This window comes from Chryseobacterium sp. YR221, from assembly GCF_900176315.1.
Lineage (GTDB): Bacteria > Bacteroidota > Bacteroidia > Flavobacteriales > Weeksellaceae > Chryseobacterium > Chryseobacterium rhizosphaerae.
Window position 1 is genome coordinate 403,128 of record NZ_FWXM01000004.1, and the last position, 115,343, is coordinate 518,470.

The 115,343-nt window shown below is 36.7% G+C and carries 113 protein-coding genes, 3 tRNA genes and 2 riboswitches (1 of these 118 only partly in view); of the genes, 83 read left to right on the plus strand and 33 right to left on the minus strand.

What is annotated here, in order from left to right; all coding sequences use genetic code 11:
* The 3 genes from B8967_RS14190 to B8967_RS14200 form a co-directional block, all read left to right on the plus strand.
* Positions 1–618, plus strand: the final stretch of a protein-coding gene (locus B8967_RS14190) for a hypothetical protein (protein WP_084086535.1). It extends 630 nt beyond the left edge of the window; only the last 618 of its 1,248 coding nucleotides appear in the window; its start codon lies beyond the left edge, outside the window; the stop codon is at positions 616–618.
* 287 nt (positions 619–905) lie between these two features.
* Positions 906–1,003, plus strand: a riboswitch (SAM riboswitch).
* 83 nt (positions 1,004–1,086) lie between these two features.
* A complete protein-coding gene (locus tag B8967_RS14195) occupies positions 1,087–4,020 on the plus strand; it encodes a SusC/RagA family TonB-linked outer membrane protein (protein ID WP_047484983.1) in 2,934 nt (977 codons plus the stop codon).
* Positions 4,021–4,038: 18 nt separating this feature from the next.
* Positions 4,039–5,532, plus strand: a complete 1,494-nt coding sequence (locus B8967_RS14200; protein ID WP_084086536.1) for a RagB/SusD family nutrient uptake outer membrane protein — start codon at positions 4,039–4,041, stop codon at positions 5,530–5,532.
* 68 nt (positions 5,533–5,600) lie between these two features.
* Here B8967_RS14200 and B8967_RS14205 read toward each other — a convergent pair whose 3' ends face one another.
* Entirely contained in the window at positions 5,601–6,068 is a 468-nt protein-coding gene (locus B8967_RS14205) for a hypothetical protein (protein ID WP_084086537.1), read from the minus strand.
* Between the two features lie 148 nt (positions 6,069–6,216).
* Between B8967_RS14205 and B8967_RS14210 the strand changes: the two genes are divergently transcribed.
* The 20 genes from B8967_RS14210 to B8967_RS14305 all read left to right on the plus strand — a co-directional run bounded on the left by B8967_RS14210 (position 6,217) and on the right by B8967_RS14305 (position 32,223).
* Entirely contained in the window at positions 6,217–6,540 is a 324-nt protein-coding gene (locus tag B8967_RS14210; RefSeq protein ID WP_084086538.1) for a DUF6660 family protein, read from the plus strand.
* Between the two features lie 137 nt (positions 6,541–6,677).
* On the plus strand, positions 6,678–11,039 hold the full coding sequence (locus B8967_RS14215; protein ID WP_084086539.1) for a CusA/CzcA family heavy metal efflux RND transporter: 4,362 nt from the start codon (positions 6,678–6,680) through the stop codon (positions 11,037–11,039).
* Between the two features lie 91 nt (positions 11,040–11,130).
* Positions 11,131–12,369 (plus strand): efflux RND transporter periplasmic adaptor subunit, encoded by a 1,239-nt coding sequence (locus B8967_RS14220; RefSeq protein WP_084086540.1) that lies wholly within the window; start codon positions 11,131–11,133, stop codon positions 12,367–12,369.
* 136 nt (positions 12,370–12,505) lie between these two features.
* Positions 12,506–13,387: a bestrophin family protein gene (locus B8967_RS14225; RefSeq protein ID WP_084086541.1), complete on the plus strand. Its 882-nt coding sequence runs from the start codon at positions 12,506–12,508 to the stop codon at positions 13,385–13,387.
* An 18-nt stretch (positions 13,388–13,405) separates the two neighbouring features.
* Positions 13,406–14,308 (plus strand): cation diffusion facilitator family transporter, encoded by a 903-nt coding sequence (locus B8967_RS14230; protein ID WP_084086542.1) that lies wholly within the window; start codon positions 13,406–13,408, stop codon positions 14,306–14,308.
* A gap of 17 nt (positions 14,309–14,325) precedes the next feature.
* The gene (locus tag B8967_RS14235) at positions 14,326–14,745 is read left to right on the plus strand and encodes a Fur family transcriptional regulator (protein ID WP_084086543.1); all 420 of its coding nucleotides are present in this window, start codon (positions 14,326–14,328) and stop codon (positions 14,743–14,745) included.
* Positions 14,746–14,789: 44 nt separating this feature from the next.
* On the plus strand, positions 14,790–16,766 hold the full coding sequence (locus tag B8967_RS14240; RefSeq protein WP_084086544.1) for a heavy metal translocating P-type ATPase: 1,977 nt from the start codon (positions 14,790–14,792) through the stop codon (positions 16,764–16,766).
* A 517-nt stretch (positions 16,767–17,283) separates the two neighbouring features.
* Positions 17,284–17,646 (plus strand): hypothetical protein, encoded by a 363-nt coding sequence (locus tag B8967_RS14245; RefSeq protein ID WP_084086545.1) that lies wholly within the window; start codon positions 17,284–17,286, stop codon positions 17,644–17,646.
* A gap of 156 nt (positions 17,647–17,802) precedes the next feature.
* Positions 17,803–18,078, plus strand: coding sequence for a YHS domain-containing protein (locus B8967_RS14250; protein ID WP_047485004.1), 276 nt, complete (start codon positions 17,803–17,805; stop codon positions 18,076–18,078).
* Entirely contained in the window at positions 18,065–18,742 is a 678-nt protein-coding gene (locus tag B8967_RS14255) for an SCO family protein (RefSeq protein WP_115920836.1), read from the plus strand. Before B8967_RS14250 ends, B8967_RS14255 begins: the two co-directional genes overlap by 14 nt.
* Positions 18,743–18,880: 138 nt before the next feature.
* The gene (locus B8967_RS14260; RefSeq protein WP_047485007.1) at positions 18,881–19,555 is read left to right on the plus strand and encodes a superoxide dismutase; all 675 of its coding nucleotides are present in this window, start codon (positions 18,881–18,883) and stop codon (positions 19,553–19,555) included.
* Between the two features lie 3 nt (positions 19,556–19,558).
* Positions 19,559–19,930, plus strand: a complete 372-nt coding sequence (locus B8967_RS14265) for a hypothetical protein (protein WP_052188471.1) — start codon at positions 19,559–19,561, stop codon at positions 19,928–19,930.
* Between the two features lie 269 nt (positions 19,931–20,199).
* Entirely contained in the window at positions 20,200–21,099 is a 900-nt protein-coding gene (locus B8967_RS14270; RefSeq protein WP_228406197.1) for a hypothetical protein, read from the plus strand.
* Positions 21,100–21,103: 4 nt separating this feature from the next.
* Positions 21,104–23,083 (plus strand): TonB-dependent receptor plug domain-containing protein, encoded by a 1,980-nt coding sequence (locus B8967_RS14275; protein ID WP_084086547.1) that lies wholly within the window; start codon positions 21,104–21,106, stop codon positions 23,081–23,083.
* A gap of 47 nt (positions 23,084–23,130) precedes the next feature.
* On the plus strand, positions 23,131–23,997 hold the full coding sequence (locus B8967_RS14280; protein ID WP_084086548.1) for an MbnP family protein: 867 nt from the start codon (positions 23,131–23,133) through the stop codon (positions 23,995–23,997).
* Between the two features lie 16 nt (positions 23,998–24,013).
* Positions 24,014–25,033 carry a cytochrome-c peroxidase gene (locus B8967_RS14285; RefSeq protein WP_084086625.1) on the plus strand — a complete coding sequence of 340 codons (1,020 nt, stop codon included), beginning with the start codon at positions 24,014–24,016 and terminating at the stop codon, positions 25,031–25,033.
* A gap of 140 nt (positions 25,034–25,173) precedes the next feature.
* Positions 25,174–25,360: riboswitch (cobalamin riboswitch) on the plus strand.
* 184 nt (positions 25,361–25,544) lie between these two features.
* Complete coding sequence (locus B8967_RS14290; protein ID WP_317043866.1) at positions 25,545–27,524, plus strand: TonB-dependent receptor plug domain-containing protein; 1,980 nt, start codon at positions 25,545–25,547, stop codon at positions 27,522–27,524.
* On the plus strand, positions 27,521–28,657 hold the full coding sequence (locus B8967_RS14295; RefSeq protein WP_084086550.1) for a YncE family protein: 1,137 nt from the start codon (positions 27,521–27,523) through the stop codon (positions 28,655–28,657). Before B8967_RS14290 ends, B8967_RS14295 begins: the two co-directional genes overlap by 4 nt.
* Positions 28,658–28,672: 15 nt before the next feature.
* The gene (locus tag B8967_RS14300; RefSeq protein ID WP_084086551.1) at positions 28,673–29,866 is read left to right on the plus strand and encodes a cell surface protein; all 1,194 of its coding nucleotides are present in this window, start codon (positions 28,673–28,675) and stop codon (positions 29,864–29,866) included.
* 35 nt (positions 29,867–29,901) lie between these two features.
* The gene (locus B8967_RS14305; RefSeq protein ID WP_084086552.1) at positions 29,902–32,223 is read left to right on the plus strand and encodes a DUF5074 domain-containing protein; all 2,322 of its coding nucleotides are present in this window, start codon (positions 29,902–29,904) and stop codon (positions 32,221–32,223) included.
* Positions 32,224–32,305: 82 nt separating this feature from the next.
* Here B8967_RS14305 and B8967_RS14310 read toward each other — a convergent pair whose 3' ends face one another.
* The 9 genes from B8967_RS14310 to B8967_RS14350 all read right to left on the minus strand — a co-directional run bounded on the left by B8967_RS14310 (position 32,306) and on the right by B8967_RS14350 (position 38,355).
* Complete coding sequence (locus B8967_RS14310) at positions 32,306–33,790, minus strand: T9SS type A sorting domain-containing protein (RefSeq protein ID WP_084086553.1); 1,485 nt, start codon at positions 33,788–33,790, stop codon at positions 32,306–32,308.
* 126 nt (positions 33,791–33,916) lie between these two features.
* Positions 33,917–34,705: a T9SS type A sorting domain-containing protein gene (locus B8967_RS14315; RefSeq protein WP_084086554.1), complete on the minus strand. Its 789-nt coding sequence runs from the start codon at positions 34,703–34,705 to the stop codon at positions 33,917–33,919.
* 204 nt (positions 34,706–34,909) lie between these two features.
* A complete protein-coding gene (locus B8967_RS14320) occupies positions 34,910–35,683 on the minus strand; it encodes a T9SS type A sorting domain-containing protein (protein WP_084086555.1) in 774 nt (257 codons plus the stop codon).
* A gap of 380 nt (positions 35,684–36,063) precedes the next feature.
* Positions 36,064–36,135 (minus strand) — tRNA-Glu (locus B8967_RS14325).
* Between the two features lie 65 nt (positions 36,136–36,200).
* Positions 36,201–36,272 (minus strand) — tRNA-Glu (locus B8967_RS14330).
* Positions 36,273–36,282: 10 nt separating this feature from the next.
* Positions 36,283–36,537 carry a 30S ribosomal protein S20 gene (gene rpsT / locus B8967_RS14335; protein WP_047491303.1) on the minus strand — a complete coding sequence of 85 codons (255 nt, stop codon included), beginning with the start codon at positions 36,535–36,537 and terminating at the stop codon, positions 36,283–36,285.
* A gap of 67 nt (positions 36,538–36,604) precedes the next feature.
* The gene (locus tag B8967_RS14340) at positions 36,605–36,925 is read right to left on the minus strand and encodes a hypothetical protein (RefSeq protein WP_047491306.1); all 321 of its coding nucleotides are present in this window, start codon (positions 36,923–36,925) and stop codon (positions 36,605–36,607) included.
* 11 nt (positions 36,926–36,936) lie between these two features.
* Positions 36,937–37,011, minus strand: a tRNA-Glu gene (locus B8967_RS14345).
* Positions 37,012–37,068: 57 nt separating this feature from the next.
* Positions 37,069–38,355, minus strand: coding sequence for an N-acetylmuramoyl-L-alanine amidase family protein (locus B8967_RS14350; protein WP_052188676.1), 1,287 nt, complete (start codon positions 38,353–38,355; stop codon positions 37,069–37,071).
* Positions 38,356–38,408: 53 nt separating this feature from the next.
* Here B8967_RS14350 and B8967_RS14355 point away from each other — a divergent pair, with 53 nt between their 5' ends.
* The 3 genes from B8967_RS14355 (at position 38,409) to B8967_RS14365 (ending at position 41,974) form a co-directional block, all read left to right on the plus strand.
* Complete coding sequence (locus B8967_RS14355) at positions 38,409–40,994, plus strand: putative LPS assembly protein LptD (protein WP_047491310.1); 2,586 nt, start codon at positions 38,409–38,411, stop codon at positions 40,992–40,994.
* Between the two features lie 144 nt (positions 40,995–41,138).
* On the plus strand, positions 41,139–41,519 hold the full coding sequence (locus B8967_RS14360; protein WP_047491629.1) for a RidA family protein: 381 nt from the start codon (positions 41,139–41,141) through the stop codon (positions 41,517–41,519).
* A complete protein-coding gene (locus B8967_RS14365; RefSeq protein ID WP_047491313.1) occupies positions 41,519–41,974 on the plus strand; it encodes a hypothetical protein in 456 nt (151 codons plus the stop codon). The genes B8967_RS14360 and B8967_RS14365 overlap by 1 nt, the downstream gene beginning before the upstream one ends.
* 70 nt (positions 41,975–42,044) lie before the next feature.
* Here the strand turns inward: B8967_RS14365 and B8967_RS14370 are convergent, their stop codons facing one another.
* Entirely contained in the window at positions 42,045–43,580 is a 1,536-nt protein-coding gene (locus tag B8967_RS14370) for a trypsin-like peptidase domain-containing protein (protein WP_047491316.1), read from the minus strand.
* Positions 43,581–43,973: 393 nt separating this feature from the next.
* Between B8967_RS14370 and B8967_RS14375 the strand changes: the two genes are divergently transcribed.
* Both B8967_RS14375 and B8967_RS14380 read left to right on the plus strand, forming a co-directional pair.
* On the plus strand, positions 43,974–45,344 hold the full coding sequence (locus B8967_RS14375; RefSeq protein WP_084086556.1) for an oxygen-dependent tRNA uridine(34) hydroxylase TrhO: 1,371 nt from the start codon (positions 43,974–43,976) through the stop codon (positions 45,342–45,344).
* A gap of 35 nt (positions 45,345–45,379) precedes the next feature.
* Complete coding sequence (locus B8967_RS14380; RefSeq protein WP_317043867.1) at positions 45,380–45,925, plus strand: 5-formyltetrahydrofolate cyclo-ligase; 546 nt, start codon at positions 45,380–45,382, stop codon at positions 45,923–45,925.
* Here the strand turns inward: B8967_RS14380 and B8967_RS14385 are convergent.
* Positions 45,874–46,455 carry a hypothetical protein gene (locus B8967_RS14385; RefSeq protein ID WP_047491324.1) on the minus strand — a complete coding sequence of 194 codons (582 nt, stop codon included), beginning with the start codon at positions 46,453–46,455 and terminating at the stop codon, positions 45,874–45,876. The genes B8967_RS14380 and B8967_RS14385 overlap by 52 nt on opposite strands.
* Positions 46,439–47,620: a hypothetical protein gene (locus tag B8967_RS14390; RefSeq protein ID WP_084086558.1), complete on the minus strand. Its 1,182-nt coding sequence runs from the start codon at positions 47,618–47,620 to the stop codon at positions 46,439–46,441. The genes B8967_RS14385 and B8967_RS14390 overlap by 17 nt, the downstream gene beginning before the upstream one ends.
* A 183-nt stretch (positions 47,621–47,803) precedes the next feature.
* Here B8967_RS14390 and B8967_RS14395 point away from each other — a divergent pair, with 183 nt between their 5' ends.
* Entirely contained in the window at positions 47,804–48,142 is a 339-nt protein-coding gene (locus B8967_RS14395) for a hypothetical protein (protein WP_047491330.1), read from the plus strand.
* A gap of 145 nt (positions 48,143–48,287) precedes the next feature.
* Here the strand turns inward: B8967_RS14395 and B8967_RS14400 are convergent, their stop codons facing one another.
* The 4 genes from B8967_RS14400 to rmuC all read right to left on the minus strand — a co-directional run bounded on the left by B8967_RS14400 (position 48,288) and on the right by rmuC (position 52,357).
* A complete protein-coding gene (locus B8967_RS14400) occupies positions 48,288–49,055 on the minus strand; it encodes a TrmH family RNA methyltransferase (protein ID WP_047491333.1) in 768 nt (255 codons plus the stop codon).
* Positions 49,056–49,075: 20 nt separating this feature from the next.
* On the minus strand, positions 49,076–49,867 hold the full coding sequence (locus B8967_RS14405; RefSeq protein WP_084086559.1) for a CPBP family intramembrane glutamic endopeptidase: 792 nt from the start codon (positions 49,865–49,867) through the stop codon (positions 49,076–49,078).
* Between the two features lie 90 nt (positions 49,868–49,957).
* Positions 49,958–50,797 carry a LytTR family DNA-binding domain-containing protein gene (locus B8967_RS14410; RefSeq protein ID WP_179140066.1) on the minus strand — a complete coding sequence of 280 codons (840 nt, stop codon included), beginning with the start codon at positions 50,795–50,797 and terminating at the stop codon, positions 49,958–49,960.
* 57 nt (positions 50,798–50,854) lie between these two features.
* A complete protein-coding gene (gene rmuC / locus B8967_RS14415) occupies positions 50,855–52,357 on the minus strand; it encodes a DNA recombination protein RmuC (protein WP_084086561.1) in 1,503 nt (500 codons plus the stop codon).
* 125 nt (positions 52,358–52,482) lie between these two features.
* On the opposite strand from rmuC, the gene B8967_RS14420 reads away from it, so the two are divergent.
* The 5 genes from B8967_RS14420 to B8967_RS14440 all read left to right on the plus strand — a co-directional run bounded on the left by B8967_RS14420 (position 52,483) and on the right by B8967_RS14440 (position 60,255).
* Complete coding sequence (locus tag B8967_RS14420) at positions 52,483–53,157, plus strand: response regulator transcription factor (RefSeq protein WP_047491635.1); 675 nt, start codon at positions 52,483–52,485, stop codon at positions 53,155–53,157.
* A gap of 2 nt (positions 53,158–53,159) precedes the next feature.
* The gene (locus B8967_RS14425; protein WP_084086562.1) at positions 53,160–54,518 is read left to right on the plus strand and encodes a HAMP domain-containing sensor histidine kinase; all 1,359 of its coding nucleotides are present in this window, start codon (positions 53,160–53,162) and stop codon (positions 54,516–54,518) included.
* Between the two features lie 230 nt (positions 54,519–54,748).
* Positions 54,749–56,032 carry a TolC family protein gene (locus tag B8967_RS14430; RefSeq protein WP_115919610.1) on the plus strand — a complete coding sequence of 428 codons (1,284 nt, stop codon included), beginning with the start codon at positions 54,749–54,751 and terminating at the stop codon, positions 56,030–56,032.
* 9 nt (positions 56,033–56,041) lie between these two features.
* Positions 56,042–57,157 (plus strand): efflux RND transporter periplasmic adaptor subunit, encoded by a 1,116-nt coding sequence (locus B8967_RS14435; protein ID WP_084086564.1) that lies wholly within the window; start codon positions 56,042–56,044, stop codon positions 57,155–57,157.
* Positions 57,157–60,255: an efflux RND transporter permease subunit gene (locus B8967_RS14440; protein ID WP_047491349.1), complete on the plus strand. Its 3,099-nt coding sequence runs from the start codon at positions 57,157–57,159 to the stop codon at positions 60,253–60,255. The genes B8967_RS14435 and B8967_RS14440 overlap by 1 nt, the downstream gene beginning before the upstream one ends.
* 66 nt (positions 60,256–60,321) lie before the next feature.
* Here B8967_RS14440 and B8967_RS14445 read toward each other — a convergent pair whose 3' ends face one another.
* From B8967_RS14445 to B8967_RS14470, 6 genes are all read right to left on the minus strand, one after another.
* Positions 60,322–61,077, minus strand: a complete 756-nt coding sequence (locus B8967_RS14445) for a DUF5995 family protein (RefSeq protein ID WP_084086565.1) — start codon at positions 61,075–61,077, stop codon at positions 60,322–60,324.
* Positions 61,078–61,211: 134 nt separating this feature from the next.
* A complete protein-coding gene (locus B8967_RS14450; protein WP_047491352.1) occupies positions 61,212–61,448 on the minus strand; it encodes a TIGR04149 family rSAM-modified RiPP in 237 nt (78 codons plus the stop codon).
* A 220-nt stretch (positions 61,449–61,668) separates the two neighbouring features.
* Positions 61,669–62,235 (minus strand): cysteine hydrolase family protein, encoded by a 567-nt coding sequence (locus B8967_RS14455; protein WP_084086566.1) that lies wholly within the window; start codon positions 62,233–62,235, stop codon positions 61,669–61,671.
* A 35-nt stretch (positions 62,236–62,270) separates the two neighbouring features.
* Positions 62,271–62,741 carry a YciI family protein gene (locus B8967_RS14460; RefSeq protein ID WP_084086567.1) on the minus strand — a complete coding sequence of 157 codons (471 nt, stop codon included), beginning with the start codon at positions 62,739–62,741 and terminating at the stop codon, positions 62,271–62,273.
* Positions 62,742–62,781: 40 nt separating this feature from the next.
* Positions 62,782–63,960, minus strand: coding sequence for a nicotinate phosphoribosyltransferase (pncB, locus tag B8967_RS14465; RefSeq protein WP_047491363.1), 1,179 nt, complete (start codon positions 63,958–63,960; stop codon positions 62,782–62,784).
* Between the two features lie 95 nt (positions 63,961–64,055).
* Complete coding sequence (locus tag B8967_RS14470; protein WP_084086568.1) at positions 64,056–64,532, minus strand: Dps family protein; 477 nt, start codon at positions 64,530–64,532, stop codon at positions 64,056–64,058.
* Positions 64,533–64,746: 214 nt separating this feature from the next.
* Here B8967_RS14470 and B8967_RS14475 point away from each other — a divergent pair, with 214 nt between their 5' ends.
* The 11 genes from B8967_RS14475 to B8967_RS14525 all read left to right on the plus strand — a co-directional run bounded on the left by B8967_RS14475 (position 64,747) and on the right by B8967_RS14525 (position 78,461).
* Positions 64,747–66,333 carry a hypothetical protein gene (locus B8967_RS14475; protein ID WP_084086569.1) on the plus strand — a complete coding sequence of 529 codons (1,587 nt, stop codon included), beginning with the start codon at positions 64,747–64,749 and terminating at the stop codon, positions 66,331–66,333.
* A gap of 109 nt (positions 66,334–66,442) precedes the next feature.
* Positions 66,443–67,387, plus strand: a complete 945-nt coding sequence (locus B8967_RS14480; protein ID WP_084086570.1) for a sulfatase-like hydrolase/transferase — start codon at positions 66,443–66,445, stop codon at positions 67,385–67,387.
* 182 nt (positions 67,388–67,569) lie between these two features.
* The gene (gene rpsL, locus B8967_RS14485) at positions 67,570–67,983 is read left to right on the plus strand and encodes a 30S ribosomal protein S12 (RefSeq protein ID WP_002983146.1); all 414 of its coding nucleotides are present in this window, start codon (positions 67,570–67,572) and stop codon (positions 67,981–67,983) included.
* Between the two features lie 23 nt (positions 67,984–68,006).
* Entirely contained in the window at positions 68,007–68,483 is a 477-nt protein-coding gene (rpsG, locus tag B8967_RS14490; protein ID WP_047491372.1) for a 30S ribosomal protein S7, read from the plus strand.
* A 6-nt stretch (positions 68,484–68,489) separates the two neighbouring features.
* Positions 68,490–70,607, plus strand: coding sequence for an elongation factor G (gene fusA, locus B8967_RS14495; RefSeq protein ID WP_084086571.1), 2,118 nt, complete (start codon positions 68,490–68,492; stop codon positions 70,605–70,607).
* A 16-nt stretch (positions 70,608–70,623) separates the two neighbouring features.
* A complete protein-coding gene (gene rpsJ, locus B8967_RS14500; RefSeq protein WP_002661363.1) occupies positions 70,624–70,929 on the plus strand; it encodes a 30S ribosomal protein S10 in 306 nt (101 codons plus the stop codon).
* Between the two features lie 321 nt (positions 70,930–71,250).
* The gene (locus B8967_RS14505) at positions 71,251–73,509 is read left to right on the plus strand and encodes a TonB-dependent siderophore receptor (RefSeq protein ID WP_047491378.1); all 2,259 of its coding nucleotides are present in this window, start codon (positions 71,251–71,253) and stop codon (positions 73,507–73,509) included.
* Positions 73,510–73,526: 17 nt separating this feature from the next.
* Complete coding sequence (locus B8967_RS14510) at positions 73,527–74,144, plus strand: hypothetical protein (protein WP_084086572.1); 618 nt, start codon at positions 73,527–73,529, stop codon at positions 74,142–74,144.
* Positions 74,145–74,354: 210 nt separating this feature from the next.
* Complete coding sequence (locus B8967_RS14515; RefSeq protein WP_179140067.1) at positions 74,355–75,551, plus strand: PepSY-associated TM helix domain-containing protein; 1,197 nt, start codon at positions 74,355–74,357, stop codon at positions 75,549–75,551.
* 88 nt (positions 75,552–75,639) lie between these two features.
* Positions 75,640–76,134 (plus strand): low affinity iron permease family protein, encoded by a 495-nt coding sequence (locus B8967_RS14520; protein WP_047491383.1) that lies wholly within the window; start codon positions 75,640–75,642, stop codon positions 76,132–76,134.
* 71 nt (positions 76,135–76,205) lie between these two features.
* Complete coding sequence (locus B8967_RS14525; RefSeq protein WP_084086574.1) at positions 76,206–78,461, plus strand: zinc-dependent metalloprotease; 2,256 nt, start codon at positions 76,206–76,208, stop codon at positions 78,459–78,461.
* 58 nt (positions 78,462–78,519) lie between these two features.
* Here B8967_RS14525 and B8967_RS14530 read toward each other — a convergent pair whose 3' ends face one another.
* From B8967_RS14530 to B8967_RS14565, 8 genes are all read right to left on the minus strand, one after another.
* Positions 78,520–79,533: a terpene synthase family protein gene (locus B8967_RS14530; protein ID WP_084086575.1), complete on the minus strand. Its 1,014-nt coding sequence runs from the start codon at positions 79,531–79,533 to the stop codon at positions 78,520–78,522.
* Positions 79,534–79,867: 334 nt separating this feature from the next.
* Complete coding sequence (locus B8967_RS14535) at positions 79,868–82,594, minus strand: hypothetical protein (protein ID WP_084086576.1); 2,727 nt, start codon at positions 82,592–82,594, stop codon at positions 79,868–79,870.
* 89 nt (positions 82,595–82,683) lie between these two features.
* On the minus strand, positions 82,684–83,655 hold the full coding sequence (locus tag B8967_RS14540; protein WP_084086577.1) for a hypothetical protein: 972 nt from the start codon (positions 83,653–83,655) through the stop codon (positions 82,684–82,686).
* Between the two features lie 248 nt (positions 83,656–83,903).
* On the minus strand, positions 83,904–84,323 hold the full coding sequence (locus B8967_RS14545; RefSeq protein WP_047491395.1) for a hypothetical protein: 420 nt from the start codon (positions 84,321–84,323) through the stop codon (positions 83,904–83,906).
* 242 nt (positions 84,324–84,565) lie between these two features.
* On the minus strand, positions 84,566–85,333 hold the full coding sequence (locus B8967_RS14550) for a hypothetical protein (protein WP_143330526.1): 768 nt from the start codon (positions 85,331–85,333) through the stop codon (positions 84,566–84,568).
* Between the two features lie 42 nt (positions 85,334–85,375).
* On the minus strand, positions 85,376–86,107 hold the full coding sequence (locus B8967_RS14555; RefSeq protein WP_084086578.1) for an MIP/aquaporin family protein: 732 nt from the start codon (positions 86,105–86,107) through the stop codon (positions 85,376–85,378).
* A gap of 24 nt (positions 86,108–86,131) precedes the next feature.
* Complete coding sequence (gene glpK, locus B8967_RS14560; protein WP_047491400.1) at positions 86,132–87,628, minus strand: glycerol kinase GlpK; 1,497 nt, start codon at positions 87,626–87,628, stop codon at positions 86,132–86,134.
* Between the two features lie 14 nt (positions 87,629–87,642).
* Positions 87,643–89,235, minus strand: a complete 1,593-nt coding sequence (locus B8967_RS14565) for a glycerol-3-phosphate dehydrogenase/oxidase (protein WP_047491403.1) — start codon at positions 89,233–89,235, stop codon at positions 87,643–87,645.
* Positions 89,236–89,351: 116 nt separating this feature from the next.
* Here B8967_RS14565 and B8967_RS14570 point away from each other — a divergent pair, with 116 nt between their 5' ends.
* From B8967_RS14570 to rplQ, 29 genes are all read left to right on the plus strand, one after another.
* Positions 89,352–90,113, plus strand: a complete 762-nt coding sequence (locus B8967_RS14570) for a DeoR/GlpR family DNA-binding transcription regulator (protein ID WP_047491406.1) — start codon at positions 89,352–89,354, stop codon at positions 90,111–90,113.
* Between the two features lie 253 nt (positions 90,114–90,366).
* On the plus strand, positions 90,367–90,993 hold the full coding sequence (gene rplC / locus B8967_RS14575; protein WP_047491409.1) for a 50S ribosomal protein L3: 627 nt from the start codon (positions 90,367–90,369) through the stop codon (positions 90,991–90,993).
* A complete protein-coding gene (gene rplD / locus B8967_RS14580) occupies positions 90,984–91,613 on the plus strand; it encodes a 50S ribosomal protein L4 (RefSeq protein WP_047491412.1) in 630 nt (209 codons plus the stop codon). The genes rplC and rplD overlap by 10 nt, the downstream gene beginning before the upstream one ends.
* Before the next feature lie 3 nt (positions 91,614–91,616).
* A complete protein-coding gene (rplW, locus tag B8967_RS14585; protein WP_047491415.1) occupies positions 91,617–91,907 on the plus strand; it encodes a 50S ribosomal protein L23 in 291 nt (96 codons plus the stop codon).
* 22 nt (positions 91,908–91,929) lie between these two features.
* Positions 91,930–92,751, plus strand: a complete 822-nt coding sequence (rplB, locus tag B8967_RS14590; protein ID WP_047491418.1) for a 50S ribosomal protein L2 — start codon at positions 91,930–91,932, stop codon at positions 92,749–92,751.
* A gap of 2 nt (positions 92,752–92,753) precedes the next feature.
* Positions 92,754–93,032, plus strand: a complete 279-nt coding sequence (rpsS, locus tag B8967_RS14595; protein WP_002983209.1) for a 30S ribosomal protein S19 — start codon at positions 92,754–92,756, stop codon at positions 93,030–93,032.
* Positions 93,033–93,034: 2 nt separating this feature from the next.
* Positions 93,035–93,433, plus strand: a complete 399-nt coding sequence (rplV, locus tag B8967_RS14600) for a 50S ribosomal protein L22 (RefSeq protein ID WP_047491422.1) — start codon at positions 93,035–93,037, stop codon at positions 93,431–93,433.
* Positions 93,434–93,440: 7 nt separating this feature from the next.
* The gene (rpsC, locus tag B8967_RS14605; protein ID WP_047491426.1) at positions 93,441–94,193 is read left to right on the plus strand and encodes a 30S ribosomal protein S3; all 753 of its coding nucleotides are present in this window, start codon (positions 93,441–93,443) and stop codon (positions 94,191–94,193) included.
* 98 nt (positions 94,194–94,291) lie between these two features.
* Positions 94,292–94,717 (plus strand): 50S ribosomal protein L16, encoded by a 426-nt coding sequence (gene rplP / locus B8967_RS14610; RefSeq protein ID WP_047491432.1) that lies wholly within the window; start codon positions 94,292–94,294, stop codon positions 94,715–94,717.
* A gap of 12 nt (positions 94,718–94,729) precedes the next feature.
* Positions 94,730–94,915 carry a 50S ribosomal protein L29 gene (gene rpmC, locus B8967_RS14615; protein WP_027371716.1) on the plus strand — a complete coding sequence of 62 codons (186 nt, stop codon included), beginning with the start codon at positions 94,730–94,732 and terminating at the stop codon, positions 94,913–94,915.
* 12 nt (positions 94,916–94,927) lie between these two features.
* Positions 94,928–95,182: a 30S ribosomal protein S17 gene (rpsQ, locus tag B8967_RS14620; RefSeq protein ID WP_027371715.1), complete on the plus strand. Its 255-nt coding sequence runs from the start codon at positions 94,928–94,930 to the stop codon at positions 95,180–95,182.
* Between the two features lie 2 nt (positions 95,183–95,184).
* On the plus strand, positions 95,185–95,553 hold the full coding sequence (gene rplN, locus B8967_RS14625; protein WP_002983226.1) for a 50S ribosomal protein L14: 369 nt from the start codon (positions 95,185–95,187) through the stop codon (positions 95,551–95,553).
* Between the two features lie 22 nt (positions 95,554–95,575).
* Positions 95,576–95,902, plus strand: coding sequence for a 50S ribosomal protein L24 (gene rplX / locus B8967_RS14630; protein ID WP_047427597.1), 327 nt, complete (start codon positions 95,576–95,578; stop codon positions 95,900–95,902).
* Positions 95,903–95,915: 13 nt separating this feature from the next.
* Entirely contained in the window at positions 95,916–96,467 is a 552-nt protein-coding gene (gene rplE / locus B8967_RS14635) for a 50S ribosomal protein L5 (protein ID WP_047491435.1), read from the plus strand.
* Between the two features lie 3 nt (positions 96,468–96,470).
* The gene (gene rpsN / locus B8967_RS14640) at positions 96,471–96,740 is read left to right on the plus strand and encodes a 30S ribosomal protein S14 (protein WP_047376574.1); all 270 of its coding nucleotides are present in this window, start codon (positions 96,471–96,473) and stop codon (positions 96,738–96,740) included.
* A 145-nt stretch (positions 96,741–96,885) separates the two neighbouring features.
* Positions 96,886–97,284, plus strand: a complete 399-nt coding sequence (rpsH, locus tag B8967_RS14645) for a 30S ribosomal protein S8 (protein WP_034694686.1) — start codon at positions 96,886–96,888, stop codon at positions 97,282–97,284.
* A gap of 17 nt (positions 97,285–97,301) precedes the next feature.
* On the plus strand, positions 97,302–97,847 hold the full coding sequence (gene rplF / locus B8967_RS14650; protein ID WP_047491438.1) for a 50S ribosomal protein L6: 546 nt from the start codon (positions 97,302–97,304) through the stop codon (positions 97,845–97,847).
* 15 nt (positions 97,848–97,862) lie between these two features.
* A complete protein-coding gene (rplR, locus tag B8967_RS14655; protein WP_047491441.1) occupies positions 97,863–98,216 on the plus strand; it encodes a 50S ribosomal protein L18 in 354 nt (117 codons plus the stop codon).
* Between the two features lie 19 nt (positions 98,217–98,235).
* Positions 98,236–98,757 carry a 30S ribosomal protein S5 gene (gene rpsE / locus B8967_RS14660; protein ID WP_042721505.1) on the plus strand — a complete coding sequence of 174 codons (522 nt, stop codon included), beginning with the start codon at positions 98,236–98,238 and terminating at the stop codon, positions 98,755–98,757.
* 10 nt (positions 98,758–98,767) lie between these two features.
* Positions 98,768–98,944 carry a 50S ribosomal protein L30 gene (gene rpmD, locus B8967_RS14665; RefSeq protein ID WP_029297759.1) on the plus strand — a complete coding sequence of 59 codons (177 nt, stop codon included), beginning with the start codon at positions 98,768–98,770 and terminating at the stop codon, positions 98,942–98,944.
* Positions 98,945–98,964: 20 nt separating this feature from the next.
* Positions 98,965–99,414: a 50S ribosomal protein L15 gene (rplO, locus tag B8967_RS14670; RefSeq protein ID WP_047491447.1), complete on the plus strand. Its 450-nt coding sequence runs from the start codon at positions 98,965–98,967 to the stop codon at positions 99,412–99,414.
* Positions 99,415–99,423: 9 nt separating this feature from the next.
* On the plus strand, positions 99,424–100,803 hold the full coding sequence (gene secY, locus B8967_RS14675; protein ID WP_047491450.1) for a preprotein translocase subunit SecY: 1,380 nt from the start codon (positions 99,424–99,426) through the stop codon (positions 100,801–100,803).
* Between the two features lie 3 nt (positions 100,804–100,806).
* Entirely contained in the window at positions 100,807–101,022 is a 216-nt protein-coding gene (gene infA / locus B8967_RS14680) for a translation initiation factor IF-1 (RefSeq protein WP_034684855.1), read from the plus strand.
* Positions 101,023–101,085: 63 nt separating this feature from the next.
* Positions 101,086–101,202, plus strand: coding sequence for a 50S ribosomal protein L36 (rpmJ, locus tag B8967_RS14685; protein ID WP_007839480.1), 117 nt, complete (start codon positions 101,086–101,088; stop codon positions 101,200–101,202).
* Positions 101,203–101,211: 9 nt separating this feature from the next.
* The gene (gene rpsM, locus B8967_RS14690) at positions 101,212–101,589 is read left to right on the plus strand and encodes a 30S ribosomal protein S13 (protein WP_047491452.1); all 378 of its coding nucleotides are present in this window, start codon (positions 101,212–101,214) and stop codon (positions 101,587–101,589) included.
* A gap of 12 nt (positions 101,590–101,601) precedes the next feature.
* Positions 101,602–101,991 carry a 30S ribosomal protein S11 gene (gene rpsK, locus B8967_RS14695; RefSeq protein WP_047491454.1) on the plus strand — a complete coding sequence of 130 codons (390 nt, stop codon included), beginning with the start codon at positions 101,602–101,604 and terminating at the stop codon, positions 101,989–101,991.
* A 19-nt stretch (positions 101,992–102,010) separates the two neighbouring features.
* Positions 102,011–102,619, plus strand: a complete 609-nt coding sequence (rpsD, locus tag B8967_RS14700) for a 30S ribosomal protein S4 (protein ID WP_047491456.1) — start codon at positions 102,011–102,013, stop codon at positions 102,617–102,619.
* A 33-nt stretch (positions 102,620–102,652) separates the two neighbouring features.
* On the plus strand, positions 102,653–103,648 hold the full coding sequence (locus B8967_RS14705) for a DNA-directed RNA polymerase subunit alpha (protein WP_047491458.1): 996 nt from the start codon (positions 102,653–102,655) through the stop codon (positions 103,646–103,648).
* A gap of 6 nt (positions 103,649–103,654) precedes the next feature.
* Positions 103,655–104,173, plus strand: coding sequence for a 50S ribosomal protein L17 (rplQ, locus tag B8967_RS14710; RefSeq protein WP_047491461.1), 519 nt, complete (start codon positions 103,655–103,657; stop codon positions 104,171–104,173).
* Between the two features lie 105 nt (positions 104,174–104,278).
* On the opposite strand, the gene B8967_RS14715 is transcribed toward rplQ, so the two are convergent.
* On the minus strand, positions 104,279–104,713 hold the full coding sequence (locus tag B8967_RS14715; RefSeq protein ID WP_084086626.1) for a hypothetical protein: 435 nt from the start codon (positions 104,711–104,713) through the stop codon (positions 104,279–104,281).
* Between the two features lie 67 nt (positions 104,714–104,780).
* On the opposite strand from B8967_RS14715, the gene B8967_RS14720 reads away from it, so the two are divergent.
* The 3 genes from B8967_RS14720 (at position 104,781) to B8967_RS14730 (ending at position 108,329) form a co-directional block, all read left to right on the plus strand.
* Positions 104,781–106,637 (plus strand): glycoside hydrolase family 35 protein, encoded by a 1,857-nt coding sequence (locus tag B8967_RS14720; RefSeq protein WP_084086627.1) that lies wholly within the window; start codon positions 104,781–104,783, stop codon positions 106,635–106,637.
* 216 nt (positions 106,638–106,853) lie between these two features.
* A complete protein-coding gene (locus B8967_RS14725) occupies positions 106,854–107,486 on the plus strand; it encodes a response regulator (protein WP_047491464.1) in 633 nt (210 codons plus the stop codon).
* Positions 107,487–107,492: 6 nt separating this feature from the next.
* Positions 107,493–108,329, plus strand: a complete 837-nt coding sequence (locus B8967_RS14730; protein WP_084086579.1) for a hypothetical protein — start codon at positions 107,493–107,495, stop codon at positions 108,327–108,329.
* 298 nt (positions 108,330–108,627) lie between these two features.
* Here the strand turns inward: B8967_RS14730 and B8967_RS22320 are convergent, their stop codons facing one another.
* Positions 108,628–108,906, minus strand: a complete 279-nt coding sequence (locus B8967_RS22320) for a hypothetical protein (RefSeq protein WP_143330523.1) — start codon at positions 108,904–108,906, stop codon at positions 108,628–108,630.
* 41 nt (positions 108,907–108,947) lie between these two features.
* Here B8967_RS22320 and B8967_RS14740 point away from each other — a divergent pair, with 41 nt between their 5' ends.
* The 6 genes from B8967_RS14740 to B8967_RS14765 all read left to right on the plus strand — a co-directional run bounded on the left by B8967_RS14740 (position 108,948) and on the right by B8967_RS14765 (position 114,865).
* Positions 108,948–109,736, plus strand: coding sequence for a sensor histidine kinase (locus B8967_RS14740; protein WP_084086581.1), 789 nt, complete (start codon positions 108,948–108,950; stop codon positions 109,734–109,736).
* A 125-nt stretch (positions 109,737–109,861) separates the two neighbouring features.
* Positions 109,862–110,188: a hypothetical protein gene (locus B8967_RS14745; protein WP_047491476.1), complete on the plus strand. Its 327-nt coding sequence runs from the start codon at positions 109,862–109,864 to the stop codon at positions 110,186–110,188.
* Positions 110,189–110,204: 16 nt separating this feature from the next.
* Positions 110,205–110,498, plus strand: coding sequence for a hypothetical protein (locus B8967_RS14750; protein ID WP_084086582.1), 294 nt, complete (start codon positions 110,205–110,207; stop codon positions 110,496–110,498).
* 74 nt (positions 110,499–110,572) lie between these two features.
* Positions 110,573–111,931, plus strand: a complete 1,359-nt coding sequence (locus tag B8967_RS14755) for a hypothetical protein (RefSeq protein WP_143330524.1) — start codon at positions 110,573–110,575, stop codon at positions 111,929–111,931.
* Between the two features lie 270 nt (positions 111,932–112,201).
* Positions 112,202–113,494: a phosphopyruvate hydratase gene (eno, locus tag B8967_RS14760; protein WP_047491487.1), complete on the plus strand. Its 1,293-nt coding sequence runs from the start codon at positions 112,202–112,204 to the stop codon at positions 113,492–113,494.
* A gap of 84 nt (positions 113,495–113,578) precedes the next feature.
* Positions 113,579–114,865 (plus strand): citrate synthase, encoded by a 1,287-nt coding sequence (locus tag B8967_RS14765; protein WP_047491490.1) that lies wholly within the window; start codon positions 113,579–113,581, stop codon positions 114,863–114,865.
* The last annotated feature ends 478 nt before the right edge of the window (positions 114,866–115,343 follow it).

Here is a 115,343-nt window from a genome sequence, read left to right on the forward strand (position 1 = left end):
GGAATTCTTAGCTATACAGTGTCAGGTGTACCTACGGCTTCCAGCCCTACACTGACTACTTTTGCATTAAATATTGGCGGACAGACCTGTAGTGCAACAGTAGGAGCCGGAGCTGTGATTGCTCCCGGAGAGTTGGTTTATTATCATTCTTCAATTCCGCGCAAGACAACATCATTTCTTTTAAGCCAGTTTCTTAATGATCTTCCCGTGATCAATAATACGTTCAGAGTGGATGCTTTTATTACTGCTCCCAATGCATTTGACTCAAGCGGGGCAGCTACTAATTTTGATCCGCGTCTTTATAATATCACTACTGCCAATGCAAAAGTATGGGTTTCTGAAGTGTCTACCCATACAGGTGACTCACATGGCGCTAACTTATTAATTTTCCCTAATAATTATGCACAGTTTGATGATGGGGTTTATCTTACCTATGGAAGAAACGAAACGGTAACTTTTGATATTACTACTGCTGACAACAAATGGTACAGAGTGTACTATGCACTCCGTATAGATAACAAATCTTTTACAAGTGCAGGGAATGGTAATACGACTTCAGATTCCAATACTTCAGATAATACACTGGAGGTTTTTGTATCCATCCAGAGACTTTACTGATCTTAATAAGTGAGTTATTATTTGTAATTCCTAAAAAATTCTTACTCAGATAAAATTTAATGACGCCATTGGCGTCATTTTTTTATTTCCATGCACACAGAGTGTATTGATTCAATTATTATTAATGATATTTCTCATGTTTGCTAAAGTGTCAATTTTTATAAGTCCTTATTTTATCGGCTTTTTAATAAAATATTAAGTTAATTTTTGAAAAATTATCATGAAAAATTATAAGTCTACTTGTTTTGTAGACTAAATATTTCTAGATTTGCAGACATATTTCGATCGGCTTATAAAGAAAGATGGAGGGAACTGACCCAATGAAATCTTAACAACCTGCTCTCGCGCAAGGTGTTACATTCAGCCTTTAAAGGAAAAATAAGCATTAGGTTTATCGTATTTATCGATGCCCTTTGCTGTATTATCTGCAAAGGGCAAAATTTTAATATATGATAAACAAAATTGATTATGATTAATAAAAATTTGATTAGCTCAAAAATTTGGATTCCCCCTGTAGCGGTATTCTTTTTAGGAATAGGAAGCTTAAGCGGACAGAATACCAAGGCTAAAAAAGATACACTCAATGAGAAGGAGCTTGATGAAGTGGTGGTGGTAGCCTACGGAAAGGCTAAAAGAACCAGCTACACCGGTTCTGTGGCAACTATTTCCAGTGATAAAATTAACAACAGACCTGTTACCAATATTACAAAAGCATTGGAAGGACAGGTTGCAGGAGTACAGACAACAAGTTCTTCCGGACAGCCGGGATCTACAGCAACAATCAGGATCCGAGGAATTGGTTCTATCAGTGCATCCAGCGATCCTTTATATGTGGTAGACGGAATTCCTTTTGACGGAAATCTGAACTCTATAAGCCCTAATGATATAGAATCAATCAGTGTACTGAAAGATGCTACGGCAAGTGCTCTTTATGGATCAAGAGGAGCGAACGGGATCATCATTATTACGACTAAATCCGGTAAAAAAGGAGAAGCCCGAATCAATTTTAATATGAGCCAGGGTTTTTCCACCAGAGCGGTAAAAGATTACGAACAAGTCAATACGGATCAGTATTTTCAACTGTATTGGGAAGCATTGAGAAACGGATACAGATCCAGTCAGATCAATGGACAGCAGGCGGCTCAGATGGCTACCAATAATCTTATTTCTGAGCTGGGTATCAATCCTTACGGAGCCAATTATTCAAAACCTGTAGGTACAGACGGAAAACTATTATCCGGGGCGACACCTTTATGGAATGATGACTGGAGAGATGTTTTACAGAGAGTGGCTTCGAGAAATCAGGTAGATCTGGATATCAGTGGAGGAAGTGAAAAAAGCAATTACTTTTTCTCATTGGGATATCTTGATGATAAAGGGATTGCCATTGAATCCGGATTTAAAAAATACAGCACAAGGTTAAAACTCAATTCTGAAGTTAAGAAATGGTTGAATGTAGGGGTAAACCTAAGTTATACCAACAGTATTCAACAGGCTCCTACGTCTTCAGATTCCAATACAAGCAATGTTATCCAGGCAGCAAGATCTGTTCCTTCATTCTATCCTTATTATGAGAGAAATCCGGATGGGTCTTATGTATTGGATGGTGCCGGAAACAGAATTTACGATTTTGGAAAATACAGGCCTACCAACGCTCTTCAGAATCAAAATCTGGCAGCAACTTTACCTTTGGATAAAAACGAAAATAAAGAAGATAACTTCTCCGGAAAAGGTTTCATGGATTTCACATTCTTACCTGAATTGAAGTTCAGAACCAGTTTTTCTGTAGATTTGGTCAACTATAATGGACATTATTACTCAAACCCGCTTATTGGGCAGGGTAGTGAGATTGGAGGATCGGTCACAAAGTCAAACAGCAGAACTTTATCGTATACCACGAGTAATATTCTGACTTTTGATAAAAAATTCGGAAAGCATCACTTTAATGTGTTGGCAGGTCAGGAATTTTATAAATATGATTATCAAACAATTTCCGGGACCAGAAGTCAGTTTTCACTTCCCTACTACTATGAGCCGGATGCTGCCGCTTTATTGGGAAGTTTCAGTGGAAACAGTGATAAGGTCAGCCTGCTAAGTTACCTTGGAAAAGTGGAATATGATTTTAATAATACCTATTTCCTGTCAGCTTCAGGAAGAGCCGATGGTTCTTCAAGATTCTTTAAGGATAACCGTTGGGGAAAATTCTGGTCTGTAGGAGGTTCATGGAAAATCTCTAATGAGGAATTTATCAAAAATCTGAATTTCTTTAATCAGTTGACACTTCGTGCAAGTTATGGAGGACAGGGGAATGATAAATTATTACAGCCTAATAAACTCCCTCTTTATTACGCTTATCAGGAGCTTTATAAATTTTATAATAACCTTGGTGAGCCGGGGGCAGTACTTGAAAAAGCGAGAACCAACGAATTAAAATGGGAGACGAATCTTAATCTGAACGTAGGATTAGAGTTTGCGATTCTTAATAACAGAGTGAAAGGAAATATCGAGTATTTTGAGCGAAAAAGCCAGGATCTTCTATTTAATATGCCAGTAGCTCCGTCTTTGGGAATTAATGATTTTCCGGCCAATATCGGAACCATAAAAAATACAGGTTTTGAATTCTCTCTTTTTACAACACCAATTAAGACGGATGATTTCCAATGGAATTTAGATCTTAACCTGAGTACATTGAATAATAAGATTACGAAATTACCTAAAGGTTCTATCCTTACCGGAACAAAGTTGTTACAGGTAGGTGGTTCTGTATATGATTTCTATATTCCGGAATGGGTAGGGGTAGACGCAAGTAACGGAAGACCATTATGGAAAACCATCAGTACAGATGCTAATGGAAATACAGTGGAAGGTACTACTTCTGAATATGCAAAAGCAACAAGAACACTGCAGGGATCTGCGCTGCCAAAAGTAACCGGAGGGCTTAGTACAAGTATTACCTATAAGAATTTCGACTTCTCAGGATTGCTGACTTTCAAAATCGGGGGTAAAATTCTTGATACCGATTATACCTCAATTATGCATAACGGAAGTGCCGGAGGTCGTGCGTGGAGCGTAGAAATGTTAAACAGATGGACGCCTGAAAATCCTAATACGGATGTACCTGCATTGAGCACAATTACCAATAACTGGACGTCCAATTCTTCGAGATTTTTATATTCCGGGACCTATGCAAGACTTAAAAATGTAAGTCTGGGATATACCCTTCCTTCAGACTATTTTGAAAAACTGGGACTTAAAAAGTTCAGAATTTATGTTCAGGCAGAAAATCTTCTGACCTTCTATAAACATAAAGGAATGGATCCTGAACAGGCATTGGACGGTACTACTTATTACAGGTATCCTGCGATGAGAACAATCACTTTTGGACTTCAGGCAACTCTTTAACTTTTAAAAATTGAAACAATGAAAAAATTAAAATATTTATCTTTTGCCTTACTCGCAGCATGGGTACTGACCAGCTGTGAAAGTGACCTGGCAACAGCTCCTACCGACCAGGCTAATGATGTAGAGGTTTTTAAAACAGCTGAAAGTGCAGAAACAGTAATCAACGGAACCTGGGCCAGATTCAATGATGATGGAACAACCTATGCCAATATAGGGTATTCAACTGTTTTAAGAGCAAGTGATGCTATGGGAAGTGATGTAGCGGTACTGACTAATAAATATGGTTTTTCTTCTACCTATACTTTTACTGAAATGGTTAATAGTACGGCAAGCCGTCCATTATTTATCTGGTCGATGCTCTATTCTGCCATCAATAACATGAATAATGTGATTGCCAGAATTGACGGAACAGAAGGAAGTCAGGAAAAAAAGAATCAGGTGAAAGGCCAGGCAAAGGCATTACGGGCTTTCTGTTATCTGAATCTTGCCAGTTTTTATCAGTTCAGTTACCTGAAAGATAAGACGGCATTAACAGCTCCGATCTATACGGAACCTTCAACGATAACTACAGTCGGGAAGAAAAGAGCAAGCCTGGAAGAGATCTATGCTTTAGTGAAAAGTGATCTTACAGATGCTGATAATTTATTGAAAGATTATACGAGAAATAATAAAGATAAGATCAATCGTTCTGTCGTAAACGGGATTTTAGCAAGAACCTATCTGAATACGGGAGAATGGAGTAAAGCTGCAGCTGCGGCAAAAATTGCAAGAGAAGGTTACCCTTTGATGGCTCCGGAGAAATATAAGGATGGTTTCAACGATATCAATAATGCTGAATGGATTTGGGGGCACGGACAAACCCAGGAGCAATCCGGGGCGAGTTATGCATTCCATTACCTGGATGTATCTTCTTCCGGAAGTTATTATTACAGTTTTATGGCTGATCCTTATTTTAAAGGCCTTTTTGATACTAATGATATCAGATATCAGCTTTTCTCATGGGATGGTCTTAAAGGGAGAGAAGGGTTGTTGAGGTATGCTAAGTTTAAATTTAAATCAGGACTTATTGCTGATATCGTCTATATGAGAGCTGCCGAAATGTACCTGATTGAAGCGGAAGCGGAAGCAAGAAACGGAAATGTATCCCAGGCAGTAAATGTTTTAAATCAATTGAAATCTGCAAGAAATGCTAATGTCTACAGTGGCTCTTTAGCTCAGAATGATGTGGTGAAGGAAATTTTAATTGAGAGAAGAAAAGAATTATTCGGAGAAGGTTTTTCTCTTTCAGATATCATCAGAACACAGGGAACAGTAGTAAGGAAGCGTTTCGTAGACGCCAATGGAGAGCCTGTTAAAGTTCAGGTAACTACACCGGACGGAACGGTAAAAACAGTTGATGGAAGAGGTCATACTAATTTTGCATTCCCTGATCAAACAGGATTTGTACCGAATAGTAGGTATTATTTATTCAGTATTCCACAGAAGGAATCTGAAAACAATCCGAATTTATAGTTTATAGCCCAATAATTAGATTTGATTTTTTTAGCCACTGCACTTGCGGTGGCTTTTATTTTAATAAATTATTTTCCCCTAGATCTATAATATACCAGAGAATCAAAAGTGTGCATGAAGTTTTTAAAACTTTTGGTTTTTACGGTGTCTATATTTTCTTTTTCGTCAAGAAAATGACGAAAGTTTATTGATAGGGATCTTTTGTCTGTTTTAATTATAATTGTATCATCAAGTTCAATAGAATTTGCTCTTTCTCCTATCTTTGTATTGTTATTAATAAGATAGATTTTATTCTTATCAAAACTTTTTCCTAAAAAGACCCAATCCTTATCTGTTAGTTTAAACCTAAGTGTGTCAGAGGTATCAGGCTCGATCATAAGATTTGTTGTATAAATATCGGTTCCATTAACGGTCGAAAGATTTCTATTTTGGTTTAAGACCTTAATATCTTTACCTAATATCTCTTTTTTTTCACAAGAGAATAGGATTGAACAAGTCAATGAAATAAGTAAAGGTGTAGCAAAAAAGGGTTTCATTCGTTTAAAATAATCTTAGTTTCTTACCAATGTAGTGATTGTTTTTTATTTCATTATTAAACTTAGAATAATCAGAAACACTTCTGCATTGCATATTAAATATTCCAGGACATCACCCATTTTGGAAAAAAGCTTTACCTTTGTAACAATGAATCTGTTAAGATGGATACTGGCAATTTATTTCATGGCGTTATCATTAATGCCATGTGAAGATGTGTCTACACCATATGATTCAGGAGAAAAGAAAATATCACTAAGTATCCATGGAGCTCATTCTACGGAGAAAGGAGATATCTGTTCACCACTTTGTGCATGCAGCTGTTGCCAGATTGCAGTATCAGCATTTAAGATGGATCCGTTATTAGAGATTCCCAAGCAGGTTCCTGCTTATTTTTCAAAGAAAATTCTTTTTCAGAAGAATGACCTTGCTTACCAGATATATGACCCTATCTGGCAGCCTCCCAAAATTTAATTTTTATTGACTTTAGAAAGTGATGCTTTCTAAACATTACTTGAAACTTTGCAATACCATTGCAGAGGTTTTCATGATATTTTTGCTGCAGTATTTCTACTGTATGCATTTATTTTCAATAAAAATCAATATAGATCGTGTTAGATAAAATAATAAAATTTAGTATTAAAAACAAGGTGGTCATCGGTCTTATGACCTTAGTATGGATCATCTGGGGAGTTTGGAGTGCCACCAAACTGCCAATAGATGCTGTACCGGATATCACCAATAATCAGGTACAGATCATTACCGTATGTCCTACATTGGCAGGGCAGGAAGTAGAGCAGTTGGTAACCTTTCCTATAGAGCAGAGCATTGCCAATGTGCCCGGTATTCAGGAAACAAGAAGTATTTCAAGGTTCGGGCTTTCGGTGATTACCGTAGTATTCAAAGAAGAGGTAAATGTCTACTTTGCGAGACAGTTGATCAGTGAGCAATTAAAAAGTGCAGTTGAAGAAATTCCAAAAGGAGTAGGAACTCCTGAACTCGCCCCGGTAAGTACAGGTTTAGGAGAAGTATACCAATATATTCTTCACCCTAAAAAAGGAAGTGAGAAAAAATACAATGCCAAAGAACTTCGAACTATGCAGGACTGGATTGTCAGAAGACAGCTCAACGGAACGCCTGGAGTTGCTGAAATCAACAGTTTCGGAGGAGAATTAAAACAATATGAAGTAGGTATTGATCCCAACCGTTTGAAAGCGATGGGAATAAGTATTAGTGATCTGTTTACAGCGCTTGAAAAAAATAATCAAAATACCGGAGGAGCTTATATCGATAAAAAACCCAACGCCTATTTTATCAGAGGAATTGGATTGGTGGCTTCTCTGGATGATATAAAAAATATAGCCGTAAAAAATGAAACAGGTAGTGTTCCTATTTTTGTAAAAGACGTTGCAGATGTTCGTCTGGGAAGTGCTGTCCGTTACGGAGCATTAACCTATAATGGGAAAGTAGATGCTGTGGGAGGAGTCGTGATGATGTTGAAAGGAGCCAATAGTAACGAGGTTGTAGAAAATGTTAAAGCAAAGATTCCTACCATCCAAAAATCGCTTCCGGATGATGTTGTGATAGAACCTTTTCTGGATAGAACAGATTTGGTAAGCAGAGCCATCAGTACCGTGGAAAAAAATCTGATGGAAGGAGCTTTAATTGTAATTTTTGTACTTGTTGTTTTTCTTGGGAATTTGAGAGCAGGACTTATCGTGGCTTCCGCCATTCCACTTTCCTTGTTATTTGCACTGGGTATGATGAATGTTTTTGGAGTGAGCGCGAACCTGATGAGTTTAGGAGCGATTGATTTTGGATTGATTGTAGATGGCGCTGTGATTATTGTGGAAGCTACCTTGCATTTGTTGCATAATAAAAATAAAGGAATGCTGAATCAGATTCAAATGGATCAGGAAGTAGGAACTGCCGCCTCCAAAATGATGAATAGTGCCATATTTGGACAAATTATCATTCTGATTGTTTACGTTCCAATTCTTACGCTGGCAGGTGTAGAAGGGAAAATGTTTACCCCTATGGCTAAAACAGTAGGTTTTGCGATCATTGGAGCAACTATATTATCAATCACATATATTCCGATGATGAGTGCATTATTTTTATCTAAAAAAATATCACATAAAGATACCCTTTCCGATAAAATGATGAATGCTATCCAGAAGGTTTATCAGCCGTTATTACAAAAAGCAATCAGAATAAAATATATTATCGTTTCAGCAACCATTGCGATTTTTGTCATTGCTGCTTTCATCTTTAAGAATATGGGGGGAGAATTTATTCCACAATTACAGGAAGGTGATTTTGCATTCCATTGTATTCTGCCACAAGGAAGCTCATTGAGCCAGAGTATTGAAACCTCAATGCAGGCTTCCAGAATTATCAAACAATTTGATGAGGTGAAAATGGTCGTAGGAAAAACAGGATCAGCTGAAGTTCCTACAGATCCGATGCCTCCCGAAGCTACTGATATGATTGTAGTATTGAAACCGCAAAGCGAATGGAAAACTAAAAAATCGTATAACGAACTGGCAGATGAGATCAGTGAGAAATTAGAGACAATTCCTGGAGTCTTTTTTGAAAAAAATCAACCTATCCAGATGCGTTTCAATGAATTGATGACCGGAATCAGGCAGGATGTTGCCGTGAAAATTTTTGGTGAAAACCTTGATTCACTGGCTGTTTATGCTGATAAAGTAGGAAAAGTCATTCAGTCTGTTGATGGTGCTACAGCGCCTCAGATTGAAAGAGTGAGCGGTTTACCTCAAATCAATGTACAATATGACAGAACAAGAATCGCGAATTATGGATTAAATATTGAAGACGTTAACAATGCGGTCAGTACAGCCTTTGCAGGTAAAGCTGCCGGGCAGGTTTTTGAAAACGAAAGACGTTTTGATTTAGTAGTTCGTCTTGACAGCCTCCACAGGTCAGATATTTCAGATGTTAATAATTTAATGATTACTACTACTACTGGTGCTCAGATTCCACTGTCACAGGTTGCCAATGTCAGCTATAAGCTTGGTCCTGCACAAATCAGCCGTGAATTGGGGAAACGTAGAATTGTAATAGGATTTAACGTAAAAGGTCGCGATGTGGAAAGTGTAGTAAAAGATATCCAGGCAAAATTGGACAAAGAGATCAAGCTACCATCAGGATATTATTTTACCTATGGTGGACAATTTGAAAACTTACAGGAAGCAAGTAAACGTTTGATGATTGCCGTTCCGGTATCACTGCTCCTGATTTTTATGCTGTTGTATTTTACATTCCGTTCATTTAAACAGGCCGGGCTGATCTTTACAGCGATTCCGATGAGTGCCATTGGAGGGGTGTTTGCCCTTCTTTTGAGAGATATGCCGTTCAGTATTAGTGCCGGAATAGGATTTATTGCCCTCTTTGGGGTAGCCGTACTTAATGGGATCGTTTTGATAGGAACTTTTAATCAACTTGAAAAAGAAGGGGAAACAGACCTCCTGAAAAGAGTGTATGAAGGAACGAAGAGCAGGCTAAGACCGGTTTTGATGACGGCTACCGTGGCTTCATTAGGATTCCTGCCAATGGCTATTTCTACGGGGGCAGGGGCAGAAGTTCAAAAACCTCTGGCAACAGTGGTAATTGGCGGGTTGGTATCTGCAACGTTCCTTACCTTATTCGTTTTACCAATGCTGTATATCATTTTCAATACAAAGATTTTGAAAAGAAAAAACAATAATACAGGAACATTTACTATAGTTCTTGTTTTAGGATTAATGATGATGGGGCAGACTTTTAAAGCCCAGTCCAAGCCAATGTCTGTAGATCAGGCCGTACAGATAGCGATGGATAATAATTTAATTTTAAAATCAAAAGATTTAAGTATAAAATCAGCTGAAGCATTGAGACCTACATCCAAAGAACTTCCCAAATTAAGTTTTGAAGCCCAGTTGGGTCAATACAATAGCCGCAATTTTGACCAGTCCTTTGCAATCTCTCAGAGTATTCCTTTTCCAACACTTTTTAAGGCGAAAAAAGAATTAATCAATGAGAATATTAAAAGTAGGCAGATTGATAAAGAAGTAACCACCAATGAACTGATAAGACAGGTTCGTACTTATTATTATCAAATTGAATATCTTCAGTATAACAAAGCTCAGCTAACGAGCCTTGACAAGGTATATGATGATTTTATCAGAATTGCAACCGTAAGATTTAAAGCCGGAGATATTAAAAAAATTGAAATAAACACGGCAGAAACACAAAAAGGAGAAATTGATCTGTTACTGAGACAGAATGAGGTATATTTAACTAATGCTTATAAGAATTTAAAAACAATTTTAAATACTTCAGAAGACTTTGAGGTGCCTTTCAATCAAAATTATGAACCTCTGAAAGTTGAAAATATATTGGATGGTGCAGTAGTGGCTAACAACCCTTCAGTACGGGCTTTATATCAGGATATGGAGATTGCAGAGAAGAATAAAAAGGTTGAAAAATCTATGGGGCTTCCTGATTTTAGCTTGGGGTATACAAATCAGTCGTTGATAGGCTTTCAAACGGTAAACGGACAGGAAAGATACTATGGAAGCGGAAACCGTTTCAGTGCTGCTACCCTAGGTGTTGCTATTCCCCTGACATTTGGAGCTACCAAAGCAAGAATTCAGGCATTGGAATATCAAAAACAGGTTGCTGAGACTAATGCAAAAATGCAGCAGAAACAGCTTACTACGCACTTAGAAAATGCATTCAGCCAGTATCAGCAGGATATCCAGCAGTATGATTATTATACTACCCAGGCAATACCTAACGCTGAAAAAATTGTAAACGCAGCTCAATTAGGTTATAAAACAGGAGAAATATCTTATGTAGAATATCTTTTTGCTTTGCAAACTGCAACCAATATTCAGCTGAAATATCTGGAATCGATCCAACAAGTCAACCAAGCTGTAGTAACCATTAATTCAATCATTAATAAATAATATGAAATCGCTATTCAAAACATTCTCAGGTAAACAATCACCAATAAAGATAGCAGTGGCATACGATCTTATAAAAAATAAATATGTGCATATGAAACTCAAATATAGTATTATAACCCTTGTTCTTATTTCCCTGTTCACCATAAGCTGCGGAAAGAAAGAGGCTTCAGCAGAAAAGGCTGCTGAGAAAACTCCTGAAAAAAAAGAGCAGAAGGAAACTCCAAAAGAAGAAGCTCCTGCAACCATAGCCGCATTAACAGAAGAACAGATGCAATCAGTAGGAGTAGCTCTGGGGACTGTAGACATGAAAGAACTCACATCCACGATCAAAGCAAATGGTCTGCTAAGTGTTCCTAACAGTAATAAAGCGACGATTACTTCTTTATATGGAGGAATCATAAAAACGTTAAATATCCAGGTAGGAAGTATTGTGAAAAAAGGACAGGTGATTGCTACCATTGCCAATCCGGAATATATACAGCTTCAGGAAGATTATCTAACTACAAACAGCAGAATAACCTATGCGGAACAAGAATTCAGAAGACAAAGGGAGCTTTTTGACAATGATGCCGGAGCAAAGAAAAATTTACAAAGTGCAGATGCTGAACTGAAAACTTTGAGAACAAAAAGAGCATCTCTTCTTAAACAACTTCAGATGATGGGGATAAGCCCAGGAAGCGTAAACAATGGGAATATGAGATCAGGATTAGTTATCACGGCTCCAATCAGCGGAACCATCAGTGGGATTACAGCACAGATCGGAAGCTATGTAGATATTTCGTCTCCGGTAGCCACTGTGATTGATAATGGTTCCATTCACCTGGATCTTCAGATTTTCGAAAAAGACCTTCCGAAAATGAGGGTAGGGCAGATTGTACATTTTAATCTGACCAATAACCCCGAAACAGAATATGATGCAAGAGTATATAGTATAGGATCTTCATTTGAAAACGAGAGCAAAACCATTTCGATGCATTGCGAAGTGATTGGAAATAAAGCTGGATTAATTGATGGAATGAATATTACTGGAATTGTGAGTCTTGATAAAAGTACTACACCAGCCGTTCCTACCTCGGCGATTGTAGAAGCGGACAGTAAATATTATGTTTTTGTACAAACCGATAAAAAACCGGAAGGAGAACATGAAGAAAAAGGAAAGCCTCACCCTAAAACAATGAATTTTGAAAAAATAGAAGTAGTGAAAGGCACGTCAGATATGGGGTATACAGCAATTACACCCATCGGTCAGATTTCTGCTGATGCGAAAATTGTGGTAAAGGGTGCCTTTTTTGTTAATGCTAAACTTGTGAATTCAGGGGAGCATGAATAAGCCATAATGAATGTGACCGGAATCAGGTAAATATCGTTTTTTATGCTTAATTTAGAACTGATTGCATATTCGTTTTTGCTCTTGTAAAAACTGTCTGAAGGTGAAAAGAGAAGTTGTATTTAATAAATGATGAATTATGTTATTAAACAAAAAAATATCAGTCTGGTATTTCATCCGTGAAATAAAATCTCAGATCCTGTTTATCGGAATATTCGCTGTGGTTATTGGTCTTTTGGATATGCTGCCCGGGTTTAGAAAAATCTCACTTCCTTTGAATATTCCCGCACTCTTAGGAACAGCTGTATCTTTACTACTGGCTTTCCGGACTTCCCAGTCTTACGAAAGATGGTGGGAAGCAAGAACCGTTTGGGGAGCTATTGTTAATGATTCAAGGACGTTTGTAAGACTGGTTCTCCAGTTTATACCTGCGGGAGATGATAAAACAATAAAAGATTTTGCCGAAAGACAAATCATCTGGACATATGCGCTGGGAGAATCTCTCAGAAAGCAACCCTTCTCAGAAAAAGTTCAGGAATATCTGGATAAAAATCATATCAACGGAATGAATATACCCAATGCTCTGCTGGATGCTCATTCTAAACAGCTAAAGGAAATTGCCACAACAAAAGAATTAACGGATTTTCAGCAAATGCAGCTGAATGATATCGTCACAAGACTTTGTGACAGCATGGGAAAATGTGAAAGATTGAAAAATACCGTTTTCCCAAGATCTTACAGCATTTTAGTACATATTTTGATCTATGTATTTGCCGCGATACTTCCGTTTGGGCTGGACGATTCTCAGCTTGTAGTGGAAATTGCGATTACCTTCCTGATTCCGATCATGTTCATTGCTATTGAAAAAACATCAATCATTATGCAGGACCCTTTTGAAAACGGCCCGGTGGATACTCCAATGACGTCTTTGGCACAGACCATAGAGATCAATATCAGACAAATGATTGGTGAACAAAATGTCCCTTTAAAAAAAGAAAATACATTGTATTATGAAATGTAATTAAACCATAAAGATCATATGGAAAACACACCAACACAAATACAAACACCCTCTGCAGCAAGCAGACATAAAAAGAATCTTCTGATCGTACTCGGTCTCAGCGGAACCTATCTTATTGCTGAGGTTATTGGAGGAATAGTTACCAATAGTCTTGCATTATTGGCTGATGCAGCCCATATGCTGACGGATGTTGTGGGATTGCTTTTGGCATTTATTGCCATAAAAATAGGAGAAAGAAAAGCAGACCCTTCCAAAACATATGGATATTACCGGACTGAAATATTAGCAGCTGTTATTAATGCAGTTGTTTTACTGGGAATTTCTATCTATGTATTGGTTGAAGCTTATAAACGTTTTCAGAGTCCACCTGAGGTACAGAGTAAATCGATGCTGATTGTAGCAGGAATTGGATTGATAGTTAATATTATCGGGATGATGATCCTCAGAAAAGATTCAGAAGGAAGCCTGAATATGAAAGGAGCTTACTTTGAAGTTCTTTCAGATATGCTTACCTCTGTAGGGGTAATGATTGCCGGAGTTATTATGCTTACCACAGGTTGGTATTATGCAGATCCTTTGATTTCTGCAGCCATTGGGTTTCTGATTTTTCCAAGAACCTGGAAACTGTTGAAAGAAGCAATTAATGTTTTATTGGAAGGAACTCCCAAAGACGTAGACATTCATAAGCTGCGTCAGTCATTGGAACAGACCCCTGGAGTGAAGAATATCCATGATCTTCATGTATGGTCTCTTACCTCTAGCGTCAACGCGATGAGTGCTCATGTTGTAAAGAACGAAGGGGTTTCTCAAAATCAATTATTGAAAACCTTGACGGAGGAGACGATCAGAAACTTTAAAATAAGCCATACCACTTTTCAGATAGAGGAGGAAGGATATAAGGAAGCAGAAGTGCATCTGTAATATTAAAATTGTTGACAATGAAAAAAGATATAGAAAGCAAACTTATCGTTAAAAATACCAAGCCTACCAGCATGAGGATTCTGGTATATGATTTTTTAAGCTCTCAGGAAGCAGCATTGTCTCTTTCTGAAATAGAAAATCATTTTGATAATGCAGACAGGATCACCATTTACAGGACATTGAAAACCTTTGAAGAAAAAGGTATTGTTCACAGTATACAGGAGAATACTACCACAAAATATAAGTTGTGTGAAGATGACTGTGATGAAAAAACACATAAAGACTGGCATCTCCATTTCTATTGTAAAATATGTAAACAAACTACGTGTAAAGAAGATATTTCCTTCCCTGAAAATATTCAGACCAATTTCAGGATTGATGAAATAAGGCTGTTTGCCAAAGGAATCTGCGAAAATTGTCTTGAAAGTTTGCAATAGCATTGCATCTGTCTCACCATTAAATTTGTATAAAAATATCAGTTATGGAAAAATGCTGTAGCACAACCCCGGAAAAACCAGAAACCAAAAAACATAATCATTCAGAAGGAGATGGGCATGATCATGACGGACACGACCACTCCCATGATTCCGGAGATCAGACGGTCTTTCAGATGTTTCTTCCGGCTATCATATCATTTGCTCTTTTATTATTAGGAATTGCTTTTGACAATTATATAAAACCCACATGGTTTACCGGATGGGTACGGTTAGTATGGTTCCTGGCAGCTTATATTCCTGTAGGGCTTCCTGTGTTGAAAGATGCTTATAAAAGTATCATTAAAGGAGATGTTTTTTCCGAGTTTTTCCTGATGGGAATTGCTACCATTGGTGCTTTTGCCATTGGAGAATATCCGGAAGGAGTTGCCGTAATGCTGTTTTATGCTGTAGGGGAAGTTTTCCAGTCTATGGCAGTAACCAGAGCAAAAGGAAATATAAAGGCTTTATTGGATCAACGTCCTGATGAGGTAACGGTTATTGAAAACAATCAGCCCAAAACCATAAAAGCGAAAGAAACAAAAATAGGAGATGTTATCCAGTTGAAGCCTGGGGAGAAACTGGCTTTGGATGGCGAATTGCTTTCAGATGCGGCCTCATTCAATACGGCAGCTTTAACAGGAGAAAGTAAACCTGATACCAAGAATAAAGGAGAAGCAGTGCTGGCAGGGATGATCAATATGAATAGTATTGCCCTTGTTAAAGTAAATACTGCGTATGAAGACAGTAAGCTAAGTAAAATATTGGAGCTGGTTCAGAATGCCACAGCGCAAAAAGCACCTACGGAATTATTTATCAGAAAATTTGCTAAAGTATACACACCAATTGTTGTACTGCTGGCCATAGGAATCTGTTTATTACCTTATTTCTTTGTCAGTGACTACCAGTTCAGAGATTGGTTATACAGATCCCTGATCTTCCTGGTAATTTCTTGCCCTTGTGCATTGGTCATTTCTATTCCGTTAGGTTATTTCGGAGGAATAGGGGCTGCAAGCCGGAACGGAATTCTGTTTAAAGGAAGTAATTTCCTGGATAGTATCGCAGAAATTCAAAATGTGGTGATGGATAAAACCGGAACTATGACGGAAGGAGTTTTCAAAGTTCAGGAAGTAAGTATTACCCCTGAGTTTAACAAAGATGAAATCCTTCAGATGGTCAATGTCCTGGAAAGTAAAAGTACTCACCCTGTAGCCACTGCCATTCACAATTATGTAGGAGATATCAATCATTCTATTCCTTTGGAAAATGTAGAGGAAATTGCAGGCCATGGTCTGAAAGCTACGGTCAATGGGAACGAACTTTTGGTAGGGAACTTTAAATTAATGGATAAATTCAACATCGGCTATGATATCAACCATGCCAATATTGTGTATACCATTATCGCCATAGCGTATGACCGAAAGTTTGCAGGATATATTACCATTGCAGACAGCATTAAGGAAGATGCTAAAGAAACAGTTGACAAACTGCATAAAATGAATGTAAAAGCTACGATGCTGAGTGGCGATAAGAGTACAGTGGTAAAATATGTGGCAGATCAGCTCGGTATCGACAATGCATACGGGGATTTGCTGCCGGAAGATAAAGTGAATAAGGTCAAAGAAATTAAAGCTAAAAATCAAACGGTAGCTTTTGTTGGAGATGGCGTTAATGATGCACCTGTAGTTGCCCTAAGTGATGTGGGAATTGCCATGGGAGGTTTGGGAAGTGATGCCACCATTGAAACGGCAGATGTGGTGATCCAGGATGATAAACCCAGCAAAATTCCAATGGCAATCAATATAGGTAAACAGACCAAAAAAATCGTTTGGCAGAACATTATTTTAGCCTTTGCCGTAAAAGCTGTTGTTTTAATCCTTGGAGCCGGGGGGCTTGCAACGATGTGGGAAGCTGTTTTTGCTGATGTAGGAGTTGCATTGCTGGCAATTTTAAATGCAGTGAGGATTCAGAGAATGAAATTTTAAAGAAAACACAAATAAAATATACAATAAGATTTTAATGACGGCTCTGCTGATTTTCAGCAGAGCTTTTCATATCTATATAAAAAGATAATAGCTAAAAAAGGTATTGGAAAATACGATTAACATCATTCTTCCTTCACAACCAACAAAAAAGCCCTACCAAAATACATCAATAGAGCCTTTTAACAAGATTAAATTTTATAAAGAACTAATTTTTTATTTGATAAGAAAAAAGTCAGATATTTCCTTTTCTATACAGAACTGATGCTCCTCCATCTTATGAATGTAAATTTATTTTGAGCATGATATAGATTCTTAAGAAGAGTTTCAAAGGTCGGGATAATATTATTACAGTAACAGATACAGTTTTATTATTTTTATAGGTAACAGTGAGCCGGTAAGCAGTAATTTATCCATCTACAATTAATTCTAAACCATACAAGAGATAAAAATGACATTGATCATAAATAAGGTTTAAAACAATTTTGAAATAGTATATTTGTAACACAGAACAGAATAGTTGAAGGTATTCATTTCCATATTCATTATTTTTACCGTTGCATTACGTCCCGTTTTGCCACTGGTAAATTATGTTGTTAACTATGACTATATCGTAAAAAATCTTTGTGAAAACAGAGATATACCTCAGTCTACCTGTAAAGGAAAATGCTATGTGGAAAAAGAACTGGCAAAAACAGAAAAACAATCCAATAGCCGTCAAACGATAAAAATTGCAGGCCTGGATGTTTTCCTTTCCCATGAAATCCTTTCTTTTTCATACGAAAATGAGCTTGAGCTGTCTGTGAAAACTCCGGATGCAAAAGACTTTAACTTTCATCCGTCAGGATATTTTTCCAGAATATTCCATCCTCCCATGGCATAAGTTTACTTTAAACTATGATTTTAGTTTATTGATGGGAGTGTTCTTGAACTTAGTATACTGAGTCCTGATTGCTTTCCCTAATGTTATGCTTTCCCAAAAGCTAACAGTCTATTCCATTTACATTTAATAGTATCATTAATTTCAATTTATATCAAAATGAAATCTCCGATTATTTTGACAGTTTTGTTGTCAATATCATTACTGTCATGTGCTAAAGAAACACCTCAGGTGAAACATAAAAGCAATATGAGTTCTTCTAAAGAGAACTTAAAGAATATACAGGTGGTGAATGAAGAAGACCCGATCTGTCATATGAAAACCGCAGAGTTCCTGAAAGACACTGCCGTATATAAAAACAATACCTATGGTTTTTGCAGTGCTTACTGTAAAGACGAATTCAAAAAAAGCCCTGAAAAATATGCCAAAAAATAAGAACGCTAACAACAAGACGAAGATTATTATCCCCATTGTGGCCTTTGCTTTGCTTTTTCTGGGTATTGGAGTAGGGATGGGATATTTTAAAAAGAATCTTTATACTGTTATGAAAGTTCCTGATTTTAATCTGACGGATCAGAACACTAAAAAAATAACGAACAAAGATATGCTGGGAAAAGTATATCTGGTAGAGTTTTTCTTCAGTAAATGCCCCACCATTTGTCCTGTGATGAATACCAATATGAAGGCCATTCAGAATCAGATTAATAATCCTGATTTTGGAATTATTTCTATAAGTATTGATCCTGAAAATGATACTCCGGAAGCCCTAAAAGAGCATGCTAAAAGAATTGGAGCTCAATCCCCCAACTGGCATTTCCTGACGGGAGATAGAAAATATATCGGGGACCTTGCGGATAAGTTTAATATTTATGTAGGAGATCAGGAAGATGAAGGAGAAAGTCTTAACCACAGTGGAATGATTGCATTGGTAGATCAGGAAGGAAACATCCGCTGCCGATACAATAAAGAGAATATGCCAATCCTCTATTATTCAGGATTGAATTATGAAGATCCCGAAGGTAAAAACCCAAAACTAACAGGGAAATATCACCCTGACCGCGAAATTCTGATTGAAGATATCAGGAAATTATTGAAATAGGCTGGGAGATGGAGATTTGAAGTGCCTCTGTGCAGATATTTAGTATGTATTTGCCTGCTAACTGAGATCAACTAAATTACTTTCAGCCCTAAGCTTTCTTATTAATAAAAATATTGTTTAACCATACAACAAAACGTTATGAAGATTATGAAAATAGCTGCTTTAGGAGCAGTATTGGCGGCTCAGTTTACACTGGCTCAATTTAAGCAAACTCCTCTACCATATGCATATAATGCATTGGAAGGATCAATAGATGCGCAAACAATGGAGATCCATTACTCAAAGCATGGTGCAGCGTATGCCAGCAACCTGAATAAAGCGATTGCAGGAACTCCACAGGAAAAAGAAACCTTAATTAAGATTCTTTCTGAGACTTCAAAATTAAGTCCTGCAGTAAGAAATAATGCCGGTGGACATTATAACCACGAGCTTTTCTGGACGATCCTTACTCCAGAGAAGAATACTCAACCTTCTGCAAAATTGGCGAAAGCTATTACTGAAACTTTCGGAAGTATGGATGCTTTCAAAGAGAAAATGAGTAAAGCAGGAGCAGATCGTTTCGGGTCAGGATGGGCTTGGCTTTCTGTGGATAAAAACGGAAAGCTTTTCGTTTCCTCTACTCCTAATCAGGATAATCCATTGATGGATATTGTAGAAGAAAAAGGAACTCCTATTCTGGGAATTGATGTTTGGGAACATGCTTATTATCTGAAATATCAGAACAAAAGAGCAGATTATCTTTCTGCAATCTGGAATGTGCTGAACTGGAAAGAAGTGAGCAAAAGATATGATGAAGCTTTAAGCAAAAAATAATTCATGAAATTAATTTACAGCATACTCTTTATTAGCTATATGGTATTCAGACCTCTGATACCACTGGCTGAGTATGCTGTAAATTATAATTATATTGTCAATACTCTGTGCGTCAACAAAAGCAAACCGGAACTTCATTGTAATGGAAAATGTTATTTGAGCAAAGAACTGGCAAAAACTAATACTGATCCAGAATCTACTCCTTTCAATAAAATAAAGAACTCAGGGCAGAAAATTCTTGATATTTATACACTGCCTGAGATCACAGAGGTTGCCATCACCGGAAAAATTATAGTTTCCAAAACTAATTTCATCTATGAAACAGCCTATTCTTTTCTGTTTCTGAAACACATTTTCAAACCACCGGTTTTTTAGAATTCTCCTATAGAAAATTAACTACAAAAGTTTATTTAAGGAATCTTGAATAGACATAAAATCCTATGGCGTAGAAAGTTCACAAAACTTGAAAATTTTTGATTTTCAAAAGTGTTATGCGTACTTATCAACACTCTGTGGATAACTTTAAAAACCTAAGTGTTATAAAGCTTTTTGTGGTAAAAAACTGAATGTTTCAACATTCAAAGTATTTCTATTGTATTCACCCAACTAAAAAATCAACAATGAAAATGTATCAACTTTTCATAATGAGTTTACTGTTGATAGTGGTCTCATGCACTCTCGACAAAACGGATTATGAAAGCGAAATCAATACAGTCGTTCCGGAACATTACGAATTTAAGCAAGCAACAGCTGTCAATAAAGATGGTTATACAATAAGCATCGAGACTTTAAACGGAATATTTTATCAAGGGTATAATGAAATCAGATTAAAAGTTCTTGATACCCAGACGAACGAAAATATCAATGTTTCAGATGTAACTTTTTTACCTATCATGACAAAAGCTGATGGGAATAAAACCTCATGTCCTTACCAATACACTCTGGATTACAAGCCGGATGGTCAATATTATTCAGGGTATTCTGTATTTACTGATATAAGCAATACCGCAGCGAACTGGAAGCTTTATTTGAGTTTTACAGTGAACAAAAAAATGTATAAGGTCAACAAAGATGTTACCGTGAATGAACAGACTAACAAAAACCTTAACATGACATCGTTTACAGGAAATGACGGAGAACAATATTATATTGCTCTTATTGCTCCTCAAAAACCAAAAGTTGCAGAAAATAAACTGGTAGCAGGGATTTATAAATACAATAAGGCTGTTACTTCTACAGGAGATTTTCCTGATCCTTCACAGTTTTCATATTCAGAGGTAAAAGGCTATACACTGCAATTGGACCCCAGAATGCCGGAACCATCCATGGGAAATCATTCATCTCCCAATAATCAGGATTTAATACAAGGAAATAACGGTTTGTATCATGGTGTTGTTAATTATACGATGACAGGGAACTGGACATTAAATTTTATTATGCTTGATCAAAATGGAAAAATCATCAAGGGAACAAAGGTTTCCACTGATTTTACACCAGGTGTTCCGGGAGCTAAAAGTGAACTTTTTATCGATACCTTATTCTAGTTTCATGAAACAACTCGGAATTATATTAATGTTTTTGGGAATGCTAATGAATGCCCAAAACAGAAAAGGACGAAAAGACAGTATCACTCTTTTAGATCAGGTAGACGTAAAGGGCAGTAAAAAGAAAATTGAAACGGATATAAAAATGTCCGTTTCAGTGGACGAATTTCTCGCTTCTTCAGAAAAAATAAGCTTTATAAAACGGGGAGCCTATGCCTGGGAACCTTTACTCAATAATATGAGTACGGAACGGTCTGTTATTACCATTGACGGAATGCATGTTTTTGGAGCATGCACTGATAAAATGGATCCGGTGACTTCTTATCTGGAGGCTAATAATCTCTCAGCGATAGATATAAAATCAGGGCAGGAAGGGAGTTCACATGGAGCAACAGTGGCCGGAAGCATTGATCTGAAAAGAAAAAATACGCCTTTTGGTCTTGAAAAAAAGTGGAATGGAGCCTATCAGACAGGTTTTGAGTTCAACAATAAACAATTTTTCAATCTTGGAAATATCTCTTATTCTGGGAATAAACTTGCGGTAGATGGAAGTATTTCCTTCAGAAAAGCAGATAATTATTATGACGGAAATGATGCTGAGGTCAATCATTCACAATATAATAAATTCAACACTGCAATTGGAATAGCTTATAAAACAAGTCCTTTATCCTCAGTAAGGGTGGATGCAATTTTCGATAGGGCAAAAAATGTCGGATTTCCTGCATTGCCAATGGATTTATGGCTTTCCAGAGCGATGATTACATCAGCTTCCTACAGGCAATTGTTTAATGAGGGTTTGATTAAATCCTGGGATACCAAAATCTATTACAACACCATAGAGCATTATATGGATGATACCAGACGTCCTGAAAATCTTGTACACATGGATATGCCGGGATGGAGTACCACATATGGGCTGATTTCATCGATTCACCTTAAAAAAGAACGGTATACCTCAGCAATAGAATTCAATATGTACAATAATACATCCATTGCAGAAATGCGGATGTATCCACAAGATCGGAAGAACAGGACAATGTTTGCATACAGCTGGCCCTGGGTAACTACCCGTTTTGCAGGGCTTTCGATGAATAACAGTTGGGAGATATCAGATAAAAGCCGTGTGAATTTTGGTGGATCGTTAGGACTGAACTATAATGAGTCCAAATATGTAGAATTCAATTGGATTTTTCACCCGGGAGCATCTCAGCAAAAAACGAGAATTCTTCCAAGTTTACATGCTGGATACCAATTCACAGAGGATCATTTTAGTTTTTCTGTGGGAACGGGGTATGGACATAGAGCACCTTCCGTTTCAGAAGGCTATGGATATTATATCTACAATAGTTTTGATCGATATGATTATATCGGAAATCCTGATTTAAAAAATGAAATTTCTTACGAAACCAATGCCAGTGCAGGTTTTAAAAATGAAAAGATGAGTATTGAAGCTAAAGTGAATTACTTCTATATTCAGAATTATATCATTGGAAAAATTTTAAGTCTCGGAAGTCCCATGAATTATCAATCGGTAGGAGTGAAGGCTTATACTTCTCTGGATCATGCGACACTTTTTAATATGTCTCTGAATACAAGCTATAGCATTTTGCCGGAACTGCATTGGAAGGGAAGTTTAACGTACGCCCGCGGAAGAGATGATAAAGGGAAAAACTTACCTTTTATCCGCCCGTTGAGTTATTTGACTTCTTTACATTTTACCCACCATAATGTTGGAATCCATACTTCGGTAAACGGAGATTTTATCCAGCTTAATTATAGTCCGGAATATGGAGAAGACAAGACTCCAGCCTATGCCGTATGGAATTTTTCCGTGGATTATAATTTCAAAATCAAAAAAATTAAAACTGTTTTTCAGGTGGGAGCAGAAAACCTGTTGAACAAATATTACAGCACCTATGCAGATTGGGGAAACATTCCAAGAATGGGCCGTAATATCTTCACCTCTTTACAATTCAGTTTTTAAGGATCATAAAAACTTTAATTAAAACAACAACAACTAAAATTTTTACAATGCAAAACTTAAAACAATATTTACTATTATCAGCTTTTTCACTGGGTATAATTTCCTGCCAGAATAGTGATGATAATCCTGTTGCCAATAATGTAACCCTTGAATTTAATAATACTTTTAAAAATACAACCATTGTGCTTGGAGATGCTACCTCTGGAACAGCTACCACCAATATCTCTGCAGAAGGGCAGGTTCATCATTTCTCAGAACTAAAATATGTAATAAGTAATATTCGTCTGATAAAGGCAGATGGTAATGAAGTTCCCTACAAAATTAATGACCTGGATCAAGGAGCTACCGTAATAGATCAGTCAAAACCGGAAACGCTTCGTTATATTCTGAATAATATCCCTGCTGGGGAATATAAAAGGATCAAATTCGGATTAGGAGTAAAAAGAGAACTGAATGTACTGGATCAGATGAGGTTTCCAAAATTCTATGCAACTGCCGGTTCTAATGACACCCAAATGATGTGGGAATGGGGAGCCGGTTATCGTTTTACAAAGATTGAAGGTTTCTATGGGACAGATCATAAACAGATGTCTATCCATACAGGAAGCACCATCAAAGGATCGGAAGGGAATTTTACCCAGGGAGTAGATGCATACAGAGATGTTACCCTAGACCTGCCTACCCATGCAATAGTAGATCATAAAGCCCCTAAAATTACTGTTAAAGCAGATTTTGATAAACTGTTGACAGGTAAGATCAACACGATTGTACTGGTTACTGGAACTGGATCGGATGGGAATGCCACTCCGAATATCCATACGGCCAATCAAATGGTAAAATTTGTGGATAACCTTGGCGGAAACGGATCCGGTGATATTTCAGGAATGTTTTCAGTGACTGGTGTTGAAAACTAGATTCATCTCTGTTGTAATGAAAAAAGGAGTAAGCATTTTAGCGATTTTTATATTGTTAATATCTTGTAATAACGATTATTATGAGCCTGTTTCTTATGATAATCCTCAAGTATCACTCAATATTCCTTTTGGCTTTCCGGAACTAAATAATTCGGTGAAATCTAATATGCCTACAAAATATGGAGTAGAGCTGGGGGAGAAGTTATTTCAGGATAAAAAACTCAGTGCAGATAATACAATATCCTGTTCCAGCTGTCACATTCAGGGAAATGCTTTTGCCGATAACAATGCGCAGGCGGTAGGTATTGAGAATAGACTAGGCTTACGGAATGTACCGGCTATTCAGAACATGATGTTTTTGAATTTTTATAATTGGGACGGGAATATTCTTCAACTGGAAAATCAACCGCTGGTTCCTATTATCACTCATGAAGAAATGGGTTCTTCTATTTTGGAGGTGATTGGCAAAATAAAGACTGATCTTATGTATAGAGATTTATTCAGAAAGGCATTTGGAGATGAAACCGTTACTGCGGAAAGAATTTATAAAAGTATTGCACAATACGAGTATACACTGATTTCTGCCAATAGTAAATACGACAGAGTAAGACGAAATGAAGGAGAGGTTTTTACAGGAAACGAAGCTCAGGGATATCAGACCTTTCAGCAAAAATGTGCAAGCTGTCATAGTACAGAACTTTTTACCGATCAGAGCTTTAGAAATATCGGTTTTCCTGTGAACCCCAATACCAATGAGGCCGGACGTGGAAGAGTGACGGGTCTTCCGGGAGATTATATGAGCTTTCGGGTGCCTTCATTACGAAATGTAGAACATACAGCTCCTTATGGAAGTTTTGGACAGTTTCCAACTTTAAGAGCCGTTCTTGATTATTTTGATAAAGGTGTTCTGGATGCCGATAATCTTGATCCGGTCTTTAAAAACAATGGAAACAAAATTCCTCTCTCAGAGCAGGAAAAGACTAATCTTATCTTATTTATGAAAACCCTGAGCGATCGTGAATTTGTGAAAAAATAAGTATAGATAAGAGCAAAACAATTCAACAGAATTGATGATTGAAGTTCATGAAAAATCCCGTTAGAAAATAACGGGATTTTTCATGTTTATGTATTGATAATCATTTTATTCTGCGTTGTATTGTATCTGACCGGAATTTTATATCTTTGCCGAAATTTGGCGAGCTGTAAAAAGCTCTTAAAAGGGAATCCGGTGAAAATCCGGAACAGACCCGCTGCTGTAAGCTCCATACCAAAGTTTTTGAAGATTATATCCACTGTTTTTTTAATGGGAAGGATTTCAAAAATGGAGTAAGTCAGAAGACCTGCCAGAATAAATAAACGTTTGACGCTTTCGTGGAATAAAGCTTTAGGACTACAATGATTCTGTGCAGTACATGCTGTGCTTTGTCATTGCTTTCTAATATCCATTAGCGTCATCATTATCCCTGAATGAGCTAATGGTGGCAAAACTGACTACATCTCAACTTCATAAAGTTGTTTTCACAATATTTGTGTTAACATCACAATTCTTGTTTTCTCAAATAAAGAAAAAAGACACCTTAAAGGAAGAAGCTATTAAGGCTGTCAATATTTACAAAAAGAACTTTAAAGAAATTGTTCCTGCTCAGGTATTGCAGGGAGAAGAGCTTGAAAGACTGAACAGCCACTCTGTGGCAGATGCCTTACGGTACTTTTCCGGTGTTCAGATCAAGGACTACGGTGGAATAGGAGGGCTCAAGACCATTAATATCCGAAGTATGGGAAGCCAGCATGTAGGGGTTTTTTATGATGGCATTCAATTGGGAAATGCTCAGAACGGTCTTGTGGATCTGGGAAGATATTCTTTGGATGATCTGGAAGAAATATCATTATACAACGGTCAGAAAAGTGAGATCTTTCAGCCCGCCAGGGATTTCGGATCATCAGGTTCTATTTATTTGCAGCCTAAAACACCTGTTTTTACCGGAACACGAAAAACAAATCTTGTTTTGAGGGCAAAAAGTGCATCAATTGATTTATTCAATCCTTCTTTCCGTTTAGAACAGAAACTATCACCAAGAATTTCCACAAGTTTTAGTGCTGAATTTCTGCAAAGTGATGGTATTTACAGATACCGGTATGCAAAAAAATATCCTAACGGAGAGCCTGCCTATGATACAATAGCTAAAAGAAGAGACTCTGATATTAAAGCCAAACGTTTTGAAACCTCTTTGAATGGTACTTTAAATAATGGAAGCTGGAATATCCGTGGCTATGGCTATATTTCCAATCGGGGTGTTCCTGCTCCTGTTGTGAATAGCCGTTTTGACGGGCGAGGGGCAAGAATGTTTGATGAGAATTATTTTGTACAGGCCAACCTGAGGAAAAAGCTTTTCCCTAAATTCGAAACTCAGCTTAAAGCAAAATTCGCTTACGATTATACCCGTTTTCTTGATACGGTACAGTCTCAGTTGGTTAAATATTCAGATAATACCTACATTCAAAGGGAGCTGTATATTTCATCTTCCAATTTATATACAGTGAATTCCCATTGGGACATTAGCTTGAGTGCAGATTTCCAATACAATAATCTGGATGCAGATCTATATCAATTTTCTTATCCTACCCGGTATACCACATTGGTGGCTTTGGCTACGACCTATCAATGGAACAGGTTTAAAGTTTTAGGAAGTCTGTTAGGTACTTTTACTTTTGAAGAAGTGGAACGAAATAAAAGACCTGAGGATAGAAGTGAATGGACTCCTGCTATTTTTATGAGCTACCAGCCGGCTATTGTTCCGGAGCTTACCTTTAGAGCTTTCTATAAAAAGATTTTCAGACTTCCCACCTTCAATGATCTTTATTATACCAATATCGGAAGTACTTTTCTAAAGCCTGAGTTTACGACGCAGTATGATTTGGGGTTTACCTATCAGAAGAAATATAATCATCCTGTCTTTAAAGCTTTTTATGCCAAGGTAGATGGTTATTACAACCGGGTAAAAGATAAAATTGTTGCAGCACCCACAGGAAATATGTTCCGCTGGATGATGATGAACCTTGGGCTGGTTGACATCATAGGTACAGATGTGAATGTCCAGGCTGAAATGATGTGGGGCAAAGTGAAAATTAAACCGTTGCTTTCTTATACCTATCAGAGTGCAAAAGATATCAGTAATCCGGGAGATGATATAAGCCCGGGTGATACCTTTTATAAAAAACAGATCCCTTATACCCCTTGGCACAGTGGATCTTTTACGCTGATGGCGGATTACCGTGACTGGAGTTTCAATTACAGTGTGATCTATGTTGGGGAACGCTATGACGGGCAGCAGGATAATATTCAGTACAATTTTGTTCAGCCCTGGTATACCCATGATTTATCCGTTCAGAAAAAATTCGACTACTCAGGACATCGGTTTAAACTAAGTCTTGAAATGAATAATATTTTCAATCAATATTATGATGTGGTCAGAAACTATCCCATGCCGGGAAGAAATTTTAAAATTACTTTAAACTTCACCTTATGAGAAAAATAAACTTCTGTCTTCTCCTCTTCATATTGGTTTTTCTTGTGGCCTGCCGTACCGATGATATTATCGTCCGTCAGGAAGTGGTAGAAGGGTTGGCAGCACCGGAAAATACTGCCATTAAAGGCTTTTACGTATTGAATGAAGGGAATATGGGAAGCAATAAATGTACGCTTGACTTTTTCGATTATACCAAAGGAACTTACTATCGGAATATCTATGCCGAGGTGAACCCTAATGTGATCAAAGAATTGGGGGACGTAGGAAATGATATTAAAATTTATGGAAGTAAGCTGTATATCGTAGTCAATGTTTCCAATAAAATTGAAGTGCTGGATGCTAAAACAGCTAAACGGATAACATCTATTCCCTTACAGAACTGCAGATATATAACATTTAAAAACGGAAAGGGCTATGCCAGCAGTTATGCAGGACCTGTAGATGTCAATCCTAATGCACCTAAAGGGAAAATAGTGGAAATCGATACAGCTTCCCTGTCTATACAGCGTCAGGCCACAGTAGGATACCAGCCTGAGGAAATAGAGATTGTAGGAGATCAGCTTTTTGTTGCCAATTCCGGAGGCTATATGGCTCCAAATTACGACAGAACAGTTTCCGTAATCGATTTAAATAGTTTTACAGAAACAAGAAAAATAGATGTTGCTATTAACCTCCACCGGCTTAAAAAAGACAATTATGGAGATCTGTATGTAAGCTCCCGGGGAGATTATTACTCGGTGCCCTCCAGTTTATATCTGATTGATGCTGCAACGGGGATGATAAAAAAAGATTTCCATATTGCAGTAAGTGAGATGACGATTGTAAATGATAAACTTTATTTCTATGGAAATGAATTCAATTACAATACCCATACCTCTCAAAAAACATTCGGGATTATTGATGTAAAAACAGAACAGATTATTTCTAACAGGATTTTTGATAAGGAATATGAAAATGCCATTAAAACCCCTTACGGAATTGCTGTAAACCCAATTACAGAGGATGTTTATATTACTGATGCCCGAAACTACGTTGCAATGGGTTTTGTGTACTGTTTCGATAAAAATGGCCATTTCAAATGGAAAACCGAGGGAGGAAATATCCCTGCTCATTTTACTTTTCTCTATAAATAATTAAAACTGATAAACATGAAGATCAAAACTTTTACCTATTTAAAAACAGGGTTTTTATCATTTCTTCTCATAGGAATGATAGGTTGTAAGCATGATGATGAGGAGAATTTTGTATTTAACGGGTTGGATGACTCTTATATTATAGAACGTTTTGAAGTTCTGAGTATTCCGACTCATATTTCAGGAAACTTTACCTGGAGTGTGAACGACTCGATTGTTTCTCAAAGTTCAGAACTTGAATTTATCAGTCCGGTAGTCGCTACCTATCCATTGACACTTAAGATAGAGAATAATGGGAATGTTCATACCTATCATTCTAAAATAGTGGTAGAAAAGGAAACGGCTACCTACAGCAAATATATAGCTAAGGTTTTTGATTATCGTCCTGCTCCCGGACAGTTTATGAATAAGATTCCCGAATATGAACCGGGAAATACAGCTGAAAATATGCTTCAGAAAGCGAGAGAATCTTTGATAGGTTCCAGTTTTCAAGAAATAAGTCTTGGGGGGTTCGGAGGCTATGTCGTTTTTGGATTTGATCATACGATTCCCAATCTGAATGGAAGAGATTTTAAAATCCTCGGAAATGCCTTCTTTGGAAATGCTGCAGCTGACCCCCGTTCAGGATCCTGTGAACCAGGAATCATTGTCGTGGCCTACGACAGAAACAAAAACGGAAAACCTGATGATAATGAATGGTACGAAATTGCAGGAAGTGAGCATTTTAAAAATACAACAGTAAAGGATTATAGCATAACGTATTTCAAGCCTAATGAGAATAAGCCTCCTGTTCCTGGAAATTTGGGCTGGCAAGTTGACACAGAATACATCAAGTGGCAGGATAATCTGGGAAATAATGGATTTAAAACAAAGAATATGTTCCACTTACAAAGTTATTATCCTTTATGGTTTTCCGAGGCTTCTTACAGTTTTAAGGGTACTAAGCTTAAAGACAATTATTATGATCAAAGCGGAACGGGGTCGTATTGGGTAGGAAAATCATATGAATTTGGTTATGCAGACAACGCTCCAAATAAAGATGATGCTTCCAATATTGATATTTCCTGGGCGGTAGACAGGAACGGAAGATACGTAAAACTTCCGGGTATCGACTTTGTGAAAGTATACACAGGAATCAATCAGGAAGCCGGATGGGTAGGAGAAGTTTCTACAGAAGTTTCAGGAGCTTATGATTTATACTTTAAATAACAGTAGACAATACAATAAATTTTAAATTAATAGAAATGAAAAAGTTTTATCTTTTTACTCTGCTTTTTCTATTTGCATTTTTCACGAATGCACAGATAAAAGTCCAGGGGGTTCTCCGAAATGACATTCAGGGAACGGAAACAAGTCAGCTAAGAGCAGCTGTAGCACCATCAATCAGTTTTTCCGATATTAAGTATTGGGTAGGAACCGGTTCAAACGAAGCTGCTTTTGTGGTACAATGGAATGATAGTAAAAATCCGGATGCTCTGGTTTGGGGATTCAGATGGAACGGAACGGCTACAGGTGCAGATATGATTAAAGCAATTGCTAAAGAAGATCATAGACTTTTCACGTTACTTTACCAGGGGACACCACAGGGAACGGCAGTTGGAGGTTTTGGTTTCGATCTTGACGGACAAAATCTCAATGCCCTGTATTATAACGGAAATACAGCATCCCCGATTTCTCCGGTAAACGGAATCGTTAATACCACTGCATATAATTTTGATAATTATACCGGAGTGGATGCTAATGACCACTGGCAGTCCGGATGGGCAACTAAAGGATACTGGTCTTATTGGATAAAAAATCCTGCAAGTGCTAATTTTGGATACTCCGGTGTAGGAGCTTCTTCCCGTACCCTACAAAACGGTTCTTGGGATGTATGGAATTTCAATCCTTCGTTCACTTCAGTTCCCATTTCTTCTACGATGACCCCGGTTTCTCCTTATGTTGCTTCTGCGGGCCTTATGAGTCTGATGAACCCTACTAATCGTCTGAATCCGACAAGTTTTACTGAGGGCTTCTTTATCGTTAACGAAGAATGGTTCGGTCATACAAACGGATCAGTAAACTTCATAGATAATAACGGGCAGATCAATTACCGTGTATACAGTGCAGCCAATAACAACCATGCTTTTGGAGCCACTACCCAATTTGGAACAATTTATGGGGATAAGTTTTACTTTGTATCAAAGCAAGAGGCTGACCCTGGAGATGTACAATATACACCTGGAGGAAGACTGGTAGTTGCTAATGCACAAACCATGCAAAAAATAGCCAGTTTTAACGATATCGGAGGTGGTGATGGAAGATCATTTGTAGGAGTAAATGAGCATAAAGGATATATCGGGGCTTCCAATGGAGTCTATTTATTTAATATTGACAACCTTCAGGTTGGGGGCTTAATTCCAGGTACGGCAGGTACAGGGGGGCCTTACAGTGATCAGATGGGAAACATGATACGTACTTCACAATATGTATTTGCAGTGAAACAGGGAGAAGGTATTTTAGTCATTGATCCTAAAACCGATACCCTTGTTACAACCATTACCGGAGACTTCTATTCTGTTACTCAGGCTAAAGACGGAAGTATCTGGGCCATTAAGAGCCAGGCGGTAGTAAATATCCATCCTACTACTTTTGCCGTTCAGTCTTATGCTATTCCTACCACAACATATCCTGATCCTTGGGGAGCATGGAATGCAGGAAGTTTTTCAGCAAGCAACACAGAAAATACACTCTATTGGTTTATATCTGCAGGTTGGGGTTCTGGAAACAGAATTGTTAAATTTGATGTGACGGCTAAAACCTTTAATGAAAATTTTATTACCATTCCGGGACAGACAGGAACTTATAAGCAGACTCCTTATGGAGCAGGATTACGTGTAAATCCAGTGACAGGAGAACTTATTGTAAATACTACCGAAACAGGGGGTCATTATCAAAAAAACTGGGTTCATATCTATGATGCTAATGGTAACCTTACCAATACGAGAATATTGAATGACTATTACTGGTTCCCTGCATTAACAGTATTCCCGGATAATACAGTTCCGGTGGTGAACAATACTTTGCCTTCACAGGTTACAGTAGGAAACGTGACTACAATTGATTTGAAAACAGTGGTTTCTGATGAAGACAATAATACAGCTTCAATTGTGAAGACCATAAAATCAAATGACAATCAGGCAGTCGTTTCTGCAGTTATCAATAATAATGATGAGCTGGTACTTACTCCTATTGCTTCAGGAACAGCCAGTATTGTGATCGGTTTTAATTCTAATGGTAAAACAGCAGAAAAAACAATTACCGTAAACAGTCTTGGCTCTACGTTAGCTACGGCTGAGGTGAAAAAACTGGAGTTCAGTATCTATCCGAACCCGGTGACCGATCTTCTTATGATCAAAACTCAGGAGAAAATTGTAAATATTTCTGTTTATGATGCTTCAGGTAAATTGGTGAATACACAATTCAGCAACGGACAGATCAATATGAGTATGTTACCAAAAGGAATGTATATTCTAAAAGCAGTGACGGATAAAGCAATGTATCAGCAAAAACTGATTAAAAAATAATTTCTAGCATAGCTGATTTTGTTTCATTTAGCCCCGGCCAATTTTTGGCCGGGGCTTTTGTGTTAGTAAATATTGTTGTTTTTTATCGGGTAAGAATAATCTTTCGGGAATAGACTTTTTTGTCTTTCGTTTGTAGGGTAAGCATATAAACTCCTCCCGGTAGAGTAGAAGGCAGATCGAATGTTTTAGATTTATATTTGGAACGATACACTTCTTTTCCTGATACATTAGTTATGAAGATATCAGAATCTAATAGAAGAATATTTCCATCTATACTAATCTGCCCGGTAGTGGGATTTGGAGAAACAGTGAAATCTTCATTTATTGGAATGTTTTTTAAGATTTTATGATCTGAATAAAGACCTGATGGGTTGATCATGGGCCTGTCATATGAGTTGTAAAGTGCCTGACTTTCTTCATGGGTAAGCGTTTTATTGTAGACGATAAATTCATCGATCTGTGCACGATCGAGGTAAATTATAACAGACCCGTCTATTAAATTAGTTATGGCTTGCATTTGGCTGAGATCAATCATAATAGGGTTAACGTGGTAGTTATCCGTAACAATGCTGCCATCCTTATATAGAATTGTTCTGTTATTTTCACTATTAAGAATATAGTGATGGAATTCAGCAGATGTGTTAACGCTACTGCGTTCCTCCATAGGGGGTTCTAAACCAAAATTAGGAGGGGTAATGCCCAGAACTATACTATCATTTCTTATACGGAATCTCATAGCAAATGCATCAATTGTGAGAGAGGGTGATGACAGATTGGGCTGTTTTTGTTCCGTTTTTGCCCAAAATGCAATGGTATAGGCGGCTTTTAAGTTAGGTGATAAGCTAGCCTTGAGACTGTTGGCGGATGTCCCTGAAGCACTAATTCCCTGGTGACATATCATAGTATTGAATGATGGAGGATTTGTTGTGCTGATTATATGGGTTCCTGAAATGATATCATTGGTGTTACCATTGAAAGGATAATAATGCAATGGATCAAAAGCAGGAAATGTACAGCCATCCGGTATATGATAGGCATAATATATACTGAGTCCGCTATTCAGGTTAAGGAGACCACTGTTTAAAGTTACTCTTACGCGATCATAGGGTTTGGTGGCAATAAATTCTATTGTTCCTTTACTTGGATTTGATATACCTATTTTGAGGAGTTCACTGTTGACGATCTTATAATCATTGTTTGAAACATTTCCGTTAAATGTTTCTATAGCAACCCCACCAAGCAACTGTACGGATAAAGAAGCTTGGCCTGTTCCGATACCGATGATCACTTTATTCAGTTTTGTGGTTGCCGGAAAGATTAATGTCTGCTCAATTCTGGCAATAGCACCCAATGGAATTTGCATCAGAGAATAGTCATTTTCATTGGAACCGACGGCGTTTTGTGGATTCTGGACGGAGCAGCCTAAGCATACTCCATAGATTTGTGAATTTTGATTGTTGACATAGGTTTTAGTTTGTGCAAAAGACCATGTATTTATCACGAACAGTAATATGAGTGACAATACTGATTTCATTACACGGAAATCTGTTAATAAGTTTGTTTTCATATTTTGGAATTTTGGATGATAGTTATTTTAAATTTTATTTAATCATAGCAATTGAATTTTTAAGTATTCATTAAAATAAAACGGCAAGCTTGAAAAGCTTGCCGTAGTGTATGTATCAGATGCTTTTTACTTCATCATAATTTTTTGAGTATAGGTTTTTCCTGCCTTCGTTTTCAAAGTCATAATATACAGACCTTGTGGCTGTTTTGATTCAAAGGTATTGGAAGTCAGTTTAGAATGGTAGACTTCTTTTCCTGAAGTATTGGTTAAAGTGATTTCCGAACCTTCTAATGGAAGTTTTTTATCAAGTGTCACCTGACCTCCTTCCGTATGGGCCATTAAATTGATAAAAGGATCTTTGTATTGGTATGTATAATAAACACGAAGTTCGCCACCCAGACTCAATAATCCTGAATTTACGTTGATTTTGACACGGTCAAAAGGAATATTCATTGTAAGTTCAATTTCACCTTTGCTTGGGTCTGCACTTCCAAGTTGAAGAATATCATTGTTGATATTTTGATAGTCATTATTAGATACATTTCCATTAAATGTCTCAATAGATACACCTCCCAATGCCTGAGCGGATAGCGGAGTACCATTCGAACCGATTCCGATTACAAGCTTATTCGTATTGTTGGCAATATTGGAGGTAGGAAAGATCAGGGTCTGTTCCGTCCTTGCCAATAAGCCTATTGAAACCTGTAAAGTGGAATAATCGTTCTCATTGCTTCCTATTGCGTTCAGTGGGTTCACTACACCGCATCCTATGCAGATTCCGGTAACCGAATTGGTTTGGCTGCTCGCATACGTTTTAACGATTTGTGCAGTAGACATAGAATTCATCAGGAACAAAAATGATGCAGACAAGGCTGCTTTGATAGCACGTTGTCTCAATAATAAATTAGTTTTCATATATGAAAATTTTGATTTTTAGTTTTGTGTAAATTTATAAATAAAATTATTATGTTAGCAAATTTATTTAATATTGTGGTGATTATGTAATAATTTGTTTATATAAATGTAAATGGTTGTTTTTTATTTAATGAATTTAAACCTTTATATAATGAAAAATCCGGCTGGATTTTGCCCGGCCGGATTGAAGTATTAAAAGTATTTCTATTTAATCATTATTTTCTTGGAATAGGTTTTCCCGTCTTTTGTTTGTAGAGTCATGATATATACTCCTCCGGGTTGTCCGGATTCAAAAGTTTTTGACTTCAGTTTGGAACGGTATACTTCTTTCCCTGAGGTATTGGTTAGGGCAACCTCTGAACCTTCCAGTGCGATATTTCCATCAAGGGTAACTCTTCCGTCCTGACTATTGGCCATCAGGCTGATCAACGGGTCCTGGTAAGCGTAATATATTCTGAATCCACCACCCAGACTAAGTACACCGCCGGTTAATCCTATTCGGATACCGTCATAAGCTTTTGTCGGTTTGAATTCTACAGTTCCCCTGTTAGGAGTTGCTCCCAGTTTAAGAAGACTTATGTCTATCGTTCTGCGGTCTTCATTTGAAGTTCCTCCATTCATGGTTTCCAGGGTTACTCCACTTAGTAATTGTACCGATAAAGGAATATTATCTGTTCCTATACCTACAACGAGTCTTGTGTCTGCCCTAAGATCAGGGAAAATTAAAGTTTGCTGGATTCCTCCTAATAATGCAGTACCCAGTGTCATTGTAGAATAATCATCTTCATTATCTCCAATTGCATTTTGAGCATTTTCTACACGACAGCCTAAACATGCTACTCCAAAAACACCGGAGCTCTGTGCGTGAGCATAAATTCTGTTTTGTCCAAAGGATAAAGTATTTGCTGAAATCAGGAATAAAGCTACTAAAGCCGTTTTAAATGAGAATCGGCTTTCAGATAGTAAAGTAAATTTCATGTGATTGGTTTTTAAATTAAAAGTTTACGCGAATTTAACGATTAAAAAGAATAGTAAGAAATAATATTTCCATTTATGGTGATATTTTTAATAATATTTAATATTGGAGGAATATAATCTCCTGGAAACAGAGTGAAGAGGATGTCTTCTTGAAGAACGAAGAGCTGGGGGAGTGTAGAAGTTTGTGATGATACTGAAAGAGTAAGAACAGACCTTTCTGTTAAAAAGGGAATCCATTGGTTGGATTGATAGAGGTGATCATTTAATAGGAGAATAGATCAGTATAAAGAGTTGTCCCGCTTTTTAGCGAAAGTTAATCTTGGATGGATAGGATAGGTGCCAAAGCAAAAAGAGAAGACTTTTATTAAGTCTTCTCTTTGTAGCCCGTAGGGGAATCGAACCCCTCTTACCAGAATGAAAATCTGAGGTCCTAACCGATAGACGAACGGGCCCTCTATCTTCCATTACCGAAGTAATGTGTTAGTTTTTGTTTTTATAAGTGTCAACTCTTAGTTTGTAGCCCGTAGGGGAATCGAACCCCTCTTACCAGAATGAAAATCTGAGGTCCTAACCGATAGACGAACGGGCCTACTATATTATTACGCTAATTTATTAACGTGCTTTGTCAATTTGCTTTTCAAGTTAGCCGCTTTGTTTTTGTGGATAATATTTTTCTTAGCTAATTTATCCAATAAAGCGATAACCTTTGGCAGTTGTTCCGTTGCAGCAGCTTTATTCTCTTCATTTCTCAAGCTTTTAAGCGCTGTTCTAGCAGTCTTGTGGTAATATCTGTTACGAAGTTTTCTAGTTTCGTTTTGTCTAATTCTCTTTAGTGCTGATTTATGATTTGCCATATCGTTCAAATGTGAGTGCAAAACTATAAACTTTTTTTTTAACTACCAAATTTATTTTATAAAATTTTTAATTTTCTTCCGAAAGGTACTTTTTAAGTTTATTTATTGCTTGTTCTATTTTTAAATTTTCTTGTTCCTTTTCTATTTTTTTGATTGTGTTTCCCAACATAATCATCGCATTGTTCCATTCCCCAGTAGTATTGGTGAAAGTAAGTTCGTCTATTGTCACTTCAAAAGCAACCCTTTCTCCTGTCCTGTAAAGCCTGAAACTTATTTTATCATCCCTGCCTGTAATCCCGTCTTCATTGATTTGTAAATCATAACTTTTTGGGTTAGAGTGGATTTTATTAAAAAGCAATTTCGCTTCTTGTATTTTTAAATCCGGCATGATATCAAATTTGGTAGCCTATAGGGGAATCGAACCCCTGTTGCAAGAATGAAAATCTTGAGTCCTAACCACTAGACGAATAGGCCAAATTTTGAGGTTGCAAAAGTAATGATTAACTTTTTAACTTCAAAATTATTTTTTAATTATTTATATACTTTTTGTATCACGGTATTCTTAATTCCTTTGTTCTCAAGTTCTTTCTGAAGCTTCACTGCTTCCTCCAAAGTAGCCACTTTTCCATAGGTATAATAGAAAACACCGCTATCTTTCTCTCTTTCCACATCTTTTAGGTTCTGAAGAATATAAGAATTTCCGTTCAGTTTATCGCCGGCATACAGCTCTATGGTATAGTAACCCATGCTTATTTTTTGGTTAGGCATGAACCCTACGGCAAAGGCATTTCTAAATCCTGCATCCTTGGCAGATTTCAGGTTAATATCTTTTACAGAAGCCATATTAGTGACGGCATAATAGTATTTGTACTGGCCATTTTCTTTAATGGTAAGGATATAGCTTAATCCTTTTAGGGCAGGGTCTCCCTCATTGTATTTGGTAGGAGAACTCATCAGTAATATCCTGAAATCATTTTTCAACGGTGTTTCCGCCGGTTTTTCAGGTTCCTGTTTTTTAATGGTAAATGAACCTCCTGTTTTTCTGTCGATCGCTTTTTTATAGTCAATAATAGCATTGTAAATACTTTCTGCTATCTCAGCCTGTCCCTTTTCGGAGGCTATATAGTGGCTTTCTTCCGGGTGATTGATAAATCCGGTTTCTATCAATACAGAAGGCATGGCATTCATACGCAGTACGTGTAGGTTTTTCTGGAAAACCCCTCTGGAAGATCTTTTGTCTTTATTCACAAAGTTGTCTTCTACCAATCCACCTAAAAGAAGACTGGATTCCAGATATTTACTTTGCTGAAGTTTCAGTGCGATTAAAGACTCCGGAGAATCGGCGTTATAAGAACCGAAGATCTGCTTATCTTTTTCATCCAGAAAAATCACATCGTTTTCTCTTTTGGCAACTTCAAGGTTTTCGTTATTTTGGTTGGGTCCCTGTACATAAGTTTCTGTACCGTAGGCTGTAGGTCTCTGTGAAGAGTTACAGTGAATCGATACAAATAAATCCGCCTTGCTTCTGTTAGCTAAGTTGGTTCTGTCGGATAAAGATGGGTATTCATCAATCTTACGGGTGTAGATTACTTTAAAATCTCTGTTTTTTTCAAGCATTGCGCCCAATCTTAAGGTAATGGCAAGGGTAACATCTTTTTCTGCGACTCTTCCAATGTCAGAATAGGACCTGTTTGCCCCATGATCACTTCCTCCGTGTCCTGCGTCCAGAACGATTGTAAACTTCTTTTGAGCTAAAATAAGGTTACTGATTAGAATAAGGAGAAATGATAAAATTATTTTAAAATTTTGTTTGTGCATCTTACAGTTATAAAAATTATATTAATTTTGGGCCTTAATTATATAGAATAAAATTGGCCAAAACCGTCTTCAAAAATATATTACAAATTTTAATTATCCTAATTTTTAACAATTTTTTAGCACAAAAAACGCCTGAAAAATTGCCTAAAAATGTGGTTAATGATACTATTTCCAAAAAGGATACCATAGTTGTAAAAAAAGAATCTTTAGATGATATTCTTCGCACAAAAGCAGAAGATCAGAGAAGAGACATCCCTAAAAAGATGACTTTTCTTAATAAAAATGCCCAGGTGATCTATCAGGATATGCAGATTGATGCAGATTATATTTCAATAGATGATAATAAAAATCTGATTTATGCCCGCGGAAAACAAGATTCTTTAGGAAAGATTGTTGAACCTGTAATTACTATGCAGGGTGGAAAAAAGTATGAAACCAACGAATTCAGCTATAACACCAAAACCAAACAGGCAATCGCCTACAATGCCAGAACTGAAGAAAGTGAAGGGGTAATTATAGCTCAAAAAACAAAAAAATACAATGACTCGGTATTTGCCATGAAAAGAGCAGATTATACTACCGATGATTATTTTATTAAGAAAAAAGATACTGCCGCAGATTACTTTATGCGGGCCTCCAATATTAAGCTGATTAAAACAAAGAACAAATCTCAGATTGTAACCGGACCGATTCAGATGTATATTGAGCGCGTACCTACCCCTCTTATTATGCCTTTTGCTATCCTTCCGTTTTCGGATAAAAGAGCAGCCGGTATTCTGATTCCGAGTTTTGGAGAAAGAGAAGATGTAGGATTCTTCCTTAACGGGATTGGATACTATCAGCCTATTGGAGAACATTTTGATCTTAAAGTGCTTGCCGATGTGTATACAAAAGGAAGCTGGAACCTGCGTCCACAGATGAATTATCAGAAGAAATACAAGTATTCGGGTAGCTTTAATGCAGATATTGGGACAATGGTAAGAGGAATTAAGGGCTTGGATGATTATAACAAGAATAGTACTTATAGAATCAACTGGACCCATTCACAGGATGCAAAATCTAATCCTTTTCTTACATTCAGTGCATCAGTGGATATTGTAAGTACAAAGTTTTACAATAACCCGCTGAATAACAACTATATTTTCAACCAAAATGTACTGAATACCCAGCAGAACTCTACGGTAACTCTTACCAAGAGGTTTCTGAAGCTTCCGGTAACCATCACCGGAACGGCATCTTATTCTCAAAACTTTGCAACTGGGTTGGCTGATCTTCGTCTTCCACAAATGAACGTTGCCATAAACCAGTTTTATTTATTTAAATCAAAAACAGGAGTACGACAGGGGCTTCTTGAAAATATTACGGTAAACACAGGGTTTAACCTTACGAATTTTGTGAACACACAGGAAAACGAATTGTTTACAAAGGCTATGTGGGATAAAATGCAGACCGGACTTAAAAACAATATTGCGCTGGCAACAAATACCACGTTAGCTAAATATTTTACATTCAGTTTAAGTGCCAACATAGATAATGCCTTGACGACAAAATCATTGAACAGATACTATGATCCGATAAAGAATGTTACTGTAGATGAAATCAATAAGAACTTTGCAGGATATTCTACATTCTCTACGACTGCCAGTCTTCAGACTACGCTATATGGAATGCTTAAGTTTAAAAAAGGATCTTCGGTGGAAGCTATCAGGCATATGATGACCCCAAGTATCGGGTTTACCTATTCTCCGGATTTTTCAAGTCCAAACTTTGGATATTACAAAAACTACTATAATGCAACCGGTGCAATTACTCCTTATTCTATCTTTGAAAAGGGAATTGTAGGAAGTCCTTCCAGTGGAATGGTAGGTGCTTTAGGGTTTAATGTAGGGAACAATATTGAGATGAAAGTAAAGTCTAAGAAAGATTCTACGGGAGTAAAGAAACTTAAGATTTTTGAATCTTTAAACCTTTCAGGAAGTTATAACTTTGCTGCCAAAGATCACCCGTGGTCTATCTTATCCATCAATGGACAATCTTCTTTCTTCAACAGTAAACTTACCGTTAATACAAGTCTTACCCTTGATCCGTATAGAATTGCATTTGTTCCGGGACAGGACACGGGAATCAGAACGGAAGAATTCGGACATTTTAGTGTACAGGGTTTCAATATCCAATTGTCTTATCCTTTAAGCAGTGAAATTTTTGGTGAGAAAACCGATTATGCTAAAAAGTATTCTTCCAAAGGAGAAGTCCGGAATGAAAATTATTATTTTGATGATGATAATTATGCTCATTTTGATCAGGCATGGACTTTGAATGTTAATGCCAACTATGCTTATTCAAAAGGACTCAACAGGTTTGGAAGTAAAATTGCATCCATAGGATTGGATGGTAGTATTAAGCTGACGCCTTACTGGAATATCAACGGAAGTACGCATTATGATATGGTTACTAAAGAGCTGGCATATACAAGAATTGGATTCTCAAGGGATCAGCGAAGTTTTACAATTAACTTCAACTGGGTTCCTTTCGGACAGTATAAGGTATACGACTTCTTTATTGGGATAAAAGCCAATATCTTAAGCGATGCTCTGAAGTATAAAGACAGAAGTTTTACTCAGCCTAATGCACCTTTCTAATATCAGATTGGCATTTGAGAATATAAATTTTATATTTGCAACCAAAATATATTCTAATGGAATTACTATTGGCAGAATTTTCAAACAAGTAAATACAGCAGATGGTGATTGCATGTGACCTTTAAAAAAATTAAATATCCACTTATGAAACAAATCATAAACACAGTTAATGCACCTGCGGCAATCGGGCCTTATTCACAAGCTAATATGGCAAATGGAGTATTGTATATCTCCGGACAGATTCCTGTAGATCCTGCAACTGGTAAACTGGTAGAAGGAATTGAAAAAGAAACTCATCAGGTAATGAAGAACCTTGAAGCGATTCTTACTGAAGCAGGAATGACTTTCAAAAATGTTGTAAAGGCTACAATCTTCCTTAAGAATATGGATGATTTTGCGGTAATGAATGATATTTACGCTTCTTATTTAGATGCAGAAAGCTTTCCGGCACGTGAAACGGTACAGGTTTCTTGTCTGCCTAAAAATGTGGATATTGAAATTTCTATGATTGCACATCAGGATTAATGAATTTTATAAGAAATACAATTGCGGTGCTGGTAGGTCTTGGGATAACCGGACTTATTATTACTCTTGGTATAAGGGCATTTCCGCAATGGGTTACTTTTGAGGCTTTTGCTCCGTTTGAGCATTGGCAAAGATTCCTTTTCAGTATGAAGGATGATAAAGCTTTCTTTGGATTCCTGTTATTTGTTTCCGGATTGGGAACGACGATAGGCGGTGTTGCCACAGCAATCATTGTTAAATATGCCAAAGTAGCTTATGCTATCCTTATAGGCTTTATTATGCTGTTTATAGCGATGCTGGATATTATTATATTTCCTTATCATCCTACCTTCTATAAGATTTCTATCTTCCTTACTTTTTTTCCATTTTCCTGGATTGGCGGTAAGATTGTAGAGGTCATTTATGAACGGAATAAGAAAAAAAGGATCGCTGAAAAAATGAATAAACCCAAATAAATAAAAAAAAACGCTGCAGATTTCTACAGCGTTTTTTTGTTGATATGAAAAGACTATTGTCTGTTTTCCATTATGGCATTTTGAATCCTTTGGTATAGTTTCTTCCGTAATCATCTACAAACTTCACCTGAACATTCCCCTGGTATTTATCCAATACCTTTTCTACATCTTTCTGTGAATTTACCGGCTTACCATTGATCTCTATAATGATATAGTTGTCTACAATTCCAATCTTAGCCATTTCACTTCCTTCAGCTACATTTTTAGCAACTACACCGCTATTTAGTCCATATTCAGTTTTAAATCTTTCGTTAAGCGGATCAAACTCAGCTCCTATTTTCTCGGTAACACTAAGGTCAGCTTTAGTTCTCGTAGAAGTTCCTCCTTTTTGGTCTCTAAGGGTTACGGTACTGGTATTTTCTTTACCATTTCTTGTATACGTTACTTGAACTTTATCACCAGGGCGTTTGCTTCCGATAGACATGGAAAGATCAGCAAAATCTGTAATGGCATAATTATCTATTTTCGTAATGATGTCTCCTTTTTTCAGACCCGCATCTTCTGCACCACTGTTCTCACCAAATCCTGTAACATAAACTCCGGCTCCTGCTTTCAGATCCGTTTTGTTTTGCTTATTGTACATTAAAACCTGCTGGTCATTGGAAAGGTCTAGAGACTGAACGCCTAAGAATCCTCTCTGAACAATTCCGAATTTTTTGATATCCTCAACAATTTTTCTGGCAAGGTTTGCCGGTACAGCAAATCCATATCCCTGATAATATCCTGTTGTAGATTGAATGGCAGAGTTAATACCGATCAGTTCCCCATTTGTGTTGACCAATGCACCTCCGGAATTCCCCGGGTTAATGGCTGCATCCGTCTGAATAAAACTTTCAATAGGATTGGCCGCTTTACCCTGGCTTCCTAAAATACCGATTCCTCTTCCTTTAGCGGAAACAATACCCGCTGTTACGGTAGAGTTTAATCCCAACGGATTTCCTACGGCAAGTACCCATTGTCCCACATCAATATTGTCTGAATTGGCAAAGTTTAAGTAAGGAAGTCCTTTCTCTTCAATCTTTAATAAAGAAATATCTGTATTAGGGTCAGTTCCTATTAAAGTAGCTATGTAGGCTTTTTTATTGCTCAATACAACCTCAAGTTTGTTGGCCCCTGCCACCACGTGATTGTTTGAAATAATATAACCGTCCGGAGAAATGATCACCCCAGATCCCATTCCTGAAGGCATATTGTCTGGAGTCTGTTGTTGTTTTTGCCTTTGCTGGCCTCTTCCTCCACCTCCGAAAGGATCTCCAAAGAAAAAGTCAAACAGATCTTGCTCTGAAGCTCTGCTGGCAGTTCTACTCTGGTAATTTTTAATGGTAACTACAGCCGGAACTGTTGTTTTGGCTGCTTTTACAAAGTCATCACCCACGGCACCTGTGTTCATTCCTGCGAATGTAGTGTTAGAGGCTGATGTAGTGAAATAAGATTGATCTCCGTTGTTGGAGTTGTGTCCAAAATATTGTATTGCTCCAACGGTAGTAGCTCCGGAGACAACTCCTACTACTGCAAATGGTAATAGTTTTTTTAAAGTACTCTTCATTGTATATCTTTCTTGTTTATTAATTAATTTCTTTTTTATGTTTTTGAGTAAACAAATTTAATGTTAAATAAGTAAGCAATTAGTATGCTATGTTTCAATTTTAACTAAAATTTAACGGGTATTATGTCATTTTATATATTATGTCATAATCTTCAATGGTCTATTAACAAAACTTAAAAAAATATTAAAGAAAAAAATGTGACATTTTGTAAGTTTATCCCTAAAAAATCCTGCTTAAGATACGATAATTTATTGGAAAGATCCTGATCAGGTATTGATTTGGGATTCTTTATTACTGAGCTCTTAAAGGGTTGCTTTTTCCCTGGTCAATACACTTTATAGAAAAATCATTATCTTTGCAAAAATATTTTTCTCACTTAAAACGTTTATAGCATGCAACTGTATAACACCTTAAGCGCAGAAGAAAGAGCTCAACTTATTGATGAAGCTGGTAAGGAACGTCTTACACTGTCTTTCTATGCGTATGCCAACATTGAAGATCCCAAAAAATTTCGCGACGAACTATTTATAGCCTGGAATGCCCTTGATGCTCTTGGCCGTATTTATGTTGCCCATGAAGGAATTAATGCTCAGATGAGTGTTCCTGCAGACCAATTTGAGGCTTTTCGGGATACGCTGGAAGTCTATGACTTCATGAAAGGGATTCGTTTGAATGTAGCAGTAGACCAGGACAACCATTCTTTTTTAAAATTAACCATAAAAGTCAGACATAAAATTGTAGCTGATGGTTTGAATGACGCTTCTTTTGATGTGACCAATAAAGGGATTCACCTGAAAGCACAGGAATTCAATGATTTACTTGAAGATCCTGATACTATTGTAGTGGATTTCAGAAATCACTATGAAAGTGAAGTAGGGCATTTTGAGGGAGCGATCACTCCTGATGTAGAAAACTTCAGAGAAAGTTTACCTATTATCAACGAACAATTACAGGATTTTAAAGAAGATAAAAAGCTGTTGATGTACTGTACCGGTGGGATCCGTTGTGAAAAAGCCAGTGCTTACTTCAAACACCAGGGGTTTAAAAATGTTTTCCAGTTAGAAGGTGGAATCATTGAATATACCCGTCAGATTAAAGAAGAAGGTATCAAAAGCAAATTCATTGGGAAAAACTTTGTATTTGACCACCGTTTAGGAGAACGTATTACAGACGATATTATTTCGCAGTGTCACCAGTGTGGTAAGCCTTGTGATAACCATACCAACTGTTCTAACGATGCCTGTCATTTATTGTTTATTCAGTGTGACGAATGTAAAGCTGCTATGGAGAACTGTTGTTCTACGGAATGTTTGGAAACAATACATTTACCTATGGAGGAACAGGTCAAATTAAGAAAAGGATTACAGGTCGGAAATAAAGTTTTCAGAAAAGGAAAGTCGGACGCCCTGAAATTTAAAAATTCTGGTGATCTGCCTAATAAGCCTTTAGCAAAAGCTGAAACAAAGAATATCCGCCAGAAAATTACGGTTAAAAAAGTATTGCTTGGAAAAGCAGAACATTATTATTCAAAGTCGAAAATTGGACAGTTTTTAATGGAGAACAAAGAACTTTCCATAGGCGATAGAATATTGATTTCCGGGCCTACCACCGGAGAACAGGAGCTTACAATTACTGAAATTTATGCAAATGGAGGTCCTTGTGAAACGGCTAAAAAAGGAGATCAGATTACTTTTGAACTTCCGTTTAGAGTTCGTTTATCTGATAAATTATATAAAATACTACAACCTTCTGAAAATGCATAGCCATTATGCTGAAAGCAGAGCTTAGAAAAAAATATATGCATAAAAGAAAAGCCTTGTCACGTGATGAGGCTTTCTTGTTATCTGAAAAAATATTCACCCGTTTTTTGATATTCTTTAAACCATATGCGGGCCAGAAGGTGCATATTTTCATTCCAATTGAGAAGTTTAAGGAGATAGATACCCAAATCTTCATTCATTATTTTTTAGAGCAGAATATACGCGTTTATGTGCCTAAAGTAGTGGGTGATGAGCTGATCAATATCGAAATCTTTAAAGATACTGTATTTGATACCAGTGCGTGGGGAATTCCGGAGCCTGTTTCCAATGAAGATTCCGGAGAGACCCGTTTCGATTTTGTCATTACTCCCTTGTTGTATTGTGATAAAAGAGGGAATAGGATAGGCTATGGAAAAGGGTTCTATGATGGCTTTTTTCAAAACCTGCCTAAAGAATCAAAAAAAATCGGAGTCAATTACTTTGACCCCGATGAATATATTGATGACGTCTGGGAAAATGATATTCCCTTAGATTATTTGGTGACCCCTACAGAGGTGCTGTCTTTCTTAAGTGGTTTAGAATAGAAATCAAGGAAGTAAAACTTAAATTCTTTTTTAAGTTTAGGTGTGGAAAGCAGGATATACTGTGCATTCTTTTCAAAATTCCCTAAAGATTTATTCTTGCTGTCGAAATACTCTACATTGAATTTGGCATAATCCAGGGTATCCTTTTTATAAAATTCTTTATAAACATTCAGATTATTCACTTTAATGGATTTTACCTTCATACTGTCCAGTTCCCTGAATAACCTTTTAAAAGTTAAAGAGTCTGGCTTGTGGAAATAACTTTGCATCTGGGAATAGATCACCGTATCTATTTCAGTGTTTCTGTTTCCGGACAAATAGAGCGTAGAAAGGTCCATTAATTCCTGAACTTTTTGTTTTGTGATTGAATTGATCGCCTGCATACTGTCCATTTGTACGGCAGGATAGCTCTTGGCATTGGTGCTGTTTCTAAGCTTATCGAGATCGCTTACTTCTGTTTTTTTATTGTTACAGGCAATGATTGCTAAAAAAAGCACTGCAAAAATTAAAAAATTATTTATTTTTTTCATCTGTGGATGCGATTTTAAATTTAATAGATATGATCTTACCGTTGTTGTCCTTTTTCATTTCTATAACATTAAGGTTTTTCAATGAAGTAGTGGGAGTGGTCACCAGGGTAATGTATTTTTGTTTGTCCAGCCTTTCTATACCATAAGTGTCGTTATCATATACCTGATATATAACCGCATTGTTGCTGATCAGGTTTTCTAACTGATTTCTTTTTTGTTTAATAAGGGCTACCTGTTCTTCAGGGTTTCCGCCTTTAATATCTTTAATAGAGAAATAATAAGCTGCCATTTTATAATCATCAGGCTTTAGCTCTATTTTTTCCTCTTCAGGTGCATTTTCCAGATTTCTGTTAACGTCCAGAGGCTCGTAGAATGGCGCGCTGATCCGCATTTTCAGGTTTTTATCCTTTGTGGAATAGAGAAAACAGTCACCGGGTTTTATTTTATACATGATCGGAGACTCATTTTCTTTAATCACCATAATGTCTAATGTATTAATCACATTCACACTGCGGTCCTTGTCAATAAAACAATATTTGTAAGTTTTTGAAAAAAGTACATCTTTAAATCCCAGCAATCCGGTTATTGTGATCAATATCGAAGTGATAAAAGCCCAGGCATTTTTTTTGAAGAAATTTTTCTTAGGAAAATCCGGTGATGGAGTTAGGTCCTTAGAAACTGGTGTTGTTTTATTAACTGGCTGATTGTCAGTATTTGTTTTTTGTAAATCACTGTTTTCGGAGGCCTGGATTTCGGTTTTTTGAACAGGAATTTCAGTTTTTGGTAGCTCCGGAGCTAGTTGAACTGTTTTCTCCAATTCTTTAAGATCTTCGTCCTCCAAATTTTCAATTTCCTGAAGGAGTTCTCCGGCAAAAAGATGCTGCTTTTTGAATTCGTACCAAGAGTCGTAACCTGCATAAATACTCAGTAAATTGAGCATATCAATTCTGGGTAATTTTGTAACCGGTGAAGTTTTAAAGTAAGTGTAAAATGACTTCTCACTGATGTTACCTTTGGCTTTTTTGCGTAGGTCTTCCTGGAAATATATAATGTCTATACCCTTCCACTTTGAAATATCATCATGCGAAGGGGTATATTCTTTTAAGTATTGACTCTGAACATCCTTTTTCAACTGCTCAAAGTGTAATAAATCTAAATCTGCCAATTTTTCAAAAAATAATTAAATTGTTGATTATCAGTTATGTTTTTTTGTAAAACTATTTTACAAAGTTATTACAATTATTTTTCATAAACAAGTTTTCTATCTGCTATACCTTTGTCTTGTTCAAATAACAGAACAGAAGAAAATTTTATAAAACAATATTAACAAAATTAAATTTAATTTATTATGAAAAAGTCATTATTCGTAGCTGCTATCGCTGCAATCTCTCTAGTTGCTTGTAAAAAAACTGAAGCTACTGCTACTGAAGGTACTACTGATTCAGCTGCTGTAACTGCTGATTCTGCTGCTGTTGTAGTTGATTCTGCTGCTAAAGTTGTTGATTCTGCTGCTACTACTGCTGTAACTGCTACTAAAGATGCTGCTGCTGCTACTACTGCTGCTGGTGCTGAAGTTGCTAAAGATGCTGCTAAAGGAGCTGCTGACGCTGCTAAAGGTGCTGCTGATGCTGCTAAAGGTGCTGCTGACGCTGCTAAAGATGCTGCTAAAGACGCTGCTAAGAAATAATTCTAGCATAAGCTTAACAATAAAAGAACCGTTTCACCCAGTGAAACGGTTTTTTTATGCTTTAGTTTTTACTTCCGTTGTAATCTACAATGGTAAACCAGAGGTAAAGTACTTCAGGCTATAAGACCTAAGGAAGTAGAATCTTTTATCCTTTTTTCTGTTTTAATGATTCATAGCAGGTAATCGCTACGGCATTGCTCAGGTTTAAAGAGTCAATACTTCCGGCCATAGGAATCAGTGTATTCTGCCCTTTTCCCATCCAGAAATCACTCAGCCCGGAATGCTCAGTACCAAATAGAACAGCAGATCGCTGTTTGAAATCTCTTTTATAAAGATCTTCCGCACTTTCATCCATAAGAGTAGTGTAGATATTGAATTTGTTTTGCTGAAGAAATTTCAACGTTTCGTCATTTTCAGCCTGATAGACTTCCATCCCAAAAAGACAGCCTACACTGGATCTGATGACATTGGGATTATAAAAATCCGTTTTTCCGTCTGCTACAATGAGTGCATCAATTCCGAATGCTTCACAACTTCTTAAGATTGCTCCCAGGTTTCCTGGCTTTTCTACCCCTTCAACAATGATAACAGTAGAATTTTCTTTCGGAACAAATGATGATAAAACGGCTTCTTTAGCCTCGTAGATACCGATAATCCCTTCAGAACTTCCTCTGTATGCTATTTTCTCATATACTTTTTCACTTACATAATGGATTTTTCCATCAGGAGTTTTTCCTTTAAAGATATTTTCACAAATAAAAAACTCTAAAGGTTCAAAATGATATTGTACAGCTCTTTCGTTTTCCTGCTGTCCTTCCACAACAAATACTTTGGATTTTTTACGGAATCTATTGTCAGTAAGGAGCTTAGTGACATTTTTTATTTTTTCGTTCTGAAAACTTTCTATCAACATATTGCAAAATTATGCAAAATTTATGATTGAACTTCTGTGCTTTTAGAAAAAAGCATTCTCCACGTAATCTGAAAAGGTATTTTGTTTTTTCTTTTATGATATACAATGAAGGCTATTATAAGAAAGATGGATAGGAGCTTATAGAGGTTTCCATAAAGATTTCCGGCAACATTTTCCGAAACAGTAAAAATTTCCCAATACAGATTCATGAAGAAATGGGGAAATATAGCAGACCATAGATTAAAGCCTTGTTCAATATATATCCAGGCAAAAAATACAGATCCCAGAAATGTAATGGTAAATATTTCAATGAGTTCCATTGAATTCTGACTTTGATATAAATGAACCTGTGCAAATACTAAAGATCCGAATAACAAGGACGATAAAAATCCGAGTCGGGTGAATCTGTATAATGTTCCGATGAGAAAAGCCCTGAAGATGATTTCTTCAAAGAACGCGGAGGAAATAGTATTGATGAATAAGGATTCAATGTTGAGCGCAGTGTTTATTTTAAAATAAAGTCCATAGCCTATCAGCATGGGTGAAGTGCCGAGAAATGCTAATATAAAGCCTTTAGTAATGGATTTATCCAGAGAAAGCAGACTGAGAATACTCTTTGTAGGAAATAAAATCTTTAATGTTATGACTAATGGAATCAAAGTAATCGTGTAAGCCATCATATGGGCAATAGCTTTGCTGTAAAATATTTCTTTTGAGAATTGCTGAATATTTTTGAAATAAAATACATCAAAAAAATAATAGATGATAAACCCCAGGATGAAGATTGAAAAGAAGCAAATTGTTTTACTCATATCAGTTATTTTGAGCAAAAATGTACTATTCAGTAATGCGTGTCAAATTAATGTGATGAGTGTCAAAGAATAGTGACCAATGGCAAGTTTTTACCTTTTAGACTGTTGTAATTGGGGAATAATGCTGGAGATAAAACTTCTGGAAACCGGAATTTCAAAATCAATTTCCGGAAGAATTAATTTATAACCCTGCGCATTTCCTTTAAGATCCTTTACTTTTTCCAGATTGATGATGTAGGAGCGATGGCATTTTTTAATGGAATGGGTTTCCACTTGTTTTAAGATATTGGATAAGCTTATCCTGATTAAAAGTTTCTTTATCTTACCATCCTCTAAAAAGTAGACATTGCAATAGTTTTCCATAGATTGAGCATACAGGAAATTTTCTTCAGTAACTTCCAGTTCGATATTGTTACCCAAAATTTTCAGGACTTTTTCTTTGGGAGCCTCACTGTTACTTATGGGCTGCGGAGCCACATCCAATGCCGTATTTTCGGGAATATTTTTTAAATAAATATATCTTGACAGAATATATATAGTAGAAATGGGAATGCCTATTGCTAAAAAGTAGAGAAACATATAGCCATAATTTTCAAAGCTAAGTTTTACATGGCTGATACATAATGTATTGTAAAAGTAAGAGAAAATAGATCCTAATAATAAGATCACAAGGATTTTCATGAGCTCATATCCAATATTCCAATCTTTAAATTGGGAAACAAAAAGGTTTGAAATAAAAAAAGCTGATCCAAAAATAAGCGTGTAAGGGAAAAGGACAATGTATTTGTAAGGATGATGAAAACTTTCTGTACCAAAGGGTTGAAAAATAATCAGGAAAAGATAAACAAGAATTCCAGCTGCCAAAGAGGAAAACAATATTTCTTTTACAGATTTTGATCTTGGATATAAATAAGGTACAAAAGAAAACATATCAGTTATTTTATCAAATTTTAGTATCCGTTCCTGCATAGGTTCACCCTAAGCTTTTTAATTTTCAGGGTCTAAGATATTGCTATTATCAATAAGACTTGGAGGAAGGTCTTTTTTGTTTTTAATGCCCAGAGATTTAAGTTTTTGAGTCTGAATGATAAGGTTGTCATTACCTGTGTGAAGCTGTTTGTAGGCATCGTTATACACATTTTTAGCCTGATCAAGATTCCTTCCCACTTTCTCGAGATTCTCCACAAAACCTACAAACTTATCATAAAGTTTCGCTCCCCGTTCAGCAATTTCCAAAGAATTTTTGTTTTGGTATTCACGTTTCCAAAGATCTGCAATGAGCTTCAGAGAAGTGATCAGATTGCTTGGATTGAGCAGCAAGATTCTCCTTTCATAAGCATAGTTCCAAAGATTCTGGTCTGCCTGCATCGCTGCAATATAGGCCGGCTCACTGGGGATAAACATCATCACAAAGTCCAATGATTTCCCATAGTCGTCATAAGCTTTCTGGCTAAGCTGTGTAATATGGTTTTTGATAGATCCCAGATGCTGGCTTAGTTTTATGGCATATACGTCCTGATCGGTTTCATCTACAAGATCCGTGAAAGCGGTGAGTGAAACTTTGGAATCAATAATCACATTTCTTTCATCAGGATATTTTATAACAGCATCAGGGCGCATTTTTTTACCGGAAAATTCGGAAAACAAAGCGTTGTTATCTTCATCGCGAAGTTCATGTTCAAGAAAATATTCTCTCCCTTTTACAAGTCCGGATTTTTCAAGAATACTTTCCAAAATCATTTCACCCCAATTTCCCTGGGTTTTACTTTCCCCTTTGAGAGCTCTGGTCAATTTTTTAGCATCATCAGAAATTTGCTGATTCAGTTCTGCAAGTTCTTTTACTTTTTCTGCTAAAGAGAAACGTTCTTTATTTTCTTTTTCATAGGCTTCATTGACTTTGTTTTTGAGCTCTGCAATTTTTTCCTGGAAAGGATCAAGAATATTTTTTAAGTTATTTTGATTCAGTGTGGTGAATTTTTCTGTCTTTTCCTCTAATATTTTATTTGCCAGGTTTTCAAACTGCAATTTCGACTCTTCCTGAATTTTTGTTATCTCTTCTTTTTGTGTATCCAACGATTTTTGAAGTCCCTCATTCTTTGCTGAAAGCTCAGCATTCTTAGCAAAAATATCCTGTTTTTCTAAAACCAGGGTATCGATATAAGAAGTCTGTTTGATGCTAAGCTGCTTCAATTCCTGATACTGCATATTCAGTGACGAATATTCCGCAGAGACTTTTGCAAATTCATTTTTCAGATCGTTCAGGAGATCCTGGTGTAGAAGGTTTTGTTCTTTTTCTTTTTCCACCTCTTTGCTCAGTTCCTGAATTTTTAACCCACTATTAGAAAGGTCGGAATTACTTTTAATATGTAAATTATTTAATTCATCATAAGAACTCCTTGAAACCATTGACGATTTCAAAGCAAAATATAAAACTACGGCTCCTAATAATCCGCCTACAATAAACCCAATAATTAAATAGATCATCTCCATTTTTCAAAATTATGAAAAAAGGCTGGAAGTTGCTACCGGATGATGAATTCCCGGAAGCGCTGCTCTTTCAATCTTCAGCCTTTTTCCTAAAGAATACTTATATTTATAGGAAATTTCGGGACTATATGAATATTTTGTTGGTAGAAGATGATCAGAGAATCAGTAATTTTCTTATAAAAGGGCTTACCGAAGCAGGGTACAGTATGACCCTTGCTGATTCCGGTGAAAAAGCCCGGGAGCTTCTTACCACGTATAATTTTGATATTATTTTAATGGATATTATGCTTCCAGGATTAGACGGAATGCAGCTTACCCAATTGATAAGGTTTAAAGGAAATTATACCCCGATTATTATTCTGAGTGCCTTAAATAGTCCGGATGATAAAATAAAAATGCTGGACCTCGGAGCAGATGATTACTTATCTAAACCTTTCCATTTTGAAGAGCTCATTTCAAGAATTAAAGCATTGACCAGGCGAAATAAACTGAGTTACCAAAAAGAAAATCAGCTCCTGTCTTGCGGTAATATTGTGATAGATACAGATCTTCATAAAGTAACCCAGGGTGATAAGGAAATTGAATTTTCTCCTACCGAATATAAACTTTTTACTTTCCTGATGGAAAATAAAAATAAAGTACTCAGCAGAACCCAGATTCTTCACAATGTATGGGGTATTGATTTTGACAATACAACTAATGTAGTAGATGTATATATTTCCTATGTACGCAATAAAATTGATGAAACCGGTCAGAAAATTATTCATACGGTAAAGGGAACAGGATATTTAATTAAAGACTGAAGATGACGCTCAGAAACAGGTTTACTCTTATTTCAAGCCTTTCATTCGGCATTGTTTCTATTGTCACATTTGTGGTGATATTCTTTGCTTATTATGACAGTACCAAGATCTTTTATTTTGAAAAGCTGAGAAATACAGCTCTTATTTCTGCAATCTATTATCTTGAAAAAGATGAACTTCCGAAAGACAGGCATGCCCAAATCAAGCAAGAGTATAATCATCTTATCCAGAATAACCGGGTGGCTGTTTACAACCAAAATAATGAAGTTACATTCGGACAAAATCTGCATGATCCTAATATTAAACTGCAACATATTCAGACTGCGAGAAATAATAAAGGGGTGCAGTTTATGTCGGATAACAGTTTTTACTATGGGATTTTTTATCCGGATAATCAGGGGGACTTCGTTGTTTTTGTAAAATCACCCAACGATTCATTCCAGTCGCAGATGATCAGGCTCTCGGTTATTATGCTTGCTGTTCTTGTGCTTGGTTTGCTGGCTATTTATTTCCTCAGCCGTTATCTTTCAAAAGTGGTGTACAAGCCGATTTCCAATGTGGTAGAGCGCATTAATAATGTGGATTACAATAATATTTCCACAGCAATTACCTCTACCAATACCAATGATGAAATTGAAGACCTGATTAAATCTTATAATAAATTATTCGGAAGGATTTCTGAAAGCATGTTGCTTCAGCAGAACTTTATCAACTATGTTTCTCATGAATTTAAAACCCCTTTAGCCGCGATCTCCGGAAACCTGGAGGTATTTGCCCAGAAGGACAGAACTCCGGAAGAATACAAAGCCGTGGTCAGAGAATCTTTAGATAATGTATATGAGATTGAAAATATTCTCAACAACCTTTTACTGATGTCCGGAATGACAAAGCTTGAAACTTCCCATAAACAGGTGAGGGTAGACGAGCTGATCTGGAAGATTTATGAGAAGCTTGAACCGAAAGCTAAAGAAAAACACTCTTCTATTAAAATACAGCTTCAGGTGATAAAACCTGTTTTATTGGAAATTCCCGGAAATGAGACTTTGCTTTATCTGGCCTTATATAATATTGTAGAGAATGCGATCAAATATTCTCATGATAAACCTGTAGTTATTGCCTTGTTGGAGAAAGATAACTGCTTGAATATTGAAATCAATGATCAGGGGAAAGGAATTCCGGCAGATGATCTTACAAAGATTACTGAAACATTTTACAGAGGTAAAAATGTAGATGGTATTAAAGGAAGTGGTATTGGGTTATCACTGTCCAAAAGTATTTTTGATCATCATAATATTGTAATGAAAATAGATTCTAAAGTAGATAGGGGGACGAACGTTCTGCTTGTGTTCCCTGCCATTTAATCTCGCGCAGATTTTATAGATGTATGGATTCTCAGAGATGTTTGTGAATCCTCTTTCCTTGATGAAATAGCATTATTCGCGTTAAAAAAATAGCTTAATCTCCCTGATCTGCGGAGCCTTAAAAAAGTATCTCTACCTGTTCTAATCAAATTCTAATGTTGGGCTAATTGAATTTTAATTTGATTCGAAATTGGGTCTAATACTAGAGGGATAGCTTTGTGGTCTTAAATATGAGACCTTTGAAAAAGATTATTTTTACACTATTTTATATTCATTGTTTTAGTTTCTTTTCTGCGCAGATTTCCGATACCATAAAGATCGGCAGAAAGGAAGCTGAAACAATTTTTCTTGCTAAAAATCTTGATCTTATTGCCCAGAAACTGGAGATTTCCCAGGCGGAAGCCCGTGCTCTTCAAGCAAAATACTGGCCTAATCCTAAATTAAGCATCAGTGAAGTCAATCTATGGAGAACCTATGATATTGAAGAGCAGCCTGCACTTATTGGAAATTGGGGGAAGAATACTCAGATTTCTGCTGAAATAGAGCAGGTAATCCAGACAGCCGGTAAGAGGAGAAAAAATATAGAATTACAAAAGATTGAAGTAGAAGGAGAAAAGTATGAACTGCAGGAAGTATTTCGTGAACTTAAAAAAACACTGAGAAATACGATCACTGAAATTCTCTATAACCAGGAACAGCAGAAAATCTATCAGGGGCAGATCTCTTCTATTGAGAAACTAACAAAATCTTACAACAACCAATTGAACCTTGGAAATATCAGTAAAGCAGAATACGTCCGCTTAAAAGCACAGGAAATTGAATTCAAGAAAAAACTGATTTCATTGAAGCAGGAAATTGAAGACCAGCAGCTGGAACTGAAAGCTTTACTGATGATTCCCTCTCAGTCTTATCTTGTGATTTCTGATTCTTTTACCATGCCAGAAAAACAGCTTTCCGAAGTAGAAATGGTACAATGGATAGAAAAAGCAAAAGAAAACCGTCCGGACATTCTGATTTCCAGAAATAAAGAGAAACATGCAGATAAAAATCTGGAAATACAAAATGCTATGAAGACTCCGGATATTGCCGTTTCGATAGGCTATGACCGCGGTGGAAATATTATGAAGGATTTTATAGGATTGGGATTATCCTTCGATCTTCCCATTTTCGACCGCAATAAAGGGAATATTCAGGAGGCCCAGCTGGAAGTTCAGAAAATGAAGATTGAAACCCGAAAGAATATGCTGAAGTCTGAAAATGAGATTGTTTCTGTTTTTAGAAATTATATCCGGACACAGCAGGTTTCTGAAGAAATAGATGACACGTATGAAGCTACTTTGGATGGTCTGTTGGTAAGCCACGAGAAAAATTTCAGATTGAGAAATATCAGCATGTTGGAATACATGGATTTTCTGGATACCTATATTGGCAATAAAATGATCATCCTGGATACTAAAAAAGAGCTTAATCAATACTACGAAAACCTGCAATATGTTGTAGGACAAGATTTATAATACTTAGATATGAAAATGAATATTACCAGATACATTGCAGTGATTTATCTTTCTGCTTTGGTTTCCCTTACAGGCTGTAAAGATCAGAAACAGGATAGCGAAGCTCACAAAGGCTATTGCATCAGTAAAGAACTTAAGAAGGATATTAAACTTGTTCAGGCAGAAATGCGTCCTATTGAAGAAAGTATTACACTTACCGGAGAAGTGGAAAGTAATTCAGACAAAACAGTTCCCTTTGTGAGTCTTGTAGATGGAGTGGTTACAGAAACTTACTTCTCTTTAGGCGATTACGTGAAAAAAGGGCAGGTTTTAGCAAGTGTAAAAAGTACCGCCGTAAATGAGATGCAGGATGATACCCAGACTTTACAGGCTCAGCTGGCAGTGGCCAAAAGAAAGCTGTCTTCTGTAGAAGCGATGTATAAAGATGATATTGCTTCTCAGAAAGATTTGCAGGAAGCAAGATCCGAAGTGGCCATATTGCAGTCTAATATTTCCAAGACCCAAAAAAATATGCAGCTGTATTCAGCAGGAGGGAGCACCATTCAGATTAAAGCTCCTGCAGATGGCTATGTTGTTTCCAAAAATATTTCCAAAGGAATGCCGGTTACAGCAGGAGGTGATCAGCTATTTACCGTTTCCAATCTGGATAAAGTCTGGGTAATGGCCAATGTCTATGCGACCAATATGAGACATGTGTATGTAGATCAGCCGGTAGTGGTAAAAACTCTGGCATATCCTGATGACAGTTTTTCCGGGAAAATCAACAATATTTCACAGGTTTTTAACGAGAATGAAAGAGTCCTCAAGGCGAAGATCATTATGGATAATAATGGCATGAAACTAAGACCTGGAATGTCCGCGGATATTGTTCTGCCGGTTAATTCACAAAATAGAACCGCACTGGCAATTCCTGCTAAGGCTATGATCTTTGATAATAATCAGAGTTATGTAGTGGTGTACAAAAAAGACTGTGAACTGGAGATCAGGCCGGTAACGGAAATCACTTCCAATAGCCAATATATTTATGTGGAAGGAAATTTAAAGCCCGGAGAGAATATTATCGCTTCCAATGGGCTGCTGATCTATGAAAACCTGAAAAACCAATTAAATAACGCCACCAAGTAATGCGAAAATTTGTACAGAATATAGTTTCCTTCTCTTTAAAAAACTCATTGATTGTTCTTTTGGGAACTTTCCTTTTGTTGGCTGGAGGAATCTATTCTTATATGCATACTCCAATTGAAGCATTTCCGGATGTTACCAATACCAGAGTAAGGGTGATTACCCAATGGCCGGGAAGAAGTGCCGAGGAAATAGAAAAATTTGTTACCCTGCCAATTTCTAAAGAAATGAATGCCATCCCGAATAAAACATCGGTACGGTCTATTTCATTGTTCGGATTATCTGTGGTTACGGTAATTTTCGATGATCATGTAGATGACTTTTATGCCCAGCAGTATGCTTCCAATAAACTGGGAAATGTGGAACTCCCCAATGGGGCAGAATATAGTATTGAGCCTCCTTCCGGGGCTACCGGTGAAATTTATCGGTACATTATCAAGAGTAAGCTACCGATCAAAGAAGTTACAGCGATTCAGGATTGGGTCATCGAAAGAGAATTGTTGGCAGTTCCCGGAGTAGCTGATGTGGTTAGTTTTGGTGGTGAAGAAAAAACATATGAAATAAAAATTAATCCTACAGAATTACACAATTATGACCTTTCCCCCCTGGATGTGTATGAAGCGGTTTCGAAGAGTAACATCAATGTAGGAGGAGATGTAGTGGCAAAGGGAGATCAGGCTTATGTAGTACGGGGGATTGGTCTTTTAGAGAAAAAGGAGGATATCGAGAATATTCAGATTGAAGTAAAAGGTTCTACGCCTATTTTGGTAAAACATGTGGCAGAAGTAAAGATCTCGGCAAAACCAAGACTGGGACAGGTAGGGTATAACAAAGAAAATGATGTAGTAGAAGGAATTGTGATCATGCTTCGTGGTGAAAATCCAAGTGAGGTTATTGCAAAACTGAAGGATAGGATAGAGCAACTGAACGGAGGAGAACTTCCGGGTGATATTCAGATCGTTCCTATTATTGACCGTACAGAACTGGTGAATACAACCGTTCATACCGTTTCCAAAAACCTGATTGAAGGGGTAATCCTGGTCTCTATTATAGTATTTATATTTCTGTATAACTGGAGAACGACGTTCATTGTGGCTTCGGTGATTCCTCTGGCTTTCCTTTTTGCTATTATTATGTTGAGAATTCAGGGGCTTCCTGCTAATCTGATTTCTATGGGAGCATTGGATTTCGGATTATTGCTGGAGGGAACGCTGGTTATTGTAGAACATGTATTTGTGGCGCTCGAACTCAAGGCCAAGAAAATAGGGCTCCGAAGGTTCAATAAGATTTCAAAACTCGGGATCATAAAAAGAAGTGCCGGAAGTGTGGCCAGCTATATTTTCTTTGCATTGCTGATTCTTATTGTGGCATTGCTGCCCATTTTCTCTTTCCAGAAAGTGGAAGGAAAAATGTTCTCTCCTTTAGCATTTACATTGGGATATGCCTTATTGGGATCATTAATCTTGAGTTTGACCTATGTGCCGGCAATGTGTAAACTTTTGCTGACTAAGAATATAGAAGAAAAGGAGAATTTTATCTCAAGATTTTTCAGGGTAAATATCTATAGAATCTATGAGTTCAGTAACCGTCATAAAAAAGGATTTATCATTGGGTTTATTACTTTATTGGCAATTTGTGGCTGGAGATTCTCCAATTATGGATCTGAATTTTTACCCAAACTGAATGAAGGAGCAATCTATGTACGTGCAACGCTGCCCAATAGTGTAAACCTTGACGAATCTGTACGTCTGACGAAAGAGATGAAAGGGATTTTAATGAAGTATGATGAAGTGAAATTTGTAATGACTCAGACAGGCCGCCCGAATGACGGAACGGATCCTACCGGATTTTTTAATATAGAATTTAATATTCAGCTGAAGCCGGAAAATGAATGGAAGAAAAAAATATCCAAAGAAGAACTTCTGGAAGAAATGAGAGGCTCTCTTGAAAAATATCCGGGTATTAATTTTGGATTTAGTCAGCCGATTCAGGATAATGTGGAAGAATATGTGGCAGGAGTGAAAGCCCCATTGGTGATTAAAATTTTCGGAAATGATCTGTTTGAACTTGAAAACTATGCCAATCAAGTAGCCAATTCCATCAGAACGGTTCCCGGAATTTCAGACGTGAATGTCTTTAAAAATATAGGACTTCCTGAGCTTAGAATACAGCTTCATGACTCAAAAATGGCAAAATACGGTGTTTCTACAGCAGATGCACAAGCCGTTATTGAAATGACTATTGGAGGGCAGGCAGCCACCAAATTTTATGAAGAGGAAAGAATGTTTGATGTTATGCTGAGATTTGAAAAACAATATCGTGATACCCCTGAAAAAATGGGGGATATCCTGATTCCTACTCAAGATAATAAAAAAGTACCGCTGAAAGAAATTGCAACAATTGATTATCATACCGGTCCGTCTTTTATTTACCGTGAAGGAAACAGCAGGTATATTGGAGTAGGATTCAATATTGAAGGTCGCGATTTGGGAAGTACAATCAAAGAAGCCAAAGCCAAAGTTGAAAAAGAAGTAAAACTTCCCAAGAGTCATAAAATGACCTGGGCCGGAGAGTTTGAAAGTAAAGAAAGAGCGGCAAAACAGCTGGCCATGGTAGTGCCCATTTCTTTAGTTCTTATTCTGATGCTGCTGTATTTCAATTTTGGAAATGTAAAAGATACACTGATTTCTTCCATTACATTGGCGTTTGCGTTTATCGGAGGGTTTTTGTCTCTCTGGTTTACAGGAACCATTTTCGGAATCTCTGCAGGGATCGGTTTTATTATCCTTTTTGGAGTAGCAACTATTGACGGTATCGTTCTGATTGGAGTCATGAAGGAGAACTTACAAAATAGGATGCCTCTTAAAAATGCGATTGCTCAGGGGGTGCAAAGTAGAATCCGCCCGGTAGTGATGATTGCCTTAATGGGGTCTATGGGACTTTTACCGGCAGCAATGTCCAATGGAATGGGTTCTGAAATCCAGAAACCATTAGCGATTATGATTGTAGGAGGGTTGATCATCTGCATGCTGCTTTCATTTACCATACTGCCGATTGTATTCTATTATGCTTATCGTAAAAAATACAAGGAAGCAATATAGTTTCTTTTATTTTGTTCATTATGTTAACCGGGATTCTTGAGGAAGATCCCGGTTTTTTTATCCGGATTAAATACTCTTTGTAGACTCTAATATTTCAATATTCCTTACCACATCATTACTTTCACATTTTTTAAGCTCCTTGATAAGTCCGGAATTAGTGAGCTTCGGATTCAATATCTGTGAAGCTACTTTTGCTGCGGCATAATCGATAATGCTAATGACAGGTTCTCGCAGAAAATTTGGAGTGTTGGAGGCAATCACGGCAGTTGTCCATGAAGTTTCTCTGGCTTTGGAAATGGCAAAATCCAGTATGGCATTGTCTTTTCCGTTAGAAAGCTGATCAATCAGGTCTACAGGGTAGCATATCTTGCCCAGAGAATCCTGAACCTTTTGGTTAATAGAAGCAATAACGCTGTTAATATTCTCAAAATCTTTCTTTAAGGGATTTATTTTCCGGTAAGGCATAATCGCAGCTGCTGAAATTCCAAGATCAAGGTTGATATGGGCATTCATTCCCAGAAAAATATGCTGTAATATCAGAAGGTTTTTATTTTTTGAAGCTTCAAAAGCAGTATACCATGAGTTGCTGCACCGGTTACCTTTTCGGTAGCTATCCCATGCTTCAAGATATCTTTGTGCAAAAGCAATGTCCAATGTTACCATTCTCGGATTATCTTCAAATTTTTTCTGTTGAATTCCTTTCAAAACCTGTGCGGTCATTATACGGTAAGTACAGGCGAAATATCCTGCCGGACTTTGATTTTCCTTGCACCAGAGGATGATAGTATCCAGTTTTTGCAGAACTTCTTCAATGGTTTTCATGGCGGTTTTTTGTTTATTTAAAGATAATAAAAACCTATGATCCCTGTATGTATTGTTTTGAAAACGAGTAGAATGAACTTTTTAATAATAAAAAAGTGAGCCGGAAAGACTCACTTTATTTGTTGTTCATTAGATTATGGAGTAATTATAATCGGATCTGGAAAAGGTTCAAGAACTAAGGGCTTGCACATTGCTGCTGGTTGGCAGGTTCCTCCCATGCATATAAAATTAGTCATGGTGGTGGTACCGTCAGGACATCTGATCATCCCTTCACCATGGCATCCTCCCGGACATTCTGCCGGATATAAATACCCACCGAATAGATCTTTCAATTCTGTTCTTGAAAGTTTTGATACGTTCATTTTTTTCATGGAATTAATTTTTATAGGTTTTTAATTTGTATGGTATTGAAAATGAACATCTAATATAGTAAAAAAAACAAATCACTATATGACGATATAGTGATTTGTTTTTATTTTGTTTGACAATGAGAATGAATACTCCGGAATGGGAGCCTTAATGCGATATCTAAAATAATAGTATAACATCCCTTTTCCTTGTAATGAGTAACAGTCTTATGTATTGATCTTTTTACAACTCATGTAATAACTTTTCTGAATTCCATACAACAGCAAATTCATCATTTAAATTAGCAAGAGTAGTGAGGTGTATTAATTCTGAATCATATTTTTCTCCATTTATTCCAAGTCTGTCGAATGCAGCAGTTGCATCAGAAATTAAGTAGGTTTCATAACCATAATTTCCAGCCATTCTCGTCGTGGTAGAAACACAATGATTTGTCGTTATTCCAATGATAACCAAAGTCGTTATATTTTGATGGTCAAGTTGCTCCTTTAAATTGGTTCCTATAAAAGCACTGTTTACATTTTTTGTAATGACAGGCTCATCGTTTTTGGGCAATACATAATCATTAAATTCGAATCCGGTATGGGTTTCATGTAATTTTGAATTGATGTTGGATGAGCTGTGTCTAATGTGAAAGATAGGGAGATGTAGCGCTCTCCATTTCTCTAATAATTGTCCACTGATTTGCTCTGCTGTTTTATTATTTCTATTTCCACCCCAATAGTCTTCATCAAGAAATCCCTTTTGAATATCAATTAATACTAAAGCTGGTTTTTTATCTCTAAGTTTCATATATTCAGTATTATACAGGTGTTTTTCAATAATGGTTAAGGATTTTCTTTCGAAATTTCTTCATGATGTTTCAGATACATAGGCAATGCCGCCGATCCATACCACGGGAAAATTTCATAACTAAAGACTCCGGCCTGAACTGCAGGGTCTGTTTTTACCCATTGCTCTGCTTCTTCTTTAGATTTCGTATTAAAGATGAACATTCCTCGGTAGTTTTCTTTATTTTTTTCCAGAAATGGACCTGCCACAATAATTTTCCCTTCATCAGCCAGCTTCCCGATATTGGCCATATGACCTTTCATCAATGCCCCCATTTTGGCTTTATCATCTATTTTTGTGCTTCCGGTAGTAAGCATGACAATTGTGTAGGCCTTCATCCCGTATTGGTCTGCACCAAGAGAGGTTGCCAGCTCCTGATTGAATTTTACTTTTTCTTTTTTCTTCTCCTGAGCGAAGGATAAAGTGGTCAGCAAAATACTAAGGGTGATTAAAACTTTTAATTTCATAGATGTTTTAATTATAATGTGAATATCTGAAATCTAAATTCTAATCTTTTATTCTTAAAAACTCCTTGGCAAGCTCTATCATTTTAGGATCACCCGTATATTTTCCATGCTCATCAGAAAGTTTTACCGTAGGGATCCATTCTTTATTAGGTGCCTGAACGCCGATAAGTTTCATGACGATATTCATTGGTTTTACTCCTACATCATTGGTGAGATTGGTTCCTATTCCAAAAGAGATTCCAATTTTCCCTCTGCAGTAGCTGGTAATCTCCTCTACTTTTTCAAGATTCAGGGCATCAGAGAAGATAATATATTTAAACATCGGATTGATACCGTTATTCTGGTAATGAGCAATGGTTTTGTCTGCAAATTCTAAAGCATCACCGCTATCATGACGTACCCCATCAAAAAGCTTGGCGAATTTTTTATCAAACTGCTGGAAGAAAACATCTGTGGTATAGGTGTCTGAAAGGGCAACTCCCAGATCACCTCTGTAAACATCCACCCAGTGTTCCAAAGCAAGCTCATTGGCCATTTTGAAACCGTATTCAGCTGCGTGGAACATAAACCATTCGTGAGCATGGGTCCCAATTGGTTTTACTCCATACTTCATCGCGAAATGAACATTGGAGCTTCCGATAAAAGTAGAATCTTTTTTCTGGGTCAAAGCTTCCATTACCAGGTTCTGTACTTTATAAGAATGTCTTCTTCTGGTTCCGAACTCTGCAAAGGTTACCCCAAGTTTTCCCAATGAATCTGCTTTCTCCAGGGTTTTGTTCATCACCACTTCATTGGAGTCTCTTTCCATGTGATTCATTTCGTAGTGAAGTTCGCTGATCAGTGCGAGCAAAGGAACTTCCCAAAGAATTGTTCTGTACCAAAGTCCTTCCACTATTACGGAAAGATCACCTCCTTCCTGATGAATTTTTACTTCAGAAGGATCATAATGATACCCTTCTAAAAAATCGAGGTAGGGAAGATCAATATAAGGACAGGTCCTTGCCATGAATTTCTTCTCATCTTTGGTAAGTTTAAGTTCTGCCATTTTATTGACCGCTTCTCTTAAAGCAGTATCAAAACCTGGCGGAAAGTGATGTTTCCCCCTATTGATAAATTCGTATTTTACAATAGAACCAGGGAAAAGTTTTACCACTGCATTTTGCATGGTTATTTTATAAAAATCATTATCGAGAATTGAGTTGAGTCTTACGTCGTTCATAATATGTGTAATTTTAACGCAAATATAGAAATAAAAAATAAAATCGCCTAAATGTAAGGCGATTTTTTTGAAATATTTCAATGCTTGCTATTGAGCTATTTTCCAAGGTAAGAATTGTACATCCAAACTTCTTTTTCCTGCTCCGTGATATAGTCGCTCATTTGAGAGTTTGTACCTTCATCACCTGCTTCATCCGTAATATCTAATAACTCTCTCTGAAGATCAATAACCACCTTGAAAGAGCTTAAAATCAATTCAACACTTTTTGTACCATCTGTCACTTCTTTTGTCTCTTTAATGGTAGCTACTTTCAAATAGTCGGAGTAATTGTGAGCCGGGGTAGCTCCCAAAGTCAGAATTCTTTCTGCAATCTCATCAATTTTTAAAACCAGACTATTGTACAGTTCTTCAAACTTAGGGTGAAGGGTGAAAAACTGATCTCCTTTAATATTCCAGTGAGCCCCTCTGGTGTTCTGATAGAATATAGAATAGTTGGCTAAAAGTGCATTTAATTTTTCTGAAATCTTTTTACAGTCGGCTTCTTTAAGACCGATAATACTAGCATTTTTCATATGTATATATTTATATTTAATTTTTATAAGACCGTATGAAATTGTCTTTCTCCCTGTGGTGTCTGTTTGGAGATATCAATAATGACCACTTTATACGTTATCTTTTGTATATACCAAATTTACGAAATATTGTGCCGAACTGCCCCCAATATTAATAGATGATAACTATAAGAAAATTTTTTAAAATAGTTTGGAAGTATTAATATTGCAGAAGATGAAAAGTTTTTTGATCACAGCAGCCATATTTTTTGGGATATGTTTTATCTATATCCTGATCATGCTTTCTACGACCGAGCATTATTTTACCTATTTGCTGGATGATGCCTATATTCACATGGCGATTGCTAAAAACTTTGCAGTTCATGGTATCTGGGGAATGACCAGGTATGCTTTTTCCTCTTCCTCTTCATCACCGGTTTTTACCCTTATTTTAAGTGCATTGATTTTTCTCTTTGGGGATCATGCTTTAATTCCGTTGATTTTTAATCTGGTTTCAGCAGGATTGCTTCTTGTTATCCTTAACAAATACTACTCCCTGTTTTTCAATCAGAACAGATCTATAGTTTGGGCCTGCTTGTTTAGTCTTTTCTTTGCGGTGCTGCATGTTCAGATTGTAACCGGGATGGAGCATATTTTACAGACATTGATGATTGCTATCAATGTGTACTGCTTTAAAAAATGGTCAGACAGTGGGGATAAAGACAGGGCTTCTCAATATGGTTTCTATTTTACGCTCCTGTCATTAGGTCTGATCAGATTTGAAAGCATGTTTTATTTTGTCTCCCTTGCTTTTGTATTTATGCTGATCAGGAAATGGAAGGACTCAGCACTTGTACTGGTCTGTGGTTTCGTTCCTATTTTTCTCTTCGGTTACTTCAATTATCCTAAAAGTGGATATTTTTTTCCCAATTCAGTTATTGCCAAAGGATCACTGGTAGATTTCTCAGGCAGTATACCGATGCAGATCATTGATCTCGTACTGAAAAAAGTAATTTTAAATATCAGTTTCTATAAAATCGGATTGTTTCCCTTAGTGATCAGTATGGTTTTATTATATAAGGACTATCAGAAAAAATTGAGCTTTCAAAAAATTATTGTGAACAACTTTCTCATCGTTGCCTGGAATTCTACTTTTATCCTGCATAGTTTATTTGGGGAAATAAAAGGGCAATTCAGATATGAAGCTTATCTTTTAGTTGCTTTTGCGATGGTTCTTATTCCAAAGCTTACATCTTTTTTTGTCCAGCCATTACGGTTTTTTAGAAAAGAAAAAATTATAGGAATAAGTATACTGGCAAATGTATTATTGCTGGTATATAAGTCTGGTCATGCTCATATTTTGATAACTAATGGAAGTGCCAACATATACGAACAACAGATTCAGTCTGCAAGATTTTTGAAAAAATACTATAATTCCTCTAAGGTGGTGGCTAATGATATTGGTGCCATCTGCTACTTTACGGATATCCATTTACTGGACTTCATGGGATTAGGATCTAAAGAAATGCTCCCTTTCAGAACGAAAGATAAAAGGCCTGACGATCAATTTGAAAATTTTTTGACACGAAGTGCTGTTGAAAATCAGTATCAGCTGGCTATCGCTTACGAAGAATGGCTGGATGGACATACCCCAAAGAACTGGAAAAAGGTTGCCTATCTGGAGGTAGGAGGTAAGAATGTCGTACTGGGTGAAAAACATTTGTTCATATATGCTATAGACCCTAAAATTCATAATGTATTGAAGCAGAATGTTAGAGATTTTAATTGGAATAAGAATATTAAGGTTAAAATTATAAACTAACTAGCTGTTATTCAATTGTTTATTGTTAACGAATAAGTAGCAATGGGTTAATAGACCCCGTGCTTTAGTTTTCTATATTTGTGCTTAAAATCCACAAATATAAAAAGCTATGAAAAAAATCTTCATGTATTTAATCTTATCATTTTTATTATTCTCATGTAATAATGATACAGAGACACAGACAAAAACAACGAATAAGTACCAAACTCAAAATGTTGTACTGCTTGTAGTTGATGGACCCCGTATTTCTGAAACCTGGGAAGCTCCAGCTAAAGAAAATATTCCAAACAGAGTAAATCTGCTAAGCCAGGGTGTATTTATCAATAATTTTAAAAATAACGGAACAACTAATACGAATCCCGGTCATAGTGCTCTGTGTTCGGGTGTATATGAAAATATTAAGAATAACGGAACCGAATTACCAGGTTATCCATCAGTAATGCAGCAATGGCTGAAATATAGTGGAGCAGATAAAAATAAAGCATGGGTGATTGCTTCAAAAGATAAACTAGAAGTATTGAATAACTGTAAACAAGCAGACTGGAAAGATAAATTTCAACCCAGTGTTGATTGTGGGGTGAATGGTAACGGGTCAGGATATCGGGAAGATGCTGTTACGGTTACCAAGACGAAAGAAGTCATGAGGAATTACAGCCCGAACATCATTGTGATTAATCTTAAGGACGTTGATTCTTATGGTCATGCTAATAACTGGAATGAATATATTAAGGCTATAAAAACAACAGATGCTTCTATAAAAGAAATTTGGGAGTATATTCAGTCTCTTCCTGCTTATAAAGATAAGACAACACTCATTGTTTCCAATGATCATGGCAGACATTTGGATGCTAAAGGAGGTTTTTCCGAGCATGGTGATGACTGCGAGGGATGCAGGCACATCGAATTTTTTGCAATGGGGCCTGATTTTAAAAAGAACACAATCATCAGTACAGGAACCTATGAGCAAATTGATATCACAAGTACCATTGCTGAGCTTTTGGGAGTTCCTCTTCAATATGCAAAAGGAAAAGTAATAAAGGATGCTTTTAAATAAAATTTTATTTTTTTGAGAGAATCTTTAAGGCTCAAAAATAAGCCAATAACATGAAAACCAATAGGGTTGCCGTGGGGTGTAAAAAGCAAATAAAAGTTTTTTTTAAACAAATAAAAATATATAACTACTTGTCAATTAAAAAAATATTAGTATTTTTGCAGCCTAAAATAAAAAGCAATTAAATGCCTACTATTCAACAATTAGTAAGAAAAGGAAGAGCCACGCTTGCCAAGAAGAGCAAATCGGCTGCCCTTGATTCTTGTCCACAAAGACGTGGTGTATGTACGAGAGTATATACTACTACACCGAAGAAACCTAACTCTGCACTTAGAAAAGTAGCAAGGGTAAGACTTTCTAACGGTAAAGAAGTGAATGCCTATATCCCGGGCGAAGGACATAATCTTCAAGAGCACTCGATAGTATTGGTTAGAGGCGGAAGGGTGAAAGACCTACCGGGAGTACGTTACCACATCGTAAGAGGTGCATTAGACACAGCTGGTGTAAATGGAAGAACTCAGAGAAGATCTAAGTACGGAGCTAAGAGACCTAAACCAGGACAAGCAGCTGCTGCTCCTGCAAAAGGGAAGAAAAAATAATCATTAAATAAGGTACAGAAACAATGAGAAAGACAAAAGCGAAAAAAAGACCGTTGTTACCAGATCCGAAATTTAATGATCAATTGGTAACTAGATTCGTAAACAACTTAATGCTTGACGGTAAGAAGTCAATCGCATTCAAAATTTTCTATGATGCATTAGAGATCGTAGAAACTAAAAAAGGAGATAACGAAAAAACTGCACTTGAAATCTGGAAAGATGCACTTACAAATGTAATGCCTCACGTAGAAGTACGTTCTAGAAGAGTAGGTGGAGCTAACTTCCAAATCCCTATGCCAATCAGAGCTGATAGAAAAATTTCTATGGCAATGAAATGGTTAATCAAATATTCTAAAGCTAGAAATGATAAGTCTATGGCTTTGAAATTAGCTAACGAAGTTGTAGCTGCTTCAAGAGAAGAAGGTGCTGCTTACAAGAAAAAGAGTGATACTCACAAAATGGCGGAAGCTAACAAAGCGTTTTCACACTTTAAATTCTAATCTGAAATGGGAAGAGATCTTAAATTTACAAGAAATATTGGTATTGCTGCGCATATTGATGCCGGTAAAACTACCACTACAGAAAGGATTCTATTCTATACAGGGGTAAACCACAAAATTGGAGAGGTTCACGATGGTGCTTCTACAATGGACTGGATGGAGCAGGAAGCTGAAAGAGGTATTACTATTACTTCTGCTGCTACTACTTGTTCTTGGAACTTTCCAACTGATCAAGGAAAACCTCTTGCAGATACTAAACCTTACCACTTCAACATCATTGATACACCGGGACACGTTGACTTCACAGTAGAAGTAAACAGATCTTTAAGAGTATTGGATGGATTAGTATTCTTATTCTCTGCAGTAGATGGAGTAGAGCCTCAGTCTGAAACAAACTGGAGACTTGCTGACAACTACAAAGTTGCAAGAATGGGATTCGTAAACAAAATGGACAGACAAGGTGCTGACTTCCTTAACGTTGTAAAACAAGTTAAAGAAATGTTAGGATCTAATGCAGTTCCAATCGTTTTACCAATCGGTGCTGAAGAAGATTTCAAAGGTGTTGTAGACTTAATTAAAAACAGAGCGATCATCTGGGATGAAGCAGGACAAGGAGCTACTTTCGAAGTAGTGCCAATTCCTGAAGATATGAAAGATGAAGTTCTTGAATATAGAGAGAAATTAGTAGAAGCTGTTGCTGACTACGATGATACTTTGATGGAGAAATTCTTCGAAGATCCGGATTCAATCTCTGAAGAGGAAATCAACGAAGCTCTAAGAAAAGCTACTATTGATTTATCTATTATCCCAATGACTTGTGGTTCTTCATTCAAAAATAAAGGAGTACAGTTTATGTTGGATGCAGTATGTAAATACTTGCCTTCTCCATTGGATAAAGATGATATCAAAGGTACTGACCCTAGAACTGACGCTGAAATTACTAGAAAACCAGACGTAAACGAGCCTTTCTCGGCTTTAGCATTTAAGATTGCTACTGACCCATTCGTGGGAAGATTAGCATTCTTCAGAGCATACTCTGGAAGATTAGATGCAGGTTCTTATATCTTGAATACTCGTTCAGGAGATAAAGAAAGAATCTCTAGAATCTATCAGATGCACGCTAACAAACAAAACCCGGTAGAATATATTGAAGCTGGTGATATTGGTGCTGCGGTAGGATTCAAATCTATCAAAACTGGTGATACAATGTGTGACGAGAAAAACCCAATCGTTCTTGAATCGATGGTTTTCCCTGATCCGGTAATTGGTATCGCTGTTGAGCCTAAAACTAAAGCTGACCAGGATAAAATGGGTAACGCTCTAGCTAAATTGGCTGAAGAAGATCCAACGTTTACAGTGAGAACTGATGAAGCTTCTGGACAAACGATTATCTCTGGTATGGGTGAGCTTCACTTAGATATCATTGTTGACCGTATGAGAAGAGAATTCAAAGTTGAAGTAAACCAAGGTCAACCTCAGGTAGAATACAAAGAAAACTTAACAAAAGTTGCTCAACACAGAGAGGTTTACAAAAAACAATCTGGTGGTAAAGGTAAATTTGCTGATATTGTATTTGAACTAGGTCCAGCTGACGAAGGTAAAATTGGTTTAGAATTCATCAATGAGATCAAAGGTGGTAACGTTCCTAGAGAATTTGTTCCTGCAATTGAAAAAGGATTTAAAGCTGCAATGAAGAACGGTCCTTTGGCTGGTTTCGAAGTTGAAGGTATTAAAGTTACTCTTAAAGATGGATCTTTCCACGCGGTGGATTCTGATGCACTTTCTTTCGAATTAGCTGCTAAATTAGGATTTAAAGAAGCGGGACGTGCTGCTAAGCCAGTAATCATGGAGCCTATTATGAAATTGGAAGTTGTAACTCCAGAAGAATATATGGGTAACATCATTGGTGACCTTAACAAAAGAAGAGGTACGATCAGTGGTCAGGAAGAAAAGAACGGTGCTGTTGTAATCAAAGGTTCAGTTCCACTTTCTGAAATGTTTGGATATGTAACGACTCTAAGAACACTTTCATCAGGAAGAGCTACTTCTTCTATGGAATTAGAGAAGTACCAAGCAACTCCACAAAACGTTGCTGAAGAAATCATTGCTAAAGCAAAAGGTTAATTTTTAAATTAAAGAAATGTCACAAAGAATCAGAATAAAACTAAAATCTTACGATTACAACTTGGTAGACAAGTCTGCTGAGAAAATCGTAAAAACGGTAAAGGCTACTGGTGCTGTTGTAAACGGTCCAATTCCATTGCCAACGAATAAGAGAATCTTCACTGTGTTGAGATCTCCGCACGTAAACAAGAAAGCAAGAGAGCAGTTCCAACTTTCAGCTCACAAGAGACTGATGGATATCTACTCTTCTTCTTCTAAAACTGTTGATGCTCTAATGAAATTAGAACTTCCTTCAGGTGTAGACGTTGAAATTAAAGTGTGATAACTGCATACTTTGCAATGATTATACAATCCGTTCCTTTTTAGGAACGGATTTTTTTTTGCTCCTTCTTTAAGTAGTACATAAACCAATGATAACTCTAGGGCAAATTTCCTGGTTTTTTTTGAGTTGTACTTTTTGTAACCATAAGGTATATTCGGGGTTAGACTATTAACGATAGAATGTATCTGTTGGCATATTGTAACAATAGCTTAATGTTGATTAATGATCTGATATTGATTAGTCTTCAGCAGGTGACATATGTCAGTGAGGTTTATTTTATTTAGAATTAATAAAAACAATAAATTTGCAAAAAATCATTAAATGAATAAAGTAGTATCCTTTTCTCTGCTGTTATTGGGTGGGGTTCTTGCAAATGCACAGAAAGTGAATGATTCAATTAAACATAAAAAAATTGAAGAAGTAGAACTGTTCGGTGACAGAAAAAAACAACCGGAAGGCCTGGAAGCAATTACAAGATTGCCATTAAAAACCAGAGATCAAATCCAGAGTATTTCTGTTATTTCTCATAAAGCAATTGAAGAATTAGGAGCACTTACTGTTACTGATGTTGCAAAGAACGTTCCTGGTGTAACATTATTTTCAAGCTATGGTGGTGGAAGCGAAAGTATGTCCATCAGAGGATATCGTGGTGTTCCTGTATTGAAGAATGGGGTTCAGATGGACTCAGACTTCCGTACTTCGGGGATGATGACAGATATGCAGGGCGTTGAAAGTATTCAGGTAATTAAAGGTTCAGCAGCAGTAAGCCAGGGAATAGGAAATGGCTTAGGTTCAGCAGGAGGAGTAATTAATGTTGTTACTAAAAGACCTCAATTTATTGATCAAACAAATGTAGGGTTCCGCTATGGAAGTTGGGATTTTTATAGACCTACAGTAGATTTCCAGAGAGTTTTAGATTCTCAGGGGAAAGTTGCTGTAAGATTTAACGGAGCTTATCAGAATAATAATTCCTTTAGAAGTCACGTAAAAGGAGAAAGAATCTATGTAAATCCATCAGTAGCATTCCGTCCGGATGACAAAACATATATTAATGTTGAGATGGATTATCTGCACGATAACCGAACTCCGGACCGAGGGACTATTAACTTGGCAACTGGAGATGTAGAAGCATTGTATCACATGCCAAAAGGTAAGTTTTTAGGATATACTTCAGATTATGCTAAAACTGAAACGTATAATTTTGCAACTACGGCAATCCGTAAGCTTAATAATAATTTAAAGGTAAGAGCTGCTTTTGTAAATTCTGTAAGCAATTCTGATGGTGAAGCATCATCCATTTCACTGCCGACCGGAGGCACAAACTATAATATCAGACAACGTACAATAGGTAAATCAGAATCATTAGATATCAACCGTGTTTTACAGTTAGATTTCATTGGTGAAAAGATCAAAACTGGTTTTATTAATCATACATTCCAGGTTGGATTCGACTGGAGAGAAACGGAAACATCTTCTGTAACGTATGAAGCATATAAAAACTCTATTGCTCCGGAAAATTTAATTACAGCAAGACCTACTAAAATAGGAAGTACAACATATGGAGCTAACCCTCTTGATACATTTGATGTAGTGAATGGGGCCATTCCCAACACACTTCCTGTCAATGTTGTTTACAAAAGTTTAGGACGTACCAATTCTGTATTGACACCAAGCATTGGAGCTATGGCACAGGATGTAATGGCTATTGGTAAATATGTAAAAGCTCACCTGGGAATCCGTTACAGCAGATTGAATGGTTCTGGAAGCAGAGTGGTTGATACATGGAATCCTTCCTTCGGATTAATTATTTCGCCAATTGAAAATATTAATGTTTTTGGATCTTATACTACAACAACTTCATTAAGATCTGTAAATAATATTCTTCAGGCTGGAGGATTCGTAGGAGCATCACAAACAAAACAATGGGAAGCGGGAATTAAGTCAGACTGGTTTAATGAACGTTTAAGATTTAATGTAACAGTTTTTGATATTAAGACAGATAACTTAGCCTTCCAAATATTAGATAAAAATTACAGACCGGTAGTAGATAAAGATAATAATGTGCTTTACGGAATGGCAGGTAATCTAAGAAGAAAAGGATTGGAAGTAGAACTTATTGGAAGAATCTTACCCAATCTACAGGTAATGTCCGGATGGGCTTATTTAGATGCTCAATATCAGGATAGCCCGGCTTATATCAATGGTTCAAGACCTATGAATGCACCAAAGCATACAGCTAATGCATGGTTAAATTATAGATTTAATACAGGGGTATTGGATAGATTAGATGTAGGGGCCGGAATTTACTATGTTGGAAAACGTCCGGTAGATGAGTGGACTCAGAAGACATTCACCGCAGGCCATATCAACAGTGTGGAAGCGGGGACAAAACCTTTCGATATGCCGGAATATACTACTGTAGACGCACAGGTAGGATACTCATTGAAGAACGGTGTTGGTGTAAGAGTATTCTTCAACAATATTTTTGATAGTGTAGGATACAGTTCTTATTTCAGAGGAGGATATATTGATCAGATCCAACCTAGAAACTTTGCAGTACAGGTAAATTATAAATTCTAATCAACAAAATCATTATTATGAAAAGTATAAAATCATTAGTTTTTGCCCTTAGTATTGGAGCTGTTTTTGCTTCATGTTCCGGAGACAAAAAGAAAGGAATTGATTATAACCAGTTCAAAACTGAAATACAGCTTACACCCGATCAGACGAAAAGCTTTGATGAGATCACTAAAAAATATCAGGATCTTCAGGAACAGAATTTTCAGGCCGCAAAAGCACAGGGAGGAAATATGGACCGTGTGGCTTTAGGAATAAAAAATGAAGAGCTGAGAGCACAACAGTCTCTAGAAATGGCCAAAGTATTGGATGGCCCACAAATGGAAAAGTTCAACAAATTCGTTGATGAAAATTCCAGAAAAAGACCAAGATATGACAATGCTCTTTTAGAAAGAATAAAAACAGAAGCACAGCTTTCCGAAGACGAATTTAAAGTAGTCAATGCAGCGAATGATGCATTTGAAAAAGCATTCAACGATGCTCACGATGTGTATCACGGTAATAATGACCTGGCTAAAGAATACTGGGAAAAGTTTGATGCACAGAGAAAAGCAGCCATTAAAAATACACTTACTCCTGAACATTATACGAAATTCGAAGAGATCGTAAAAGAGGTTCAGTTTAAAGGAAGAAAATAATTTGATCCGGATTCCCATCCGGAGAAGGGAAAGTAAGTTCTACCCGTATCACAGAACTTTCTTGTAAGGCTTATACAATATACATAGCAGATTATTCAGCGAAATTAATTTATAGGTCACCCTTTAAAATTATCAATCATTCATATCAATTTTAATTTAAAAAACATTAAGGTGACCCCAACCATCTTAATGTTTTTGTTATATGCCCAAATGAAGTTATTATTTAAAAGCCTTTACCGGAAAAAAAGGAAGAATGAATCGGTTACTAAATATGTGATGTGGCTTATTCATCTTTGGTTGGGACTTTTATCAGCGGTCATTGTTTTTCTAATGTGTCTTACCGGTTGCCTGTATGCATTCAAAAACCAGGTTATAGAATTTACAAACAGAGATAAAGTATATATCAGCCCAGCTTCCGGAAAAGTTAAAAACCCGGATCTGATCCGGTCAGAATTGTTAGAACAGAAAAAAGAGTTGACCTCCCTTCTTATTCCGGATGATAAAGGAAGAAGCTACGTTATTGGATATCGGGAAAATCAATTGGATAAAAGCACTTATTACAATCAGTATACAGGTGAAATTTTGGGGCCGGCAGATATCGGAGCGAGCCACTTTTTTGAAGTTGTACTTGATATTCACAGAAACCTGATGATGGGAAACGCCGGACGTCAGGTGGTAGGAGCTGCGGTACTTGTATTTTGTGGGTTGCTGATTTCAGGATTTACCCTCTGGCTTCCCAAAAAGCTGAAGTTTCTAAAACAAGGTCTGACTGTCATGTTGAAAGCAAAGTTTCAGCGATTGAATTATGACCTCCATAATACCCTTGGATTCTACAGCTTCCTGATGCTTTTCTTTATTGCTGTTACAGGATTGTATATAACCTATCCCTGGGTGAAAAATGGCCTTATTGTGAGTCTCGGAGGATCTTCAATTGATCATATTTCAAATAATAATGAGAATGGCGATGATCCGTTCAGCGGGCTTATGGAAGATATGCTCAAAAAGCAGGATGAAAAGAAAAATCTTAAAAATTCAACGTCTGCTTCTATCGATAAAATTATACAGCTTTCGGACCGGTACCTTCCTTATACTGCTGTTACAAGTGTAGCGTTACCTAATAAAGATAACCCCCGATATGTGATCATTAAAACAAACAGGCAGAACCTGCTGGGAATGATGCTTCCGGATGAAGTGACATTTGATAAAACAGGAGTTTTTAAAACCAGGGAATTGTTCTCTGCAAAGCCTCTCAATAAACAGTTTACAACACTTGCCAAACCTTTGCATACTGGAGAAATCATGGGACTACCCAGTATCATTCTCTATTTTATAGTGTCTCTTATCGGATGTTCTCTACCTGTGACAGGATTTCTGATCTGGTGGCATAGGGCTAAGAAAATAAAATAAAAGATACCACTTCCCAACTGAAAACTCAACTTTATTTATCCCGGTTCATGGTAATTTTATACATTTATTATGTAAAATAACTTCTATCATGAGTCACAACAATCATAATTTTTTTGAGAAATTTTCAAACGAGGCAGTAAAATTTACAGGAAGTCCTGTTGCATTTATCGGAGCTATGCTTCTGGTCATTATCTGGGCGGTAACAGGTCCTTTTTTCGATTATTCGGAAACTTGGCAGCTTGTGATCAATACAGGAACTACGATCATTACCTTTTTAATGGTTTTCCTTATTCAAAAAGCCCAGAATAAAGATTCTAAAGCTATACAGATAAAGCTGAACGAGCTGATTGCTGCCCATGAAAAGGCCAGTAACAGAATTGTAGATATTGAAGATCTTACAGAAACGGAACTGGATCAGCTCCACCATTATTACGAAAATCTGGCTCAGTTTGCCAAAAAGGATGCGGATATCCATACCTCGCATTCTATTGATGCGGCAAAGAGAAATCAGAATTACAAACATGAGTTCTTCAAAAATAAACATGAAGAATGGCTCAAGAAGCAGGAACAGAAGAAAGAATAATTAGTCTTCATTATAAAATTTCTTGAAGGAACTTTTTGGTGAAGACATCATTTTTATACAAACATATTTATATGAATTTAAAATTATCATGTTTACCATTTGTGTTTTTATCAACAATAGTAAGCGCCCAATGGAGTCAGAATGTACCTAAAGAAAAAATTGTAAAGAAAAGTGATAATTCGATTTATTATAGACTCGATATTGATCAGATCAGAACTCAGTTACTGAGGACCTCAAAAATCGGGGAAGGTTCTGCTATTAGTGTGAATATTCCTACATTATCCGGAAAGACGGAAAGATTTGCGGTCAGTAGTTTTCCGGTTATGGATGAAGCATTGGCAAAACAGTATGAACTCGGATCTTATGTGGGGGTGGGTATTGATGACCCTTCCAAGTATATCAGATTCAGTGTTGGCCCCAATGATTTCCAGTCCATGATCATTGGAAATGATGGAAAGTATGAGTTTATTGAGCCCGCTACTGCAGATAAATCTTTTTATTCTGTCCACGGGAAAACCAACAGGAACGGGCATGCATTTGTTTGTAATACCACTGAAAAAAAAGAGGCTGTAGACCAAATGAAGGAGATGCAGACGTACTCTGATAAAACAGCATTTGCCAGGAGAAGTGGAAATCAGAAATTCAGAACACTAAGACTGGCACTCTCTACCACAGGAGAGTATACTCAGTTTTTTGGAGGGCTTTCCGGAGCCATGACGCAAATCAATGCTACATTAACAAGGGTGAACGGAGTTTTTGAGCAGGAGTTTAATGTACATGTAAACCTCATTAATAATACACAAACCCTATTTACTGATCCAAATACTGACCCTTACAGTACCGTTACGGATCTTACCTCACCGCCGTCATCATGGAATATAGAGCTGATGGATACTTTACATGGAGGAGTATACGGAGTTACAGATGCCGATTTTGATATAGGCCACTTGTTTGGAGCCTCCGGAGGAGGAGGAAACGCAGGTTGTATAGGCTGTGTATGCAATAACAGTTTAAATGTAGGGGGTAATGCCAATAACAGCTACAAGGGATCCGGTATTACATCGCCGGGTGTAAACTGGTATCCGAACGGAACCTGGGATTTTAACAGCACAACTCAGCTGCCTCCTAGCGGAGATAGTTTTGATATTGATTTTGTAGCCCATGAAATAGGGCACCAGCTGGGAAACAACCATACGTATAGTAACAGAGAAGGAACTGGTGTAGAGGTAGAACCTGGATCAGGGTCAACAATCATGGGGTACGCAGGAATTACAGGAGCTTCAACAGATGTGCAGAAGCACTCCGATCTGTTTTTTCATTCCGTAAGTATTGATCAGGTACAGGATAATTTTCTGACTGGTGCCAGAGTGAACTGTGGTACCATAACTACCATTATCAACCGCCCTCCGGTAATTACAGAAATGCCGGTAACTTATACCATCCCGATGAATACTGCATTTGCACTCACCGCAGAGGCAACAGATCCGGATGGGGATGCATTAACTTATTCCTGGGAGCAGGTAGATCCAAGTTATTTATATAACGGCGTTAATAAGTTTTACATTGGACGAACTACCTCAGGGGCCAACTTCAGATCATGGCCACCAACAGTAAGTCCTACCAGATATTTCCCTAGGCTTTCTACCGTATTAAATGGAGAGGTGAAGAATGCTGATGATTTTGAAGCAGCAAGTACGGTAGCAAGAACAACTCATTTCCGTGTAACCGTGAGAGATAATAAACCGGGGCAGGGGCAAAGCGCTCATACTACACAAACCATTGTAGTAGGCTCTGCAGAAGCCTTCAAAGTGGATACAGCATCTCTTACTCCTGATACCAGTTCAGAAATTAAATGGACGGTTTCCGGAACTACAGCTGCACCTTATAATGTGGCTGATGTAAAAATTGATTATACTGATGATAGCGGCGCAACATGGAATGAGCTGGCAGCATCAGTACCTAACAGTGGAACAGCAAATGTTTTCATTCCTGCCTCTTTAGCTGGAAAGACGATTCATGTAAGAGTTTCAGCAATCGGAAATGTATTCTATGCAGTGAAAAAAATGACAGCAGGTACATTGGCCGTTTCGGAAACAGGAAAAATAAAATCGGTTCAGGTTTATCCGAATCCTGTGGACAATGTTTTGAATGTAAAAAATGTATCTCCAAAATCATCCTACGAAATTTTCAATGCTCCGGGGCAATTGATTTCAAAAGGCATAATTGGTGAAGGTCAAATAAATGTAAGCAGCTTCGTAAAAGGAATCTACTTCATGACTATAAATGATAATGGAAAAAATATCAAAGCCAAGTTTATTAAAAAATAAATATGAAGAATGGCTGAAGAAGCAGGAGCAAAAAAAGGAATCTGAATGATTCCTTTTTTTATTGTTTGCTGTTAAATTCACCCTCTACATATCCTCCATTTACATAGCGGGATGTATCATTCGTGTGCCAAGCATATACGCCGGCTACCATAATACCGAGATCCTGTACATAATTGCGGGTCATTTCCTGCCATTGACCAAAAGAAGGTAAATGCTCCTGTAATACGAGAAATTCTTTTAAATAATTATCATGCACTTCCAGAGCCATCATATAGGCTTCTTTTATTGAAGTTTTATGCTCTTGCTGTAATACTTTCACCAGATTCATGGTGTCCTCTTCTCTATGGAGTTCCTTTGGTAAAGAAATAATATCATTATGTATTCCGATCATCAGAGCACAAATAGTATGAAGGCGTTGAATATGTAAATGCTCCAGTATGCTGTCAGGTAGCTCTCGATAATCTTTTTGCATAGCCACATATTGACAAAAAGGTTTTGCCCCACTTGTAGCCTCACGAATCAATAGGTAAACGGGAAGAGGGGGGATTGTGTTTGATCTGTAATATACTCTTTCGTCTGCATACCCAATAAGTACTTCATGTAAAGATTTTAGGAATTTTTTATATAATCGTTCTGGCATTTCACATGCAATGGCGCTTTGTCTTAATATCCAGAATCGATGAAATATATCATTGTTAGCTGGTTCATCCGGATCATCATCAGTAAGCAAAGTCATAATGTGAGTTGCTATATCTTTCATTTCATCATATGAACAACGATCAAAATAATCATCCATCATAGCTCCATCAGCAGCATAAATGGCTAATGGTCTCAATTCTGCCAGATTCTTTAAAAAAGGGCAACCGCGTGCTGCAATATCAGTCAAGTTATGCTGTTTGTGTTTTTCACGGGCTTCTTTACTGTGGAAAATATACTCCCTGTCAATCCAATCATAATATTCTTCCCTCTGAAGTTGAAAATCATGGTGAATAGAATTTGGGAAGGGATACTTGGGCTTGGGTAACCGTTGTAATCCGGCGTAAAATTCCTCGTCTGAGATTGTCGTTTTCATGTTGTGTTGATTTTTTTGGTTAATGGTTTTTAGTTTTACTCTATCATTAAGTCATAATGATAGAGTAAAAGTAGTAAATAATTGATTATGATATGGTTGTGTGTTTTGTGATTGTGTTGATGATTTTTGATTTTGAATATGTAAGGGTAAAAAGCCATACTATAAAAGCTTCTTAGGGTCATTGCAGAAGAGGAAGTAAAGAGTAAAGATAGGGAGTCTGCTTCATGACCATAAACGATAATGGAAAAATATAAAAACCAAGTTTATTAAGAAATAATATAAGATCTAAAATAAAAAACCTCTGATGATTCAGAGGTTTTTTTATGTAGTGATGTTATCTCATAAAGTAACTGAAATAAGAACAGCTTCCCATCAGTGCTTTTGAAGTTTCAGTATCTGAGTACTGTGTTTTCAATTGTGCAAAATAGGTTCTGTATTTCTGATTTCTCAGATTGTCCAGTTCCTTTTGGTGAGCATCAGATTTTTCAGACCACTTAGGATCGGAATAATCATAGTCCATCTGGTTTTTTGCTTCATATTGATAGTATTTCCCTTGTTCAGCACTAGCCATCTGGAAAAGAACTCTTGCTTTTTCTTCCTTATTATTGGAAAGCTTCAGGGCTTTTTGATAATAATTAATCGCCAGGTCAAAATTGTCAGGCTCAATATAAGAGGTATCCAGGAAGTTTTTGTAATAATATTTATAAGGGTTCTTTCTGTCGGTATTCCAGAAGTTATACTTTCCACCATTACTATTGTCAACATCCATGACGAACAGTTCTCTGTAATATCCTAAAATAGAGGTGTTGTACAGTAAATTTCCGATAAGCTGGTTGGCTTTGGCAGCTTTTTCATCAGCACCATTTCCAATCTTTTTAAGCTGGATCAAAACATCAGCCAGTTCAAGTTTATTCATACTGCTTTTGATGAAAGGGAAATCAGTGTAGTTTTCAGCTTTCATACTTTCAGCATCAGAACTCTGGAAGCTTTCCCAAACATTATGACCAAACACAAGATTTGAAATATTATCAAAACCATTATACTCAGTAGGTGTATATTGTTTTGCAGTGATGGTTTGACCGCTTTTTTCTGACCAGTCGTAATTGACTCTTGGGATTCCGGCAAATTTCTGCGCTTTTTCATAATAGGATTTAGCCTTTTCAAAATCGGCAAGCCTCATGGACCTGTCTCCATAAATGGTATTGAAAAATGCATCAATATTACCTACACTGTCCATGTTTTTGGCAATAACCTGCTGCTCAAACTGTGTTTTATTTGACTTTCTGTAGAAGTCCTCCACACTTTTTACCAGACTTGAGTTCGGGTTGTACTGAAGGTCAGAAAGTTTATTATTCATCAGGAATGATTTTCCATCCTCACCCTGAAGAAAATAGCGGTTAGCCAAGACATCTTTAAGGAAGTCTGCAGTAGATGGTGCTTCCCCATAATAATCGAAATCATCCGTTGTGGCAGTGTCTTTCTTCACCGGTTTTTCTACAAAGTATTCAGGATAATCTTTCATTAAATGATCCTCGTATGCTGCATCTATTTTAGGCTGAGATACAATATCATTCAGCACTTTCATTCTCTTGATCTCCTCCTGGTACTCAGGATTGGTGGTTTTGATGTCATTAAGAATTTCAGAACTTGCTTTATAGTCTTTTTTCAAAAACTTAAGGTAAGCATTGGCAATCTGCCAGTATTCATCTTTAGATTTCTCCCTTGTTTTATCAGTGAATTTTTCCAGGGCATCAAGGAAGTCCTGTGTCTTTTGATCATAATAATAACCTGTTCGGGTATAGAAAGGTATCCTGTCGGGATTACTGAAGAGCTCATCATCACTTTGATCAGCTTTAGCTTCATCACCGGTTTTCTCAGACTTAGAACCTCCGAAAAGGTTTTTAAAGAACCTTACAATCTTTTGCCAGAAAGAAAGCTTTTCTTCTTTTACCACTGTGGTAGTGTTGTCCGCTACATTATCATTTGAAGCTTTGGTATCCGTTTTTCCTCTTTGTACAGAAACTCTCCCGGAAGCAGCATCGGTGTAATAATAAGTAGGAAGATAACTTCTTTCCAGCTCATTGATACTTCTTACGGCCATTACTTTCAGAATTTCAGAGTCAGGATTAATATCATACATTTTTTCCATAACCGGAATAGGATTGTTGAAATCCTCATAGCCTAAAAGGAAATAAGCCATGTTTTTTTCCTCATTGGTATTAGCCCTTTTCATAATATTACTGAAAGAAGCCGTATCCGAAAGCTTCATAGATACAAAAGAAGATTCTTTACGGTCTTTAGTGTTCATGAATACCTGGAAGAAGTTCCAGTTGGCATCACTGTTCATCTCCAGTCCCCTTTGAGCACCTGCCATTTGATCCAGTGCCATAAAATAAACGGCACCTTTTAGCTTGATTGGCTCTATATAGGTTTTGAATGCCTGCAGTGAAGCATCATAATTTCTTGTATAATGATTGAGACGTACCAGCTGGTATCCATAGCGCTGTTTAATCTCCTGATTTCTGGCAGCATTGTATAAAGAAGTTAAAGCAGCAATGGTTTTGTCATAATCAAGAGCCGTCGCATTCTTAGTGTTGACATTTCTGTCATAGTAAAATGAATTTTCACTTTCAATATAATTGATGCTCATATAAGGTTCCAGATATTTGGCCTCAATTAAATAATCTATACCCTCGCGGTACTTTTGGTAAAATCCTGAACCCAGCTTTTGGAGAAGAGGGTTGGAAGGATTTCCGTTTTTAAGACTATTGAGGTCGTTCATACTGATCTTATAAACCAGATCATAAGCTTCAGCATGATTAAGCTGGTTACCGAAATACTTCTTCCATGTTTCCAGATTGTCATCAGGAATCAACGAGGTTTTATAACCCGTATAGAATCTGCTGGAATAATTGTGCAGAAAAGGAAGGTAAGATTTATCTTTAATGATACTCTGGGTAAAAAGATTGAAGTATTCGTAGTCAGGATCCGACCAGGCGCAGGCATCAGATTTCGTATAGAAAAGAGAGGCCACTGCAAGTGAAAGAATATACTTTTTCATATGTAGAGTGGTGTTTTTAATTTTTTATAATGATTCATAATATAAATCCGTGCAGGTAGTAATACTCTGCCTTCATCTGTGATGATGATTTAAAATTTTCGATCTAACACAAATTTACTATCTAATTGATAATAAATAATATTAAAATGAGGTATTTTTTTCTCAAGAAAGCGGATGACATCTTCAAGCTGCTCACCTGAAATTTCCTCTACCTTTATTTTAAAACCTTTATTCAGATAGCTTCCAAAATAAAAACCGTCTTTCAAAACTTCAGCTTCATTTTCAGAGAGCTTTTTAAAATGCTCATTTTGCAGATCCTTTGTAGATAATGCATTAATCAGCTTATGCTTTTCCAGATGGTTGGTAACAATTCCCCATGAGTAGATAGGGAGTGCTACTTCAATAGTTTTGATGGGATACTCTTCAATTCTGGAAAGATAACTTTTTAATGTAGCCACATCCAGAATGGAGTTTTTATCAGATTTTTCTAATGGGGAAGAAGTGGAGTAGCACATCAGATATACCTTTTCTACCGGCGGAATTCCGGTCTGCTTTTTATCTTTAACCTGATGAAGACGTAGAGTACAGGTGATGTTTTTTCCGGAAACCCTTTTCAGTTCCTTTAGAAATTTAAAATAATCATTACGTGTACCAGCTGTCCAGTCGCAGTCGATCTGAATTTCATTGTTGATTTTTAAATGATACTCTTCTGTTTTCTTCAAGATTAAATGATGAATGCTTTCTGCCAGGAATTTTATCTCCTCCGAAGAAATGTTCAGTAAAGTCTGGTTCGTGATAAAAACAGTAGGTACCACCTGCTTATCGGTCTGAAAACTCTGGTCTTTGGTGATGACAGCCACAGGCTGAAACTTTCCTCCTATTTTATCAACATCAAAAAAGCGGGTATATAAATAAGGAACAGAAGCCTGTGCCAATACTTTTTTCTCCTCCTGATTCAGTTTCAAATTGGTTTTCCAATAATAGAACGTGTAGGGATGGTTTTCATTTTTACTGCAGGAAACAATAAAAAATAAAACCCATAAAATATTTAGGATTTTCATACCGTGGTGTGCATAATTGATTCTTCAAAAGTAAAGATATTTATAGAAACCATACACCGTAAAATCCCGGTGATTCCTTATTCCTGACAAATTACATGATCTCAAACTCTCAACAAATCCCAACAATTCTTATAACCATTCCTCTCCACCGGAAAGGTGGCGAAAATTCAAAGAATTTTTAATGGGTGTCCTTTTTCTTTCCATTAAACAAAAAGCCACCCCCAAAGGAGTGGCGCTATATTGTCTTATTATTCATACAGTCCACTTTCACAGGTACAGGTTTCTTTATCCATACTCTCACTGGAAGAGCAACAGCCTTCAAGATTCTGAATATTTCCCTTTTCATCGGTCATAAAGATTTTATTTTTATCAAATTTCACAAAGAAAGTCTCATCGAATTTTTTGAAATGTACTTTCATTACTTTGTTTGCTCCGTATTTGCCTGCATTTATTTCTTCTGTAGTTTCTTTTCCGTTAGCCTGATTTACCTGAACATACCCAAAAAAGACATCACCGTTTTTTTTCACATCCAAATAATAATGAGGGGTGCCGGTACCACTGTAGCCCTCCATAATATCAAAACTTCTATGTCCCGTAAAAGGAACTTTTACCTGTGCAAAAGACAAAATACTGATACACAAAATCATGATACTGAAAAATTTTTTCATAGTTCTTTTTTCTTCAAAAATAAAAATATTTACTTAAAAGATAAACCGTGAAATCCCGGTGATTGGATATAAGACCGTTATTAATCCCAGACATAACATTCGTATAACCATTCCCCTCCACTGGAGGGGTGTCATATCAAAGATTTGACGGAGTGGTTTAATTTGACAGGTGGTCATCATCATCCATAACAAAAAAATCACTCCAAAGGAGTGATTTTATAGTATTGTGGTAGATATCCGTTTTAAAAAACAGTCGCAGCAAGCTGAATTCTTGCAAACTTATTAGAGGGATTCCACATGGCCATCATATAAACAGGAAGACTGTAATGGTCAGTAATCTTAACAACCTTACCTGCTTTTACACCTATATTAACGATGTCAAAACTGTTTTTGCCATTTCCATACAGGAACGTTTTATCATTAAGAGCAAAGCCGGCGCCTACAAATGCATCCAGATTCACTTTCTGGCCCTTTATTACGGGGTAACTTGCCTGAACATAAGTAGAATATTTATTCTTTTTATAACTTCCGTCCGGCTCAAGTACAACCTCTCCTGCATTGGCTCCTCCATAAAGCATAATATCTGCTTCAATATTAATAGGGAATGAAGGCCCGAACGTATAGTTGGTTCTTAAGTCAATAATATGTGCCGTTCTTCTTTGTGAATAGCTGAAGATGTCATCTGCAGCTACGGCAGTATTAATGTTTCTGGAGTTATAAAGATCCCAAAGTCCGATATAAAAACGTCCGTCAGAATATTGAACATAATAATTGATTTCTTTATAATGGGTATTGTCTTTATCATCTGCTAAAGCGGATGCTCCCCAGATTCCTATTTTCCATTTTTTTTCCGCATCCAGGGCATAGGATAGATTTCCCATTACAACAGGTTTATCAGTAATGATTAAACCTCTCCATAAATGGTTATTCTGAATGTTGGCCGTGAAATCAAGTCTGTTTTCCTTAGTCTCAGTAGTTTCCTGAGAAAATAACCTTCCGCTGCCTAGCATGAGCAGGAAGATTCCTTTTAAAATTCTCATCATCTGTATTTTTTAAGTTAAGAGTCCATATAAAACAGCGGCAAGCACAGCTCCTATCACAGGTCCTGCTACCGGTATCCATGCATATCCCCAATCACTGCTCCCTTTTACAGGTAAAATAGCATGCATGATTCTTGGAGCCAGATCCCTTGCCGGATTAATTGCATATCCTGTAGTTCCGCCCAGAGACAAACCTATTGCCCAGACAAGGAACGTGACAGGAAGAGCTCCTACAGAACCTAATCCTACTTTTGCTGTAGGATCAATATCGATCGAAATACTCGGATCCGAAAAGTGGAAGATGACAAATACCAGTACAAACGTTCCTATAATTTCACTGATAAGATTAGAAGAAGTCTTTCTGATGGCTGGTCCTGTACTGAAACAGGCAAGCATACCTGGTTCATCTTCTGTTATAGCAAAATGATCCTTATGGAATAGCCAAACCAGAAAGGCACCAAGCATTCCCCCAATCATTTGGGCGGCTATATAAGTTGGAACCAAATCCCAGGAAAATTTTCCTGCGGTAGCAAGACCAATGGTGACTGCCGGGTTTAGGTGGGCACCGCTTACAGGTCCGGCTACAGTGACGCCGATGAAGACGGCTAATGCCCATGCTGTTGTAATTACAATCCAGCCGGAATTATTTCCTTTGGTTCCCTTTAAGACAACATTGGCGACAACGCCGTTGCCTAAGAGTATAAGAAGCATTGTTCCTATTAATTCTGCGATAAATGGTGTCATATGTGTATTTTTAAGGTCAACGGGTTAATCTTCTATCCAGTTTTGCGAGCGCGATACGGCCTTCTTCCACAAGTGGATCATTTTATCAACACTTTCTTTATCCAGCTGAGGATGGAAATCTTTGTCTACGATCCATTGAGACTGTATTTCATCAATATCTTTCCAGTATCCTACCGCAAGACCTGCCAGATAAGCTGCTCCTAATGCAGTGGTTTCAAGTGTCTGAGGTCTTGTGATTTTAAAACCAAACAGATCAGACTGTATCTGCATCAAAAGATCACTTGCCGAAGCTCCTCCATCTACTCTTAGCTCAAGACTGGCTCTTCCGGAATCTGCTTCCATAGATTTTACAATATCATAAACCTGGAATGCAATACCTTCCAATGTTGCTCTGGCAATATGTCCGTCAGTTGTTCCACGGGTGATGCCTGCAATAGTTCCCCGTGCATACTGATCCCAGTGTGGAGCTCCTAATCCGGTAAGGGCAGGAACGAAATATACACCACCATTGTCCGGAACAGATGCTGCCAGCTCATTCACTTCTTCAGATGAACGAATAATTTTAAGACCGTCTCTCAGCCATTGGATTGCAGCACCTCCTACAAATACACTTCCTTCCAGTGCATAGTTTACTTCTCCATTGATTTTCCAGGCTACGGTGGTAAGCAGGTTGTTTTTAGAAGAAACAGCTTCTTTTCCTGTATTCATTAATAAAAAGCAGCCGGTTCCGTATGTGTTTTTTACCATTCCCGGAGTGATGCACATTTGCCCGAATAGAGCTGCCTGCTGGTCACCTGCAATACCTGCAATAGGAATTTTAGTGGAAAATAAAGTAGTTGCAGTTTCTCCATATATTTCACTGCTCTGCTTTACTTCGGGAAGAATGGCCCTAGGAATATTGAATAATTCTAACAAATCATTATCCCATTCTAGTGTATGGATATTCAGCAGCATTGTTCTGCTGGCATTGGATACGTCAGTGATAAACATTTTACCACGGGTAAGCTTCCATACCAGCCATGTGTCTACTGTTCCAAAACATAGTTCTCCTGCTTCTGCTTTAGCTCTGGCACCCTCTACATTATCAAGGATCCATTTTAGTTTTGTTGCAGAAAAGTAAGCGTCTAATACAAGGCCGGTTTTTTCTTTAATAACTTCAGCGTGACCCTGCTCTTTTAGCTCATCACAATATTTAGACGTTCTTCGGTCTTGCCATACAATGGCATTGTAAATAGGCTCACCGGTTTCTTTGTCCCATACAATGGTTGTTTCCCGTTGATTGGTAATACCGATAGCGGCAACTTCCAGTCCGGAGATACCTGCTTTCGCTATAGTTTCTGCTGCTACGGAGATTTGTGATGACCAGATTTCATTCGGATCATGCTCTACCCAACCCGGTGTCGGGAATATTTGTCTGAAATCTTTCTGTGCTACATATTTAATTTCTCCACTGTGGTTGAATAAGATCGCTCTGGAGGAAGTTGTCCCCTGGTCTAAAGCGAGAATTAATTTTTCATTCATAAAAGTGTACTAGATTAAGGTTGGACTTTAGGTGAATAAGGCGTTAATAAATATCCTCTTGCTAAATCAATAAATTCATTTTCGTGTTGCTGCGTCCATTCTTCAGAATATCCTTTTTCCTCAGCAATTATTTTTGCAACAGTGTGAGCACTGTCTATAGCTGCTCTGGCATCTAAGAATAATAAACGGACTCTTCTTGATAAGATATCCTCAATGGTTTCTGCCATCTCATTTCTTATCGCCCATACAATTTCTGCAATGGTAAAAGGATGATCAGGATGAAGTTTCTGAGAATAACGCGGGTTGCTTTCCTGTAAGGCTTTTATAGCAGGAATATCAGAACCGTAAACATACAGATGATTGCTTCTGTCTACCTGCTCCGGTTTTACATTACCATGAATGGAAAGATGTTCTGTTTTGGAGGCGGTATTTCCTAATCTGTGAACTTTCATCGCTTCATCTACAGTATCTTCAGCCATTTTACGATAGGTTGTCCATTTTCCACCGATAATGGAAATTAACCCTGTTTCAGAAGCAATAACTTTATGACTTCTGGAAACCTCTTTTGTACTTTTGCTTCCATCTTTGGGAGCGGCCAGAGGGCGTAATCCTGCGAATACAGATTTTACATCTTCACGGGTAGGTTTCTTAGCTAAATACTGTCTTGCTGTATTTAAAACAAAGTTGATCTCTTCTTCAAGAGCACGGGGTTCAAAACTTTCATCCTTTAGAAGAGTATCCGTAGTTCCTACCAAAGCTCTGTCGTGCCAAGGAACAACAAATAGAACCCTTCCGTCTGATGTTTTTGGAATCATGATCGCATCATCACTTTTTAGGAATGATTTATCAAGCACCAAATGGATTCCCTGGCTTGGAACAACAAGTTTACCATGCTTAGGGTTATTCATATTAAGGATGTCATTGGTAAATACACCTGTAGCATTAATGACTACCTTGGCATGAATCTGATATTGCTGCTTGGACAGCTGATCTTCTGCAACAACACCAATTACTTTATCAGCATCATCTTTCAGAAGATTGATCACCTTTACATAATTGACTGCGGTTCCTCCTTTCTCGATAATGGTCTGAGTTAAATTCACAGCAAGTCTGGCATCGTCAAACTGTCCGTCCTGGTAAACAACACCACTCATCAAGTGATTTTGTTCAATAGTTGGAAGTTTTTCTACAGTCTTTGATTTGCTGATGTATCTCGTTTTTCCCAAGCTCAGCTTTCCTGCAAGAAAATCATAAATGGATAAACCTATTTTATAATAGATTCCTCCCCACCAAGTATAATTAGGAATAATAAAAGATTGATTTTTTACGATATGAGCTGCGTTTTTAGCAAGCAGACCTCTTTCTTTTAATGCTTCTTTTACCAATCCTACGTCTCCCTGGGCAAGATATCTTACTCCACCATGTACTAATTTTGTACTTCTGCTGGATGTTGCTTTTGCAAAATCGTGAGATTCAAGCAATAAGGTTTTAAAACCTCTGCTTACTGCGTCTAGTGCCGAACCTAAACCACTGGCTCCTCCTCCTATGACTATAAAGTCCCATTCCTTTACATTGGTTAATTTACTGAGTTCTTCGTTTCGTTTCATAAATGTTTCGTTTATGTTTCGTTTTCAAATATATAAATTAAAAATGAAAGCAAAAAGAAAATAAATGAAATTTTAGAGTACGAAAAAAAAACGCTAATTTTGATGAAACGAATAAAATGGAGAAGCTGATCCCAAGGCATGATGAAATATTAAAAGAGCTGGATGAAAAAGGCCATGTTCTTGTGCAAGATTTATGTGAAAAACTGAATGTTTCTTCGGTTACGATCCGAAAGGATCTGAATCATCTTGAAAGTTTAGGGCTGCTTTTCCGTAATCATGGAGGGGCAAGTAAGCAGGTAAGATATGCTTATGAGAAAAATGTAGGGGAGAAGGAGAATATTAATGTAGAAGCAAAACAAGCGATTGCAAAAGCCGCGTTAGCGCTGATTCAGGAGAACGACTGTATTATATTAGCTTCCGGAACAACAATGCATTATCTTGCCCGGATGCTGGTGAACTTTGGACCACTTACCGTATTGACCTCTTCTTTGAGGGTAGCTATTGAGCTTTGTAATAATCCTAATATTAATATCATCCAGCTGGGAGGAGAAGTCCGTAAGAGTTCCACTTCCATAGTAGGATCTATTTCCGAAGGAATTCTTAAGCAGTTCTCCTGTAATAAACTTTTTCTGGGAGTAGATGGTATTGACCTTGAATTTGGAATCAGTACTTCTAATGCCGCAGAAGCCCATCTTAATCAGGTGATGATTGACTGTGCCGATCAAACGGTGATTCTTGCAGATTCTTCAAAACTCAACAAAAAAGGCTTTGGTAAGATTGCATCATTAGATAAAATAGACTATCTGATTACTGATACAGGTATTTCCGGTGAAGATGAGGCAGGATTGGAAGAAGCAGGTGTGAATGTGATCGTATAAACAGATCTTCTTTCTAATTTCTTTTTTAAAATCAAAATAATTGAGGAGAAAATTTGTTCCGAATTTTCTCAAAAAGTTCTAATTGATTAAAAATCAAAATATTTTACTTAAAAAATTTGTCAGTAATAAAATTATTCATACATTTGCACACTCATTTTAGGGGCGTAGTATGCCTATATCAGAAGTAGAAATTACTTTAGACCTCCTAAAAATGGTGATAAAGAGAAAGATAAATTTTATTATAATATAAACAATGTCAGGTATTATTGGTAAGAAAATCGGTATGACATCTTTGTTTAACGAAGAAGGAAAAAACATTCCTTGTACAGTTATCCAAGCTGGTCCATGCTCGGTTTTACAGGTCAGAACCTTAGAAAAAGACGGTTATAAAGCTGTTCAATTAGGTTTCGATGACAAGAGTGAGAAGAACGTTGGTAAAGCGTTAGCTGGTCATTTTAAAAAGGCTGGTTCTGCTCCTAAAGCTAAATTAGTTGAATTCTACAGAGAATTCGTTGATGAAGTAAAAGTAGGAGAAGAAGTAAAAGTTGATTTATTCATTGAAGGTGAATATGTTGACGTAACAGGTACTTCAAAAGGTAAAGGTTTCCAAGGTGTTGTTAAAAGACACGGATTTGGAGGTGTAATGCAGGCAACTCATGGACAGCACAACAGACTTAGAGCTCCAGGTTCTATCGGTGCAGGTTCAGATCCTTCAAGAGTATTCAAGGGGATGAGAATGGCTGGAAGAATGGGAGGTGAGCAGGTAACTGTTCAAAACCTTCAAGTGTTAAAAGTTGATCAAGAACAAAATCTTTTAGTAGTAAAAGGTGCTGTTCCGGGAGCTAAAAATTCTTATGTAATTATCAGAAAATGGAACTAGTAGTATTAAATACATCAGGAAAAGAGACCGGAAGAAAAGTAACTCTAGACGAAACAGTATTCGGAATTGAGCCAAATCAGCACGCGGTTTACTTAGAAGTTAAACAGTACCTTGCTGCACAAAGACAAGGGACTCATAAATCGAAAGAAAGAAGCGAAATTACTGCTTCTACTAAAAAGCTTAAGAAGCAAAAAGGATCAGGATCTGCTAGATACGGGGATATCAAATCTCCAACTTTCAGAGGTGGAGGTAGAGTATTCGGACCAAAACCAAGAGACTACAGATTCAAATTGAACAAAGCTCTTAAGAGATTAGCTAAGAAATCTGTTTTATCTCAGAAAATGAGAGACAACAGCATCAGAGTTTTGGAAGATATGAGCTTAAGCGCTCCTAGAACTAAAGATTTCATCACAGTATTAAATGCTTTGGCATTAAACGACAAGAAAGCTTTATTCATCCTTCCTGAAGCTAACAAGAATGTGTATTTATCTTCAAGAAACTTACCTAAAGCTAAAGTAATGAACTTCAATGAAGTGAGTTCTTACGATTTAGTAAATGCAGGTGAAGTTGTATTCTTCGAAGGTGCAGTTGAAAAATTCCAGGAAAATCTAAAGAAATAAGTCATGTCTATTATTATTAAACCAGTTATCTCAGAAAAGGCTAATTACCTTACGGATTTAAGAGGTTCTTATTCTTTCTTAGTTAATCCTAAGGCGAATAAAATCCAGATTAAAAAAGCTGTAGAAGCGGCTTACGGTGTAAAAGTAGCAGACGTTAACACAATGATTTATGCTCCGAAGGTTTCTTCGAAATACACTAAAAAAGGTCTTCAAGTAGGAAAGACAAACAAATTGAAAAAAGCGGTAATCAAGCTTGTTGAAGGTGAGGTTATCGATATTTTTGCTGTAAATTAATTATTAATTATAAATAATAGTAATGTCTGTTAGAAAATTAAAACCTATCACCCCGGGACAGAGATTCAGAGTTGTAAACAATTTTGAGGAAATTACTACCAACAAACCAGAGAAGTCTCTAACAGTTGGTATTAAAAAGTCAGGTGGACGTAACCAAACAGGTAAAATGACCATGCGTTACACCGGAGGTGGACACAAAAAGAAATACAGAATTATTGACTTCAAAAGAAACAAAGCAAACGTTGAAGCAACTGTAAAATCTGTAGAATACGATCCAAACAGAACTGCATTTATCGCTTTATTAGAGTATGCTGACGGAGAGAAGAGATATATCATCGCTCCAAACGGTATCAAAGTAGATCAGAAAGTAGTGTCAGGAGAAAGCGTTGAACCAAACGTAGGTAACGCAATGAAATTGAAAAATATTCCATTGGGTACTGTAATTTCTTGTGTTGAAATGAAGCCTGGTCAAGGTGCTATTTTAGCAAGAAGTGCTGGTTCTTCAGCTCAATTAACTTCAAGAGACGGAAAATACGCTATCATTAAATTGCCTTCAGGAGAATCTAGAATGATCCTTACTGAATGTATGGCAATGATTGGTTCAGTTTCCAACTCTGATCACCAATTAACTGTATCAGGTAAAGCTGGTAGAAGCAGATGGTTAGGTAGAAGACCAAGAACAAGACCGGTAGTAATGAACCCTGTAGATCACCCAATGGGAGGTGGTGAAGGACGTTCTTCTGGAGGTCACCCAAGATCTAGAAACGGTATGCCGGCTAAAGGTTACAAAACTAGAAAGAAAAACAAAGTGTCTAACCGTTACATCGTATCTAAAAGAAAATAATTATGGCAAGATCACTTAAGAAAGGACCGTTCATTCATCATACTTTAGATAAGAAGGTTCAGGCAAATATAGAGTCTGGTAAGAAGACAGTTATCAAAACTTGGTCTAGAGCATCGATGATCTCTCCGGACTTCGTAGGACAAACTATCGCTGTACACAATGGGAAATCTTTTATCCCTGTATATGTTACAGAAAACATGGTAGGTCACAAGTTAGGCGAATTTTCTCCAACAAGATCTTTCAGAGGTCATGGTGGTAACAAAAACAAAGGAAGCAGATAATCATGGGATCAAGAAAACAAGATAGCGCAATCGCAAGAAAAGAAGCTAACAAAGACGTTGTAAAAGCTTCATTAAATGACTGCCCATCATCTCCAAGAAAAATGAGATTAGTTGCTGATATCATTAGAGGAGAGCAGGTAGATAAAGCTCTTTATATCCTAAAATATTCTAAAAAAGAAGCCTCTAACAAATTAGAGAAATTACTTCTTTCTGCTATGGCAAACTGGCAGACTAAAAACGAAGGTGCTGATATTGAAGAAGCAAACCTTATCGTTAAAGAAATCTTCGTGGATAGTGCAAGACAATTGAAGAGACTAAGACCAGCTCCACAAGGAAGAGGGTACAGAATCAGAAAAAGATCTAACCACGTTACATTAATCTTAGGTAATAAAGAAAATTAATCAAGGTATGGGACAGAAGACAAATCCAATTGGTAATAGATTAGGTATCATCAGAGGATGGGATTCTAACTGGTTTGGTGGAAACGATTATGGAGACAGAATCGCTGAAGACTACAAAATCAGAAGATACCTTGAAGCTAGATTATCTAAAGGTGGTATTTCAAAAATTTATATTGAAAGAACATTAAAATTAGTTACAGTTACAATTACTACTGCTAGACCGGGACTTATCATCGGTAAAGGAGGTCAGGAAGTTGATAAATTAAAAGAAGAATTGAAGAAACTTACAGGTAAGGATATTCAAATCAACATCTTTGAAATCAAAAGACCTGAACTAGATGCAGTTTTAGTTGCTGATAGTATTTCTAAGCAAATTGAAAACAGAATCTCTTACAGAAGAGCTGTTAAAATGGCAATGGCTAGTACTATGAGAATGGGTGCTGAAGGTATCAAAGTTCAAATCTCTGGAAGATTGAACGGTGCTGAAATGGCAAGAAGCGAATCTTTCAAAGACGGAAGAATTCCATTGTCTACTTTCAGAGCTGATATCGATTATCACTGGGCTGAAGCTCACACTACTTATGGTAGACTAGGTGTAAAAGTTTGGATTATGAAAGGTGAAGTTTATGGTAAAAGAGAACTTTCCCCGTTAGTAGGACAACAGAAGAAAGGTGGTCAGTCAGGAGATAGAAACAGAGGAGGAGACAGAGACAACAGAAGACCTAGAAAAAATAATAACAATAATAACAATAATAATTAAAAATTTTAGATTAGACATTTTGAATTTTAAATTACCGTTACTTTTTTAAAATAAAAAAAATCTAAAATCTAAAATCTAAAATCTAAAATTTAGAAATTATGTTACAACCAAAAAGAACCAAATTCCGTAGAGTTCATAAAATGAAGATGAAGGGGATTGCTCAAAGAGGTAATCAACTTGCTTACGGAACTTTCGGGATTAAAGCTACGGAAGGAGCTTGGATCACAGCTAGACAAATTGAAGCTGCACGTATTGCTGCAACTAGATATATGAAGAGAGAAGGTCAGCTATGGATCAAAATCTTCCCAGATAAGCCAATTACTAAGAAACCAGCCGAAGTAAGGATGGGTAAAGGTAAGGGTGCTGTTGAATATTGGGTGGCTGTAGTAAAACCAGGTAAAATCATGTTCGAAGTAGGAGGTGTTCCTTACGAAGTTGCGAAAGAAGCTCTTAGACTTGCGGCACAGAAATTACCAGTAGTTACTAAATTCATCGTTGCTAACGATTTTGTTAAACCTCTATAATCTTTGAATACAATGAAAAATGCTGATATTAAAAATTTAAGCGCGGGTGATATTCAAGCTCAATTAACTGAAGCAAAAGCTCAATATTCTAAATTGAAATTGGCTCATGCAATCAGCCCAATTGAAAACCCGATTCAAATCAAAGATTTGAGAAGAACAATCGCAAGACTAAACACTGAGTTAACTAACAAACAATAATTTCATTTTACAATGGATAGAAATTTAAGAAAAGAAAGAATCGGAGTGGTTTCCAGTAATAAAATGGAAAAAACTATTGTTGTTAGTGAAACTACAAGAGTAAAGCACCCGATGTACGGTAAATTCGTTTTGAAAACGAAAAAATATACTGCACACGACGAGAACAACGAATGCACAGAAGGTGATACAGTTCTGATCCAGGAAACTAGACCTTTGAGCAAGAGCAAGAGATGGAGATTAGTAAGAATCATTGAAAAAGCTAAGTAATAATGTTACAAACAGAATCAAGATTAAAAGTTGCTGATAACACAGGTGCTAAAGAAGTATTGGTTATCAGAGTTCTGGGAGGAACCAGAAGAAGATATGCTTCAGTTGGTGATAAAATCGTTGTTACTATCAAGGATTCTACACCATCAGGAAACGCTAAGAAAGGTCAGGTATCTAAAGCTGTAGTAGTAAGAACTAAAAAAGCAGTAAGAAGAAAAGATGGTTCATACATCAAATTCGACGACAATGCTTGTGTATTACTAAACGCAGCAGGAGAAATGAGAGGAACACGTGTTTTCGGACCAGTTGCTCGTGAGTTGAGAGACAAAGAATATATGAAAATCATTTCATTAGCTCCTGAAGTACTTTAATTTTTAAAATTTTTAAAAGAAAATGTCAAAGTTAAAAATAAAAAGAGGAGATAACGTAATCATTACTACTGGTAAGAAAGATATCAAAGGTAAAACTGGTGAAGTTATTGAAGTGATCAAGAAAGAAGGAAGAGACCCTAGAGTAATCGTTGCAGGACTTAATATCGTTAAAAAACACGTTAAGCCTTCAGCTTCTAATCCTCAAGGAGGAATTACTGAGAAGGAAGCTTCTATTCATATCTCTAACGTAGCTTTAGTTGGTAAAGACGGAAAAGCTATCAAAATCGGTTACAAAATCGAAGGAGATAAGAAAGTAAGAATTAACAAAAAAACGGGGGAAACTTTATAATTTGAATTAACACATGGAATTTATAGCAAGACCCAAAAAAGCATACAAAGAGCAAATTGTTCCTGCAATGATGGAAGAATTTGGGTACAAGTCAATCATGCAAGTACCTAGATTAGAGAAAATCGTTGTATCACAAGGTTTAGGAGATGCTACTGCAGATAAGAAAATCATTGATTATGCTGTAGAAGAACTTACAAACATCACAGGTCAGAAAGCAGTAGGTACGATCTCTAAGAAAGACGAAGCTGCATTCAAACTAAGAAAAGGAATGCCTGTAGGTGCTAGAGTAACTTTGAGAGCTCACAGAATGTATGAGTTCTTAGACAGACTTACTTCTTCTGCTTTACCACGTATTAGAGATTTCTCTGGTATCAAGGCAGATGGTTTCGATGGTAGAGGTAACTACAACTTAGGTATTACTGAGCAAATTATCTTCCCTGAAATCGTAATTGACAAAGTGAAAAAAATCCAAGGGATGGACATCACTTTCGTTACTACTGCGAAGACAGATAAAGAAGCTAAAGCATTATTAACTCACTTCGGTTTACCATTTAAAAAGAACTAAGAAATGGCTAAAGAATCAATGAAAGCGCGTGAGCGCAAAAGAGAAGCACTTGTTGCTAAATACGCTGACAAAAGAAAAGCTTTAAAAGAAGCAGGTGATTACGAAGGACTTCAAAAATTACCTAAAAATGCTTCTCCTGTAAGATTACACAACAGATGTAAACTAACAGGTAGACCAAGAGGATACATGAGAACGTTTGGTATTTCCAGAGTAACTTTCAGAGAAATGGCAAACAACGGTCTTATCCCAGGTGTAAGAAAAGCTAGTTGGTAATAATTACTAATTAAAATCGGGACAATTAAGTTGTCTAGATACTAAAGAATATAAATATCAGACCGAAGTTTTCTGAAGTCTGATATTTTCCTCTTCAAGTCTTTTCAATACTGATTGTCTTTAACCAATAATTTATAAAAGAAAAATGGTAACAGATCCAATTTCAGATTTCCTAACAAGAGTAAGGAACGCACAAAGCGCAGGCCACAAAGTGGTGGAAATTCCTGCATCGAAAATCAAAAAGGAGATTACTAAGATCCTATTTGATCAAGGGTATATCTTAAACTACAAGTTTGAAGATAACGCTGTTCAAGGAGTGATCAAAATCGCTTTAAAGTACGATAAGCAAACTAACAAACCTGCTATCAAGTCTATTCAAAGAGCTTCTAGACCAGGTTTGAGACAGTACAAAGGTTCTACTGAACTTCCAAGAGTACTAAACGGTTTGGGTATTTCTATCATCTCTACTTCTAAAGGAGTAATGACTGACAAGAAAGCTAGAGAAGAGAAAGTAGGCGGTGAAGTAATCTGCTATGTTTATTAATTTTTAATCAGAGGAAAATGTCAAGAATTGGTAAAGCAATTATAACAATTCCAGCTGGAGTTACAATCACTGAAAATAACGGTGTAGTAACTGTAAAAGGAGCGAAAGGAGAACTTTCTCAAGAGCTTACAGCAGGAATTACTTTAGAACAAAAAGATGGTGAACTTAATGTAAACAGACCATCTGATTCTAAGCAACACAAAGCGCTTCACGGTTTATACAGAGCGTTGATCGCCAACATGATCGTTGGGGTATCAGAAGGTTTCGAAAAGAAACTAGAACTAGTAGGGGTAGGATATAGAGCTTCTCACACAGGTCAAAAACTTGAGTTAGCTTTAGGATTCTCTCACGGTATCGTATTAGAACTTCCAAGTGAAGTAAAAGTTGATACATTGACTGAAAAAGGTAAAAACCCAATTATTACTTTAGCGTCTCACGACAAGCAACTTCTAGGAATGGTGACTGCAAAGATCCGTTCTTTCAGAAAGCCTGAGCCATACAAAGGAAAAGGTGTAAGATTCGTAGGAGAAATTGTTAGACGTAAAGCTGGTAAATCTGCTTAATAAATTATAAGTATTATGGCATTAAGTAAATTAGAAAAAAGAATAAGAATCAAAAGAAGAGTAAGAGGGAAAATCTCTGGTTCTTCTGAATTGCCAAGATTATCTGTATATAAAAGTAATAAGGAAATTTACGCTCAGTTAATCGACGATAAAAATGGTAAAACTTTAGCATCAGCTTCTTCTAGAGAGAAAGGTGTAGACGCTAAAGGTACTAAGACTGAAATTTCTGCTGCTGTAGGTAAAGCTATCGCTGCTAAAGCGGTTGCTGCAGGAATCGAAAGTATTGTATTTGACAGAAACGGTTTCGTATACCATGGAAGAGTGAAAGCTCTAGCTGATGGTGCGAGAGAAGGTGGACTTAAATTCTAATCATTAAATTTCGGAAAATATGTTAGGACTAGATAATATAGAAAGAGTAAAACCGGGAGGATTAGAATTAAAAGATCGTCTCGTAGCTGTTAACAGAGTAACAAAAGTAACTAAAGGGGGTAGAGCTTTCGGATTTTCTGCTATTGTTGTAGTAGGAAACGAAGAAGGTGTTATCGGTTTTGGTTTAGGAAAATCTAAAGAGGTTGCTTCTGCAATTGCTAAGGCAGTGGAAGATGCTAAGAAAAACCTTGTTAAAGTTCCTGTAATGAACCACACTATTCCTCACCAAACTACTGCTAGATACGGTGGTGCAGATATCTTCTTAAGACCTGCTTCTCACGGTACAGGACTTATCGCCGGTGGTGCGGTAAGAGCGGTATTGGAATCTGCTGGTATTCACGATATCCTTTCAAAATCTAAAGGATCTTCTAACCCTCACAACGTAGTGAAAGCTACTTTTAAAGCGTTATTAGATATCAGAAGACCTGAGGAGATCGCTAGAATGAGAGGAGTTTCTCTAAGTAAAGTGTTTAACGGTTAATATTAGAACAATGGCAACAATTAAAGTAAAGCAAGTAAGAAGCGCTATTGGTAGAACAAAAACCCAAAAGAGAACGCTTGAAGCATTAGGATTAAAGAAACTTCACCAAGTTGTAGAACATGAAGCTACTCCTTCTATCTTAGGAATGATAGCTGCAGTTAGTCATTTACTTGAAGTTCAAAAATAATTTTTAAAAAAGAAATTAAAATGAATTTAAATAACATAAAACCTGCTGCAGGATCTACTTTCAATTCAAAAAGAATTGGTAGAGGTCAAGGTAGTGGAAAAGGAGGTACTGCTACAAAAGGACATAAAGGACAGAAAGCAAGAGCTGGTTATTCTCAGAAAATCGGTTTTGAAGGAGGTCAGATGCCTTTACAAAGAAGATTACCTAAATTCGGATTCAAAAACGTAAACAGAAAAGAGTTTAGAGGAGTTAACCTTGATACTATCCAGACTTTAATCGAGAACAAATCCATCACTGGAGATATCACGAAAGAAGTTTTAGTAGCAAATGGAGTAGTTTCTAAAAACGAATTAGTGAAAATTATGGGTAGAGGAGAATTGAAATCTGCGGTTTCAATCTCTGCTGACAAGTTCACTAAATCTGCTGAAGAGCTTATTGCTAAGGCAGGTGGAAAAGCAATTACCTTATAATACTTACTAATGAAAGAATTTATACAAACACTTAAAAATATTTGGAGCCTAAAGGAATTAAGAGATAAAATTCTCTTTACGTTAGGTATTATCCTTGTGTATAGATTCGCATCTTATATTTCACTTCCTGCAATTAACCTTGCAGAGGTGGGAGATCTCTTAGAGCATTATAAAAATCAAGGCGGTAACAAGCAAGGAGCAGGTCTCCTTGGCTTGCTTTCGTCGTTTACGGGGGGAGCTTTCAGCCACGCTTCCGTAATGGCGTTAGGAATCATGCCTTATATTTCTGCTTCTATTATTGTTCAGTTGATGGGAATGGCTATTCCTTATCTTCAGAAGCTTCAGAAAGATGGAGAGTCAGGTAGAAATACATTGAACCAAATTACAAGATGGTTAACAATCGGAGTTTGTCTGGTACAGGCACCTTCTTACTTAACTTCTATTACTCAATTATTCTTACCGTATGCTCAATTCCAATCTGCATATTATGTAGAGCCAAATTCTATTATGTTCTGGTTACCAAGTATTGTAATCTTGGTAGGTGGTTCAGTATTCGCAATGTGGTTGGGTGAGAAAATCACCGACAAAGGTATCGGAAACGGTATCTCTATCCTTATTATGGTGGGGATCCTTTCAAGATTACCTGAAGCATTCGTTCAGGAGATGGCCGTGCAGAACGGAAAAGGAGGAATGGGATCTATTATGATCCTTATTGAAGTATTATTCTGGATGGTGGTGGTTCTTTTAGCAGTAATACTATCCGTAGCTGTTAGAAAAATACCAATTCAGTATGTAAGCAGAGCTCAAGCAAGAGGAGGTGTAAACAGAAATCTTATGCAGGGAGCAAGACAATGGATTCCATTGAAAGTAAATGCTGCTGGTGTAATGCCGATTATCTTTGCTCAGGCATTGATGTTCGTACCAGGACTATTAACAAAATTCGATGAGTCTAACACTTTTCTTGCAGGTTTCAAGAATGTTTTTAGCTGGCAGTACAATGTATTGTTTGCGCTATTAATTATTATCTTCTCGTTTTTCTATACTGCAATTACAATTCCGGTGAACCAGATGGCCGATGATTTGAAGAGAAATGGAGGTTTAGTACCGAAAGTAAGACCCGGTAAAGAGACAGCTGATTATTTAGATGATATTTTATCAAAAATTACCTTGCCAGGTGCAATTTTTTTATCTATCTTTGCAGTCCTTCCAGCAATTGTGCATGGAAGCTTTGTTCAGACGGATGCGTTTGCCCTATTTTTCGGGGGAACGTCATTATTGATTATGGTGGGAGTAATTTTAGATACTGTTCAACAGATTAATACATATCTGCTGAACCATCACTATGATGGTTTAATGCAGTCTAAACTGTCTAGAACGACTGGATATTAATTTATGGCAAAACAAAAACATATTGAACAAGACGGCGTTATAACGGAAGCACTTTCGAACGCTCAGTTCCGTGTAGAACTTGAAAATGGGCATATACTTATTGCTCATATTTCCGGTAAAATGCGAATGCACTATATTAAACTTTTACCTGGTGATAAGGTAAAACTAGAAATGTCTCCCTATGATTTAACGAAAGGGAGAATTACATTTAGATATTAAACAAAATAGCCAAATGGAATAAACATTCCATTTGGCATTTGTTAAAAAATAAATACTATCAAAATGAAAGTAAGAGCATCAATTAAAAAAAGAAGCGCTGATTGCAAAATTGTACGCAGAAAAGGTGTCCTATTTGTAATCAACAAGAAGAACCCAAAATTTAAACAAAGACAAGGCTAACATTAAATTATGGCGAGAATTGCAGGTATTGATTTACCAAAAAACAAAAGAGGTGTTATCGGTTTAACTTACATCTATGGAGTAGGAAGAAGTACTTCTTCTGAAATCCTTAAAGCTGCCGGTATCAGCGAAGACAAGAAAGTCAACGAATGGAATGACGATGAATTGGCTGCAATCAGAACATATATCTCTGACAACGTAAAAGTAGAAGGAGAATTAAGATCTGAAGTGCAATTGAACATCAAGAGATTGATGGACATAGGATGCCAACGAGGAATACGTCACAGACTAGGATTACCTTTAAGAGGCCAGAGAACGAAAAACAACTCTAGAACCCGTAAAGGAAAGAGAAAAACAGTTGCTAACAAGAAAAAGGCAAGTAAATAATCGTTAGGAATTATGGCAAAACAAAGTAAAGTAGTTAAAAAAAGAAAAGTAAAAGTTGAAGCTATTGGTGAAGCACATATTCAAGCTTCTTTCAATAACATCATCATTTCTTTAACAAATAAAAGTGGAGAGGTTATCTCTTGGGCGTCTGCCGGTAAAATGGGATTCAGAGGTTCTAAAAAGAACACTCCTTTTGCTGCTCAAATGGCAGCTGAAAATTGCTCTAATGTTGCTCACGAAGCTGGATTAAGAAGAGTAAAGGTGTATGTGAAAGGTCCTGGTGCAGGTAGAGAATCTGCTATCAGAACGATTCACAATTCAGGAATTGAAGTTAGCGAAATCGTTGATGTGACGCCAATGCCACACAATGGATGTAGACCACCTAAAAGAAGAAGAGTTTAATTTTTAGAATTTACCCATTATGGCAAGATATATTGGACCTAAAACTAAGATTGCTAGAAAGTTTGGAGCTGCAATCTACGGAGATGATAAGAACTTCGAAAAGAGAAAAAACCAACCGCCAGGACAACACGGTCCTAACAAAAGAAGAGGTGCTAAAAAATCAGAATATGCAGTTCAGTTAGCTGAAAAACAAAAAGCTAAATATACTTACGGTATTTTAGAAAGACAGTTTGCTAACCTATTTGAAAAAGCACACAGAAGCAAAGGAGTAACAGGTGAAGTTCTTTTACAACTTTGTGAATCAAGATTGGATAACGTAGTATACAGATTAGGTTTTGCTAAAACTAGATCTGGTGCTAGACAACTAGTTTCTCACAGACACATTACTGTGAATGGAGAAATTCTTAACATCCCTTCGTATTTGGTAAAAGCTGGTGATGTAATCGCTGTAAGAGAGAAATCTAAATCTCTTGATGTGGTAACAAATGCATTAGCTTCTAAAGCAAATTATGAGTGGTTACAATTCAACGATGAGAAGAAAGAAGGTACCTTCATTTCTGCTCCTGAAAGAATCCAAATTCCGGAAGACATCAAGGAGAACCTTATCGTCGAACTTTACTCTAAATAATTTTTTAATCAAATTTTTGCTCAACCCAATAATATGGCAATTTTACAATTCATAAAACCCGATAAAGTAATTTTACTTAACTCTGATGAATTTAAAGGTCAATTTGAATTCAGACCTTTAGAACCAGGTTTCGGGCTTACAATAGGTAATGCTTTGAGAAGAGTGTTACTTTCTTCTCTGGAAGGATACGCTATTTCATCTATCAAAATAGAAGGTGTAGAGCACGAATTTTCAACTATTCCAGGAGTAATCGAAGATGTTACCGAAATTATTCTTAACCTTAAGCAGGTGAGATTAAAAGCTACAGCAGAAGGCCAGGCTAACGAGCAGGTTGTTGCTAAAGTTTCAGGTCAAACGGTTATTACTGCTGGTGATTTAGGAAAGTCTATCAACGGATTTGAGGTTCTAAACCCAGATTTAATGATCTGCAACCTAAACAGTGATGTAACTTTCGAAATTACTTTCAATATTGAAAAAGGTAGAGGGTATGTTCCTTCAGAACAAAATAAGTCAAACAATGCACCTATTGGTACTATTGCTATTGACTCTATTTTCACGCCAATCAAGAAAGTACAATACAGCATTGAAAATTATCGTGTAGAGCAAAAAACAGACTACGAAAAACTTGTATTAGATATAGAAACTGATGGTTCCATCAGTCCTCAAAATGCTTTAACAGAAGCTTCTAAGATATTAATTTATCACTTCATGTTATTCTCTGATGAGAGAATCACTCTTGAAACTGAAGCTGTAAAAGCATCTATCCAATACGATGAAGAGACTCTTCATACAAGACAACTTCTTAAGTCTAAATTAGCAGATATGGATCTTTCTGTAAGAGCCCTTAACTGTCTGAAAGCAGCTGAAGTAGAAACTCTTGGAGAACTTGTTTCTTACAGTAAGTCTGATTTGATGAAATTCAGAAATTTTGGTAAAAAATCTTTGACAGAACTAGAAGAATTAGTGCATTCAAAAGGTCTTAACTTCGGTTTCGACGTTGCAAAATATAAGTTAGACGCTGATAAATAATTAATAATGAGACACGGTAAAAAATTCAATCACTTAGGAAGAACAGCTTCTCACAGAAGTGCTTTACTTTCTAATATGGCTTGTTCTCTAATTGAGCATAAAAGAATCAACACTACTGTAGCTAAAGCTAAGGCTTTAAGAGTATATGTTGAGCCTCTATTAACAAAAGCAAAAGAAGATACTACACATAACAGAAGAGTAGTATTCTCTTACCTTCAAAATAAATTTGCGGTTGCTGAATTATTCAGAACTGTAGCTCCTAAAATCGCTGAAAGAAACGGTGGTTATACAAGAATCATTAAGACAGGTTTCAGACCAGGTGATGCTGCTGATATGGCTCTTATCGAATTGGTAGATTTCAACGAGCTTTACAACCCTAATGCTGAAGAGAAAAAAGCTACAAGAAGAAGCAGAAGAGCTACTACATCTAAAAAAGTTGAAGCAGTAGTTGCTGATGCTCCAGTAGTAGAAGAAAAAGTAGAAGAAGCAAAAGCTGATACTACTGAAGAAAAAACTGAGGAATAATATTCATTCAGATATAAATTGAAAACCATCCGGACTCCGGATGGTTTTTTTATTGGTAGTCTATTGGAATAGTTGATAGCCCCAAATCCGAAACCGGATTCCAACTTAAATCTTTGTTCTTTTCAGTTCAATAATATTATTGCCTTGCTCAAGGTGGAGGCTGTCTCCTTTTACCCTGGCTGTCATATCATCTTTTTTATAAATGGTTTCACCATCTTTGGTTTCCGTTTTAGGTAACGTGAATGTTTTCTTATTGCTGGTAATAGCTACTGTATTTTCCTTCGGATCATTTTTGAAAACTACTTTTACCAATGTTCCGTCTGTTGCTTTATAAACAAAATCGGTTTTTTCAGTTTTTTGACCATTGACCTCTATGGTTGATGAACTTTGTGTTACAGAATCAACCTTTCCGTTAGTATCAGTCACTAAGGTTTCCGAACTGTCTGCTTTGATAACGCTTTTGTTTCCGCTTTCACTTTTCTTGCAGCTTATTGCTGTTAATGTAAGTACTGCACCCAGTACCAAAATGCTTTTTTTCATGATTATTTTTTTGATATTCAAATTGATTTTTTTGTAATTTAATTTTACAAAAATCATGCCCTATACTATGAAGAATTTCAATAAATATATATGTATTATTCTGTTCATTCTCTCTACAAATTTAGCATTTTCTCAGAAAGGAAATTTCGAAATTAAAGAGGGTCAGTTTTTATTGAATGGAAAGCCATTCATCATTTATTCAGGAGAAATGCATTATCCAAGAGTTCCATCATCTTATTGGAAGCATCGTCTTCAAATGATGAAAGCCATGGGGTTGAATACTGTTACTACCTATGTCTTTTGGAATTACCATGAAGAAGCCCCCGGCAAATGGAATTTTTCCGGCGAGAAGGATTTACAGAAATTCATTAAAACAGCCAAAGAAGTAGGCTTATATGTTATTATTCGTCCCGGCCCCTATGTTTGTGCGGAATGGGAGTTTGGCGGATATCCCTGGTGGCTGCAAAAGAACAAGGAGCTCGAAATAAGGACTGATAATAAAGCTTTTTTAGAGGAATGTGAAAAATACATCAACCAGCTAGCTAAACAAATTGTTCCATTACAGATTAATAACGGTGGTCCTGTGATTATGGTTCAGGCAGAAAATGAATTTGGATCATATGTTGCCCAAAGAAAAGATATTCCCTTGGAACAGCACCGCAAATACAGCCATAAAATAAAAGATATGCTTTTGAAGGCTGGAATTTCCACCCCTTTATTTACTTCAGACGGAAGCTCACTTTTCAAAGGAGGATCTGTTGAAGGAGCTTTGCCCACTGCAAATGGGGAAAGTGATATTGATGTTTTAAAGAAAAGCATTAATGAATACAATAACGGAAAAGGACCGTATATGGTTGCGGAATATTATCCGGGATGGTTGGATCATTGGGCTGAACCATTTGTAAAAGTTTCCACGGAAGAGGTCCTGAAACAGACCGAGCTGTACATAAAAAATGGAATCTCCTTTAATTATTATATGATCCATGGCGGGACAAACTTCGGTTTTACAAGCGGAGCCAATTATGATAAAGACCACGATATTCAGCCCGATCTTACAAGTTATGATTACGATGCCCCTATCAATGAGGCGGGTTGGGCTACCCCGAAATATATTGCTTTAAGGAAAGCATTTCAAAAAATCAATCCAGATCCTCTTCCGCAAGTACCCAATCCCATTAAAGTAATTAGCATTCCTGAAATTAAGTTTTCAAAGATTAACAGTCTGTTTGATACCACGGATCAGCAGAAACCTGTTGTTAATAATCAGCCGCTCACTTTTGAAGATTTAAATACCGGACATGGGTACGTTTTGTATAGAAGAAAATTCGACAAAGATCAGAAAGGTATATTGGAGATAAAAGGATTGAGAGATTATGCCAATGTCTATGTAAATGGTATTTGGAAAGGAGAACTTAACAGAGTTAATAAAAAATATGATCTCGATATTGAAATCAAAGCCGGAAACCGCCTGGAGATTTTGGTAGAAAATATGGGCCGGATTAATTACGGAGCTGATATTGTTCACAATGTAAAAGGAATTATCAGCCCGGTAAAAATAAACGGTATTGAAGTTTCCGGAAATTGGGAAATGCTTCCCTTACCTTTTGATACATTTCCCAAGCTTTCCGATAAAATGAAAAATATAGCGTCCCATTCTCCCGTGGTTCAGGAAGCTGAATTTATTCTTAATGAAACAGGAGATACTTTTCTTGATATGCGGAAGCTGGGGAAAGGAATCGTTTTTATCAACGGAAAAAATATAGGACGCTATTGGAGTAAGGTGGGTCCTCAACAAACCTTATATATTCCCGGAGCGTGGCTGAAGAAAGGAAGCAATAAGATTCAGATATTTGAACAGATATTTGAAAATAACACTTCAATCAGCAGTATTGACCATCCGATTCTGGAAGAGCTTGTGAAATAACTTCTGATGTTTCACTGTGGAATTATTATTAATTCAATATTAAGTTTATTTATTTCAAAATAATTTCAAATAATATATTTTTTGAAGCGAAAAATTAGTTAAATTTAATAAAACTAAAGACTGAACCATAAATGTAAACTCTGATTTTAAAATTACCCAAAGGGGTAATTGATTCGGCTTTGTTTTCTATTGAAATTTGTTTCAAACAAAAAGGACATGAGTATTTCTATAGCCATAGTAGAAGACGAGAAGAACTACAACAATGCGTTGAAGAAGGTAATCAATTATCAACAGGACATGAAAGTAATTGCTCAGTTCTTTGATGGCAATGATGCCCTGAATAATCTCGCCAGTATTTCTCCGGATGTTGTGATGATGGATATTCAGTTACAGGATATGTTGGGAATTGAAATCATACTCAAATTGCGGAAAGACATGCCCAATACCCAGTTTATTATGTGTACAAGCTTTGAAGAGGATGAAAAAATCTTCAATTCCTTAAAAGCAGGTGCTATGGGATATCTTGTAAAGGGGGAAAGTATGGATAAAATTCTTTCCTCTATCCGGGACGTACACAACGGAGGCGCTCCCATGAGTTTCTCTATCGCCCGAAAAGTTCTGCATCATTTTGAAAAAGAAGCTCCCGAGGTTAAAGGCTTTGATGAGCTTACCGAGCGCGAAAAAGAAATCCTGGAACTCCTCTCACAGGGGCTTCTGTACAAAGAAATTGCCGATAAAAAATTCATCAGCATGGATACGGTAAAAAAACATGTTGGAAATATCTACAGAAAACTTCACGTCAATAATAAAGTGGAGGCCATCAATAAACTCAACCAAACTAAAAACTAAGAAACCATGAAAACTATTAAATTTTTTTTCAGTGCACTATTCTTTTTACTACTGATAAGCTGTGACGGAAATAAAAAATTTCTAGAAGAGTTACAGCAATTAACCAAAAATAAACCCCAATATGATCCAGTACCAAGGGATGTTGCAAATCGTATGCAGAGTGAATTCAAAAGTAAAACATACAATGAGCTTGTGAAAATGAATTTGTTAAAGAGTGATGAATTTATTTTAGGTAAAAAAGAATGGGAGGAAATAAATCATTTCCTTCAAGGGAACAACAAAATATCAGTAATTCGTTTTTATTTCATCCAGTTCAATCAGGGTAAGTTTGGAACAAAATATACCGCTCTACAAAATTATGATGGAAAACTTTATATTCTGCTAGGTTATTTTAATGGTAATAATGAATTGATAGGAGATAAGTACTATGGAATGATGTCTCTAAGCTCAGGTGCAGTTGAAGTTAGTCCTGAAGATTTTCAAGTAATGCATGAGGATTATAAAAAGAATATCAAACCTTATATTAATCAATTCTGTGTCACAAAAAATAATACAGAGTATTTAAAAATTGATGCTATAGACTTTGCAAAGCAGCAAGGAGGTATTGAAGCTCATGATAGATATATTTCTGTAAAATTTAAACAATTGAAATTTAAATTGGCTGAAGTAGTAGATCCAGGTAATATTGAAATAGTAAAGAATAAGGCCTATTATATAACGAAATATAGAAATGATATTGGCCAGCTAACTACTCTTACTGATGCGGAAGACATGGCAGGAAAGCCAATTCAGGGATTAAATGATTATGATATGAACTCTCTTTGTCCTCAGCAATGTCCTTAAATAAAATTTATGAAATTGTTGTTTTGATCTGTTTCCTATATTCAGTTTATCTGTGGATAGGTAAGCATAAATCAAAACAGCAATTTTATTTTTTCCTGTATCTGCTTCTTATAATGATGGTAGACATCATTCCTGTTAACTTACCTTTTCTGGTAATATGCAACAGGAATATATTGTTTTGGGGATACATTCTCCTTTCGGTCTCCTATTTTGGAACAATTTATTATAAAAGTATTCCCAATAATATTTTCAAAATTACAACGGCTTGTTTTTGTAGTATACTTATTCTTTTTAATGTTTACACATTCCAGATATCGGATGTAGGGAAATTAAATTTTATTTCAATTATAAGCCTTCCAGTTCTGTTTATTTTTCTTTCAATAGCCTGGCTTATGTATAAGCTTAAGAATGTTGATGAAAAAAGTATTACGAAGCATTTCCTATTTTGGATAAGTTCTGGCCTACTGATCTGGTCTGTATTTTTTATTTTCAGGGCAATACCTATGTATTTTTTGCAGGAAAATGATTCCCAACTTTTAAGTTTTTTGATAACAGCTTTTTCGATTGTTAATATCATGGTATATCTTTTATTTTTAATAGGATTAATACTCACACAAAATGAAAGAACTTCCCGCAGAAATTAAAGCAACTTATATCCTTGCTGTTTTCATTATGATGTTCTTTGTAGGCTTCATTATTTTTGTTGTGTTAATGTATAACAGAAAACAGCTTTTATACCTCAAGGAGAAACAACTCAAAGAGGTCGAGCATCAAAACCAACTTCTCCAAAAAGAACTTGAAAAACAAAAATCAATAGAGCAGGAACGGGAACGTATTTCCCATGATATGCATGATGATCTTGGAGCAGGAATTTCAGCCCTTAAGCTTCAGGCAGAATTCCTAAAACAGAAAGTAGAAAAAGATGATGTGCAGGATGATATCAATGAATTGCTGAAAACATCTGAAGAAATGAATATCTCCATGCGGGAAATGCTTTGGAGCCTGAATTCAGAAAATGATACGTTGGGTAGCTTTATAGACTATGCAATCCAATATGCTGATCATTTTCTGAAAAAGACCCAAATAAAACTATGGTCAGAAAGCATAGATATTGTATCAGAAATTCCCATCTCTACAGAACTGAGACGAAATCTTTTTTTATGTTTGAAAGAAGCGGTTAATAATGGGTATAAGCATAGCCGCGCAGATGAACTGAAACTTTCATTTTCCCAGGAAAAAAATGTCTTTACTATGAAAATATCAGATAACGGGATTGGAATCTCCGAAGGGCAGCGGGAAGGGAATGGCTTTCGGAATATGAGAAGAAGGATGAATGAACAAGGCGGTGAGTTTGAACAGTCCTCCGGAGATTCGGGAACTTGCTTACTCTTTAAGATAACACTGTAAATAATTATTAGTTTTTTTTGAACAGCATCATTTTTAATGGTGCTGTTTTGTTTTTATAATCACCCGTTTGTGTAATTGACAGGCGTGTTTTTTAGGTGGAAATTTGATCTATAAAACAAATAGCCATGAAAACTTTAATTAATGACAGTATTGGAGATCTGGAGATTGCTTTAAAAAACAATACTGATCTCCAGGAGAAATTTAAACTCAATCCTGTAGAAGCATTAAAAAATGTGGAAATAAGAAATCCAAAAGACACAGATTACTGGATCTACAGAATTATAGTGATTATGCTTGGATTAGCTGTTCTGGGTATCATAACAGGACTCATCCTTATTACAATGAATAATCTCCGTTTCGATACCCAGTTGATTACCATTTTTACAGCCATTTCATCAGGGGCAATAGGCGCGCTAGCCGGACTTTTAGCCCCTTCACCCAATAAACAATAATTTAAAAACTAAGATCATGAAAAAGTTAACCATTCAAGGAACATGTACAAGTGAAAACAACATGGCAATAATTGATGTATTCAGTTCTAACGCCACCAATAAACCGTATGATGTACGAAAAGTATTCTACAAAAGTTTCATTTTTGAACTTGATGACCTGGAACCAGGGACCTCATATATTGTAGATGTTACAGGATTTACGTTTGGAACATTTGAGGTAAGCATCACAGGCGAAATTACAAAACCTGTTCAGGCTGCATTCTCAAATACAGATTTTTCACCAGGATATATCATAAAAACAAAGAAATGAAAACAATAGGTAACATTATAGTATTTGTGTTTTTATGTCTCAGTTGCTATATAAAAGCACAACAGGATGAAAGTATGAAATTGCCAGTAAATAAAGCTGAGATCAATAAAGCGACCAACCTTTATAAGACAGACAATACCAAAGAAATCCTGACAACATTTCTTAGAACGGCATTGAATAATATTACAAGCAAAGAAAAATCATTCAGTCTTAATACAACACTATATGCCATTGATTCCTTATTCCATCTTTCAAAAGGTAACCCAAGTGATTTTATCAAGCAGACTTCATTTGATTTTAAGCTAAAAGCGAATGAACAAAATTCTATATCAAGTATTTATTTTGGATTTACAACCGCGATTGTTAATAATAAAGACCTAAAAACAAAAGAGCTGGATTCCAAAGATTTTGCAGCCCTTGAAAAGAATGTGTTTATACAGGCTGATATTAAAAAATCACTGCATGCTTTACGAATAAAAAAAGAAGAGATCAGCAATCAGAAAATTGATTCGGCAAAAACACAGATCAATTCAATATTGCAATCATTAAATAAGAGCTCAAAATATGAGGATACATACTTTGCCCAGATAAAAATCAACAAACGATTACGGGCTTTATTTTCAAAGGTGAATTTAAGTCCTGATGAAAGTCATTTGAAACAAATAGGATTTGACAAAGTACTGGAGGGTTTAGAGGATAAGGAAATAAATGAAGTGCAGACAGCTATAGGTGGGGAACTTGAAGCACTAAAAGACTATATCAATACTAAAGAACTGGAATTTCTAAACAAAAAATGGGACGATGCCAAAAAAGAAGGTGATTTTATGATGCTTACGAATGATATTAATCAAATCAATTTTGATCGTGACGTTTTTAGAGGAACAGATGATGAAGATTATAAGAGAATTGTAAAAAGCTACCGGGAAGGAAAAGACCCTCTTAAAATGCTGTATAAAGAAGTTGCTGAAACTTATTCAAGAAGAATGCTCTGGACCATTTCCCCGGCCATGGAGTATGACAGAGAAAATAAACAGGGAATTTATAACGTGGCAACAAAAATGACAGTAGGAATTTCTAATAAACTCCAAAGAAAACCTTGGGAAATAGAAGCTAATGCCTCATTTAAAGTTTCTAAAGATACATTGAAGCCTGCTACAAATTATGATAATCAGGTAGGTTTGATCAATTTTGGAGTGAATAAAGTCTTGCTTGAGAATAAAGATAATGAGCCCAAGATGGAGTTTAAATTCTTTACCCAGCTGGAACATCAGTTTGGAAAAACCTCCAATTTTCCAAAGAGTATTTTCAGTCTCAATTCTACTTTAAGAATAAACCTCTTCAAAACAATCTGGCTGCCAATAACCGTGAAATATGATCCGGATAACGGTAATCTTTTTGGCTTTTTTTCCATAGCCGCGAATTTGTCTGACTGATAGCCATTAATACCTTTTAAGTTTATCCTAAATAGAGCAGGTTTAAGTATGATAAAACCTTTTTTGAAACAAATCAAAGAAGGTTTTTTTCCTGTATTAAATGATATAGACAACAAAATGAAGAGATGGATGTTTCATTTTTGAATTCTTACTTATCATAATATTAAAATTAACTAAAATTTAACTCTGAAATTATTCTAAAAGATGACACTTAATACCCCCAAAAAGTTAAATTTTGATTAAATTTGTATAAACTAAAAAAAATAAAAAATGAGTGCAATTTCTTACATAGAAGCAAGACAAATTTTAGATTCCAGAGGTAATCCTACCATTGAAGTGGATGTGTTTACAGAAAGCGGAGCAATGGGACGTGCAGCTGTACCTTCGGGAGCATCTACAGGAGAACATGAAGCAGTAGAGCTACGTGACGGCGGTTCAGAGTATCTAGGAAAAGGAGTTCTGAAAGCTGTTGAAAATGTAAAAGAAGTAATTGCCGAAAATTTAGTTGGACAGCCGGTTTTTGAACAAAACTATATCGATCAGATCATGATTGATCTTGATGGAACTCCAAACAAAGGAAACCTGGGAGCTAACGCTATTTTGGGAGTTTCCTTAGCCGTAGCAAAAGCTGCTGCTGCAGAATTGGGAATGCCTTTATATAAATATGTAGGAGGAGTCAATGCAAACACACTTCCTGTTCCTATGATGAACGTAATCAATGGTGGATCTCACTCAGATGCTCCTATTGCGTTCCAGGAATTTATGGTAATGCCGGTAAAAGCAGATTCTTTCTCTCATGCATTGAGAAAAGGAACTGAGATTTTCCATAACCTTAAATCTATCCTTCATTCAAGAGGTTTATCTACAGCAGTAGGTGATGAAGGTGGTTTTGCACCTACTTTCAAAGGAACTGAAGATGCTTTGGATACTTTACTTCAGGCTATTGAAAAAGCTGGATATAAGCCAGGTGATGATGTAATGTTAGCATTAGACTGTGCTGCTTCAGAATTTTACAAAGATGGAGTATACGATTACAGAAAATTCCAAACTCCGGATGCTGCTCAGTTCTCAAGCAGTGAGCAGGTTTCTTACTTAGCAGAATTGGCCGCTAAATATCCTATTATTTCTATCGAAGATGGTATGCAGGAAAATGACTGGGAAGGATGGAAAATGTTAACGGATAAAATTGGCGACAGAGTACAATTGGTAGGTGACGATTTATTCGTAACAAATGTAGAAAGATTATCAAGAGGAGTAAAAGAAGGAATTGCCAACTCAATTCTTGTAAAAGTAAACCAGATTGGATCTCTTTCTGAAACAATGGCTGCAGTACAAATGGCTCAGAATAACAAATTCACTTCAGTAATGTCTCACAGATCAGGAGAAACAGAAGATGCTACTATCGCTGATTTAGCTGTAGCTATGAACTGTGGACAGATCAAAACCGGGTCTGCTTCAAGATCAGACAGAATGGCAAAATATAACCAACTGTTGAGAATCGAAGAGGCTTTAGGCGAAACAGCAATTTTCCCAGGATTAGAGGCTTTTAAAATTAAAAGATAATTGAATTTATAAATGACGGCAAGCGATAATTTTTGTTTGCCGTATTTTATGGAAAGTGGTATATTTAAAAAAAATAAATAAATAATGTCAGACAACAAAGTAATATTGAATTACGACGGTAATTCATATGAATATCCTATCGTGGATAGTACTATCGGAGACAGAGGGATTGATATTTCAAAATTAAGAGACCAGACAGGTTTAATCACTCTGGATTTAGGTTACAAAAATACAGGAGCTACTATTAGCGACATCACTTACTTAGACGGAGATAAAGGAGAATTATTCTACAGAGGTTATCCAATCGAGCAGATTGCTGAGAAATCTAACTTCACAGAAGTAATGTACCTTTTATTACATGGAGAATTACCTACTCAGGATCAATTTACTTCTTTCGACAACAATATTAAAAAATATAACTTCATCGCAGATGAGATGAAAAAGATCATTGATGTTTTTCCTCGTTCTGCTCACCCTATGGGAGTTCTTTCTTCTATGACGTCTGCATTGACTGCTTTTAACCCTAAAGCTGTTAACGTAAACTCTAAAGAAGAAATGGATCACGCTGCTGAGTTGATGATTGCTAAATTCTCTCACCTTTGTGCGTGGACTTACAGAAAAACTCAAGGTTTACCATTAAACCACGGTGATAACAACCTAAGCTATGTAGAGAACTTCTACAAAATGGCATTCAGATTACCAAACGCTGATTTCGAAATCGATCCGGTAGTAGTTAATGCATTAGATAAATTATTAATCCTTCACGCTGACCACGAACAAAACTGTTCTACTTCTACAGTAAGAATGGTAGGTTCTGCACATACTGGTCTTTTCGCTTCTATCTCTGCTGGAGTATCTGCACTTTGGGGACCTCTTCACGGGGGTGCTAACCAGGCAGTAATCGAAATGCTTGAGCTGATCGAGAAAGATGGTGGTGACGTATCTAAATATGTGGCTAAAGCTAAAGATAAAAATGATAACTTCCGTCTAATGGGCTTCGGACACAGAGTTTACAAAAACTTCGACCCAAGAGCGAAAATCATTAAAAAAGCAGCTGACGATATCCTTACTGCACTTGGTATCCAGGACAAAGCTCTTGACATTGCTATGCAGTTAGAAAGAGTAGCCCTTGAGGACGAGTACTTCATTGAAAGAAAATTATATCCAAACGTAGACTTCTACTCAGGTATTATCTACAGAGCATTAGGAATTCCTACAGAAATGTTTACAGTAATGTTTGCATTAGGAAGACTTCCGGGATGGATTTCTCAATGGAAAGAGATGAGACTGAAAGGAGATCCAATCGGAAGACCAAGACAGGTTTACCAAGGAGCTCAGGAAAGAAACTACATCGATATTGCAAGCAGATAATCTTTCATTTTATCATAACAAAATCCCAAAGTACGCTTTGGGATTTTTTGTTTTTCAGGATCAGAAGCTATTTCCCGCTATCCACTCATACTCCTCACGCCAATACCCTGCCATCCCGAAAATCCTTCGGCTTTCCAGCTTGTGTTGCGGGGTAACCGTTACTATCGGGGCTAGGAGTAAAGGAGTGGGTAATGAGTGATCAGTAATGAATACAACTATTCTCATTATGACCCTTAGTCGTTGTTTACAGTATATCTTTGCCAGCCCAAGGATCCAAATAATGTTTTATCCACAACGCTTATTATTCAATAGGAAAGGACTTTAGCCCGTTTGGAAATAAACAAAAATTCCATGGGCTTTAGCCAAAATCTAAAAAATATTTATCTATTTGAATTTCAATTCAATAATTTATTAAATTTACTTTTGCAGAATACAGGTTTTGACTCAAGCCAAATGAATAAACTTTATGACGTAAAAC

What these genes read in the sequence shown, in the direction of transcription:
- B8967_RS14195 (WP_047484983.1), top strand. Translation starts at nt 1,087, where the DNA reads ATGATTAATAAAAATTTGATTAGCTCAAAAATTTGGATTCCCCCTGTA.
- B8967_RS14200 (WP_084086536.1), top strand. Translation starts at nt 4,039, where the DNA reads ATGAAAAAATTAAAATATTTATCTTTTGCCTTACTCGCAGCATGGGTA.
- B8967_RS14205 (WP_084086537.1), bottom strand. Translation starts at nt 6,068, where the DNA reads ATGAAACCCTTTTTTGCTACACCTTTACTTATTTCATTGACTTGTTCA.
- B8967_RS14210 (WP_084086538.1), top strand. Translation starts at nt 6,217, where the DNA reads ATGAATCTGTTAAGATGGATACTGGCAATTTATTTCATGGCGTTATCA.
- B8967_RS14220 (WP_084086540.1), top strand. Translation starts at nt 11,131, where the DNA reads ATGAAACTCAAATATAGTATTATAACCCTTGTTCTTATTTCCCTGTTC.
- B8967_RS14225 (WP_084086541.1), top strand. Translation starts at nt 12,506, where the DNA reads ATGTTATTAAACAAAAAAATATCAGTCTGGTATTTCATCCGTGAAATA.
- B8967_RS14230 (WP_084086542.1), top strand. Translation starts at nt 13,406, where the DNA reads ATGGAAAACACACCAACACAAATACAAACACCCTCTGCAGCAAGCAGA.
- B8967_RS14235 (WP_084086543.1), top strand. Translation starts at nt 14,326, where the DNA reads ATGAAAAAAGATATAGAAAGCAAACTTATCGTTAAAAATACCAAGCCT.
- B8967_RS14240 (WP_084086544.1), top strand. Translation starts at nt 14,790, where the DNA reads ATGGAAAAATGCTGTAGCACAACCCCGGAAAAACCAGAAACCAAAAAA.
- B8967_RS14250 (WP_047485004.1), top strand. Translation starts at nt 17,803, where the DNA reads ATGAAATCTCCGATTATTTTGACAGTTTTGTTGTCAATATCATTACTG.
- B8967_RS14255 (WP_115920836.1), top strand. Translation starts at nt 18,065, where the DNA reads ATGCCAAAAAATAAGAACGCTAACAACAAGACGAAGATTATTATCCCC.
- B8967_RS14260 (WP_047485007.1), top strand. Translation starts at nt 18,881, where the DNA reads ATGAAGATTATGAAAATAGCTGCTTTAGGAGCAGTATTGGCGGCTCAG.
- B8967_RS14265 (WP_052188471.1), top strand. Translation starts at nt 19,559, where the DNA reads ATGAAATTAATTTACAGCATACTCTTTATTAGCTATATGGTATTCAGA.
- B8967_RS14270 (WP_228406197.1), top strand. Translation starts at nt 20,200, where the DNA reads ATGAGTTTACTGTTGATAGTGGTCTCATGCACTCTCGACAAAACGGAT.
- B8967_RS14275 (WP_084086547.1), top strand. Translation starts at nt 21,104, where the DNA reads ATGAAACAACTCGGAATTATATTAATGTTTTTGGGAATGCTAATGAAT.
- B8967_RS14280 (WP_084086548.1), top strand. Translation starts at nt 23,131, where the DNA reads ATGCAAAACTTAAAACAATATTTACTATTATCAGCTTTTTCACTGGGT.
- B8967_RS14285 (WP_084086625.1), top strand. Translation starts at nt 24,014, where the DNA reads ATGAAAAAAGGAGTAAGCATTTTAGCGATTTTTATATTGTTAATATCT.
- B8967_RS14295 (WP_084086550.1), top strand. Translation starts at nt 27,521, where the DNA reads ATGAGAAAAATAAACTTCTGTCTTCTCCTCTTCATATTGGTTTTTCTT.
- B8967_RS14300 (WP_084086551.1), top strand. Translation starts at nt 28,673, where the DNA reads ATGAAGATCAAAACTTTTACCTATTTAAAAACAGGGTTTTTATCATTT.
- B8967_RS14305 (WP_084086552.1), top strand. Translation starts at nt 29,902, where the DNA reads ATGAAAAAGTTTTATCTTTTTACTCTGCTTTTTCTATTTGCATTTTTC.
- B8967_RS14310 (WP_084086553.1), bottom strand. Translation starts at nt 33,790, where the DNA reads ATGAAAACAAACTTATTAACAGATTTCCGTGTAATGAAATCAGTATTG.
- B8967_RS14315 (WP_084086554.1), bottom strand. Translation starts at nt 34,705, where the DNA reads ATGAAAACTAATTTATTATTGAGACAACGTGCTATCAAAGCAGCCTTG.
- B8967_RS14320 (WP_084086555.1), bottom strand. Translation starts at nt 35,683, where the DNA reads ATGAAATTTACTTTACTATCTGAAAGCCGATTCTCATTTAAAACGGCT.
- rpsT (WP_047491303.1), bottom strand. Translation starts at nt 36,537, where the DNA reads ATGGCAAATCATAAATCAGCACTAAAGAGAATTAGACAAAACGAAACT.
- B8967_RS14340 (WP_047491306.1), bottom strand. Translation starts at nt 36,925, where the DNA reads ATGCCGGATTTAAAAATACAAGAAGCGAAATTGCTTTTTAATAAAATC.
- B8967_RS14350 (WP_052188676.1), bottom strand. Translation starts at nt 38,355, where the DNA reads ATGCACAAACAAAATTTTAAAATAATTTTATCATTTCTCCTTATTCTA.
- B8967_RS14360 (WP_047491629.1), top strand. Translation starts at nt 41,139, where the DNA reads ATGAAACAAATCATAAACACAGTTAATGCACCTGCGGCAATCGGGCCT.
- B8967_RS14365 (WP_047491313.1), top strand. Translation starts at nt 41,519, where the DNA reads ATGAATTTTATAAGAAATACAATTGCGGTGCTGGTAGGTCTTGGGATA.
- B8967_RS14370 (WP_047491316.1), bottom strand. Translation starts at nt 43,580, where the DNA reads ATGAAGAGTACTTTAAAAAAACTATTACCATTTGCAGTAGTAGGAGTT.
- B8967_RS14375 (WP_084086556.1), top strand. Translation starts at nt 43,974, where the DNA reads ATGCAACTGTATAACACCTTAAGCGCAGAAGAAAGAGCTCAACTTATT.
- B8967_RS14380 (WP_317043867.1), top strand. Translation starts at nt 45,380, where the DNA reads ATGCATAAAAGAAAAGCCTTGTCACGTGATGAGGCTTTCTTGTTATCT.
- B8967_RS14385 (WP_047491324.1), bottom strand. Translation starts at nt 46,455, where the DNA reads ATGAAAAAAATAAATAATTTTTTAATTTTTGCAGTGCTTTTTTTAGCA.
- B8967_RS14395 (WP_047491330.1), top strand. Translation starts at nt 47,804, where the DNA reads ATGAAAAAGTCATTATTCGTAGCTGCTATCGCTGCAATCTCTCTAGTT.
- B8967_RS14400 (WP_047491333.1), bottom strand. Translation starts at nt 49,055, where the DNA reads ATGTTGATAGAAAGTTTTCAGAACGAAAAAATAAAAAATGTCACTAAG.
- B8967_RS14405 (WP_084086559.1), bottom strand. Translation starts at nt 49,867, where the DNA reads ATGAGTAAAACAATTTGCTTCTTTTCAATCTTCATCCTGGGGTTTATC.
- B8967_RS14410 (WP_179140066.1), bottom strand. Translation starts at nt 50,797, where the DNA reads ATGTTTTCTTTTGTACCTTATTTATATCCAAGATCAAAATCTGTAAAA.
- rmuC (WP_084086561.1), bottom strand. Translation starts at nt 52,357, where the DNA reads ATGGAGATGATCTATTTAATTATTGGGTTTATTGTAGGCGGATTATTA.
- B8967_RS14420 (WP_047491635.1), top strand. Translation starts at nt 52,483, where the DNA reads ATGAATATTTTGTTGGTAGAAGATGATCAGAGAATCAGTAATTTTCTT.
- B8967_RS14425 (WP_084086562.1), top strand. Translation starts at nt 53,160, where the DNA reads ATGACGCTCAGAAACAGGTTTACTCTTATTTCAAGCCTTTCATTCGGC.
- B8967_RS14430 (WP_115919610.1), top strand. Translation starts at nt 54,749, where the DNA reads ATGAGACCTTTGAAAAAGATTATTTTTACACTATTTTATATTCATTGT.
- B8967_RS14435 (WP_084086564.1), top strand. Translation starts at nt 56,042, where the DNA reads ATGAAAATGAATATTACCAGATACATTGCAGTGATTTATCTTTCTGCT.
- B8967_RS14440 (WP_047491349.1), top strand. Translation starts at nt 57,157, where the DNA reads ATGCGAAAATTTGTACAGAATATAGTTTCCTTCTCTTTAAAAAACTCA.
- B8967_RS14445 (WP_084086565.1), bottom strand. Translation starts at nt 61,077, where the DNA reads ATGAAAACCATTGAAGAAGTTCTGCAAAAACTGGATACTATCATCCTC.
- B8967_RS14450 (WP_047491352.1), bottom strand. Translation starts at nt 61,448, where the DNA reads ATGAAAAAAATGAACGTATCAAAACTTTCAAGAACAGAATTGAAAGAT.
- B8967_RS14455 (WP_084086566.1), bottom strand. Translation starts at nt 62,235, where the DNA reads ATGAAACTTAGAGATAAAAAACCAGCTTTAGTATTAATTGATATTCAA.
- B8967_RS14460 (WP_084086567.1), bottom strand. Translation starts at nt 62,741, where the DNA reads ATGAAATTAAAAGTTTTAATCACCCTTAGTATTTTGCTGACCACTTTA.
- pncB (WP_047491363.1), bottom strand. Translation starts at nt 63,960, where the DNA reads ATGAACGACGTAAGACTCAACTCAATTCTCGATAATGATTTTTATAAA.
- B8967_RS14470 (WP_084086568.1), bottom strand. Translation starts at nt 64,532, where the DNA reads ATGAAAAATGCTAGTATTATCGGTCTTAAAGAAGCCGACTGTAAAAAG.
- B8967_RS14475 (WP_084086569.1), top strand. Translation starts at nt 64,747, where the DNA reads ATGAAAAGTTTTTTGATCACAGCAGCCATATTTTTTGGGATATGTTTT.
- B8967_RS14480 (WP_084086570.1), top strand. Translation starts at nt 66,443, where the DNA reads ATGAAAAAAATCTTCATGTATTTAATCTTATCATTTTTATTATTCTCA.
- rpsL (WP_002983146.1), top strand. Translation starts at nt 67,570, where the DNA reads ATGCCTACTATTCAACAATTAGTAAGAAAAGGAAGAGCCACGCTTGCC.
- rpsG (WP_047491372.1), top strand. Translation starts at nt 68,007, where the DNA reads ATGAGAAAGACAAAAGCGAAAAAAAGACCGTTGTTACCAGATCCGAAA.
- fusA (WP_084086571.1), top strand. Translation starts at nt 68,490, where the DNA reads ATGGGAAGAGATCTTAAATTTACAAGAAATATTGGTATTGCTGCGCAT.
- rpsJ (WP_002661363.1), top strand. Translation starts at nt 70,624, where the DNA reads ATGTCACAAAGAATCAGAATAAAACTAAAATCTTACGATTACAACTTG.
- B8967_RS14505 (WP_047491378.1), top strand. Translation starts at nt 71,251, where the DNA reads ATGAATAAAGTAGTATCCTTTTCTCTGCTGTTATTGGGTGGGGTTCTT.
- B8967_RS14510 (WP_084086572.1), top strand. Translation starts at nt 73,527, where the DNA reads ATGAAAAGTATAAAATCATTAGTTTTTGCCCTTAGTATTGGAGCTGTT.
- B8967_RS14515 (WP_179140067.1), top strand. Translation starts at nt 74,355, where the DNA reads ATGAAGTTATTATTTAAAAGCCTTTACCGGAAAAAAAGGAAGAATGAA.
- B8967_RS14520 (WP_047491383.1), top strand. Translation starts at nt 75,640, where the DNA reads ATGAGTCACAACAATCATAATTTTTTTGAGAAATTTTCAAACGAGGCA.
- B8967_RS14525 (WP_084086574.1), top strand. Translation starts at nt 76,206, where the DNA reads ATGAATTTAAAATTATCATGTTTACCATTTGTGTTTTTATCAACAATA.
- B8967_RS14530 (WP_084086575.1), bottom strand. Translation starts at nt 79,533, where the DNA reads ATGAAAACGACAATCTCAGACGAGGAATTTTACGCCGGATTACAACGG.
- B8967_RS14535 (WP_084086576.1), bottom strand. Translation starts at nt 82,594, where the DNA reads ATGAAAAAGTATATTCTTTCACTTGCAGTGGCCTCTCTTTTCTATACG.
- B8967_RS14540 (WP_084086577.1), bottom strand. Translation starts at nt 83,655, where the DNA reads ATGAAAATCCTAAATATTTTATGGGTTTTATTTTTTATTGTTTCCTGC.
- B8967_RS14545 (WP_047491395.1), bottom strand. Translation starts at nt 84,323, where the DNA reads ATGAAAAAATTTTTCAGTATCATGATTTTGTGTATCAGTATTTTGTCT.
- B8967_RS14550 (WP_143330526.1), bottom strand. Translation starts at nt 85,333, where the DNA reads ATGCTAGGCAGCGGAAGGTTATTTTCTCAGGAAACTACTGAGACTAAG.
- B8967_RS14555 (WP_084086578.1), bottom strand. Translation starts at nt 86,107, where the DNA reads ATGACACCATTTATCGCAGAATTAATAGGAACAATGCTTCTTATACTC.
- glpK (WP_047491400.1), bottom strand. Translation starts at nt 87,628, where the DNA reads ATGAATGAAAAATTAATTCTCGCTTTAGACCAGGGGACAACTTCCTCC.
- B8967_RS14565 (WP_047491403.1), bottom strand. Translation starts at nt 89,235, where the DNA reads ATGAAACGAAACGAAGAACTCAGTAAATTAACCAATGTAAAGGAATGG.
- B8967_RS14570 (WP_047491406.1), top strand. Translation starts at nt 89,352, where the DNA reads ATGGAGAAGCTGATCCCAAGGCATGATGAAATATTAAAAGAGCTGGAT.
- rplC (WP_047491409.1), top strand. Translation starts at nt 90,367, where the DNA reads ATGTCAGGTATTATTGGTAAGAAAATCGGTATGACATCTTTGTTTAAC.
- rplD (WP_047491412.1), top strand. Translation starts at nt 90,984, where the DNA reads ATGGAACTAGTAGTATTAAATACATCAGGAAAAGAGACCGGAAGAAAA.
- rplW (WP_047491415.1), top strand. Translation starts at nt 91,617, where the DNA reads ATGTCTATTATTATTAAACCAGTTATCTCAGAAAAGGCTAATTACCTT.
- rplB (WP_047491418.1), top strand. Translation starts at nt 91,930, where the DNA reads ATGTCTGTTAGAAAATTAAAACCTATCACCCCGGGACAGAGATTCAGA.
- rpsS (WP_002983209.1), top strand. Translation starts at nt 92,754, where the DNA reads ATGGCAAGATCACTTAAGAAAGGACCGTTCATTCATCATACTTTAGAT.
- rplV (WP_047491422.1), top strand. Translation starts at nt 93,035, where the DNA reads ATGGGATCAAGAAAACAAGATAGCGCAATCGCAAGAAAAGAAGCTAAC.
- rpsC (WP_047491426.1), top strand. Translation starts at nt 93,441, where the DNA reads ATGGGACAGAAGACAAATCCAATTGGTAATAGATTAGGTATCATCAGA.
- rplP (WP_047491432.1), top strand. Translation starts at nt 94,292, where the DNA reads ATGTTACAACCAAAAAGAACCAAATTCCGTAGAGTTCATAAAATGAAG.
- rpmC (WP_027371716.1), top strand. Translation starts at nt 94,730, where the DNA reads ATGAAAAATGCTGATATTAAAAATTTAAGCGCGGGTGATATTCAAGCT.
- rpsQ (WP_027371715.1), top strand. Translation starts at nt 94,928, where the DNA reads ATGGATAGAAATTTAAGAAAAGAAAGAATCGGAGTGGTTTCCAGTAAT.
- rplN (WP_002983226.1), top strand. Translation starts at nt 95,185, where the DNA reads ATGTTACAAACAGAATCAAGATTAAAAGTTGCTGATAACACAGGTGCT.
- rplX (WP_047427597.1), top strand. Translation starts at nt 95,576, where the DNA reads ATGTCAAAGTTAAAAATAAAAAGAGGAGATAACGTAATCATTACTACT.
- rplE (WP_047491435.1), top strand. Translation starts at nt 95,916, where the DNA reads ATGGAATTTATAGCAAGACCCAAAAAAGCATACAAAGAGCAAATTGTT.
- rpsN (WP_047376574.1), top strand. Translation starts at nt 96,471, where the DNA reads ATGGCTAAAGAATCAATGAAAGCGCGTGAGCGCAAAAGAGAAGCACTT.
- rpsH (WP_034694686.1), top strand. Translation starts at nt 96,886, where the DNA reads ATGGTAACAGATCCAATTTCAGATTTCCTAACAAGAGTAAGGAACGCA.
- rplF (WP_047491438.1), top strand. Translation starts at nt 97,302, where the DNA reads ATGTCAAGAATTGGTAAAGCAATTATAACAATTCCAGCTGGAGTTACA.
- rplR (WP_047491441.1), top strand. Translation starts at nt 97,863, where the DNA reads ATGGCATTAAGTAAATTAGAAAAAAGAATAAGAATCAAAAGAAGAGTA.
- rpsE (WP_042721505.1), top strand. Translation starts at nt 98,236, where the DNA reads ATGTTAGGACTAGATAATATAGAAAGAGTAAAACCGGGAGGATTAGAA.
- rpmD (WP_029297759.1), top strand. Translation starts at nt 98,768, where the DNA reads ATGGCAACAATTAAAGTAAAGCAAGTAAGAAGCGCTATTGGTAGAACA.
- rplO (WP_047491447.1), top strand. Translation starts at nt 98,965, where the DNA reads ATGAATTTAAATAACATAAAACCTGCTGCAGGATCTACTTTCAATTCA.
- secY (WP_047491450.1), top strand. Translation starts at nt 99,424, where the DNA reads ATGAAAGAATTTATACAAACACTTAAAAATATTTGGAGCCTAAAGGAA.
- infA (WP_034684855.1), top strand. Translation starts at nt 100,807, where the DNA reads ATGGCAAAACAAAAACATATTGAACAAGACGGCGTTATAACGGAAGCA.
- rpmJ (WP_007839480.1), top strand. Translation starts at nt 101,086, where the DNA reads ATGAAAGTAAGAGCATCAATTAAAAAAAGAAGCGCTGATTGCAAAATT.
- rpsM (WP_047491452.1), top strand. Translation starts at nt 101,212, where the DNA reads ATGGCGAGAATTGCAGGTATTGATTTACCAAAAAACAAAAGAGGTGTT.
- rpsK (WP_047491454.1), top strand. Translation starts at nt 101,602, where the DNA reads ATGGCAAAACAAAGTAAAGTAGTTAAAAAAAGAAAAGTAAAAGTTGAA.
- rpsD (WP_047491456.1), top strand. Translation starts at nt 102,011, where the DNA reads ATGGCAAGATATATTGGACCTAAAACTAAGATTGCTAGAAAGTTTGGA.
- B8967_RS14705 (WP_047491458.1), top strand. Translation starts at nt 102,653, where the DNA reads ATGGCAATTTTACAATTCATAAAACCCGATAAAGTAATTTTACTTAAC.
- rplQ (WP_047491461.1), top strand. Translation starts at nt 103,655, where the DNA reads ATGAGACACGGTAAAAAATTCAATCACTTAGGAAGAACAGCTTCTCAC.
- B8967_RS14715 (WP_084086626.1), bottom strand. Translation starts at nt 104,713, where the DNA reads ATGAAAAAAAGCATTTTGGTACTGGGTGCAGTACTTACATTAACAGCA.
- B8967_RS14720 (WP_084086627.1), top strand. Translation starts at nt 104,781, where the DNA reads ATGAAGAATTTCAATAAATATATATGTATTATTCTGTTCATTCTCTCT.
- B8967_RS14725 (WP_047491464.1), top strand. Translation starts at nt 106,854, where the DNA reads ATGAGTATTTCTATAGCCATAGTAGAAGACGAGAAGAACTACAACAAT.
- B8967_RS14730 (WP_084086579.1), top strand. Translation starts at nt 107,493, where the DNA reads ATGAAAACTATTAAATTTTTTTTCAGTGCACTATTCTTTTTACTACTG.
- B8967_RS22320 (WP_143330523.1), bottom strand. Translation starts at nt 108,906, where the DNA reads ATGATATTAACAATCGAAAAAGCTGTTATCAAAAAACTTAAAAGTTGG.
- B8967_RS14740 (WP_084086581.1), top strand. Translation starts at nt 108,948, where the DNA reads ATGAAAGAACTTCCCGCAGAAATTAAAGCAACTTATATCCTTGCTGTT.
- B8967_RS14745 (WP_047491476.1), top strand. Translation starts at nt 109,862, where the DNA reads ATGAAAACTTTAATTAATGACAGTATTGGAGATCTGGAGATTGCTTTA.
- B8967_RS14750 (WP_084086582.1), top strand. Translation starts at nt 110,205, where the DNA reads ATGAAAAAGTTAACCATTCAAGGAACATGTACAAGTGAAAACAACATG.
- B8967_RS14755 (WP_143330524.1), top strand. Translation starts at nt 110,573, where the DNA reads ATGAAATTGCCAGTAAATAAAGCTGAGATCAATAAAGCGACCAACCTT.
- eno (WP_047491487.1), top strand. Translation starts at nt 112,202, where the DNA reads ATGAGTGCAATTTCTTACATAGAAGCAAGACAAATTTTAGATTCCAGA.
- B8967_RS14765 (WP_047491490.1), top strand. Translation starts at nt 113,579, where the DNA reads ATGTCAGACAACAAAGTAATATTGAATTACGACGGTAATTCATATGAA.